Here is a 113,339-nt window from a genome sequence, read left to right as displayed (position 1 = left end):
GGCCAGCACCAGGCCGGGAAGAAACGCCACACCGGCAGTCTGCGCCGGTGCACGGCCCGCCCGCACCGTGGTTTTCCGGGTAGGACGGGGGCGGGGGCCATAGCCTGGGTTCGGGACGTCCGCATGGGGCCGCGACCGAAAGGGCCGACGTGACAGCGAACGACGCGAACCGGGCGGCGACCCGCCGTCGCCGGCAACTGTGGGCCGGGGTTCTCGCGCTCGTCGGCCTGGTCCTGCTGGTCATCGGGCTCACCGTGGCCGACGGCGTCGCCGCCTGGGTCGAGGTGCTGGTCGCGATCCTGCTGCTGGTGACCAGCTACGTCGTGCAGCACCTCGCCCGACGCGACACCGTCTACCGGCACGACGAGCGGCGCTGACCCCGCCGGGCGGCCGGGCGTACCGCTGATCGTCGCAGGGCTGTGCCAGGCTGTCGGGCGTGGCACACCGATCCCCGATCCTGCTGATCGACGCACCCAGCCTCTACTTCCGGGCCTACTTCGGCATCCCGGAGTCCGCCGCGCGCGCCGAGGACGGCACGCCCGTCAACGCGGTGCGCGGCTTCCTCGACATGCTCGCCACGCTCATCCGCGGCCGGGGCGCCGACCGGATGGTGTGCGCTCTGGACTACGACTGGCGGCCGGCGTGGCGGGTCGAGCTGCTGCCGTCGTACAAGGCGCACCGGGTGGCCCCGCAGGGCGGCGAGGTCGTCCCCGACACGCTCTCCCCGCAGGTGCCGATGATCCTGGAGGTCCTCGACGCGGTAGGCATCACCGCCGTCGGAGCGACCGGTTACGAGGCCGACGACGTGCTCGGCACGCTGTCGGTGACCCAACCGGGCCCGGTCGAGGTGGTCTCCGGCGACCGGGACCTGTTCCAGCTCATCGACGACTCCCGGGCCGTGCGGCTGCTCTACGTCGGGCGCGGCGTGGCCAAGCTCGACGACTGCGACGACGCGGCGGTCCGCGCCCGCTACGGGGTGCCCGCCGACCGGTACGCCGACTTCGCTGCCCTGCGCGGCGATCCCAGCGACGGACTGCCCGGGGTGCCGGGCGTCGGTGAGAAGACCGCCGCGCGGCTCATCGAGCGGTACGGCAGCATCGACGGCATCCTGGCCGCGCTGGACGACTCCGACTCGTCGTTCGCGCCGGGCCTGCGCACCAAGCTGGCCGCCGCCCGCGACTACCTGGCCGTCGCGCCGACGGTGGTCCGGGTCGCCCTGGACGTGGCTCTGCCGGAGCTGCCCACCGCGCTGCCGACCGCTCCCGCCGACCCGGAGCGGCTGCTCGAGCTGGCCGGCCGGTGGAACCTGGCCGGCTCCGCCCGCCGCCTCGTGGACGCCCTGGCGGCCCGCGCCGACGCCTGACCCCCGGGCGGAGCCGCCCGCCTCGGAGGACGTGCCGGCCGGCCGGTGCCTCAGGCGCGCAGGTTGGCCGCCAGGTCACCGATCGCGGCCATCGCGTAGCGCTGCATACCCGGGCCGAACGTGATGCGGGTGGCGCCGTGTCGGGCCAGCTCGGTCACGGACTCCCGGTTCGGCGCGGCGGCCATGTTGATGGGGCCGGTGATGCCCTCGCGCAGCACCGGAAGGACCTCGGTCGGGGCCCGCAGCGGGTACACGCAGTCGGCGCCCGCCGCCACGTACAGCTTCGCGCGGGCGACGGCGTCGGCCGGGTCACCCGAGCCGAACAGGAACGTGTCGACGCGCGCGTTGATGACGAGTGCGTCGCCCGCCGCCGCCCGCACCTCGGCCAGCCAGTCCGCGTGCCGCTGCGGATCCTTGAGCGTGGCGTGCCCCTCGGAGTCCTCCAGGTTGCAGCCGACGACGCCCGCCTCCAGCAGCCGCTCGACCAGCTCGGCGGGAGCGAGCCCGTAGCCGTCCTCGACGTCCGCGGACACCGGAACGGAGACGGCCCGCACGACCCTCGCCACCGCGGCGAACATCTCGGCGGGCGGGGTGGAACCGTCCTCGTAGCCGAGGGAGGCGGCGACCCCGGCGCTCGGCGTGGCGAGCGCTTCGAAGCCGGCGTCGGCGAAGACCCGGGCGCTGCCCGCGTCCCAGGCGTTCGGCAGCACGAGCGGGTCGCCGGCGGGGCGGTCGTGGTGCAGGGCACGGAAGGTGGCGGCTGTCATCGTTGAGGTCTCCCGACGGGGATGTGGAGGGACGATGGCGAAGGCGGGGCGGTTGCCCACCAAGGACCGTACCGTCACCGCCATGTCGGCACGTCGTGCCCCGTACCCCGGAACCGAATGCGCAACCATCGGTTGCGCGAGGCGGCCGGGGCGTTGTAACCTGACGCAACCAAAGGTTGCGAAAGGGTGGTACGCATGGAGTACGGAGTCATCGAACGCGACATCGACATCGACGCCTCGCCCGAGGTGGTCTTCGAGGTGGTCAGCCAACCCGAGCACGTGCGGGAGTGGTGGCCGGACGACGCCCGGTTCGAACCGGTAGCGGGCGCCGCCGGCGAGTTGGTGTGGCGCGACGCGCAGACCGGGGAGACGACGACCGTCGACCTCGCCGTCGTGGACGTCGACCCGCCGAAGCGGTTCTCCTTTCGCTGGTGCTTCGCCGAGCCCGACCGGGTGGGGCGGTCGTTGCTGGTCACCTTCGACCTCGTCCCGATCGCGACCGGGACCCGCCTCCGCATGACGGAGACTGGTTTTCGCGAGATGGGCTGGGAGGTCGCGCTGCTGGAGAAGCAGTACCAGGATCACGTCAGCGGGTGGAACCACTACGTCCCCGCGCTCGGCACGTACGTCGCCCGGCTGGTCGCCACGTCATGACCACTGCCGTCGACGACGCCCTGTGGTCGGCGATCGGCGACCCGATCCGGCGCAGCATGATCGACCTGCTGCTCGCCGGCGGGCCCGGCACCGCCACGTCGCTGAGCGAGCGACTGCCCGTCACCCGCCAGGCCGTCTCGAAACACCTGGCCGTCCTGGACCGGGTCGGCCTGATCCACTCCGCGCCGGCCGGCCGTGAGCGTCACTACCAGGTCGACGAGGCGCAGCTCGCGCGTGCGGTCGCCCAACTGACGACAGTCGGCGCCACCTGGGATGCCCGACTCCGCCGGATCAAGCGGATCGCCGAGACGATCGACCGTCACCGCACCGACAACCAGGGAGAATGAGATGGTCCGGATCAGCGACTGGCACTGAGCCCCGGCCGCTACTTCACCTTCCGGGTGGACCGCACCACGATGTCCTCGTACTCCGGGTGCTTGACCAGCCACTCGGCGAGAAACGGGCAGATCGGCACCACTGTGCGTCCCCTGGCCCGTGCGTCGTCCATGACCGCGCGGGCCAGGGTCGACCCGACGCCCCGGCCCTCGTACGCCGGATCGACCTCGGTGTGGGTGTAGGCGATGATGGCGCCGGTCAGCTGGTAGGTGACGACCCCGGCGACCGCGCCCGTCTCGTCGCACGCCTCGAACCGCTCCCGCGTGGGCGCGTCTGTCACGGTGAACTGCACCGGACCATCCAAGCACAGCGCCCGTGACCGGCCCACCCGGTCACGGTCCCGACGCGCGCGGGCCCGCCCCCGATCGGGAGCGGGCCCGTCCGGGGACGTCAGACGCGCCGACGGCCGTACGCGGCGGCGGTGACGGCCACGCCGATCGCGGCGAACACCACCTGCAGGAGCAGTTCGATCCAGTCGATGCCGGCGGTCTCGTCCACGCCGAGCCCGCCGGCAACCAGGGTGCCGAGGATCGCGGCGAGCACGCCGATCGCCAGGGTGAGCACGATCGAGATGTTCTGCTTGCCGGGCACCACGAGTCGACCGAGGGCGCCGATGACCAGGCCGATGATGATCGCGGTGAAGAAGCCCTGGATTTCCACGGGGGCGGTCCCTTCGAAGATGTTGTCGTCAGCGACTCTCTTCTGCCCCGTAGCGGGCACCGCCGAAACCACTGCGGCGCGGTGACCGGTCCGGGTGGGGACGTGCGCTGGTCCCGGTCGCAGGCGACCGGGACCAGCGGTGTGCGGCCGTCAGGAGGCGGCGATGCCCTCCATGCCGATGCCGTCGGTGAACTTCGGCAGGCCCTCGACCGTGGTGACGAGGCGCAGCGAGCCGTCGTCCTTGACCTCGTAGCCCTGCACGTTGCCGGCGGCGGCGTTCTGGACGTACAGGAAGCCGTCGCTGGTGGTCATGTCGATCGACCCACCGCCGGTGTCGGCGGCGACGGCGTGGACGAGTTGGAGCTTGCCGTCGTCGTCGACCCGGTAGGCGCTGATGGTGGAGCTGCCGGCGTTGGCGACGTAGAAGTTGTCGCCGACACGTTGGATCCAGCAGGGCGCCTGCTGGCCGTTCGGCACCGACGGCCCGACCTGGTCGAGGGCGCCGTCCTCGTCGAGGTCGAACCGGCCGACCTCGTTGCTGCCGGATTCGGTGACCAGCACCGAGTCCTCCGTGTCGAAGGTGAAGCCGAACGGCACGGACCCGGCGTCGCTGATGACCGGGCGGCGGGACAGTTCACCGTCGCGACCGATCTCGAAGCTGAACATGACGTTGGCGGCCTTGGTCGACACCAGCACGAACTCACCCTCCGGGTCGATCTTGACCTGGGCGGGGGCGGTCATGAACGCGGGCGGGTTGCCGTTGTGCAGGCCGAGCGACCGGTTGGAGTCGTGGATCGGCGACAGGCGGCCCTTGTGCAACTGGAAACCCTGCACCGAGCCCTCGCCACCGGCGTTGAGCACGTAGACGAGGCCACCGCGGACCGTGACGCTGACCGGGAGCAGCCCCCCGGACCAGATCACCTGCTCCTTGTGCAGCCGGGTGCCGTCGACGCGAAAGACGGTCAGGGTGTTGCTGCCGGCGTTCACGGCGAACAGCAGCCCCCGGTGATACGTCAACGACCCCTGTGACGCCAGCGCGTCGACCGGAGCGCCGATCGTGAAGCCGCCCAGCCCGCCGGTCTCGTACTCACCCGCCTTGCTGAGACGGCCGTCCTCGTCGCGGTCGTACACCTTGATGGTGTTGCCCTCGGCCTTGTTGGTCTGGACGAAGACCGCGCCCTCGCTGTCGTGGTGGTAGTCACCTCCCCCGCGGTCGTCGTGGTTGCCGGTCGGGCCGCCGCCGTCGGCCCAGGCAGCTCCGGGAAGCGTTCCGACGCTGGTCAGACCCACCAGGAGGGCCGCCGCTAGCGCTACGCTGCGCTTCATTACTGACTCCTTAGCCGCATCTTGTGACGAATGAGAGTTTTCCTCTCATTGGCACGCTATCGGAGGAGAACATCACTCAGGCGGGCTTTACCCGTAAGTGGCATCGCCGGGCGTAACGGTCGATTCGTGGTAGGGAGGCACGTGTGGTCCCTGGACGCACCCGTCCGCCCTCGCGGCCCCGCTGACCAGGCGTTGTCGATCCGGGAACGGGAAATCGTCCAGGCGACGGCAGCTCTGGGAGGAGACGCGCCATGACGAACTCATCGCCGCACGGGTCGGACCCCGCCCGTCAGCCGGATCGGCAGTCCTCGGAGGCGGGCGGCGGCGTCGCCGTCGTGGAGCTGTTCAGCTCCCAGGGCTGCAACAGCTGCCCTCCCGCCGAGGAGCTGCTGACCGAGATCGACCACGACTCCCGGACGCGGGGAGAGCCCGTCTTCGCCCTCGGCTTCCACGTCGACTACTGGGACGATCTGGGCTGGCCCGACCAGTTCGCGGACGCGGCCTACACGGCGCGGCAGGAGGCGTACGCCCGTGGCTTCGGCTCCGGGCGTCTTTACACCCCACAGATGATCGTCAACGGCACCGTGGAGTTTGTCGGCTCCGACCGTGCTCAGGCGGCGAGGGCCGTCGCGTCCGCCCTGATGTCGCCGGCCGCCGCGCCCCTCACGTTGTCCGTTGCAGAGGTCGCTGACGGCGGGCGGCGGATGGTGGTGGGCTACCGGATCCAGCGGCTGTCGCAGCGCGCGGTGGTGAACGTGGCGCTCGTGCAACGCGGCCTGCACAGCGCGATCGCCCGCGGCGAGAACGCCGGCCGGACGCTGCGGCAGGACAATGTGGTGCGCGCCTTCACCTCGGTGCCCCTGGACGCCGAGCAGGGGCAGGTGGAGCTGACCACGCCGCCGGATCTGGACCCCGGCCAGTCCACGGTGATCGGCTACGTCCAGCGCGAGGGCGACCGGGCGGTCGTCGGCGCCGCCGCCGTCGACCTGTCCGCCGGCTGACGCCGCCGGTGGGCGGCCCGCCCGCCACCTGTCGGTCCCGGTGCGTAATCTCGGCGCATGCGGATGGCACGCGCGGTGCGGGGTCTCGGTGGCTGACGCCGACGACGTACGCCGTCTGGCCCTGGCCCTGCCCCACACGGTCGAGATCGAGAGCGAGGGCTTCGACTTCCGGGTGGCCGGCAAGGGTTTCGTCTGGTCCTATCCCGAGCGCAGCCCGGGCAGGCCCCGGGTGATCCGGCGCGACATCGCGGTGCTGTTCGTCGGGGACGAGGCCGAGAAGCAGGCTCTCCTGCTCGGCGAACCGGAGGTCTTCTTCACCACGTCCGGTTACGACGGCCTGCCGCTGGTGATGCTGCGCCTGGCGGCGGTCACCGTCGAGCGTCTGAGTGAACTCGTGACCGACGCGTGGCGCATGCGCGCGCCGGACGCGCTGCACGCCGACCTGGACGGGATCGGCGTGGCGGAGAGCTGACGGCCGGGCCGGCGCGGCGGGCGATCAGTTTGCGACATCAGCACGCAACCGGACCGACACATTGACGGGGATCTCGGGGGTCGATTACCGTGCCGCCTGAGAGAGCGCTCTCTCGATCGACGTTTTCCACAATTCAGACGCTACGCGCCCGGGCCGGCACGGTCCGTACCGGGACGCGCGATGGAGGCACCATGAAACCTCCCGTCCCCCACCGCCGCTGGGCACTGGCAGCCGCCACCGCCCTGGCCCTGGTCGTCGGTGGCCTCACGATCCCCGTCACCCGCGCCGCCGAGGCCGCACCCGTGGGCGCCGGCAGCTACACCACCACCCCGGTCGGCGCGCTCCCCACCGGCTGCGGCGCGATGTCCAGCAACCCCCGCCAGTTCGCCACCGCCAACGCGCCCGCCGGTGCCGTACCCACCAACGACTGGTGGTCCTCGCTGCTGTGGAAGCGCACCGACTGCGCCTTCAGCGAGCCCCTGCACGCCCACCCGACGTCCTACGACACGTTCACCGACGGCCTCGGCTTCTCCGCCAACTCCACACCCGCCATCAGCGGCACGGCGACCGGCGTCGGCGAGTACCACTACCCGTACGTGCAGGACATCCGCGTCGGCGTCGCCGGGCTCGCCGCGCCCCAGGTCAAGGTGGACGGCTGGACCGACTGGACGGTCAGCCCGTACTGGAGCGACGGAAGCCGCACCCTGCGCGCCACCATCGGCCACGGCCTGCCGTTCGCGTACTTCCAGGCCAGCGGCGGCGACGCGGTGATCGGCACGTCCGGCGCCGAGGTGTGGTCCAACAGCGGCGCCACCATCGGCTTCCGGGTCAACGGCCACGACTACGTGGCGTACGCCCCCAGCGGCGCGACCTGGACCGTCAGCGGCGGCCGCATCTCCTCCACCCTCGCGGGTCGCGGCTACTTCTCCGTGGCCCTGCTGCCTCCCACGGCCAACGCCACCGAACGCGCCGACCTGGCCAGCACCTACGGCCGGTACGCGCACGCCCACGTCACCGGCACCCGGGTCTCCTACGCCTACGACCCGGCGACCAACGGCCTGAGCACGACGTACGCGTTCACCACCACCGCCCGGGAGGGGACCGCCACGCAGACAGTGGTCAGCCTCTACCCGCACCAGTGGAAGTCGCTGGCCGGCTCGACGCCGATCACGCCGACGTACCCGTCGGCGCGCGGTCGGATGAAGGTCCTCACCGGGGTCAACCAGTTCCGGACCGCCATGGCGTTCCAGGGTGTCCTTCCCGAACTGCCGGCCGTCGGCGACGGCAGCGGCACGGACCTGGCCACGCTCACCAGCCAACTGGCCGCCGCCCGGAGCAACCCGATGGACCAGCGGGGCAACGACACGTACTGGACCGGCAAGGGCCTCGGCCGCGCCGCCCGGCTCGCCGAGGTCGCCGACCTGGTCAACGACACGGCCACCCGCGACAGCGCGCTGAACGCCATCCGCAGCACCCTCACCGACTGGTTCACCGCGTCCAGCGGCAAGACCCAGAGGCTCTTCTACTACGACGCCAACTGGGGCACCCTGATCGGCTACCCGGCGTCGTACGGCTCCGACCAGGAACTCAACGACCACCACTTCCACTACGGCTACTTCATCGCCGCCGCCGCGACCCTGGCCAAGTTCGACCCCTCCTGGGCCGCGACCAGCCGCTACGGCGGCATGGTGGACCTGCTGATCCGCGACGCCAACAACTACCGCCGCGACGACACCCGCTTCCCGTACCTGCGCGACTTCGACATCTACGCCGGCCACGACTGGGCGTCCGGGCACGGCTCGTTCGGCTCGGGCAACAACCAGGAGTCGTCCTCGGAGGGGATGAACTTCGCCAACGCCCTCATCCAGTGGGGTCAGGTCACCGGCGACACCGCCGTACGCGACGCCGGCGTCTTCCTCTACACGACGCAGGCCGCCGCCATCCAGGAGTACTGGTTCGACGCCAGCGACCAGAACTTCCCCGCCGCCTTCGGGCACTCGACGGTCGGCATGGTCTGGGGCGACGGCGGCGCGTACGCCACCTGGTTCAGCGCCGACCCGGAGATGATCCAGGGCATCAACCTGCTGCCGGTCACCGGCGGGCACCTCTACCTCGGTAACAACCCGGCGTACGTGCGCACCAACTACGCCGAACTGGTCCGCAACAACGGCGGGCCGCCGACGGTGTGGCAGGACATCCTCTGGCAGTTCCAGGCCCTCGGCGACCCCGACGCGGCCCTGGCGAACCTGCGCGCCAACCCGGGCTACACCCCGGAGGAGGGCGAGAGCCGGGCGCACACCTTCCACTGGATCCGCAACCTCGCGGCACTGGGCACCGTCGACACGTCGGTCACCGCCAACCACCCGCTGAGCGCGGTGTTCTCCCGCAACGGCACGCGCACCTACGTGGCGTCGAACCCGACGGCGAACCCGATCACCGTCACGTTCTCCACCGGCACCCGGCTCACCGTCGCAGCCGGAAAGACGGCCACCACCGGGGCGTACACGTGGAGTGGCGGCAACGCCTCCGGTGGCGTGCCGCCGAGCACGAACCCGCCGACCACCGCACCGCCCACCACGGCGCCGCCGACGACCGCGCCGCCGACCACCGCCCCGCCGACCACGCCGCCGCCGAGCTCGGGCTCGCCCACGCGCTACCTGCTCGCCGGTGGCGGGCTGGGCGCCGCCGCCAGCGCGGGCACGACCACTGTCGCGGCCGCCAACGGAAACCACGACGGTACGCCGACCAACCCGCAGGTCTTCACGGCGACCGGCCTCAACCTCGCCTACTCCGGGGCGCAGACCGCGTTCGACCTGTTCCTGGACGCCGGCACGGCCGTCGGCAACGGGGTGCAGGTGCGCGTCTCCTACGACCTGACCGGAAACGGCAGCTGGGACCGGACGGAGACCTGGCGCTACTTCGCCACCGACCCGGTCCCCGGTTACGAGCACTACACCCAGAACGCCGGCCTGGCCTCGGCCACCGGCACGTTGGGCACGTTGAGCAACGGCACCGTGCGGGTGGAGGTCTGGTCCGCCATCGGCAACAACCCCACCACGGTGGGCATCGGCAACCAGTCGGTGCTGCGCCTGCCGTACTCCTGATCCGTACCCCCGCGCTCGCCGCCGGCCGCACCTCGGCCGGCGGCGAGCCCTCGCCGCGACTGGCGACCGGGTGCGAGGCTGGCGGCATGTCGTCCGTACGCGAACCGCAGCCCTTGCCGCCGCGGGCCGGGACCGCGCGGTGGCGGCTGCGGTTGGTCGGGTGGCTCGGCCCGGCGGGCTCGGCAGTGGCCCTGAACCAGCTGGCCACCGTGCTCCCGCCGGTCGCCGTCGGCGCCGTGATCCTGGTGGTGGCCGTGGTGTACGGCCACAATCGACTCGACGAGCGGGCCCCGCTGGCCGCGGCGCTGCCCCGGATCCTGCTCTACGTCGCGGTCGTCGGTGTCGCGCTGGCCGTGTCGACGCCGTCGTCGTGGGCCGGGCCGCTCACCCTGGTGGCGGTCGTGGCGATCGCCTGCGCCGCGCTGGTCGCCCAGGACCGGGCGACCGCCCTGACCTCGCTGGCGGGGATCAGCATCTGCACCGCGGGTCTGTTCGTGGTCGCCGACGCCTTCGGCGTCGAACGGGCCGGCGCCCGGTTCGTCGGGGTGATCCTGGGGAGCTTCGCCGTGGCGTTGGGCCTGCTCGTCCTGTACGACCGCCGGCACCTCTTCGGCGCGGGCAGCCCCGGCCTCGCGCTGCTGCGGGAGGCCCGTGTGACGTGGTCCCGGGCCGGCGCGCTGGGCGTGCTGAGCGTTCCCGCCAGCGTGCGTCTGGCTCGGGACGGATCCCTGGCGACCGCCGCCCTGGTCGCGGTGGCCGGCCTGTGCTGGCTGGGCGTGACGCTCGTCTTCGTGTTCGCCGAGCGGCGCGACGCCCTCGCCGGCGCGTTGCTGGCGCTCAGCGGGACGGCGGTCACCGTGCTGGGCCTGCTGGCGTTCCACGCCCGGGAGTATCCGGTCGGGATGATCGCCGCCACGGCGGGGGTGGCAATGGTGGGTGGTGGAATCTCCCTGCTCGAATCGACCGGCGCGCTGGGGCGCCTGGGCGGTTGGCTGGCACACCTGACCAAGCCGGCGGCGCAGCGCGCCGACGGCTGAACGCCCCGCGGGTTCGCCTTTCGCCGCGGCGTCACCTTCGTCCGTGCGGAATCGTTGCCGGAAATGAGGATTTGCACATTCCGGCAATCCACCGACCAGTGTGGACGGCTGAGTCGCGATCGGGCTCGCGCCCGAGGATGGAGCGGGCAAACACCGGGGTGCAAGGTGCATCCGGCCAGCTCCGGAACGGTTCTGCGAGGAACAGTTAGCACTCCATCAAATAGATAGCTGCCAATCTTGACTTGTGCATCGAGCCGGCGCACCGTGAAGGACGCGCGGCAGATGCGCACCATTGTCGGCCCGCCATCGGCGATGTGCGGAATGCGAGCGTCGTTGGTTTTAGTGCGGCGCGTCAGGAGGCGTTCGATGCAGTTGAATCCGTTTTCCGGGGTCTATCTCACCGATCCCGCAAGCGCCTGGCGACGCATTCTCGACGACCCCGACCGGGTGCCCTACGCCGAGGATCTGGGCCTGTGGCTGATCAGCCGGCACGCGGACGTCCGACAAGCCCTCGCCGACGCCGCGACGTTCGGCAACGCCCTCACCCTCACCCCGATCTACGAGGTCTGCCCGGAGGCGATGAGCGTCATCATGCGGATCGACGCGCCACCCACGACGGCCGCCGCCGACCCGCCGACGCACCCCCGCACCCGCCGCGCCCTGCGGGCCACCTTCGCCAACACCGCGGACCGGGCCGAGGCCGAGTACGGCGCGATCGTCCGTCGCCGCGTCGACGACCTGGTGGCCCGACTCGTGGCCCGGGCCGGCCGGCGGGCGGATCTCGTCGGTGAGTTCGCCACCGAGCTTCCGCTGCTGGTCATCCTGGACATCCTCGGGGTGCCCGACGCCGACGTCGACCAGATCCGGCGGTGGGCGGACGGTCAGGTCGCCCTGATCTGGGGGCAGCCGGACCCGGACGAGCAGGTACGTCTGGCCCGGGGACTGCTGGAGTTCTGGCACTACTGCCAGGATCTGGTACGACGGCGACTCGACAGTGGACCCAAGGGCGCCGACTTCATCAGCCGGGCGCTGGCCTACCGCGACGACGACGACACGGTGCTGACGGTGACCGAGGTGGCGAGCCTCGCCTTCAACCTTCTGGTCGCCGGGCACGAGACGACCGCCGGTCTGCTCGCCCACGCACTCGACGAGGCCCTGTCCGACCGGCAGCGATGGCAGGCGCTCGTCGCCGAGCCGCGATCCGTGCCCGACTTCGTGACCGAGACCCTCCGCTTCGCACCCGCCATCGACGGTTGGTTGCGGGTGACGCGCCGGGACGTCACTCTGGGTGGGGTCACGATTCCGGCGGGAGCGCGTTGTCTGCTGATGATCGGAGCGGCGAACCGGGACCCCGCGGTCTTCGCCCACCCGGACCGGTTCGACCCACGCCGCCTCGACGCCGCCGACCACCTGTCGTTCGGCCATGGCCCGCATTTCTGCATCGGCGCCGCATTGGCGCGACTGGAGGCCGGTGTGGCTCTCACCCGACTCGCCGCCGCCATTCCCGGCCTCCGACTGGCACCCGAACACCGCCGCTCATTCAAGCCCAATGTGTCATTTCGCGCGCACCACGCACTCGTCGCGACAATCGATATTCTCGCGCCTACCGACGGCCCGACGGCAGCTCCGGCCGCCGCCACCGGGGCACCCGCCGCCTGACGACGAGGAGGCCGGCGGCGCTGACCTGCGGGCCCGACCGACGCGGCCGGGTCCGACCGGCGGGACACGTCTCGGCGGGTCGGGCGTGTGGGCTCGCGCGCTTTGCGCGGCGATTCATCTCGCCGCACGTCTTCACACCCATCGTGTCCAGGGTTAAGAATTGCCCCCTATGAATGTTCAGCCCATCGGCCAATCTCGATCTGACACCTGCTGTTGATTCGTGGGTGCCACGAAGGTGAGCGCATGGAGCACACGCCCCCGCCGAGCGCCGCTCACTCCGCGGCCAGCCAACAGTTCCGCTGGGAGCTGCGCAGCTGCCGGGTCCGACGGGGACTGACCCAACGGGCCCTGGCGGACCTGGTGCGGTTCAGCCGGGAGACGGTCGCCGCGGTGGAGTCGGGCCGCCGCTTCGGCAGCCACGAGTTCGCGGTGCGCTGCGACGACGTGCTCGACACCGGCGGCGTGCTGGCCTCGCTGTGGCCGCAGGTCGCGGCCGAGCAGTGGGCGGCCGACGGCCGGCGGGGTCCACGGACCCCCGAGCAGACGCGCCTCGATCCGCCCGTACCGCGCCAGCGGAGTCGGCGCGACGCGCGCGACCCGGGCGCCGTGGTGGACGCCATCGACGAGCTGCGGGAGCTGATCGGCCAGGTGCTCAGCAGCCAACCAGACGCGGACGACTCCGGGCCGCACCGCGCGCCCGAGCACCTCGACGACAAGCGCTGAGCGCGGCCACCCGCGACCGGCCGCCGCGCGCCACCGGCCGCTGACTCTGGGTACAGATGCTGGTACGGCCAGTTTGTACCACCGCCAGGTCTGGCCTCCGAGCGCGGGTTCCGGCGGAATGGGACTTGCATTCGGCAAGGTGCGTATTGACCGTCATCGACGAGTCGTGGGAGTCAATCTTGGCGTCGAGCACGAGGTCCCACGCGGCCCGACCCTACCCGAGGAGTCGACGCGCCTGGAAGATCGCCGGTCGGATGCGCCTCATCGTGGCGGCGCCACTGGTGGCCGTGATCGGGTTCGCCGGCCTCGCGCTCACCGAGAGCGCACGCCAGACGACCCGCGCCAGCAACCTCGAGGTCGTGGCACGCCTCGGCGCCGAGGCCGGCGACCTGGCGTACCGGCTGCAACGCGAACGGGCCGCCGCCGCCGACCTGCTCACCCACCCCGACGCGGAGCAGCAGGACACCTTCGGCGTGGAGCTGGGCGCCACCGACGCCGCCGTCGAGCGGTACCGCCGACAGCGCGACAAGGTGCCCACCGACGCCGACGCGACCCTCCTGCGCCGCATCGACGCGGCGTTGGAAGGCCTGTCTCCGCTGCGCACCCAGGTCCGCACGGCCGAGCACGCCTCGGTGTCCGCGATGACCTTCAGCTACCGCATCGCGATCGCCGACCTGATCACCTTCCGGGAGAACGTCTCGCACGGCGTCGTCAACGCCCGGCTCGCCGACGGGATCCGAGCCTCGGCCGCCCTCTCGAAGACCGCCGAGGCGATCGGCCAACAGCAGGTCGCCGTGCTCCGCGCCGTCGCGGCCGGCGAGCTGACCCCCGCCACCCAGCAGGACATCACCGCCGCCCGCACCAGCTACACCGAGTCCAGCCTGTCGTTCCTGGCCCTCGCCCCGACCGAGTGGAGCATCTGGTGGGAGCAGGCCGGCACCGGCAAGGAGGCGCTGGCCCTGCAACGGATGCAGGACGAGGTGTCCCGCGCCCAGCCGGGAACGCCACTGCGCCTGCAGACCGCCGACTGGGTGACCACGACACAGCAGCGCGCCGCCCGCCTCGCCGACCTGCGGGGGCGCGTCGACGCCGCCGTGCTCGACGACGTCCGGGCCGCCCACGCCGACCAGCGTCGCCGGGCCGTGGCCGAGGCGGTGGGCGTACTGCTGGCGCTGCTGCTGACCGCGCTCGTGACCTGGGCCGTCGCCCGGCAGATCACCCGCCGGCTGCGCCGGCTGCGCGACGCGGCCAACGCCGTCGCGTTCGAACAACTCCCCGCCGTGGTGGCCCGGTTGCAACGCCCCGACAGCGCGAGCGTGGACCCCGACGAGCTGGCCCGGCAACAGTCCACCGCGGCCCTCGAACCCTCCAGCGACGACGAGATCGGCGAGCTGGGCCAGGCGTTCAGCGCCGTGCACCAGGCCGCCGTGCGGACCGCCGCCGAACAGGCCGTCATGCGCGCCAACACCGCCGACATCTTCATCCACCTGAGCCGGCGCGAACAGCGACTGGTCGACGCCGTCCTGGCACAGGTCGACCGGGTCGAACGGGACGAGACCGACCCCGACCGCCTGGACCAGCTCTACACCCTGGACAACCTGGCGACCCGGATGGGCCGCATCAACGCCAGCCTGCTCGTGCTCGGCGGCGTCGGCGTCGGCCGGGTACGCCAGCACGACGTCCCGCTGCAACAGGTGCTCCAGGCGGCCCTGTCGCAGATCGAGCACTACGCGCGCATCCGGCTCGGCATGGTCGACGGCGACGTCGCCGTGGCCGCCAAGTCCGTCGACGAGGTCGTGCACCTGCTCGCCGAACTCATGGACAACGCGACCGCGTACTCGCCGCCGGGCAGCGAGACCTGGGTGAGCGGCCGCAGCCTCGGCGACCGGGTCATCATCCAGATCAGCGACGAGGGCGTCGGTCTGCCCCCACAACGGTTGCAGCAACTCAACGAGCTGCTGGCCCGGCCACCCGCCATCGACGTCGCCGCCGTGCGGGCCATGGGGCTGGTCGTCGTGGGCCAACTCGCCGCCCGGCTGGGAGCCAGCGTCCAACTACGTCGCGGCCCCCGCCGCGGCACCCTCGCCGAGGCGACGCTGCCCGCGGCGATGATCCGGTCGCTCCCGCCGGAGGAGTACCTGCTCGCTCCCGGCCGGTTGTCGCGGCGGGCCGCCCGCACGTCCGCGCCCCCGCCGTACCGCCCGCGGCCGGAGCCGACCGCCGGGCACGCCCCCGCGGCGCGGACCCTGCCGGCGGCGCCCGTGTTCCGCCCGACGCCCAGCGTGGACCCCGGCGACGCGCCGACCGAGGAGCTGCTCATCTTCGACCAGGTCAACCACTGGTTCCACGCCGACGTCGTCGACTCCTCCGACGGCCGGCAGTGGTCCAGCCCCGCCGACGACGCCTGGCGTACCGCCGCGCAGGCGCACACCCCCGACGTGGCCGCGACCACCACCTCCGGCCTGCCGAAACGGCAGCCGCAACGACACCTGGTGCCCGGTGGCGTCACCGTGGCGCAGCAGCACCAACAACAACGCTCCGAATACCGGGACCCGGCCCAGGTCGCCAGCGCGATGGCTGCGTACGCGCGCGGAGTGGCGGCCCGCCGGCGCACCCCGATCAACAGCGGCAACTCATGACCGACAGGGAGAGCACGTGACCGACCACCAGGACCTCGGCTGGCTGCTGGACAGCTTCGCCGAGCGCGCGACCGAGGTCAGCCATGCGATCGCCATCTCCAGTGACGGCCTGATGGTGGCCGCCACCCGTGATCTGCCGCCGGACCGGGCCGACCAGCTCGCGGCGACGGGCAGCGGCCTGGTCAGCCTGCTGCGCGGCGCGGCGGCCTTCTTCGACGCGGGGGCGGTGATCTCCAACGTCACCCAGCTCGAAGGTGGATTCATGTTCTCGATGGCCTTCAACGACGGGGCGTCGCTGCTGGTGCTCGCCGCGCCCGAGTGCGACGTGGGCAAGGTCTCCTACGAGATGACGGAGCTGGCCAACCGGATCGGCGACGCGCTGACCCCCGCGGCCCGCGCGGCGCTCGCCCGCAGCCGCTGACCCCACCGACAGACCCCTCCCCTTCCCCTGGAGACGACATGTCCCTCACCACCCCTTTGCGCAGCCGTGCCCGCACCGCGGTGCTGCTCGCGCTCGTGCTGACCGCCAGCACCGCCTGCGCCGACGACGAGCCCGGCACGACCGGCGGCGGATCCATCAAGATCGGCCTGCTCGCCTCGCTGTCCGGCACGTACCAGTCCGTCGGCAAGGAGATCCGCGACGGCTTCGAGCTGTACCTGGACACGCACGACGGCAAGCTCGGCGGCCGGCAGGTGGACCTCGTCGTCGCCGACGAGGGCAACGGCGCCGCGACCGCAGTGCCCGCGGCGACCAAGCTGCTCAAGCAGGACCGCGTGGCCGCGCTCACCGGCATCGTCGGCGGCGGTTCGGTGGCCGGCGTCTACCCGCTGCTGCAGGAGACCAAGGTCCCGCTCGTCGGCTCCAACGGCCGACCCGAGATCAAGGACGTCTCCCGGGTCTGGCACACCTCGTACCTCTCCGACGAGCCGGGCGCCGCGATCGCCCAGCACGTCCGGGACAACGTCAAGGGCTCGGTGTACGCCATCGGCCCCGACTACCAGGGTGGCTGGGACGAGCTGCGCGGCTTCACCGAGGCGTTCGCCAAGGCCGGCGGAACCCTCGCCAACCCCGACGGCAAGACCACCTTCACCCCGTTCCCGGCCACCACCAACTTCACGCCGTACTTCGCCCGGATCAAGGCGTCCGGCGCGCAGGCGGTCTACACCTTCTACGCCGGCAGCGCCGCCGTCGACTTCGTCAAGCAGTACGCGCAGTCCGAGATCAGGGACGTTCCGCTGTACGCGGCCGGGTTCCTCACCGAGGGCGGCGTGCTCAACGCGCAGGGCGAGGCGGCCCGGGACATCTTCTCGGTGCTCAACTACTCCCCCGACCTCGACAACGCCGAGAACCGGGGCTTCGTCGCGGCGTGGAAGGCCAAGCACGACGGGTCGCCGACGACGTACGCCCTGGCGTCGTACGACGCGGCGGCGGTGCTCGACCGGGCCATCGGGGCCGCCGGCGACGATCCGACACCGGAGGCCATCAACGCGCAGATCGGCAAGCTCGGGCAGATCGCCAGCCCGCGGGGCGCGTGGCAGTTCTCCACCGTCACGCACTCGCCGGTGCAGAAGTGGTACCTGCGTCAGGTCCGCCAGGACGGTCGGGCGCTGTCCAACACCGTCGTGGGTGACCTCGCGACCATCGGCCGGTGATCGCGGTGGCGGCCGGCCCGAACCGGATCGACCCGTACGTCATCCCGGCGCTGGACGGTGTCGCCTACGGGCTGCTCGTCTTCGTGGCGGCGGCGGGCCTGGTCTTCTGCTTCGGCGTCGCCAACATCCTCAACCTGGCGCACGGCATGCTGTACGCGATCGGCGGCTACACCGCCGCGGCGCTGCTCGACGGCGGCTGGGCGAGTCTGGCCCTGGCGCTGGGTGTCGGCATCCTGGCCGCCGCCGCGGCGGGTGTGCTGCTCGCCGGCCTGCTCACACCTGTCGCCACCGGCAACCATCTCACCCAGGCGCTGCTGACCTTCGGGGTGGCGCTGGCCGGCGGCAGCCTGCTCGTCGCCGGCTTCGGGCCCGACGATCCGCAGGTGCTGGTGCCCGCCGCCCTCGACGGGTCGGTGGCGGTCGCCGGGCACCGCTACGCCGCGTACCGGCTGGTGTTCATCGTCGTGGCCGCGGCGCTCGCGGCCGGGCTCTACCTGACGGTGCGGCGGACCCGGGCCGGGATGCTGGTCCGCGCCGCCGTGGACGACCCGGAGATGGTCGCCTGCCTGGGCGTGAGCCCCACGCGGATCCGGGTCGGTGTGCTCGCCGCCGGTGGCGCGCTGGCCGGCGCGGCCGGGGTCCTGGGCGCCCCGATCATCGGCCCCGGGGCCGACACCGCCGACACGGTGCTGCTGCTCTCGCTCGTGGTCGTCGTCCTCGGCGGCCTCGGATCCATGGGAGGCACCCTGCTCGCGGCGCTGGCGATCGGGGAGATCCAGACCCTGGGCGTGGCGCTGCTGCCGTCGGCCGCCCCGTTCCTGCTGTTCGCCGCCATGGCCGCCGTGCTCGCGGTGCGGGCACGGGGCCTGGCCCCACGGTGGGCGGCGGCGTGAGGGACGAGGTGATCCGCCGGGTACGCCTCGCCGTCGCGACCGTCGTCCTGGCCGGCCTGGTCGTGGCGCCGTGGGTGGTGGACGACTACACCGCGGCGATCCTCGCCCGGACGCTCGCGCTGGGCCTGGTCGGGGTGAGCGTGGCGCTGCTCACCGGTGTCGCCGGCATGCCCACCCTGGGCCAGACCGCGCCGTACGCCGCCGGCGCGTACGCCAGCGCCGTGCTCGGCAGCCAGGTCTCCGACGTCGGCGTCGTGCAGGTCGCCGTGGCGGCGCTGGCCGGGGCGACGCTCGCCGCCGTGACCCTGCCGCTGATCGTCCCGGCCCGGGGAGTCATCGTCCTGATGATCACCCTGGCGATCGGCGAACTCGCCGTGACCGTCCTCGGGCGCTGGCGGTCGGTGACCGGTGGCACGGACGGCCTGGCCGGCATCACCCCGGTCCGTCCCCTGTGGGGGCTGCCGGTCCTGGCCACCGACCAGGCCCGCTATCTCTACACGCTTGCCGTCGTGGCGACACTCGTCGGCGCGGTGCTCCTGCTGCTGCGGACCCGGGTCGGGCCGCTGCTGCGCGCCGGCCGGGACGACGAGATGCGGCTGCGGGCCAGCGGGCACCGGGTGGGGCTGTACCTGTCCGGCGCACACGTCGCCGCCGGGGCGATCGCCGGCGCCGCCGGCTCCCTGCTCGTCGTCGCCCAGCAGTACATCTCCCCCGCCGACTTCGGCTTCGACACCTCCGCGCTGCTCCTGCTCGGGGTCGTCATCGGCGGCACCGCGTCGATCGGCGGCGCGCTGGTCGGGGCGGCGCTCGTCATCGCCGTACGGGACTGGTTGTTCGGGGTGCTGCCCGGTCACGCGCCGCTGGTGCTGGGCGCCCTGTTCGTGGCGACGGTCTACCTGCTGCCCACCGGCGTCACCCGGGTCCGCCGACCGCGCGGCCGATCCCGGCCACCGATCCCCGCGCCGCGCCAGCCGGCTGCGACACCCACCCGCGACCGCGGCCCGACGCCGGAGCTGCGGGTATGAACTGCCTTCTTAGCGCCGGGAAGATCAGTGTGCGGTACGGCTCGCTGGCCGCGCTCACCGACGTCGACCTGTGCGTGCACGACGGCCAGCGACACGCAGTGATCGGGCCGAACGGTGCCGGCAAGACGACCCTGCTCAACGTGCTCGGCGCGACGACACGGCCGCAGCGCGGCACGGTGCGCTTCGCCGGCCGCGACGTCAGCCGGCTCGGTCCGGCGGCGCGGGCCCGCCGCGGCATCAACCGGACCCATCAGCGCCCCGCGGTCTTCGCGACCCTCACCACGATCGAGAACATCGAGGTCGCCGCCCTGCCTCGGACCATCCGACGCCGGAGGTGGTGGCCCGGAGGGACCCGGGGCACGGCCCGCCGGCTCGCCGCCGACCTGCTCGACCAACTGGGCCTGTCCGATCTCGCGACGGTGCCCGCCGGTCACCTCGCGCACGGCCAGCGCCGGCAGGTGGAGATCGCCATGGCCCTCGCCGGCCGTCCGCGCCTGCTGCTGCTCGACGAGCCGGCGGCCGGGCTGTCGGCCACCGAGGTCGACCGGCTGGCCGAGCTGCTGGCGGCGCTGCCCCGGGAGGTCGCCGTCCTGCTGGTCGAGCACCATCTGGACCTGGTGTACGCCCTCTGCGACACCGTCACCGTGCTGCGCGACGGCCGGACACTGGCCGCCGGCACACCGGACGAGATCCGTACCTCGCCGCTGGTGCGGCGGGCCTACGCCGACGGGATGTCCTGATGCTGTACGTGGAGCGGCTCTGCGCCGGCTACGCCGGGGGGATCGTGCTGCACGAGGTGGACCTCCGGGTGCACCCGGGCAGCATCCAGGCAGTGGTGGGCCGCAACGGGGCGGGCAAGAGCACCCTCGTGCACACCATCGCCGGGTTGGTGCGCGCCTCCAGCGGACGCATCGAGATCGGCGGCGTCCACGTGGCCGGGCGGCAGCCCCACCGGGTCGCCCAGTCCGGCGTCGGCCTCGTGCCGCAGGGCCGGCGGGTCTTCTCCCGGTTGACGGTGGCCGAGCACCTCGTCCTGGCGGCGTCGCCGTGGCGGGCCGCGACACCGGGCGGCGAGGGCTGGACGGTGCCCCGGATCCTCGAACTGCTGCCCCGGCTGGCGGCACGACTGCGCCACCGCGGCTGCGAGCTCTCCGGCGGCGAGCAGCAGATGCTGGCCATCGCCCGCGCGCTGCTCGGTCAGCCACGGGTGCTGCTGCTCGACGAGCCCTGCGAGGGGCTCTCCCCCGACCTGGCCGCCCGGGTCCGCGACCTCATCGGCCACCTGGCCGCCGGAGGTCTGACCGTGCTGCTCGTCGAACAGCAGCTCCGCCACGCGATCGAGGTCGCCGACCGGGTCGCGGTGCTGGAGTACGGCCGGGTCGTCTACGACCGGCCGACCGCCGAGGCGCGCAGCGACCCGGGTCCGCTGGAGGCGATCGTCGGCATCGCCCCCACCGCGCCGCCCCCGGTGACCCGATCGAACCCTCGGCTCTGGGCCGACACCCCGTAGGTCACCCGATCCGTCGGCCCGCCGGCCGACACCCCGCTAGTCACCCGATCCCTCTCGGAGAGGCAGAAGACGATGGCGACCCCCACCAGTGATGGCGCGTACACCTTCGACAACGGCGCACCGGACGCGGTCCCGCAGATGCGGGCGCTGGAGTCCTTCCTGGACCCGATCACGATGCGCCGCCTGGCCCGCCCGGTGCTACGCCTCGGCTCGACCTGCTGGGAGGTCGGGGCCGGTGGCGGCTCGATGGCCCGGCGGATCGCCCGCGCGGTCGGCACGGACGGACACGTGCTGGCCACCGACATCGACCCCACGCACCTCGTGGCGGAGGGCAACCTGCGCGTACGCCGGCACGACGTGCGCGCGGACCTCCCGCCCGGGGACACGTTCGACCTGGTCCACGCCCGTCTCGTGCTGCTGCACCTGCCCGAGCGCCGACGGGTCCTGCGCACCCTCGCGGGCGCGCTGGCGCCCGACGGCTGGCTGCTCGTCGAGGAGTTCGACTGCACGACGCCGGTGCGGGTGCTGAACGCGCCGAGCGACGACGCCGCGAAGCTGTTCGCGCAGGTGATGGACACCATGATGGGTGTGTTGCAGGACCACGGCGCCGACCTGGGGTGGGCGCAGGACGTGCACACCGAGATGGTCCTCGCGGGCCTCGTCGACGTGGACACCATCACCCACTCGCAGAGCTGGGCGGGCGGGTCGAGCGGCACGTCGCTCTACGAGACGAACTCCCGCCAGTTGGAGCCGGACCTGCTGGCGGCGGGTCTGTCGCCCCAACAGCTCACCGCCTTTCGTCGACTGACGCGCGACCCCGCGTTCGCCGTCATGTCGTACCACTTCGTCTCCACGCGCGGCCGTCTGGCCGGTTAGCCCTCCCCGGTGCGGCCCGCCTCGCGTGGCGGGCCGCACACCCCCTCAAGCGTCCTAGGAAAGAACTGCGGCGCGGCCGGTGCGCCGACCCGGACAGCTCGGTCAGTGACGGCCGACGAAGATTCCGACGCCGTTGGCGACCGCGCGCTCCGTACCGTCGGAGGGGCTGTTGCGGGCGGTGGCCGCGGCCTGGCCCGGCTCGCGGACGGCGACAGTGGTCGAGCCGCCGCCGTCCAGGTTGACCGCCGCGTGCGCGCCGAGTGCGCGCAGCACGTCGGCCAGCTCGGCGATCGTGAGGCCGGCGCTGGCCGGGGCACGGCCAGCGAGCGCGACGAGATACACCGTCCTGCCGTCCGGGCTGACGCCGGCCGCGCTGCGCACGGCTGCGGTCCTGGTGTCGAGGCCGGCCAGCGGCACGCCGTCGCGCAGGATCGGCGCACCGCCGACCGCGAACGTCAGCTTGGGAGCGCCGGCGGAGGCGAGCTTCTCGTGGACCGTCACCCGGTCGCCGACGGCGAGGTCGTCGAGCGCGTCGGCGCCACCCTCACGGCCCACCAGCACCTGGGTGTCGGCGGGGATCGCGCCCGCACCGGGCGTCCGGCCCACCGCGCTCACCACTCCACGGCGGACGGTCACCTCGTACGTGCGGGTGCTGCACGGGTCGTTGCGGCTGGTGTCGCTGCCGCAGGTCGACCGCACCCGGGAGGCCGTGCCCCAGGCGGAGGTGAAGAGGCCGACGCCGCCGACCGGGAGCGCGTACTGGTTGAGGCCACTGAGGGCGATCGCGTGCGGTCCGCTGCGGACCTCGCCGGTGAGGCTCAGAGTGTCGACACGCGCCTCGCCGTTCACGCCGACGCCGAACACGTCGCGGGTCGAGGTGCCCGGGGCGAGGCCGGGCCCGAAGCGCTGGGCGGTCGGCACGGCGAACTTGAGCTGCTCGCCGTCGGCGATCTCCGGGCCGGAGGACGAGCCGGTCGGTGCGACGCCGGCGTGCGTCTCGCTGATGTTGAAAAAGTCCCCGTTCACGCCGGCGATCGCGCCCTGCGCGTTGGTCATCGCCGAGACGACCTGGCGCTGCGCCACGGTGTCCGGGTGCAGCAGGTCCACCGACACCCTGTTCCTGCGCAGGTCGGCGGTAAGCAGGTAACCGACTGCCGCGCCGCGCGGGGTGTCCACCTGGAACGAGCCGTAGGTGACACCCGGGGCGAGCTGCTCGCTCGACGTGACGGTGACCGGGGCCACGGACGCCGACGTCGTCGTCGCGATCCCGGCGGCGTCGGCCGCCGTCGCGGGCGTGCTCAGCCCCGCGGCGAGCAGCAGCGCCAGACCCGGCCGTACGAGCTTCGATGGCCTCATCGCCGTTCCCTTCTTCGGTGCGGTTGCGGGCCGATGCCCGCAGGTTCCCGCCGGACGGGCGACTGGCCCGGGCCGGCGATGATCTTCCTGGTCAGCGGATCACCCGCCGGTGAACGACGGGGACGTCCGGGGTGAACCACCCGCACCCTCTTGATCAACTGCCGAGGACCGGAGGGCGGCCAGCGCGGCCCCGCAACCATCGAAATGACGGCAAAAACCCGCTCAACGGACATCTGGGCATCCACGTTGAGGATCGGGCGAAGAACCGACGCCAACGCCCCGACAGCCAAAAAGTTTTGTTGGGTTCCTACAACAGAGCGACTGTTGGTTCGGCGGTTGCGCCATGGCGCTGTCCGTCCGGAGCCGGAAAAGTGACCACTGCCGGGAGCCGTCGACTTCCGGCACGCACATCATGGTCTACCAAAGGGGTCAGTCGGGTGTTCAACCGTGTCGCCATCGTCAACCGTGGTGAAGCCGCCATGCGGCTCATCCACGCGGTCCGGGAGCTGGCCGCGGAGACGGGCAGCCGGATCGAGACGGTCGCCCTCCACACCGACGTCGACCGCACGGCCACCTTCGTGCGCGAGGCGGACATCGCGTACGACCTCGGGCCGGCCTCCGCGCGCCCGTACCTGAACCTGGCGACGCTGGAGCGCGCCCTGACCGAGACCGGTGCCGACGCCGCGTGGGTCGGTTGGGGCTTCGTGGCCGAGGATCCGGCGTTCGCCGAGCTGTGCGAGAAGATCGGGGTCACGTTCGTCGGGCCGAGCCCGGAGGCCATGCGCCAGCTCGGCGACAAGATCGGCGCGAAGCTGATCGCCGAGGAGGTCGGCGTGCCGGTCGCGCCGTGGAGCCGCGGCGCCGTCGAGACCCTGGACGCCGCCCGGACGGCGGCGGCCGAGATCGGCTACCCGCTCATGCTGAAGGCGACGGCCGGCGGCGGCGGGCGCGGCATCCGCGTGGTCACCAACGAGGCCGAACTCGTCGACGCGTACGAGCGCACCAGCCAGGAGGCGGCGCGGGCGTTCGGCAGCGGCATCGTGTTCCTGGAGCGCCTGGTCACCGGCGCCCGGCACGTCGAGGTCCAGGTGATCGCCGACGGCCAGGGCACCGCGTGGGCGCTCGGCGTCCGCGACTGCTCGGTGCAGCGGCGCAACCAGAAGGTCATCGAGGAGTCGGCCTCGCCGGTGCTCGACGCGTCCCAGGCGGCCGAGCTGAAGACCTCGGCGGAGCGGCTCGCCGTGGCGGTCGGCTACCGGGGTGCGGCGACCGTCGAGTTCCTCTACCACCCCGGCGACCGGCTGTTCGCGTTCCTGGAGGTCAACACCCGCCTCCAGGTCGAGCACCCGATCACCGAGCTGACCACCGGATTCGACCTGGTCAAGGCGCAGCTGCACGTCGCGTCCGGCGGCCGGCTCGTCGGCGAGCCGCCGGCCGAGCGGGGCCACGCCATCGAGGCCCGGCTCAACGCCGAGGACCCCGACCGGGACTTCGCGCCGTCACCGGGGCGCATCGCGCGGCTGGACCTGCCCGCCGGCCCGGGCATCCGGGTGGACACCGGTGTGAGCGAGGGCGACACCATCCCGGCCGACTTCGACTCGATGATCGCGAAGATCATCGCGTACGGGCGCGACCGCGACGAGGCCCTCGGCAAGCTGCGCCGGGCGATGGCCAACACCACGGTGATCATCGAGGGCGGCGCGACGAACAAGAGCTTCGTGCTCGACCTGCTCGACCAGCCCGAGATCATCGACGCCAGCGCCGACACCGGCTGGATCGACCGGGTCCGGGGCGAAGGCCGACTCGTCACGCACCGGCACTCCGCGGTCGCCCTGGCCGCCGCCGCCATCGAGTCGTACGAGGAGGAGGAGCGCGCCGAGCGGCAGCGGCTGCTGTCGACCGCCGCCGGTGGCCGCCCGCAGGTGCAGCACGCCAGCGGCCGGCCGCTGGACCTCAAGCTGCGTGGGGTCACCTACCGGATGCGGGTGGCGCGGATCGGCGCGCACCGGTTCCGCGTCGGCATCGAGGCGGGCGCCGTCGTGCGCACCGCCGACGTCGAGCTGGACCGCTTCGACCGGCACACCGGCCAGATCGTCGTCAACGGCATCCGGTACCGCCTGCTCACCGGCACGCACGGGCCGACCCACCTGGTCGAGGTCGACGGTGTGACGCACCGGGTCAGCCGCGACGAGGGTGGCGTCCTGCGCTCGCCCATGCCCGCGCTTGTCGTCGCCACCCCGCTGGAGGTCGGCGCCGAGGTCGAGGCGGGGGCGCCGGTGCTGGTGCTGGAGGCCATGAAGATGGAGACGGTGCTGCGCGCGCCGTTCAGGGCCCGGCTCAAGGAGTGCGCCGTCTCGGTCGGCAGCCAGGTGGAGGCCGGGGCGCCGCTGCTGCGGCTGGAGCCGCTCGCCGACGACGCGGGCGAGGCCGCGGCCGGCCCGAGCGTCGCCAGCGTCGAGCTGGACCTGCCCGCCGCCGACGACAACGCAGGGGCGTACGAGCGCAGCCGGCGCGGTCAGGAGGATCTGCGGGGCCTGCTGCTCGGTTTCGACGTCGACCCGCACGACGACCGCCGGGTGCTCGACGACTACCTCGTGGTGCGGCGGATGGCCGCCGAGGACGGGCACCGACCGCTGGCCGCGGAGGTGGACCTCGTCGACGTGTTCGCCGACCTGGCCGAGCTGAGCCGCAACCGGCCGACCGGCGAGGACGGCGGCGCCCACGTCCGCAGCGCGCGGGAGTACTTCCACACCTACCTGCAGAGCCTCGACGTGGAGCGGGCCGGGCTGCCCGACGCCTTCCAGGCGCGGCTCGCCAAGGCGCTGAGCCACTACGGCGTCACCGACCTGGAGCGCTCCCCCGGCCTGGAAGCCGCCGTGTTCCGGATCTTCCTGGCCCAGCAGCGCGCGTCCGCCGACGCCACGGTCGTGGCGTCGCTGCTGCGCGAGTGGCTGCGGGAGACCCCGCCGGACGAGTCGCTGCGCGAGCCGGCCGGTCTGGCGCTGGAGCGGCTGATCGCCGCGACGCAGGTCCGCTTCCCCGCCATCGCCGACCTGGCCCGGGGCGTGGTGTTCGCCTGGTTCGCGCAGCCCCTGCTGCGGCGCAACCGGGCCCGCGTCTACGCCCAGATCCGGGCCCACCTGCGACACCTGGACGCGCACCCGGCCGCCCCCGACCGCGCCGAGCGCATCGCCGAGATGGTCCGCAGCACCGAGCCGCTGGTGCGTCTGCTCGGCCAGCGACTGGTCCGTGACCACCTGGACAACACGGTCATGCTGGAGGTGCTCACCCGCCGCTACTACGGCAACAAGGCCCTCACCCGGGTACGGACCCGCGAGGTCGCCGACTGCGCCTTCGTGGTCGCCGAGCGCGCGGACTCCAGTGTGGTCTCCACGGCGGTGAGCTTCGACGCGCTGGGCGGGGCGCTGCGGGGGCTCGCCGAGCTGGCCGGCGACGAGGACTCCGTCGACGCCGACATCTACCTCGGCTGGGAGAACCAGCCGGAGGACTTCGACGCGATGGCCGCCGCGCTGCTTGAGGTGATCACCGCGCATCCGCTGCCGGCGCGGGTCCGCAGGCTCACCGCCACCGTCGCGGGTCGCGGCGGGGCGGTCATGCACCACCACTTCACCTTCCGCCCGTCGGACGGCGCAATGGTCGAGGACCGGCTGATCCGCGGTCTGCACCCGTACATCGCGCAGCGGATGCAGCTGGAGCGGCTGCACAAGTTCGACCTGACCCGGCTGCCGTCGTCCGACGAGGAGGTCTACCTCTTCCAGTGCGTGGCGCGGGAGAACCCGGCCGACGAGCGTCTCGTAGCGTTCGCCCAGGTCCGCGACCTGACCGAGCTGCGCGAGCAGGACGGCCGACTGGTGGCGCTGCCGACCGCCGAGGACGCGGTCGCGGCGTGCCTCGACTCGATCCGCCGGGCCCAGTCGCGGCGGCCGTCCAAGACGCGCTTCACCACCAACCGGATCGTCATCTACGTCTGGCCGCCGAGCGAGCTGACCCGCGAGGAGATGGAGATGATCGCCGGGCGCGTGCGCCCGACGACGGTGGGCGCCGGGCTGGAGGAGATCCTGTTCATCGCGCGCCAGCGCGACCGTCGCACCGGCGAGCTGACCAAGATCGCGGTACGGATCTCGTTCGACGCCGCGGGCGGCGCGGAGCTGACCGTCGGCACGCCGCCGGTCGAGCCGGTCGAGCCGCTCGACGAGTACCGGCTGAAGGTGCTGCGGGCCAGCAGCCGCAACACGGTGTACCCGTACGAGTTGACCAGCCGACTCGGTGACTTCGTCGAGCACGACCTCGACGACGCGCACGCGCTGGTGCCGGTGGACCGGCCGAAGGGGCGCAACCGCGCCGCGATCGTCGCCGGTGTCGTCACCACACCGGCCACGCTGCATCCCGAGGGTGTCACCCGGGTCGTGCTGCTCGGCGACCCGACGAAGTCGCTGGGCGCGCTGTCCGAGCCGGAGTGCCGGCGGGTGATCGCCGCACTGGACCTCGCGGAGCGGATGCGGGTGCCGCTGGAGTGGTGGGCGCTGTCCGCAGGCGCGCGGATCTCGATGACCTCGGGCACGGAGAACATGGACTGGGTCGCCGCCGCCCTCAAGCGGATCGTCGAGTTCACCCAGGCCGGCGGCGAGATCAACATTGTCGTGGCGGGCATCAACGTCGGCGCGCAGCCGTACTGGAACGCCGAGGCGACGATGCTCATGCACACCAAGGGCGTCCTGGTGATGACGCCGGACTCGGCGATGGTGCTCACCGGCAAGCAGTCGCTCGACTTCTCCGGCGGCGTGTCCGCCGAGGACAACTTCGGCATCGGCGGCTACGACCGGGTGATGGGGCCGAACGGGCAGGCGCAGTACTGGGCGCCGAACCTGACCGCCGCGCGGGACGTGCTGATGGCCCACTACGAGCACACGTACGTCGCTCCCGGCGAGGACGCGCCGCGGCGGGCGGCCACCACCGACCCGGTGGACCGTGACGTCTCGACGTTCCCGCACGACGTGGTGGGCAGTCCCTTCCGCACGGTGGGTGAGATCTTCTCCGCCGAGGCCAACCCGGACCGCAAGAAGCCGTTCGACATCCGGACGGTGCTGCGGGCCCTCGCCGACCAGGACCACCCGGTGCTGGAGCGGTGGGCGGGCATGGCCGACGCGGACACGGCTGTCGTGCAGGACGCCCACCTCGGCGGCATCCCGGTGTGCCTGCTCGGCATCGAGTCCCGGTCGGTGCCGCGGCGTGGGTTCCCGCCCACCGACGGCCCGGACACCTACACGGCGGGCACGTTGTTCCCCCGCTCGTCGAAGAAGGCCGCGCGGGCCATCAACGCGGCCAGCGGCAACCGGCCCCTGGTCGTGCTGGCGAACCTGTCCGGCTTCGACGGCTCGCCCGAGTCGATGCGCAAGCTGCAACTGGAGTACGGCGCGGAGATCGGCCGGGCGATCGTGAACTTCCAGGGCCCGATCGTCTTCTGCGTGATCTCGCGCTATCACGGCGGCGCGTTCGTGGTGTTCTCCAAGGCGCTGAACCCGAGCATGACGGTGCTGGCGCTGGAGGGGTCGTTCGCCTCGGTGCTCGGCGGTGCTCCCGCCGCGGCGGTGGTGTTCTCCGCCGACGTCAACGCCCGTACCGCCGCCGACGAGCGGGTGCGAGCCCTGGAGGCCCGCGTCGCCGCCGCGGCCGGCACCGAGCGCGCCGCGCTCGCCGCCGAGCTCGACGAGCTGCGCTCGTCGGTGCGGGCGGAGAAGCTCGGCGAGGTGGCCACGGAGTTCGACCGGGTGCACAACATCCAACGCGCCGTCGAGGTGGGCTCGGTGGACGCCGTCATCCGCGCCGCCGAGCTGCGTCCGCGCATCATCGAGGCCATCGAGGCGCGTCTGCCCGGCTGATCCGCTGCCGATCCCGCACTGTGGGGACGGCGCCGACCCATCGCGGTCGGTGCCGTCCCCACTGTCGTTGGCCCGCCGGCCGGGCCGCGCACCGTCGAAACTTTCATCCGATGACTGTCCACAGTCGCGCAGCTCACCCGACTTTTTTCCGGAAGTTTTCAGAGTTGACGAGGCCCATCGACGGCCATAATGTTTCGAACGAGTTTCCGGTGCTTCGGGGAGCGCCACCGAGCCCGAGACCGCACCCGCCCACTCATCCCCGGGCCGCACCCTCCCTTCAAAGATCGACATTTGTCGATCATCGCCGAAAGGAAGGCAGATGAAGCCAAGACGGTGGATCAGCGCCGGCCTCGTCGCCGCCGCGACCGCTGCGGCGTTGAACACGATGCCGGCCACCGCGAGCCGGCCGTACGACCCGACCACACAGAGCCTCGCGACCCTCGGCCAGCGCCACGGCCTGAAGATCGGCACCGCGGTGAACGCGGAAGCTCTCAACGACGCCAGCGACCCGCAGTACCGCCGGCTGGCCTCCTCCGAGTTCTCCTCGGTCACGGCCGAGAACGCGATGAAGTGGGAGAGCCTGGAGCCCACCCGGGGCACCTACGACTGGACGGCCGCCGACCAGCTCGTCGAGTTCGCCCAGCGCAACAGGCAGGCCGTGCGCGGCCACGTGCTGGTCTGGCACAACCAACTGCCCGCCTGGCTGACCAGCGGCGTCGCCGACGGCAGCATCTCCAAGCAGGAGCTGCGCGAGCTGCTGCGCAAGCACATCACCACAGTCGTCAACCACTACCGGGGCAAGATCTGGCAGTGGGACGTCGTCAACGAGGCGGTCAGCGACCCCTGGGACACCCCGTCGACGTTGCACTACAAGGGCTTCTGGGCGCAGAACCTCGGCCCGGACTACATCGCCGACGCGTTCCGCTGGGCCCGCGCCGCCGATCCCAAGGCGCTGCTGTTCTACAACGACTACAACATCGAGGCGTTCGGCTCGGGCAACCCGGCCGACGACAAGACGCAGTTCGTCTACGACATGGCCAAGCGGCTGCGCGCGCAGGGCGTCCCGATCGACGGCGTCGGCTCGCAGGGCCACCTGGGCACCCAGTACGGCAACTTCGACACCCTGCAGGTGACCGCCGCCCTGAAGCGGTTCGCCGCGCTCGGTCTGGCCACCGCGTTCACCGAGGTCGACGTCCGCAGCCAGATGACCGCCGGCGTCCAGGCCGGCAACTCCGAGGAGATCAACCCCCGCTTGCAGGCGTCGGCGGCCAACTTCAGCGTGCTGATGAAGGCGTGCCTCGCGGTGCGCACCTGCCTGTCGTACACCGTCTGGGGTTTCAGCGACAAGTACTCGTGGGTGCCGGACTGGTTCAACGACCCGCCCGAGGGTCTGGCCACCATCTACGACGAGAACTACCAGCCCAAGCGGGCGTACCAGGAGCTGAAGTCGGACCTGATCTTCGCCGGTCCGCCGTACGTCCTGCCGCGCATCGCGCCCAGGCCGCACCGCTGAACCGACACGGGTCGTGCGGGGTCCACCCTCCCCGCACGGCCCGTGTCAGCGCGGCGCGGCCAGGTCGTCGCCGGGCAGCAGCGGGCGCATGAACGTCCGCTCGTAGCGCACCACACAACCGGACTCGTCGCGGATGGCGTCGGCCGCGACGAACTCCGGGTCGTGACCGAACCGTGCGCGGTACCGCTCGTACGCCGCCAGGCTCTCGAAACTGAACAGCGCCTCGGCCCGGTCGCTGGCGCCCTCGGCGGGCAGGAAGTATCCGTGGTGCACGCCGCCGTGCCGGGCCACGAGCCGCATCCATGCGCGGGCGAACCGTTCGAACGCCTCGATCTGCGCGGGGTCGATGGTGTAGTGCACGACGCACGTGATCATTGATCCACCATAGGGCTCGCGCCGGACCCTGCCGCGCGACGGCCGGCAGTAGGATCACGGGCACCTCGGCGACGACTGTCGCCTCCCCCTGCCGGAGCCCGCATGTCGACAGATCGGCCCGGCGACACCGCCCGCCGTCGAGGCAGACCCCTCGGCCCGTACCGCGCGATCGGCCGAGCCCTCGCCGTCGGCTGCCTCGTCGCCGTCGCCGGGGTGCCGGCCGGGTCGCCGGTTGCCGGGGCGTCCGCGCCCACGACGGTGCGGGTGCTGCAGATGAACCTGTGCAACAGCGGTCGCGCCGGCTGTTACACCGGGCGGGCGCTGACCAGGGCCGCCGAGGTGATCAGGGCCGAGCGACCCGCGGTGGTCACCCTCAACGAGATCTGCCGGGACGACGTGCCCACCCTGGAGGCGGTGTTCGCGGCCACCCACCCCGGCACGGGTGTCGTGTCCGCCTTCCAGGCCGCCGGCGACCGTCCCAGCGGCGCCGACACCCGGTGCCGCAACGGCCAGGCGTACGGCATCGGGTTGTTGGCCCGGCTGGCGACGGCCGAGGGCCGGTACGCCGTACACAGTGGAATCCACCCGACCCAGGACCTCGCCGACCCGGAGGAACGACCCTGGCTCTGCGTCGACGTCGGTGGCGCCCTCAACGCCTGCACCACCCACCTGGCGGCCACCAGCCGCGCCGTCGCCCTCAGCCAGTGCGGCCATCTGCTCGACGAGATCCTGCCCGCCGTCCGGCGAAGCAGCGGGTACGCGCCCACCGTGCTCAGCGGCGACCTCAACCTCCGCCTCGGCGACGACCCCGACGTACGGTCCTGCCCGCCGGCCGGATACCCGCGCGCCGACGACGGAGCGGTGCAGCACATCCTGACGAGCGCCGACGTCATGCTCTGCTGCGCCCGCTCGGTGGGCATGGGCGGGGCTACCGACCACCCCGCCCTGCTGGCCACCCTCGTCATCGACGACCCACGCGGCTGACGTGACGTGCTGGGCGGCACCTTCCGCAGCGTCCCCGCCGGGTGCGACGCCGCTTTTCGTCGGACGGTCGTGCCATGCTGCCGCCCATCGCAGAGCAGGGAGCACAGGGCATGGTCACGGTGATCGTTCGGGATGAGACAGCGACCGGCAGAGCCATCGAGAGTTGGCCGTTGGCGGGCCTGCCGGAGCGCATCTCGGCGCGGGAGCTGGTCCGGCTGCGCGTGCGCGAGGAGGTGGCGCGGTTCAACGCCCAGCAGCCGCGGCACTTCCGGGGCCTGGTGCAGCCGACCGACACGGAGGCGACGCTGAACGGCTACCAGGTCGCTCCGGGCCGCCGACTCGACTGGGTGGCGCAGGCCGATCGCGCCTGCGCCGCGTTCGCCCGCAACGGTTTCCTGCTGTTGGTCGGCGACCGCCAGATCGAGGACCTCGACGAGGAGATCGACCTGCGCACCGACCCGGACGTGGCGTTCGTCCGGCTCGTCGCCTTGGTGGGTGGCTGACATGGGCGACTGGACGGCACTCCTGCCCCACCTGAGCGACGCGGACCGGCGACAGGTGGAGACCGGTGTTCCCGAGGCCGACGAACGGATCCGGGGGGTGCTGCGGATCGCGAGCACGTACTTCTGGGGTTCCTCGGTGACAAGCGTGCCGGAGTGGACCGCGGTCGAGTCGTGGCCGGCCGAGGAGCGTCGCCGTGCCGCCCTGGCCATGCACCGGGAGTCGGCGGACGGCTCGACCCCCACCGCGCTGAACGACGTGGTACGCAGCCTCGCCACCGAGGACGTCCCGTTCACGCGGGCGGACCTGGTGTGGTGCCTGGAGGTCGTCGCCGACGGTGACGGCTTCGACAACGGCGCCCACCTGGAGCTGCCCGCCCTGATCGCGCCGCGCCTGACGGCCGCCGAGCTGGCCGACCTGGTGCCGGCGTTGTCTGCCCTGGTCAGTGAGCTGGTCGACGACTACTTCATCGCGGCGAAGACCCGCCGACGCGTCGTGACGCTGCTCGGCCGGGCCATCGACCGCACCACCGGCAGCCGCCTGCCGTCGTCGCTGCTGCACGACGGGGACGCCTTCGGGCCCGCCGTACGCGCCGACCTGGGGGCCGCCCTTACCGCGCCCGGGGTGCCGGAGGTGCTCATGCACTGCGCCGCGCTGGACAAACCGGCGGCGACCGCGAAGTGGCTGCGCCGCCTCGACGAACTGCTCGCGGCCGCGCCCGGCAGCCGGCAGGTGCTCCGCCGGCTTCTCGACGCGTTCACCGCCCACGGGCGGACCGTCCACGACGACGCGGACCGCCTCCTGCGCGGCCTCGTCTGGGCGTTGTCGCGGGAGCCCGACGAGGGGGCGACGGACCTGCTGGCCCGAGCCACCGCCTGCGCGGCGGCAGCGCCCCGCGAGGCCGCCGGATTCCCGCACGCCCCGCGCACGGCGATCGCGGCGGTACGCCTGCTGGCCGACCGCGACGGCGACGTGCCGCTGCGCACGCTGGCCCGGTTGGCGATGACGGTCCGCAACAAGGCCGTGCGCAGCCGGGTCCAGGCCGCGCTGACCCAGCTCGGCGCTCGGCGCGGGTGGTCGCTCAGCGAGGTCATGGAGTTGGCCGTCGACGACCACGGGCTCGGGCCGGACGGGTGCCTGCACACACCTGTCGGCCCGTACGAGGCGACCGTCGAGATCGTGGGCGAGCGGGCACGCCTGGTCTTCGCCCGCGACGGCGTCACCCTCAAGGGCGTCCCGGCCGCGGTGAAGCAGTCCCACGAGGACGACCTCGCGCAGTTGCGGGCTCTGGTCAAGCAGGTCGGCGCGACGCTTGTCAGCGAGCGCCAGCGGGTCGAGGGACTGCTGTCGGAAGAGCGCACCTGGTCGTACCCGGACTGGTCGTCGCGATTCCTCGACCACCCGGTCACGGCGACCTACGGGCGGCGGCTGCTGTGGGAGACCAGCACCGACGGCCAGCGCTGGACGGCCGGCCTGCCCCGACGGGACGGCGACGGCTGGACGATCGTCGACCGGGACGGCCGGGCCCTCGCGCCCGGGTCGGTCCGGTTGTGGCATCCCGTCCGCGCGAGCACGGCCGACGTGTTGGCCTGGCGCACGCACCTGGTGGCCGCCGGTCTGACGCAGCCGTTCAAGCAGGTCTTCCGGGAGGTCTACCCGCGCACGCCGGCCGAGGAGAAGACACACACCTACTCCAACCGGTTCGCCGGGCACATCCTGCGCTACCGGCAGGCCAACGCCCTGTTGCGCGCCCGTGGCTGGCAGGCCGGCTACCTCGGGACCTGGGACGGCGGGTACGACAGCGAAGCCACCAAAATCTTCGGCGGCGGCGCGTGGCGGGCGTCCTTTCACCACGCGCTCGTCGACAACCCGGATCCACACCACTACGACGTCGAGTACTGCTCGACCGACCAGGTGCGCTTCGCCCGGCTCGACGGGACGACGTGGGTCCCCGCACCTGTCATCGACGTGCCACCGCTGGTGTTCAGCGAAGCCATGCGCGACGTCGACCTGTTCGTCGGCGTCACCTCGATCGCCACCGACCCGCAGTGGGCCGATCGCGGCGAGGACCGGTTCTCCGCCTACTGGCAGCGCACCGCCGTCGCGGAGCTGACCCCGTCGGCGCAGGTACGCCGGGACGCGCTCGCGCGGCTGCTGCCCCGGATGGCCATCGCCGACCGGGTGGACCTCACGGACCGGTATCTGCGGGTGCGCGGCAACCTGGGCGCGTACCGGATCCACCTCGGGTCGGGCAACGTCATGATGGAGCCCGACGACGCGTACCTGTGCATCGTCGCCGCGCGCGCACAGACCGGTCGGCTGCACCTGCCGTTCGACGACGACCCCATGCTCTCCACGATCCTGTCCAAGGCGATCATGCTCGCCGCCGACGACCGGATCACCGACCCCACCGTGCTGAGCCAACTGGGGAGTGTCGCGGGCCGATGAGGGTTGGCGTCGCCATCCGCATCTAAATGGACAACAACCGCTGACAACGACGTCAGCGCTTCTGAAACATCAAGGCCGCCATCTCTGCTGTCAGTGCGATCGCCCAATCAAGCTGCGGGCAGTCGTTGCGACCTTTGCACTCCAGGCAACCACCCACCCGCCATGGCCGACCCATTTCGCGAGTCCAGTGCGCGTCGAGCACCCGCTTCGCCATGAACAGCTCGGTCGCCTTGGACACCGGTTCGTCGATCGGCACGGTCAGCACCTTCCCAACGATGATGAGGTCCCACCTGAGGGCGTCGCGCTCCCTCAGGTGGGCAGGCGGCCGGGACCCAGGAGTTTGCCGAAACCAGGGAACCCAACCGCGAATCAACCTATTCCTACCTGTAGGAGCAGGTCAAGTCTTGATGCTCATGAAACTTGTTGGAACAGGTCGTCCCGTGATCGAATTGAAGCGCCGAAACCAGGGGACCTACGGAGATCGAGTCATGCCGACCGAGAGAGTGGACTACCGGCGCATAGCCAACGACATCGCCGGAAAGATCAAGTCCGGAGAGCTTGCGCCGGGCGAGAAGCTACCGTCCACGCGGGAGCTGGCCGAACAGCACGCCGTGCACATCTCCACTATCAACCGGGTCATGACCATCCTCAAGGACCGCGGGTTGGTCGAGGGGCATCCCGGTAAAGGTGTCTACGTCGCTGAAGCTGGGCAACCCTAATAGCAGGCTCGGTGAGCTCAGGGCACGTCGATGACGATCTTGCCCGTGCTGGTGCCGGCCTCCACGACGGCGTGGGCGTCCGCGACGGTGTCCAGCGTGAACCGTCGGGGATCGACCAGCGGGCGCAGCGCTCCCGCGTCGGCCAGCGCGCTGGCCTCGCGCAGGATCTCGCCGTGCGCGTCACGCCCCTGACCGGTCAGCAGCGGCAGCAGGGTGAACACTCCGGAGTAGCTGGCGCCCCGGAACGACAGCGGCGCCAGGCTGTGCGTACCCCAACCGAGGGCGCTCACGACGCGGCCGGTGTAGGTGCGCACGGCGGTGAAGGACCTGTCCAGGGTGGCGCCGCCGACGGTGTCGAAGACGACGTCGAAGCCGTCGCCGCCGGTGTGCGCGGCCACGTAGTCCTCGACCTCGGTGGCGTTGTAGTCGATCGGCGTCGCGCCGAGCCGCGCGATGGTCTCCAGGTTCCGGGCTGAACCGGTGGCGAAGACCTCCGCGCCGCGGGCGCGGGCGATCTGGATCGCGACCTGCCCGACACCGCCGGCCCCACCGTGCACCAGGACCCGCTGACCCGCCCCCACCTGCGCCCGGTGCACCAGCGCCTCCCAACTGGTGACGACGGCCAGCGGCAGAGCCGCCGCCTCGCGCAGGCTCAACGACTCCGCCGTCCGGGCCAGCAGCCGGGCGTCGACCGCCGCGTACTCGGCGAGCGATCCCTGGACATCACCGACCCCGCCGGTGAGCCCGTACACTCGTCACCCGGGGCGAAGCCGACGACACCGGGCCCGACCTCCGCCACCACTCCCGCCAGGTCCAGACCGAGAACGACCGGCGGATGGTTCCGGGCGTGCGGGGCCTTCCCCTGGCGGATCTTCGTGTCCAACGGGTTGACGCCACTGGCCGCGACTCGGACGAGCACCTGCCCCGCGCCAGGGACCGGCGTGTCGACCTCCTGGACGACCAGCGGGCCGCCGAATTCGCTGAGCACTACCGCGCGCATGGCGCTACCTCACCTCTTTGTGCGTGATGCCTGTAACGATGCCCGCACGGGAGCGCCGACGAGGCGGCATCAGGAAAAGCCGTGCCGTTTGGAGGCGCGTCGAAGGGCGCCTCGCGGCGTGGTCAGGGCAGCAGGACGACGTGCAGGTGGCGGGGGCCGTGCACCCCTTCGACGCGGATCAACTCGATGTCGCTGGTGGCCGACGGGCCACTGATCCAGGTCAGCGGGCGGTGCGGCGTCAGCCGCGCCAGGGCCTCGGGCACGGTGGCCACCACCTGCTCGGCGCGGACCACGCACACGTGCCGGTCCGGCAGGAGGCTCAGCACCCGGCGGCCCTGGTCGGGCGAGCCGTCCAGGACGATCGTTCCGGTCTGCGCGATGGCGACGGCGGCGGCGGTGACGACCGCGTCCGCGGCCCCGATCCGTCCGTGGTCGAGGCCGTCGTCGGTCAGCGTGGTCACCGTCGACGGCAGCCAGGCGGGCGGCAGACCCGGCGGTACGACGACGGTGGCCCCCGCCGGCAGGAGGTCGGCGATCGTGTCGGCGACGGCCGCCTCGGTGGCCCGGTGCACGTGCGCCCGGTAGTCGGTCAGCCGCTGCGCCAACTGGTCCACATCGACGGTGTCGGCCTGGACGTAGTCGCGGGACACCGGTGCCGGCGCGGGGCCGCCGGTGGCGAGCGCGGCCCGCAGCCGGCCGAGGACGAGGTCCCGGGAGGTCACCGCCCCGCCCACCATTCGCGGAACGTCTGCGCCGGCGGCTCGGGCAGGTCCCGGCTGGCGGTCCAGCCGTTCAGCGGTGGGGGCAGCCCGCGGCCACGCCGACCAGCGAGCCGGCTCAGCCGCGCGGCGCGCTGCCCGGCCGCGTACAGCCGGGGTCGGTCCATCGTGTACGCGGCGGCGGCCATCGCGATCGACTCGGCGGTGGGCCGCGGTCGCGATTCGACGGCCTCGGCACGCAGGTGCACCAGCAGCTCCGGGATGTTGATTTTGACGGGGCACGCGTCGTAACAAGCGCCGCAGAGCGTCGACGCGTACGGCAGGGAGGCGTTGTCCTCGATGCCGGTGAGCTGGGGCGACAACACCGCACCGATGGGCCCCGGGTACACCGACCCGTAGGCGTGGCCGCCGGCGCGCTCGTAGACCGGGCACACGTTGAGGCACGCCGAGCAGCGGATACACCGCAGCGCCTGCCGGCCGACCTCGTCGGCGAGCACCGCGCTGCGCCCGTTGTCGAGCAGGACCAGGTGGAACGCCTGCGGTCCGTCGCCCGGGGTCACGCCCGTCCACATCGAGGTGTACGGGTTCATCCGCTCCCCCGTCGACGCCCGCGGCAGCAGCTGGAGGAAGACCTCCAGGTCCCGCCAGGTCGGCACCACCTTCTCCACGCCCATCACGGTGATGAGGGTGTCCGGCACGGTCAGGCACATCCGCCCGTTGCCCTCGGACTCGACCACGGCCAGGGTGCCCGTCTCGGCGACGGCGAAGTTCGCGCCGGACACCGCCACCGGCGTACTCAGGAAGGTCTCGCGCAGGAACCGGCGCGCGGCGGCCGCGAGGGCCGTCGGGTCGTCGGTGAGCGCCGGGTCGACGCCGGGCATCTCGCGCAGGAAGATCTCCCGGATCTCGGCCCGGTTGCGGTGGATCGCGGGCACCAGGATGTGGCTCGGCCGGTCGTCGCCGAGCTGCACGATCAGCTCCGCCAGGTCCGTCTCCACAGGGGTGATCCCGGCCGCTTCGAGGGCCTCGTTGAGGCCGATCTCCTGGGTCGCCATGGATTTGACCTTGATGACCCGGTCCGCGCCGGCCGCGCGGACGAGGTCGGTGACGATGCGGTTGGCCTCGATGGCGTCCGCCGCCCAGTGCACCACGCCGCCGGCCCCGGTGACCTTCTCCTCGAGCTGTTCCAGCAGTTCGGGCAGGCGGTGCAGGGTGTCGGCCTTGATCGCCGCGCCCGCCGCGCGCAACTGCTCCCAGTCCGCCTGCTCGTCGATCACGCCCGCGGACTTGGCCCGGATCGTCGTCGTGGCGTGGCGCAGGTTGCGCCGCAGTTGCGGGTCGGCAAGGCTCCGCCGCGCGGCGTCCGGGAACGACTCGTCGCCGCGCAGGTGCCCCACGCCGGCCGGCGCGGTCACCGGTGGCGCGGTCGCCGGCATGCCGAGGTACGTCCGGCGGGTCACGACCGGACCGCCGATCGGGCACTGGGCGTGCCGCTCTGCTCGGTCGAGGCCAGGATCTCGGCGAGGTGCACGGTGCGCACCCCGGTCCGCAGCCGCGACAGACCGCCGCCGATGTGCATGAGACACGAGACGTCCCCGGCGGCGCACACGTCGGCGCCGGTGGCGAGCACGTGGCGCATCTTGTCCGCAAGCATCGCCGTGGACGTCTCCGGGTTCTTCACGGCGAACGTGCCGCCGAACCCGCAGCACTGCTCCGCCGCCGGCAACTCCACCAGGTCGAGGCCGCGCACCGCGCGCAGCAACTGTCGCGGCCGGTCGCCCACCCGCAGCATCCGCAGGGAGTGGCAGGTCGGATGGTAGGTGACCCGGTGCGGGTAGTACGCGCCCACGTCGGTCACCCCGAGCACGTCGACGAGCAGCTCCGACAGCTCGTACGTCCGCCCGGCCACCGACTCGGCCCGACTGGCCAGCCGTACGTCGCCGGCCCGCCGGGCCACCATCGCGTGCTGGTGCCGCACCGACCCGACGCAGGAGCCCGACGGCGCGACGATCACGTCGTACGGGTCGAAGACCCGCACGTGCCGGCGTACCAGGGGAACGGCCTCGCGCGGGTAGCCGGTGTTGACGTGCATCTGCCCGCAGCAGGTCTGCTCGGTCGGGAAGACCACGTCGTGGCCGAGCCGCTCCAGCAGACGCACCGTCGCGGTGGCCGCCTGCGGGAACATGGTGTCGGCCAGGCAGGTCACGAACAGCGCGATCCGCACGGCACACCCCCGCCCATCGTCACGGCCGGACCCGCAGGTGGGTGACCCCACCGTCGACGTCCAACACCGTACCCGTGGTCGACGCCGACAGCGGCGACGCGAGGTAGACGATCGCGTTCGCGACCTCCGCCGGCGTCACCAGTCGTCCGATGGGCTGGCGGGCCTGCAGCGCCACGCGCTCGGCGGCCGGGTCGTCCGCCTGCGCCAGCAGCCGTCCCACCCAGGGCGTGTCGGCGGTGCCGGGGCAGACGCAGTTGAACCGGATGCCCTCGCGGACGTGGTCGGTGGCCATGGCGAGGGTCAGCGACAGCACGGCGCCCTTGCTGGCCGAGTAGAGCGCCCGGCCGGGCAGGCCGTTGAGCGCGGCGATGGACGAGAGATTGACTACCGACGCGTGCTCCGAGCGGCGCAGCCAGGGCAGGGCCGCGCTGACGACGCGCGCCATCCCCACCACGTTGACGTCGAGAACGCGGTGCCACTCGTCGTCGGTCTGGTCGGCGACGGTCCCGGTCGCGCCGATCCCGGCGTTGTTGACCACCACGTCGATGCCGCCGAGCGCGTCGGCCGCCGCGGCTACCGCCTGCTGCACCGACGGTCGGCTCGACACGTCGGCGGCGATGCCGACGATGCCCTCCGGCAGGCCGCTCGGGTCGAGGTCGAGGACGGCCACCCGGGCGCCCCGCTCGCGCAGCTCCACGGCGGTGGCGCGGCCGATGCCGGAGGAGCCGCCCGTGACCAGCGCCGCCAGCCCGGCGAACTCCGCGCTCATGCCGCCACCAACGTCTGGCGTGCCCGCCCCAGGCCGGCGACCTCCAGCTCCACCACGTCGCCGGCGCGCAGGTACGGGTGATCCGGGAGACCCAGCGCCACCCCGGCGGGCGTACCGGTGTTGATGACGTCGCCGGGGTACAGGACCATGAACTGGCTGAGATACCAGACGACGTGCGCCACGGGGAAGATCATGTCCTTCGTGGACCCGTCCTGGCGGAGAACCCCGTTGACCCACAACCGCAGCGCCAGCGACTGCGGGTCGTCGATCTCGTCGGCCGGCACCAGGCTCGGCCCCAGCGGGTTGAAGGTCTCGCAGCTCTTGCCCTTGTCCCACTGGCCCCCGCGCTCCAACTGGAACGCGCGCTCGGAGACGTCGTGCGACACCGCGTACCCCGCGATGTGCCGCATGGCCTCCTGCGGAGAGTCGGCGTAGCGGATGGTCGAGCCGACGACGACCGCGAGTTCGACCTCCCAGTCGGTCTTCGTCGAGCCGCGCGGAACGAGAACGTCGTCGTACGGTCCGACGATGGTCATCGGGTCCTTCATGAAGACCACCGGCTCGGCCGGCAGCGCCGCACCCGTCTCCGCCGCGTGATCGCGGTAGTTGAGTCCGATGCAGACGACCTTGTGGGGTCGGGCGACCGGAGCTCCCACCCGCAGGCTGTCCGCGTCGGGCAGCTCGGCCAGCTCGCCACTGTCGAGCGCCACCCGCGTCCGCGCGATCCCGTCCGACGCCCAGAACGCCCCGTCCAGGTCGGCGGTGAGCGGCCGCAGGTCGAAGGGCGTACCGTCGCGCGTGACGACAGGGATCTCCTGGCCGCTCGGGCCGAGGCGCTGGAAGTTCATCTCACTCTCCTTCGTGTCCGGACGGACCGGCGGGTGGCGGACACCCCCGCATTCAACACCGCCACTCCCCGCGGCCGGCACGGCGGGATCACCTCGGTCAGCTCCGTGGGACGTCGCCGCCGCCCCGTACGCCCAGGGCACGCAGCGTCGCCGCGTCGGCGGGGAAGAACGACTCGACGGCCAGCCCGGCGACCGTGACATCCAGCGGGGTGCCGAACACGGTGGTGGTGCTGAGGAAGGACAGGTCCCGGCCGTGGTGGCGGTACCGGAGCCCGACCGCGACCCGCGAGACCGGGTCGTCCATGGCCAAAGGACGGCAGTTGTCGCCGGGATAGCCGCGCAGCTCCTCGTGCAGGTCGTGCAGAGCCGCGTCGCCGGTGGCGACGGCCGTCTGGCGCAGCCGGGTGAGCAGGTGCGTCCGCCACTCGGGCAGGTTGCCGATCCGCGGGGCCATCCCGTCGGGGTGCAGGCTGAGCCGCAGGACGTTGACCGGAGGGACGAGCAGGTGCGGCGCCGCGCCCTCGGTGAACAACGCCACGGCGGAGTTGGCCTCCACGAGCTGCCAGTGCCTGTCGATGAGCACCGCCGGATACGGGCCGTGGCCGTCGAGGATCCGCCGTACGGCGGCGCGCACCGGCGCCAGCTCCGGGTCGTCCAGCTCGTGACGGGGGTAGGCGGGCGCGTACCCGCCGGCGAGCAGGATGGTGTTGCGGTCCGCCAGCGGTACGTCGAGCTGCTCGGCCAGCCGCAGGATCAGCTCGGGGCTCGGCCGGGACCGTCCGGTCTCCACGAAGCTCAGATGTCGAGCCGAGATCCCCGTCTCGATCGACAGGTCCAGTTGGCTCATCCGGCGGCTCCGGCGCCAGTCGCGCAGCAGCTCTCCGACCCGTCGTACCGGCCTGGTCGTCGTCGTCACGCGACCGACCCTAGTGAGCGCGCCGGTGCGCGGACCATTACCTCCGACGTAATCGACAGCGCCCCGGGCCGGCCGCAACCATCTGTCCCGAGAGCGGCGCCCACCGCCGCCCGACGATGAGGAGAGAAGTCATGGGTACGAGCTTCGACGCGCTGGCCGAGCGGTACATCGCGATCTGGAACGAGACCGACCCGGCCCGCCGCCGCACCGAGATCGCCGACGTCTGGGCCCCCGACGCCCGCTACGTCGACCCGCTCACCGTCGCCGAGGGCCGGGACGCGATCGACGCGACGATCGCGGCCGTGCAGGGCCAGTTTCCCGGCATGACGTTCCGGCTGGCCGGCCCGGTCGACGGCCACCACGACCAGCTCCGGTTCACCTGGGAGCTGGGGCCCGACGGGGTCGAGGCGCCGGTCGTGGGCTTCGACGTCGCCGTGCTGGACGGCAACGGGCAGCTCCGCCAGGTGCTCGGCTTCCTGGACCGGGTCCCGGTGGCCTGAACGTCCCCGCGTGCCGGGTGTCAGCGCGGCGGGGTGTCCCGGCGCGACGGGAACGGGGTACCGGGCTGCCCGAGGGTGGAGCGGGCACGCAGCCCGACCGGGTCCGGAGCGGTCACCGGCACGGCCGGGGCCGGCTCCGGTACCCGGCGCGCGTCGAGGTACGCGGCGGCGGCCCGGTCGTCGTCGGTGGGCGCGGCGAGCAGGGCGTAGAGCAGCCCGACCACCCCGAAGATCACCGCCACGACGATCGGCACCAGCAGAGTGCTCACCCCGGTGCCGGTCACCCCGCCCGCGCGTTCGTGCAGGTGCACCGAGAGCGCGCTCATGCCGGTGAAGTGCATGCCGTTCACGGCGACGCCCATGACCAGCGCGGACGCGAAGATCGCCAGTCCGCGCCGGACGGTCATCGCGAGCCACAGCGCGACGGTCGCGGCGACGACGGCGATGATCACCGAGAGGATGACGCGGGTGCTGTCGTAGCCGAGGCTGCCGTTGAGGCGCATCGCCGCCATGCCCGTGTAGTGCATGGCGGCGACGCCGGCGCCGGTGAAGACACCACCGGCGATGAGGCGTACCGGATTCAGCCGACCGGTGCCGACGATGGCCAGGCCGATACCGACGGCCACCACCGCGATGACGGTGCTGGCGGCGGTGAGGGGCACGTCGTACCGGATGCGGGTGCCGTCGACGGCGAAGCCGAGCATGGCCATGAAGTGCATCGCCCAGATGGCGGTGCCGCCGAGCGCCCAGGCGGCCAGCAGGCCCCACCAGGCGCGCTGACCGGCGGTACGGGCGGTACGGATGCGACCGGCGCAGACGAGCCCGAGGATCGAGCCGAGCACGGACAGCGCGTAGCTCAGCGCGGGTGTGATCCACCCGTACTCAAAGTGATTGATGTCCGCCACGGCGGTTCTCTCCCCATTCGTTACCGGCGCGTAAGCACGGCGCTCGGGCAATGATCGGGGGTGCTCCGACCAGGCGCAACAGCGCCCCCCGGGCTGTTCGGGGGGTGCTGTCGCGGTGACCGTCCGATGCGTCGGTTCGAGAACGACGCTGACCGAAAATGATTATCAGGCAGAGGTGTGGTACGCCAGCACGCCCCGGTTGATGGCCGCTATCGCCTGCCGGGCGGTGGAGCGCAGCTCCGGCGAGGCGCCGCCGGAGTCGGCAAGTTGACCGAGCAGGTCGACCACCTGCCGCGCCCACCTGACGAAGTCGCCGGCGGGCATGTCCCCGTCGATCTCGTGCCCGCTGCCGAGCACCTTGGCCAGCGCCTCGCCCCGCGCCCACCGGTAGACCGGCCAGGCGAAGCCCAGATCCGGCTCCCGGGTCGCGGCCAGACCGCGCGCCGCCTCGTCGGCCTCGATCTCGCCCCACAGCTTCAGCGTCTCGTCGACGGCGTCGGCCACCGGGCCGCGCGGCAGCGACGCCCGCTCGTCGACGTCGCGACGCGCCTCGAAGACCACCACGGACACCGCGGCGGCCAGCTCGGCCGGGGAGAGCCCGTCCCACACCCGTCGGCGCAGGCACTCGGCGACCAGCAGATCCGCTTCCGTCCAGATCCGGCCGAGCATCCGACCGGCGTCGGTGACCGCGCCGTCGCGGGCGAGGTAACCACGGTCGGTCAGCAGCGCGACGATCCGGTCGAAGGTCCGCGCGAGGGACCCGGTGCGCCCGGACACCCGCTCGCGCAGCTCCTCGGTGTCCCGCTCCAGGCGGCGACGCCGCTCCGCCCAGCGGGCGTGCTCCTCGCGCTCCGGGCAGGCGTGGCAGGGATGGTTACGCAGCTCGGTGCGGAGCTGGGTGAGCCGATGGTCCTCGCCGGGCGTCTGCCGGGACCGGCCACCGCGCCGGCCGCCGTGCCGGTCCAGGCCGGTGCCGCTGACCTCGGCGGCGAGATCCCGCCGGGCACCCGGCGAGCGGTGGTTGAAGTGCTTGGGCACCCGGATGCGGGCCAGCACCTCGGCGGGGGTGGTGAAGTCGCCGGGGCTGACCCGCCCCGCCCAGCGGTCCTGGGTGAGCACCAGCGGACGCGGTTCGCCGAACCCGCCGGTCGCCGGGTCCAGCACGACGGCCAGGCCGGCCCGCCGGCCGGACGGCACCCGGATGACGTCACCGATCCGCAGGCGCTCCAGCGACGCCACGGCGGCGGCCTTGCGCTGGGTCTGCCCCTGCCGGGCGATGGCCTTCTCCCGGTCGGCGATCGCCACCCGCAGCGCGAAGTACTCGTCGAAGTCGCCGTGGTGGCAGGCGGCCTCCGCGCCGTACGCCTCGATGGTCTCGGTGTTGCGCTGCACCTGCCGGGCCAGGCCGACCACCGACCGGTCCGCCTGGAACTGGGCGAACGAGGACTCCAGCAGCGCCCGGGCCGGCTCCGCGCCGACCGTGCCGACCAGGTTCACCGCCATGTTGTACGAGGGCCGGAAGCTGGAGCGCAGCGGATAGGTGCGGGTGGAGGCGAGCCCGGCCACGTGCCGCGGGTCGGTCTCCGGGGACCACACCACGACGGCGTGCCCCTCGACGTCGATGCCCCGTCGACCGGCGCGGCCGGTGAGCTGGGTGTACTCCCCCGGGGTCAGGTCGACGTGCGCCTCGCCGTTGTACTTGACCAGCCGTTCCAGGACCACGCAGCGGGCCGGCATGTTGATGCCCAGTGCGAGGGTCTCGGTGGCGAACACCGCCTTGACCAGGCCCCGGACGAACAGCTCCTCGACGATCTCCTTGAACACCGGCAACATGCCGGCGTGGTGGGCCGCGAGGCCGCGCTCCAGGCCGTCGAGCCACTCCCAGTAGCCCAGCACCGTCAGGTCCTCGCCGGGGATGGCGGTGACCCGGGACTCGACCACCCGGCGGATCTCGGCGCGTTCGTCGGGCGAGGTGAGCCGCAGCCCGGCGGCGAGGCACTGCTGCACGGCGGCGGCGCAGCCGGCCCGGCTGAAGATGAACAGGATCGCCGGCAGCAGCCCCTCGCGGTCCAGCCGGTCGACGATGTCCGGGCGCATCGGCCCACGCCAGCGGGGGCCACGCCGACCGGCGCCCGGCCCGGCGCTGCGCCCCTCCCCCAGCTCCAGCCGGCGCATCTGGTCCCGGGTGTAGCGCAGCAGCTCCGGGTGCACGTCGTGCTTGCGGGCGGCGTCGGCGTCGTGGAACAGGTCGAACATCCGCTTGCCGACAAGCATGTGCTGCCACAGCGGCACCGGCCGGTGCTCGCTGACCACCACCGCGGTCTCGCCGCGCACGGTGACCAGCCAGTCGGCGAACTCCTCGGCGTTGGACACGGTCGCCGACAGCGAGACCAGGGTGACCGAGGCGGGCAGGTGGATGATCACCTCTTCCCACACGCCCCCGCGGAACCGGTCGGCGAGGTAGTGCACCTCGTCCATCACCACGTACGCCAGCCCCTGCAGGGTGCTGGACCCCGCGTAGAGCATGTTGCGCAGCACCTCGGTGGTCATCACCACCACCGGCGCGTCGCCGTTGATCGCGTTGTCGCCGGTGAGCAGGCCGACCTGCTCGGCGCCGTACCGGGCGACCAGATCGTGGTACTTCTGGTTGGACAGCGCCTTGATCGGCGTGGTGTAGAAGCACTTGCGCCGGGTGGGTGGCGTCGCGGCGTCGTCGGCCACCGCCGGGTCGTCGGGCCGCCCGCGCAGCGCCAGGTGTACGGCGAACTCGCCGACCACCGTCTTACCGGCACCGGTGGGGGCGCAGACCAGAACGCCGCTGCCCCGCTCCAACGACTGACACGCCTCACGCTGGAAGTCGTCGAGATCGAACCCCAGGTCGAGGGCGAACTCGTCCAGTGCCGGGAACTGCGCGGTCTGCGCGGCCCGGCGGCGTGCCGCTGCGTACCGCTCGGCGGGGCTCGACATGGCACCAAGATTAGTGCGTGCCGGGACACGACACCCGACAAGGCCGTGCGCGGGGGCCGTCGGCGGCGGTCGGTAGGGTGCACGGCGTGCCGGACCATGCCGAACCGCCCCAGACCAGTCCGCCGGGCAGTGTCGCGGACGCCAGCGCCCCCCGGGCGTCCCGACGGCCCGTCAAGGCGGTGCTCTTCGACTTCCACGGCACCCTGGCCCAGGTGGAGGAGCCCCGGCAGTGGGTCACCGAAGCCGCCGCCGCCTGCGGGGTCACCCTGGACCGGGTTCGCGCCACCTCGCTGGCCGACCGGCTGCTCACCGCCGGCCGCGCGGGCGGTCCCCTGCCGGCCCGGGTGCCGCCCCGGCTGGCCGAGCTGTGGGCCGACCGGGACCTCTACGCGCACGCGCACCGGGGGGCCTACACGGGGCTGGCCGAAACCGTGGACGCGGGCATCGAGGGTTTCGCCGACGCCCTCTACGAGCGGCTGCTCGTCGCCGAGGGCTGGCTGCCGTACCCGGACACCGCCCCCACGCTGGCCGCGCTGCGCGACGCCGGTGTGCGGGTCGCGGTGGTCAGCAACATCGGCTTCGACCTGCGACCGCACTTCGACGCCTGGGGGTTGACCGACCTCGTGGACGCGTTCGTGCTGTCGTACGAGGTGGGGCGCTGCAAGCCCGACCCGGCGATCTTCTGGCGGGCGTGCGGGATGCTCGGCGTCGACCCCGAGCAGACGCTGATGGTCGGCGACACTCCGGCGGACGCGGGCGCGGTCGCCGCCGGCTGCGCGGTGCTGGTGCTCCCGGCCGCCGACCCGGGTCGGGAGAACGGTCTCGGCGCGGTCCTGGACCTGGCCCTGCCGACCTGAACCCGGCCACGTCGCACCCCGAGGCCACACCGGTGATCGACTCCAGATCGCCGAGATGGCGCTGTCCGGGCGCTCAGATGCCCCCAGATCGCCGTCCTGGAGACGATCGCACCGCCCGACCGGCCAGGTGATTCGGGTGGCGGGAGGTCGACACCGCGCGCGAAGCCCGGAAGCCGACCGCTTAGCGTCAGGGCCGTGACGGACACCCTGCTGCCCGCGTCGGCGCCGACCGACGCGCCACCCGAACGCCGCGGCGGCGTCCTCGCCGTGGGGCTGGTGCTCGGCGGGGCGCTGTCGGTGCAGTTCGGCTCCGCCCTGGCCGCGCTGCTCTTTCCGCGTACCGGGGTGGCCGGGGCGGTCACCCTGCGGCTGACGATCTCGGCCGTGCTGCTGCTCATCGTGTGCCGGCCCCGGCTGCGCGGGCACGACCGATCGGCCTGGCTCGCGGCCGGCGCGTTCGGGCTGGCCCTGGCCGGCATGAACTCGCTGTTCTACCAGGCCATCGAGCGGATCCCGCTCGGCCCGACGGTGACCCTGGAGGTGCTCGGCCCCCTCACTCTGTCGGTCTTCACCGCCCGTCGGCTGGCGAGCTGGTGCTGGGCGGGGCTCGCGCTGGCCGGGGTGGCGCTGCTCGGGCAGGGCGGCTTCGACCGGCTCAACCCGGCGGGGGTCGCCTTCGCGTTCGGCGCGGGCGCCATGTGGGCGGCGTACATCGTGCTCAGCGCGCGGGTCGGCGACCGGTTCCCGGGCGCGGACGGGCTGGCCCTCGCGCTGACCCTCGCCGCGCTGGTCACCCTGCCCCTGGGAATCGTCGACGGCGGCGCGGCCCTGCTCGACCCGCAGGTGCTGGCGCTGGGCACCGCCCTCGCGGTCCTCGCGTCCGGACTGCCGTACACCCTGGAGCTGCTGGCGCTGCGCCGGATGCCCACCGCCACCTTCGCGGTGCTGATGAGCCTCGGCCCGGCCATTGCCACCCTCGCCGGATGGCTGGTGCTGCGGCAGGCGCTCACGCTCCTGGAATGCGCCGCCATCGTGCTGGTCATCGCCGCCAGCATCGGCGCGGTACGGGTCAGAGCAGCAGTCGCAGAGCCCCCGGCACGGCGGTGATCGTCACCGGCAGGCGCAGCGAGCGTTCCCCGTCGGCGTACGTGACGATGTCGTCGGCGGCCAACTCCACGGTGCGGGCCCGGTAGCTGCTCACCAGCGGGTGGCTCACGTGGGTGCCCTGGTAGATGCGCGGCTTGACCCGGATCAGGGTTCGCCGGTCGACGCGACCGGCCACCACCACGTCGAGCAGCCCGTCGGTCGGGTCGGCGTCGGGACAGATCCGCATCCCACCGCCGTACGTCGGGCAGTTGCCCACCGCCACCAGCACCGCGTCCAGCTCGTGCGGCACCCCGTCGAGGCGCAGCGTGTAGCGGCGCGGCCGGAGCCGGGCCAGCTCGACCACGATCGCCAGGTCGTACCGGCGGGGGCCGCGCGGCCAGCGCATCCGGTTGGCGCGCTCGTTGACGATCGCGTCGAAGCCCGCCGCGAGGACCGCCCCGTACCAGCGCTCGGCCCCGCCGACGCCGGTCATCCGCGCCAGGTCGACGACGCGGGTCCGACCGGCGCGCAGCGCCTCGTCGATCACCGCCACGGCGGCGACGGGATCGGCCGGGAAGCCGGTGTCGAGGGCGAAGTCGTTGCCGGTGCCGGCCGGCACCGGCCCGAACGGCACGTCGGTGCCGGCGACGGCCTGCATGGCCCGGTGCACGGTGCCGTCCCCGCCGATGGCGACAAGCGCGTCGACACCGTCGGCGACCGCGGTACGACACGCCGCCTCCGCCTCGTCCGGGTCGGACGCCGACAGCTTCCGGACCGGCCGGCCGGCGGCGGCCAGCCCGTCCAGCAGCCGGGGCAGCAGCGCCCGGTGCCGTCCCCGGCCGGCCGTCGGGTTGACGAGCACGGCCACCGGGCCACCCTCATCCCGGGCGCGCTCGACCGGGTCGCCGGCGGTAGGGGTGCGCTCGACCGGGCCGTCGGTGGGCGGGCCGGACAGGTGATCGTCTGCGGTCACGGGCAGCACCGTACCGGTCGGACACCCGCCGTTCACCCGGGCCGGCCGACGTCACGATCAGTCTCGCCGCCGGCGCGTCGGGTGAGCGTCCTGCGGGGCCGCTGACACGACGACGCCGCCCCCGGCAGGCGGGGACGGCGTCGGTGCACTCCGGCGGCGCGGGGCCGTCAGGTCATGTCGTCGTAGCGGCGTTCGATTGGCGCCGGCTTCGCGATCGGTTCGGGCGCACCGATCGGCGCTGTCGCGTCGACCCGCTGCCCGGCCACGACCGGGTCCGTGTCGAACTCCAGCGGCGAGACCTCGTCGTCGTCGAGACCGGCGTAGACCTCCTTGCCCCGCCCACGCCGCCGGTCGTTGATGAACGCCACCCCGACCGCCCCGAAGTAGAGCGCGGAGAGGCAGACCGCCAGGGCGGTCATCCCGAACGGGTCCGGCGTGGGGGTGACCACTGCGGAGAACGCGAAGAACACGAAGATCGCCACCCGCCACCAGCTGAGCAGCCGCTTCGCGCTGGCGAGGCCCACGAAGTTGAGCATCAGCACGATCAGCGGGAACTCGAACGCCACCCCGAACAGCAGGATGAGGTTGGTGACGAACGAGATGTAGCGGGTGACCTCCAGGGTCGTCGAGATGTCATCGCCGGACACGTTCATCAGGAACTCGAGGCCCTTGGCGGTGACGAAGAACGCCAGCACCGCGCCGGCGGCGAAGAGCGGTGCCGCCAGGGCCGTGAACGCGTACGCGTAGCGCCGCTCGTGCCGGTGCAGACCGGGCGCGATGAACGCCCAGAGCTGATAGAGCCAGATCGGCGCCGCGATGATCAGGCCCACCCAGAGGCCGATCTTCAGGTTCAACAGGAAGAGGTCCGCCGGGCCGAGCTGGACGAACAGGCACTTGCCGGACGCGTCCTTCGACCCCGGCAGGTCGCAGTACGGCTGCGACAGCAGGTGCCGCACCGGCTCGGCCAGCCAGATGCCGAAGCCGAAGCCGACCAGGATCGCCAGCGAGGCGCGGAACAGACGATTACGCAGCTCACGGACGTGCTCGATGAGCGTCATCGAGCCGTCGGCGGCCCGTTCGAAGGTGCTCGGGCCGCGCTTACGCAGGGCGAAGGCCACTGTGGTGGGGCCCTTCGGTCAGTTGTCGCGGACGCGGTGCACCGGGTCGACGACCGGCTGCTGCGGCGGCGCCTGCTGGTACGGCGCCTGCTGCGGCTGCCCGGCGTACGGCGCCTGCTGGCCGGCGTGCGGCGGCAGCGGCTGGTAGCCGGCCTGCGCGTCGGCCTTCTCGGCCAGGTCGCGGTCGTCGTCCTGCAGGCTCTTGGTCTCGGCCTTGATGATCCGCAGCGAGCGACCCAGCGAGCGGGCCGCGTCGGGAAGCCGCTTCGCACCGAAGAGCAGGATCAGCACAACCACGAGAACTGCGATGTGCCACGGCTTGAGGGCACCCATGAGAAGCTCCAGTCGCTCTGTGTCCGGGGGGTGATACGCAGCCCATCGTACGTGCGGATGGACCGAATGCCACAGGCCGGGGATGATGATCAGGGCCCGGCCGGTGAAGTCTTGACCAACCGCGATGATCAGTCAACCATCGCCACCCGACCGGGGGACGGCGGTGGCCGGCAGAGGTCGGTCAGCCGCGCTTGGCCTTGATCACGGCGAGTCGCTGCTGGGCGGTGTCGAGCTGGCGCTGGACACCCTCGGCGCGCTGCTGCAACGCCTCGGCGGTCTCCCGTAGCGCCTCCGCCTCGGTGGCCCGCCGCTGCAACGCCACCGCGGCGCGGCGCAGCTGGGGCAGCCGGCTCACCACCGGGCGTACGGCAAGCGCGAGCGCCACGAGCGGGAGCAGCACCACCGCGAGCACGATCCAGATCAGCACGCCGGTCAGCCTACTGGGTGCGGGCAGGCACCGCCGGATCGCCCGCCGGCACGCCGACCGGCACGGAATCGGCCGGCGCACGCCGGGGAACGGCCGCCGGCACGGCGTACGCGTCGAGCGCGGCGGCTGCGGTCGCCCGGACCTGCTCGGCCAGCTCGACCGGGGCGACCACTGTGACGTCCGGGCCCAGGCCCAGCACGAACCGCCGCGCCCACCCCAGGTCGGTCACCCGCAGCGAGACGAGCCACTCGTCGCCGTCGCCGGCCTCCACCCGCTCGCACGGGTAGTACTCGGTGATCCACCGCTCGCCCCGCCCGATCCGCAGGGTGATCAGCGGCAGGTCCGGCGACGGCCGGAACACACCCTCGGTGAGGTCGTGCGGGACGGCCTGCGGCGGGACGGTGGCCGGCTCGTCCAGCTCGGTGATCGCGTCGATCCGGTCGGCCCGGAACAGCCGGACGGCCTCCGCGCGCCGGCACCACGCCTCCACGTACGCCCGGCCGCCGACCATCAGCATCCGCAGCGGGTCGACGACGCGCTCGGTGGTCTCGTCCCGGGCCGCCGTGTAGTAGGTGATCCGCAGCGCCTTTCCGCCCTCCACGGCGGCGCGCAGCGCCTCGACCCGCCGGGTGTCCCCGGGCAGCCGGACCGCGACCGGTGCGCCCACCAGGTCACCGGCGGCGTCCTCGATCTTCGCGAGGGCCCGTTCGATGGCCTCCCGGTTGGCCACGCCGGGGGTCTCGGCGAGCATCCGCAGCGCCACCACGAGCGCGACGGCCTCGTCGGGGGTGAGCCGCAGCGGCCGGTCGATGCCGGCGTCGTAGGTGATGGTCACCCGGTCGCCGTCGAACGCCATGTCGATCAGGTCACCGGGGCCGTAACCGGGCAGCCCACACACCCACAGGAGCTCCAGGTCCTCCCGGAGCTGCCGTTCGGTGACGCCCAGGTCACCGGCCGCCTCGGCGATCTCGATGCCGGGCCGGGCCAGCAGGTAGGGAACCAGGTTGAGCAGCCGCGCCAGTCGGTCGGCGGAGGCGCGGGAACCGCCGCGGGCGGCCGGACGCGTCACCGGGCACCCCCGGTGACGGTCAGCTCGTCGTGCCGGACGGCGATCTCCTTGAGTCGCTGGATGACCGCTTCGCGGACCTCCGGCGGGTCGAGCACCCGCACGTCCGGGCCGTACCCGACGAGTTGGCCGGCCAGAGAGTCCGGGTCGGCGTACGGCAGGACGAGGTGGTCGCCGTCCGGCCCGGCGGTCACCTCCACCGCCCAGCGGCGCAGACCGGCGGCCCGCCCGGACGCCGCCAGCACGGTGGCCCGGCCGGTGCGCTCCACCGGCCCGGACCAACGGGCCACGTGGCTGATCAGGTCGACGCCGGCCGGTGGCTCGTACGCGCCGGATGCGCCGGTGACCCGGACAGCGCCGACCACCCGGGACAGGCGGAAGCAGCGGGTCGCCGCGCGGTCCAGGTCGTGGCCCACCACGTACCACCGCCCGCGCCAGCAGACCACGCCCCACGGCTGGAGGCGGCGGCGGGTGGGCGCGTCCTGGTCCGGCACCCGGTAGTCGAACCCGACCTCGCGGCGGTCCCGCGCGGCGGCCGTCAGCGGCGCGAACGCCGGATCGACGGTGACCATCGGCTCCAGACCGAGGGTGGCCTGCGGGTCGACGTCCACCCCGGCGGCGCGCAGCTTGGCCAGCCCGGACGACGCGGCGGCGGCCAGCCCGGCGTGCTGCCACAGACGGGCGGCGATGCCGACCGCGGCGGCCTCGTCGGGTTCCAGGGGGATGTCGGGCAGCGCGTACTCACGGTGGGCGATGCGGTAGCCGGGCTCGGCGTCGAAGACGCTGGCCGTGCCGGTCTCCAGCGGCACGCCCAGCTCGCGCAGCTCGGCCTTGTCCCGCTCGAACTTGCGTTGGAACGCCTCATGGTCGCGCGCGTCGTCGGGGTCGTGCTCGTAGCCGGGCACGGTCGCGGCGATCTGCGCGGCGGTCAGGAACCGTCGCGTGGACAGGAGGCAGATCACCAGGTTGACCAGGCGTTCGGTGCGGGTCCGCGACACGCGGTAGACGCTAGCAGCCGACACGCCAAGGACGTGCACCCACGCGGGCGTGCCGCACACTTGTTCGGATCGAGCCCCTCCCCCGGCGAGCCGCCGCCCGCCGCCATAGTGTTGCCCTCATGTCGCAGGGCGAGATGAAGACCGAGAGCGAAAGCGTCGGCACGGTGGTCGTCGCGGGCGCCGCCAACCTCGCCATCGCGATCGCCAAGCTGATCGCCGGGCTGATCTCCGGGTCGGCCGCGATGCTCTCCGAGGCGGCGCACTCGGTCGCCGACACGACCACCGAGGTGCTGCTGTTCCAGGCGCTGCGCCGCGGAGCCCGCCCGGCCGACCGACGACACCCCTTCGGGTACGGCAAGGAGAGCTACGTCTGGGCGTTCTTCGCCGCCATGTTCACCTTCGTGGCCGGCGCCGGCTTCGCCGTCACCCACGGCGTCACCACGATCCTCGTGCACGAGCACAGCGGCGACTATCTGATCTCGTACATCGTGCTGGCGGTGTCGTTCGTCATCGAGTCGATCTCGCTGGCCCGGGCCGTGCGGCAGGTCCGCCGCGAGTCCGCGCGCTGGCAGACGACACCTCGGCGGTTCCTGCGACTGACCGCCGACACCACGGTCAAGGCGGTCTTCCTGGAGGACAGCGCGGCCCTGATCGGCCTGCTGCTGGCCGCGCTGGGCGTCGGCCTGTCCGAGGCCACCGGCGACGAGGTGTGGGACGGCGTCGCGTCGATCCTGATCGGGTTGCTGCTGCTGACCGTCGCCGGGATCCTGGCCAGCAACAACCTGTCGCTGCTGGTCGGCCGGGCCGTTCCGGAGCGGCTGCGCCGCGAGATCGAACGCGACCTGGCCGGGCTGCCCGAGGTGGAACGCATCGACACCCTGCTGACGATGCAGCTCGGCCCGGACGACATCCTCGTCGCCGCGAAGGTCGACTTCCGCGACGAGGCCACCGGCGCGGCCATCGAGGCCACCGCCGACGAGGCCGAGCGGCGGCTCACCGAGCGGTACCCGGAGATCCGTTTCGTCTTCCTCGACCCCACCCGCTCGCTGCCCGGGGCCGTCGGGCAGGCCCGCGCCACCCAGGCCGCGCCCAGCGCCGACGCCGGGGGCGAACCCGGCTCCACCCAGGCGAGTCCGAGGGCCGACGCCGAGGGTGACTCCGACCCCACCCAGGCCAGGCCGAGCGCCGACCTCGGCGGCGAACCCGACGCCCGCTGAGGGGTGGACCGACCCGGGCGCGGGCCGGCTGGTCCGCGCGGCTAGCGTGCCCGTCATGGTGCGATGGCGGGCGGGGACGGTGGCGGCGCTGCGGCGGCAGTGGACCGGGGCGGTGGAACTCGACGTCGACCTGCCCGACGGCACGCGCATGCGGGCGCTGGCCTATCCCGAACTGGTCGGCACGCCCGAGCCGGGTGACCGGGTGCTGCTCAACGCGGGCGCGCTGCTGATGGGGTTGGGCACCGGCGGCTACGCCCTCGTGGTGGCCCTGCCGGACCGGCTGCCGCCGGACCCGCCGGACGCCGGCGACACCCGCGACGCCGGGCACCTGGTCAAGGCCCGCTACACCCCGTTGCAGCCGATCCTGCTCGGCGTCGACGAGGAGGCCAGCCCGCACCGCGCCCTGCTGGCCGACGCCGACGACCTGGGTGGAATGCCGGTGGTCACCGCCGACCTGCACTCGGCCCTGCCGGCGATCCTGGCCGGCATCCGGGCCGGGGCCCCGCAGGCCCGGGTGGCGTACCTGCTCACCGACGGCGGGGCGTTGCCGGCCTGGTTCTCCCGCACGCTCGCCGGGCTGCGCGCCGAACTGGCCGGGACGATCACCGTCGGGCAGGCGTTCGGCGGCGACCTGGAGGCCACCACCCTGCATGGCGGTCTGCTCGCCGCCCGCCACGTGCTGGACGCGGACGTGGCCATCGTCGCCCAGGGGCCCGGCAACCTGGGCACCGGCACCCGGTGGGGTTTCTCCGGCGTCGCCGTCGGCGAGGCCGTCAACGCGATCGCCACGCTCGGCGGCCGCCCGATCGGCTCACTGCGCATCTCCGACGCCGACCCCCGCCCCCGGCACCGGGGCGTGTCGCACCACAGCCTCACCGCGTACGGCCGGGTCGCCCTCGCCCCGGCGGAGCTGGTGGTGCCCGACGACCTGGACCCGGCCCTTGCCGCCGAGGTCGACGCGGCGCTGGCGCCGCTGACGGCCCGACACCGGATCGTCCGGGTGCCCACCGCCGGCCTCGACGCCGCGCTGCGCGCCAGCGCCGTGCCGCTGTCCACGATGGGCCGCAACCTGGACGCCGACCACGCCTACTTCCTGACGGCCGCCGCCGCCGGCCGCCACGCCACCACCCACCTCCCCTAACCCACCCGGGGTCGGGGTCAGCGGATCACCGGGCGTTGGTCTCTTGGTAGGGCTTCGATCAGCTCTCGGGGAAGGTTGAGGGTGTCGGCGCTGACCTGGGCCGGGGTGTTCGCCATCCACTGGGTCAGCGAGACGGACTCGAACCGGGGCTTGCGGAACATCTCCAGGAAGACCAGCGGTTCGGTGCCGAGGTTCTCGATGTAGTGGCCGTAGGCGAACGGCACGTACCCGACGTCACCCGAGCGCATGTCGAAGGTGCCCGCCACGCCCTGAGAGGCGAACACGCCCATCCGACCGTGGCCGGAGAGGTAGTACTGCCACTCGTCGTCGGTGGGGTGCCAGTGCAGCTCGCGCATCCCACCCGGGTCGACCTCGACCAGCGCGGCGCAGATCGTGGTGGCCGCCGGGAACTGGGTGACGTCGGCGATGCGGACCTGGCCGCCGGCGAACCGTTGAGGCTGCTGCGCGAGCAGCCGGTGGCTCAGGCTGCGGGGCACGTCCCCGCTCGGGCTGACCACCTTGTCGCGGTCCAGCGGCGGCGGCACCTGCCCCGCGAAGATGTACCTCTCCCGCTCCGGGATCGAGTCGAGCTGCTCGGGTCGCCAGCCGAAGTTCTTGGCCAGCACGTCCTTCGGGGTGTGCGCGAAGAAGTCGCTGATCAGGAACGTGCCGTTCTCGGTGAACGCGCCGTCGTCGAAGACGAGCAGGAACTCCACGCCCTCGTCGAGCGCCTGGATGTGGTGCGGCACCCCCTGCGGGAAGAACCACAGGTCACCGGCGCGTACGTCGTCGAGGAAGTTGCGGCCCTCCTGGTCGACGGCGCTGATCCGGGCGCTGCCCCGCGACACGTACGCCCACTCGGACTGCTTGTGCCAGTGCATCTCCCGGTAGCCGCCCGGTTCCAGCGCCATGTCCACACCGCTGAGCTCGGTGGCGATCGGCAGCTCCCGTACGGTCACCTCGCGGGTCCAGCCGCCGCGTTGCACGCGGGTGTGCGCGTCGGAGAACGAGAACCGCAGGTTGGGCAGCGTCCCCGCATCCGTGCTCGGCGGGGTCAGCAGATCGGGATTCTGCCGGTCCCGGACCACGTCGCGCGGACCCGGGTCCTGCCAGCCTCCCCCACCGCGTTCCGGCTGCGGCACCGTCCGGTCGTCGTCCATGATCGCCTCCCGCGTCGTCGCGTCCGGGTGTCGTCGGCGCGGTGGGCGGGCGGGCCCCCCGCGACGGCGACATCGGCGGGTACCCGTCGACGCGACCCGGCCGGGCCAACCTCTGGCCCCGGTGGGTCACCGCTCGCGCGACAGCGCGGAGGGATCAGGAGAGGAAGATCAGGGCGAGCCAGCCGCCCACGATGAGCACCAGCGCCAGGGCCAGCACCCACGTCGGCACGGTGTACTCACCGCGCCGGTTGCGGTCGACCTCGGCGCGGATCTTCTCCCGCCGGCGTTCGACCCAGTTCTGCCGTTCGGTGCCGCGCTCGGAGCGCTCGGAACGGTCGGATGGTCCAGAAGTCGTCATGGCCGGCTCAGCCTACCGGGCCGGCCGACCCCGCCGGCGGCACACCACCGCCGGGGCCGGCCCACCCGTCACATGCTGGCGATCAACCGCTCCACGCGCTCGTCGTACGCCCGGAAGGGGTCCTTGCAGAGCACCGTGCGCTGCGCCTGGTCGTTGAGCTTCAGGTGCACCCAGTCGACGGTGAAGTCGCGCCGCTTCTCCTGGGCGTGCCGGATGAACTCGCCGCGCAGCCGCGCACGCGTGGTCTGCGGCGGGGTCTCCTTGGCCTCGAAGATCTCCGGGTCGGTGGCCACCCGGTCCACCTCGCCGCGACGCTCCAGCAGCCCGTAGAGGCCACGCCCACGGCGCACGTCGTGGTACGCCAGGTCCATCTGCGCGACCCGGGGGTGGGACAGCGGCAGGTCGTGCTTGCGCTGGTAGCGCTCGATCAGCCGCAGCTTGCTGACCCAGTCGATCTCGCGCGAGACCGGCTCCAGATCACCGCTCTCCACCGCGTTGAGCACCCGGCCCCACAGCTCGACGACCCGCTTGGCGGCCTGGTCGCCGCCGCGGCGCTCGACGAACTCGGTGGCCTTGGCCAGGTACTCCTGCTGGATGTCCAGCGCGCTGACCTCCTTGCCGGAGGCCAGCCGCACCTTGCGCCGACCGGTGATGTCGTGCGACACCTCGCGGATCGCCCGGATCGGGTTCTCCAGCGACAGGTCCCGCATGACGACCCCGGCCTCGATCATCCGCAGCACGATGTCGGCGGTGCCGACCTTGAGCAGCGTGGTGACCTCGTTCATGTTCGAGTCGCCGACGATCACGTGCAGGCGCCGGTAGCGCTCGGCGTCGGCGTGCGGCTCGTCGCGCGTGTTGATGATCGGCCGGCTGCGGGTGGTCGCCGAGGAGACGCCCTCCCAGATGTGCTCGGCCCGCTGGGACAGGCAGTAGACCGCGCCACGCGGGGTCTGCAGGACCTTGCCGGCCCCACAGATCAACTGCCGGGTCACCAGGAACGGGATGAGCACGTCAGCGAGCCGGCCGAACTCGCCGTGCCGCGAGACCAGGTAGTTCTCGTGGCAGCCGTACGAGTTGCCGGCCGAGTCGGTGTTGTTCTTGAACAGGTAGATCTCACCTGCGATGCCCTCGTCGTGCAGCCGCTTCTCCGCATCGACGAGCAGCCCCTCCAGGATCCGCTCGCCGGCCCGGTCGTGGGCCACCAGGTCGGTCACCGAGTCGCACTCCGGTGTCGCGTACTCCGGATGCGACCCGACGTCCAGGTAGAGACGGGCCCCGTTGCGCAGGAACACGTTGCTCGACCGGCCCCAGGACACGACGCGACGGAACAGATACCGCGCGACCTCGTCCGGGGACAGCCGCCGCTGCCCGCGATAGGTGCAGGTGACGCCGTACTCGGTCTCGAGGCCGAAGATTCGCCGCTCCATGATGAGACATTAGCCGCCCGGAGGCCCGGTTCGTCACTGTCACACCACAGGTCGTACTACGGGGGTGTTCACATAACGGTTGAGTGCGACATTCCGTCCGGCCCGAGGCTCGCTCCCGGATCCTCATCGGGTCAACGGCGCGTTCTTCTCGGCCAGCAGACCGAACAGGTAGTCGCCGAAGCCGCTCTTGGTCAGAGGCTCGGCGAGCGCGGCCAGCTGGTCGTCGTCGATGAGGCCCGCCCGCCAGGCCACCTCCTCGACGCAACCGATCTTCAGGCCCTGCCGCTCCTCGATCACCCGGACGAACTCGCCGGCCTGCATCATCGAGGCGAACGTGCCGGTGTCCAGCCAGGCCGTGCCCCGGTCCAGCAGGGTGACGGACAGCTCACCGGTCTCCCGGTACACCTCGTTGACCGCCGTGATCTCCAACTCGCCCCGGGGGCTGGGCGTGATCTTGCGGGCGATGTCCACCACGCGGTTGTCGTAGAAGTACAGGCCGGGCACCGCGTAGCGCGACTTCGGCCGAGCCGGCTTCTCCTCGATCGAGAGCACCCGACCCTCGGCGTCGAAGTCCACCACGCCGTAATCCTGCGGGTTGGACACCGGGTACGCGAACACCCGGCCGCCGACGAGGTCGCTGTGGGTGGCCAACTGCCGACCCAGACCGACGCCGTGGAAGATGTTGTCGCCGAGGATCAGCCCCACCGAATCGTCGCCGATGAAGTCCGCGCCGAGGATGAACGCCTGGGCGATGCCCTCCGGGCGGGCCTGCGTGGCGTACTCCAGCCGCAGTCCGAACTGGCTGCCGTCGCCGAGCAACCGGCGGAACTGGTCCTGGTCCTCCGGCGTGGTGATCATCAGGATCTCCCGCACACCGGACATCACCAGCGTGGAGAGCGGGTAGTAGATCATCGGCTTATCGAAGATCGGCATCAGCTGCTTGGACACCGCCCGCGTGATCGGCCAGAGCCGAGAGCCGGTGCCGCCAGCGAGTACGATTCCGCGCACCCAGGGGAGCTTAGCCGCAACCAACCAGCCCGTCGGCCTGTCGGTTTTTGCCGGACAGCCGGGCCCACCACTTCGCGTACACTCCTGGACACGTGAGGTTCCTCGTCACCGGCGGCGCCGGATTCATCGGTTCAGAATTCGTCCGCATGCTGCTGGGTGTGCCTGGCGGCACCGCCTCGGGTGTGCCCGCGGTCGACCCCGCCGGCGTGACCGTGCTCGACAAGCTCACCTACTCGGGCAACCTGGCGAACCTCGACCCGGTGCGCGACGACCCGCGGCTGCGCTTCGTCCACGGCGACATCTGCGACCCCACCGTCGTCGACGAGGTGGTCCCCGGGCACGACGTGATCGTGCACTTCGCGGCGGAATCGCACGTCGACCGCTCGATCGTCGGCCCCGCGCCGTTCGTCACCACCAACGTGCTCGGCACGCAGACCCTGTTGGACGCCGCGCTGCGCCACGGCACCGGCCGCTTCGTGCACATCTCCACCGACGAGGTGTACGGGTCGATCGACGAGGGCTCCTGGACCGAGACCTGGCCGCTCGCACCGACCTCGCCGTACTCGGCCTCGAAGGCCGGCTCCGACCTGCTCGCCCTGGCCTACCACCGCACCCACGGCATGGACGTGGTGGTCACCCGCTGCTCCAACAACTACGGGCCGTACCAGTTCCCCGAGAAGGTCATCCCGCTGTTCGTCACCAACCTGCTCGACGGCGGCACCGTTCCCCTCTACGGCGACGGCGGCAACATCCGCGACTGGCTGCACGTGCACGACCACTGCCGGGGCATCGCGCTGGTCGCGCAGAAGGGCCGTGGCGGCGAGGTCTACCACATCGGCGGCGGCACGGAACTGACCAACACGGAGCTGACCGGCCTGCTGCTGGATGCCTGCGGCGCCGACTGGGACCGGGTCGTCCCGGTCGCCGACCGCAAGGGCCACGACCGCCGCTACTCGCTGGACATCACCAAGATCAAACAAGAGTTGGGGTACGCCCCGAGCATCGACCTCGCCGACGGCCTGGCGCAAACCGTGCAGTGGTACCGCGAAAACCGGGCCTGGTGGGAGCCGTTGAAGGCCGCACCTGCCGCATGACCCGGTCGTCCGACGCCGACGATCGGGCCGCCGCGAGTCGGCCACTGCTTCCGGGCCGGCACACCACCGTTCGCCTCCGCCATTACCGGCGACCGAAACGGCTTCAACGGCCCCGTCGTCGGTCCCTGCGACCGCACGTACAGATCGGAGCCGAAGCAGGACAGGGCGTTCAACGCCGTCGGCGGGCACCCCGTTCCTCCGGGCCGCCCGCCGACACGACGCGCGCTACTTGCCGTCCGCCGGCTTGTCCTCCAGATCGGCGGAGCCCGCCGACGTCGTCGGCTTGTGCGCCTCCGTGGTCGGCTGCGCCGGCGTGTCCGGCCCACCCGCCTCGGCCGGCTGCTCGGCTGCCGCGACATCACCGTCCAGCAGCGCCGTCAGCGCCGCGCCCGTGATCCGGCGGAACGTACGACCCACCCGCTGACGGTCCAGCACCGCCACCTCGAGCTGGTTGGCGGCGATCGTGCGGGCCGCGCCGCCCTCACCACCGACGCTGCTCAACGCCTGCACCGCCACCCGGGCCGCCTCGCCGAGGGACATGTCCGCCCGGTGCTGGGACTTCAGCACACCGGTGATCGCCTCGGCCTGACCACCCATGGCCATCCGGCCGGGCTCGTCGTTGACCGACCCGTCATAGGTGAGCCGGTACAGCTCGTCGTCGTCCGGAGTCGCCCCGACCTCCGCGACACAGATCTCCACCTCGAACGGCTTCGACTGCTCGGTGAAGATCGCGCCGAGCGTCTGCGCGAACGCGTTGGCGAGCGCCCGCCCGGTGACGTCGCGCCGGTCGTAGCTCAGACCGTTCAGGTCGGCCATCCGCACGCCCGCCCGACGCAGATTCTCGAACTCGTTGTACCGACCGACGGCGGCGAAGCCGATCCGGTCGTAGATCTCGCTGACCTTGTGCAGGGCGCTGGAGAGGTTCTCCGCGACGAAGAGCACCCCGCCGGAGTAGCTCAGGACCACCGCGCTGCGACCCCGAGCGATGCCCTTGCGGGCCAGCTCGGAGCGGTCGCGCATGATCTGTTCGGGCGAGGCGTAGAACTGCATGGCCACGGCGGCGGTTCTCCTTACGGCGCTGTGCTGACGACTGCGGACTGGTGGGGGTGGACGGGGCTCATCCGCCCGGGTTCTCCATCCGGCCGGCGACCACACCCTCGGCGATCGCCGCCGTCTCGGTGTCGGTCAACCGGCGGGTGCCCTCGGCGGTAGCGGTCATCACCACCGGATAGATCCGGCGGGTCAGGTCCGGTCCGCCGGTCGCGGTGTCGTCGTCGGCCGCGTCGTAGAGCGCCTCGACCGCGAGCCGGGTCGCGTCGTCCACGGACAGGCCCGCCCGGAAGCGCTTCTTCAACGCCGACTTCGCAAACAGCGAGCCCGAGCCGATCGCGTCGTACCCGGTCTCCTCGTACGGGCCACCGGTCACGTCGAAGCTGAAGATCCGCCCCGCCCGAGCCGGGTCGGCGGCGGCCAGGTCGAAGCCGGCGAACAGCGGCACCACCGCCAGGCCCTGCATGGCCGCGCCCAGGTTGCCCCGGATCATCGACGCCAGCCGGTTGGCCTTGCCGTCGAGCGAGAGCATCGCGCCCTCGATCTTCTCGTAGTGCTCCAGCTCCACCTGGAACAGTCGCATCAGCTCGATGCCGATGCCCGCGGTGCCCGCGATGCCGACCAGCGAGTACGCGTCGGCGGGGTGCACCTTCTCGATGTCGCGCTGGGCGATCAGGTTGCCCATGGTGGCCCGTCGGTCGCCGGCCATCACCACACCGCCGGCGGCCGAGATCGCCACGATGGTGGTCGCGTGCGGCGCCAGGTCGGCGGCCATGCCCGGCGGCAGCGGCCGACGACCGGGCAGCATCTCGGGCGCCACCCGGCTCAGAAACGTGGTGAAGGAGGACGTCCCCGCGTTGGTGAACACATCTGGTAGACGCCCGGATGGATCAAAGCCCGCTGCCACGTGGTTCCTCTCAGGTACGTGATCGCCCTGGCCAGCCTCGTAGGACTGTCACGGAACTGGCCAAGACCACCGTTGCAGTTGAAGCAGAGTATCCCGCGCACCCACCCGGTGCGATGATCGTGGTCCAGATGTTGCGGGTCCGCGCCGCCGCAGATCGCGCAGACCCCGCCCTGCTCGGCCAGGAGCTCCTGAAACTCCTTTTCTCCGACTCCGTAGCGGCGACGGAGGTGGTACTCGCGGGTCCCGCCGTAGAGCCGCTGCGCAGTCTCCTTGCCCCGCGCGTTGTGGCAGGGCTTGCAGTAACTGTGCCGGCCATTGGCCTTGGTGCTGCTGGTCGGGAAGTCCTCCACCGGCTTGATCTGATCGCAGTCCGGGCACCACTTCAGACCCTCACCGACCGGGGTCCGCGACCTGCGCTGAGGCGAGACCCCACGCTTGCGGCGACTAGCCTCCGACCGGACGTTTGCGCACGACTTGCAGTAGAAGGCGAGCCCGTCCGTTCGTCGGCGGTCGCTGTGGAACTCGGTGCGGGGCAGCGACCGCTTGCAATCTGGGCATACCTTGTCCGACCGGCCTGTCGAATCGGACATATGCCTCATTGACCCCCTTTCTGTACATATCCTCTCACGAATTCTTCGGCATTTTCTTCCAGGACGGAGTCGATCTCGTCGAGCAGGTCGTCGACGTCCTCGGTGATCTCGGCGTGCCGCTCGGCCACCTCGGGGTTGGCCTCCGTGGTGACGTCCTCGATCTCCTCGCCCTGGCGGGACTTGCCGGACTGCGACTGGCCGCCGCTGTCATGAGTGGCCATTGCTGCCTCCTCCACGATCGTCTGCGATGAACTTACCTCGCTCGGACGACGAAAAGCCCGCCGCGCGCCGGCTTGCGACGCACAGCGGGCATTCGGCGGCGCGTTCAGCCGCCGGTCAACGTCTCCAACAGGTCCTTGGCGCTGGCGCAGCGGTCGAACAGGGCGCCGACGTGGGCGCGGGTGCCCCGCTCCGGCTCCATCATCGGCACCCGGACCAGCGACTCGCGACCCACGTCGAAGATCACCGAGTCCCAGCTCGCGGCGACCACCTCGGAGGCGTACTGGGCGAGGCAGCGGCCACGGAAGTAGGCCCGGGTGTCCTCCGGGGGCTCGGTCATGGCGCTGCGGGTCTCCTCGTCGGTGAGCAGCGTCTTCATCGCCCCTCGGGAGACCAGCCGGTTGTAGAGGCCCTTGTCCGGACGTACGTCGGAGTACTGCAGGTCGACGAGTTGGAGCTTGTGCGAGCCCCAGCCGAGCTTCTCCCGCTCGCGGTAGCCCTCCAGCAGCCGCAGCTTGGCCACCCAGTCCAGCTCGTCGGCGCAGAGCATCGGGTCGCGGCCGAGCCGGTCCAGCACGTCCTCCCAGCGGTCCAGCACGTCGGCGGTCTGCTCGTCGACGTCGGTGCCGTAGCGGTCGTCGACAAAGGACCGCACCCGCTCCAGGTACGCCCACTGCACGTCCAGGGCGGTCAGCCGGCGGCCGTCGCGCAGCCTCATGAGGTGCGTGAGCGAGGGGTCGTGGCTGACCGCGCGCAGTTCGCTGACCGGGTCGGCGATGCCGAGGTCGGCGCCGAGCGCCTTCTCCTCGATCATGGTGAGGATCAGCGCGGTGGTGCCGACCTTGAGGTAGGTGGAGATCTCGGAGAGGTTGGCGTCGCCGATGATGACGTGCAGCCGGCGGTACTTGTCGGCGTCGGCGTGCGGCTCGTCGCGGGTGTTGATGATCGGCCGCTTGAGGGTGGTCTCCAGGCCGACCTCGACCTCGAAGAAGTCGGCGCGCTGGGAGATCTGGAAGCCGCTCTGCCCGCCGTCCTGCCCGATGCCGACGCGGCCGGCGCCGCAGACGATCTGTCGGGTCACGAAGAACGGCGTCAGGTACGCCACGATGTCGGCGAACGGGGTCTGCCGGCGCATCAGGTAGTTCTCGTGAGCGCCGTAGCTGGCGCCCTTGTTGTCGGTGTTGTTCTTGTAGAGGTGGATCGGCTGGCTGCCGGGGATGGTGGCGGCCCGGCGGGACGCCTCGGCCATGACCCGCTCGCCGGCCTTGTCCCAGCGCACGATGTCGCGGGGCGTGGTGACCTCGGGGGTGGAGTATTCGGGGTGGGCGTGGTCCACGTAGAGGCGTGCGCCGTTGGTGAGTATCACGTTGGCCAGGCCGAGGTCCTCGTCGGCGAGCGCCTCGGCGGGGTCGTAGGCGGCCCCGGAGTAGGTGAAGCCGCGGGCGTCGCGCAGCGGCGACTCCTCCTCGTAGTCCCAGCGGGCACGTCCGCCCCGGTTGAGCTCGGGCCGGGCCCCGTAGGCGTTGACCACCTGGGACGAGGTGACCATCGGGTTGGCTCCGGCCTGGCCGGGCACGGAGATGCCGTACTCGACCTCGGTGCCCATGATCCGTCTTACGCTCATCGACCTACCCGCTTCGCTCGCCCGACCCGGTCCCCCGTCATGTCGAGCGTAGTCCGACTGTTCGGGGACGGGGGCACGCCGGTGCGGGCGGGTCACCGGGTGTCGGCCCGTGGCGGCGCGCTCAGCACTTGATGATCATCGGCACGGTGGTGACCCACGGGCGTTGGCCCGCAGAGGGTCACGACGGTTGGCCAGCGGTCCGGGCGGGCGGCGGGGTCCCCGGCTCGGCCGCGGCGCGTGGGGCCGGCCGGCGCGACGGGTAGGGGCCCGGGACGCGTCGCGTCCCGGGCCCCTACCGTCACCGTTTGTTCAGAGGTACTGGCCGGTGTTGCTGGCGGTCTCGATGGACCGGCCGGCCTCGGCGCCCTTGCCACCGGAGACGAGCGTGCGGATGTAGACGATCCGCTCGCCCTTCTTGCCGGAGATGCGGGCCCAGTCGTCGGGGTTGGTGGTGTTGGGCAGGTCCTCGTTCTCGCGGAACTCGTCGACGCAGGCGTCGAGCAGGTGCTGCAGGCGCATGCCCTTGCGACCAGAGGTGAGGAATTCCTTGATGGCCATCTTCTTGCTCCGGTCGACGATGTTCTGGATCATCGCGCCGGAGTTGAAGTCCTTGAAGTAGAGGACTTCCTTGTCACCGTTGGCGTAGGTGACCTCGAGGAAGCGGTTCTCCTCGGTTTCGGAGTACATCCGCAGCACCACGGCGTCGATCATCGCGGCGACGGTGGCCTGGGGGTCGGCCCCGTGTTCGGCGAGGTCGTCCGGGTGCAGCGGGAGCCCGGAGAGGATGTACTTGGAGAAGATGTCCTTCGCCGCCTCGGCGTCCGGTCGCTCGATCTTGATTTTCACGTCGAGCCGACCGGGGCGCAGGATCGCCGGGTCGATCATGTCTTCCCGGTTGGAGGCGCCGATGACGATGACGTTCTCCAGACCCTCCACGCCGTCGATCTCACTGAGCAGCTGTGGAACGATCGTGTTCTCCACGTCGGAGGAGACGCCGGAGCCGCGGGTCCGGAAGATCGAGTCCATCTCGTCGAAGAACACGATCACCGGGGTGCCCTCGCCGGCCTTCTCCCGAGCCCGCTGGAAGATCAGCCGGATGTGCCGCTCGGTCTCGCCGACGTACTTGTTGAGCAGCTCCGGGCCCTTGATGTTGAGGAAGAAGCTGGTGTGCTTCTCCTTGCCCTGGCGCTCGGCGATCTTCTTGGCCAGCGAGTTGGCCACCGCCTTGGCGATGAGCGTCTTGCCGCAGCCGGGCGGCCCGTAGAGCAGGATGCCCTTGGGCGGGCGGAGCTGGTGCTCGCGGAACAGGTCCGCGTGCAGGAACGGCAACTCCACCGCGTCGCGGATCTGCTCGATCTGCGACTGGAGGCCACCGATGTCGCCGTAGTCGACGTCGGGCACCTCCTCCAGGACCAGCTCCTCGACCTCGCTCTTCGGGATCCGCTCGTACGCGTACGCCGAGCGGGGCTCGATCATGAGCGAGTCGCCGGCCCGGATCGCCGAGCCGATGAGCGTCTCGGCGAGGTGCACGATGCGCTCCTCGTCGGAGTGGGAGACCACCAGCGCCCGGTCGCCCGGCCCGCCGTTCGGTCCCTCCAGGATCTCCTTGAGCATCACGACCTCACCGACCCGCTCGTACCCGAACGCGTCGACGATGTTGAGCGCGTCGTTGAGCAGGACCTCCTGACCGCGGCGCAACTCGTCCACGTCCAGTGAGGGCGAGACGGCCACCCGCAGCTTGCGGCCGCCGGTGAAGACGTCCACCGTCCCGTCGTCGTGTTTGGCCAGGAAGACTCCGTAGCCACTCGGCGGCTGCGCGAGCCGGTCGATCTCCTCCTTGAGCGTGACGATCTGCGTGCGAGCTTCCTTGAGGGTGCTCACCAGCCGGTCGTTGTTCTCGGTCAGCCGCGCCAACTGTGCCTGGGTGGCCGCCAGCCGCTCTTCGAGCTGCCGGACGTGTCGGGGGCTTTCGGTCAACTTCCGCCGCACCAGGGCGAGTTCCTCCTGAAGGAACGCGACCTGCGTGGAGAGATCGTGGGCTTCCTTCTCCCACCGTGCGGCGCGCGAGTCCGCGTCGTCGCTGCGTGCTGCCACGTCCCACCTCCCCGGGGGGCTTGAACGTTCTGAGCTAACACTAGCCGCTATGAGCCCGATTCGGTCCCACGCAACACCCTCGTCACCGAACCTTGATCGCCAAGGGTGGCCTGCCGGGCCGGTACGGGCGTTCGGGTACCGTCGGAGGCTGGTACGGGAGAACATGGGGGGTGCACCGGTGGCCGAGGTCGCGACCGACCAGTTGCAGGTCTGGGTGGACCAGGATCTCTGCACGGGTGACGGGCTCTGCGTGCAGTACGCGCCGGAGGTGTTCGAGTTCGACATCGACGGCCTGGCGTACGTCAAGGGCGTCGACGGTGAGCTGCGGATGGCGCCGGGCAGCCGGGTGGACGTGCCCGCGCACCTGCGCCTCGAAGTGATCGACTCCGCGAAGGAGTGTCCGGGCGACTGCATCCACGTGGTGCGTGGCGACGGCGTCGAGGTCGCCGGCCCGGACGCCGAGGACGACTGAGCCGAACGGGCGCCGGCGTCGCGCGGACCGCGCGACGCCGGCTCGACCCGAACAGGGGCCGGCTCAGAGCATCGGGCGGCCGACCACCGACGCCACCAGCCGGGCGAACTCCTCCAAGCGGGCGATCTGCCCGGCGCCACCGTCGTCGAGTGTCTTGCCGAAGCGCAGCGCGTCGTGCCGGGGCGTACCCGCCATGTCCTCGCTCGGCGGCGCCTCGTCCAACGAGGTGAGTAGCAGGTAGACGTCGATGCTGTCGACTCGGATCTCGCCGCTGTCGGAGCGGTTGAGTCGCCGCCGGCAGCCCACCTCGGTGACCGTGGAGACCGGTACGACCCGCAGGGACGACGTCATCGATCCCGGCGGCCCCTCCCCCGGCGGCACGTCCTCGCCGTGCCAGAGGATCAGCCGGCTGCCGTCGCAGACGACGACTTCCTGCCACACGCCGTTGACCTCGTTGACGAAGCGTTCCAGGGTGAAGCCGAGCACCGAGGCGCCGCGCAGCACTCCGCCGAGCGCTTCCAGGGCGACGTCCGGGTCGCGCAGATAGGCCCGCGCCGCCGACTCCAGGTCCTGATAGGGCGACCAGTCCGGAAACACGGCGGGCAGGTCGCCGCCGCCGTAACCCGGTCGGCTCATGCCGCCGCCTCCCCCCGCACGCCGATGGTCACGGCCTGTCCATCTCCCCCGTCGCGTCGGGCTGCGCGCCGGCGGCCCTGGCGGCGGCCGCCTGCCGGGCCGCCTCGGCCTCGCGCAGGTCCTGCCGGCGCTGCGCGTACGCCTCGGTGCCCTTGCTGGGCTTGCGGCGGCGCGGCGGCGCGGTGACGCCCGGGGCGAGCTTGCGCGCGGAGACCAGGAACGCGGTGTGCGCGATCATCCGGTGGTCGGGGCGGACGGCGAGGCCTTCGGCATGCCAGTCGCGCACGAGCGACTCCCAGGCGCGGGGCTCGGTCCAGCCGCCGCGCTCGCGCAGTGCCTCGACGAGTTCGGAGAGCTGGGGCGTGGTGGCCACGTAGCCGATGAACACGCCGCCGGGCACCAGCGCCCGCTCGACCATGTCGAGGGTCTCCCAGGGGGTGAGCATGTCCAGGATGATCCGGTCGAAGCCGGTCTCCTGGCACTGTGCGACGTCGCCGACGTGCAGGTTCCAGGAGGGGTGCGGCCCGTTGAAGAACGCCTCGACGTTGCGCTTGGCGATCTGGGCGAAGTCGTCGCGCAGCTCGAACGAGTGCAGCTCCCCCTCGGTGCCTACCGCGCGCAGCAGCGAGCAGCTGAGCGCGCCGGAGCCGGCCCCGGCCTCGAGGACCTTCGCGCCGGGGAAGATGTCGCCCATCGCGACGATCTGCGCCGAGTCCTTCGGGTAGATCACCTGGGCGCCGCGCGGCATGGACAGCACGTAGTCCGAGAGCAGCGGGCGCAGCGCCAAAAAGGCGGTGCCGCCGCCGGAGGTGGTCACCACGCTGCCGTCGGGCAGCCCGATCAGCGCGTCGTGGGCCAGGATGCCGCGGTGGGTGTGGAACTCCTTGCCGGGCTCCAGCGTCACGGTGTGCATCCGCCCCTTGGGGTCGGTCAGCTGCACCCGGTCGCCGGGCCGGAACGGGCCACGGTGCACGGGTGTCAGCGCCGGGTTGGCGGGGTCGGCGGCGACGGTGGAGGGAGTTGCGGTCACGATGTCATCTTCCGGTTGGGTTCGAGGAGCTGTGCCAGGTCCCCGATGTGCAGAATGCCGACGACATCTTCGCCTGACGTCACCACGTACTGCGCGCCCGGGTGGGTCTGCACGGCCTCCATCACCCGTTCGCCGTCCAGCCCGACCGCAAGGGTGGGTAGCGCGGCCAGCGCGCGGGCGACGGCGTCCACCGCCAGCCAGGGGCGGCGCTCGGCGGGGACGGCCGCGGCGGCGGCCGGGTCGACCAGCGCCACGGGGCGGCCGGTGGAGTCGGTGACCAGCAGCGCGGCGGTGGGCTGCCCGCCCTCGGCGCGGCGGCGCTGGGCCTCGGACAGCGGTGTGCCGGTGGGTACCGGCCAGATCGGCCGCGCCAGTCGGGACAGGTCGATGAGCGGGAACCGCCTGCTGACCCGCGCGGCCCGGATCGACTGGCCGGCGCCGCGCCAGAGCGTGACGGCCACCAGCAGCATCAGTGGCAGCGCCACCGGTACGAGGTAGTCGGTCACGGTCAGCAGGCCGACCAGGGCGGCGGTGCCGACGGCGACGACGCGGCCCGCCCAGCCGGCGACCTCGGTGCCGCGGTGCCGGTCGCGGGTCAGGCCCCACACGGCGGCGCGCAGGGCACGCCCGCCGTCCAGCGGCAGCCCGGGGAGGATGTTGAACAGCGCCACGATGACGTTGCTCAGGGCGAGCTGGAAGGCGAGCTGGTGGGCCACTGTGCCCTGGGGAAGGGCCAGGGTGGCGGCGACCGCGAGGACGCCGAGCACCGCGGAGACCGCCGGGCCGGCAAGCGACACCAGCAGGTCGACCTTCGGCGTCGGGGCGTCCCGTTCCATCTCGGTGTACCCGCCGAGCAGTTCCAGGGTGATCCCGCGCACACCGATGCCGTAGCGGCGGGCGGTGAGCGCGTGACCCAGCTCGTGCAGCAGCACCGAGCCGAGCAGTGACACCACGAACCCGAAGCCGATCAGATAGCCGCTGACCTGCGGCAGGTCCAGTTGCCGGCGGGCGAACTCGGCGTAGAGCACGGCGACCAGCACGGCGAGCAGGAGCATCGAGGCGTTGAGGTGCAACGGCACCCCGAGCACACGGCCCACGCTCAGACCGGATCGCCGGTCGGACCGACGTGGTGGCCGGGTTCTCTGCTCCATCGCACCGATGCTACGGACCGGCCCGGCGTGGGGCGGGCGGCGGGCGGTGTCACACCGGTGCCCTAACCTTTGCGGACATGACGGCGGAACCGGTCACCACCCCCCAGTCCTTCACCCCGGCACAGACACCGCCGACGGTGCGGGCCTCGCTGTCCCCGTCGCGGGCGGCGGATTTCAAGACCTGCCCGCTGCTCTACCGGTTCCGCAGTATCGACCGGCTGCCCGAGCGCACGACCGTCGAGCAGGCCCGGGGCACGCTGGTGCACGCGGTGCTGGAGCGGCTGTTCGACCTGCCCGCGCAGGCCCGCACGCCGGCCGCGGCCGGCGACCTGGTGGCCCCCCAGTGGGACCGGCTGGTCACCGAGCAGCCGGAGCTGGCCGGGATCTTCGACGGCGCCGAGCCGGCCGGCCCGGTGGAGTTCCTGCGCTCCGCGGCGGGGCTGCTGGAGGGCTACTTCGCCGTGGAGGATCCGACCCGGCTGGAGCCGGCCGAACGCGAGAGCCTGATCTCGGCGGTCGTCGACGAGGAGCTGCTCATCCGGGGCTATCTCGACCGGCTCGACGTCGCCCCGGACGGCGCGCTGCGGGTGGTCGACTACAAGACCGGCGGCGCACCCCGGGAGGCGTTCGAGGCGCGGGCGCTGTTCCAGCTGAAGTTCTACGCGCTGGTGCTGTGGCGCACCCGGGGGGTGGTGCCCCGGGTGCTGCGTCTGCTCTACCTGCGCGACGCCGAGGTGTTGGATTACACCCCCGACGCCGAGGAGCTGGTCCGCTTCGAGCGCACGGTGGTGGCGTTGTGGCGGGCGATCGAGCAGGCCACCGCCCGGCAGGACTTCCGACCCCGTCCGAGCAGGCTGTGCGACTGGTGCAGTCACCAGGCGATCTGCCCCACCTTCGGTGGCACTCCGCCGCCGTTCCCCGTCGCGGCGGCGAACGCCGATCCGCTGCGTGACGCCCGATCCGCCCCGGTGGTGCCCGGCGCCGACGAGTGACCGTCCGGCCCGGCGGTCCGACCGACCGACCGGCCGTCCGGCCGCCGCGACGGTGACACGCGCGGCGCGGACCCGACCGCAGCGGTGCGGGCTCGGTCGGGACAGGGCGCCCGGCCGACCTCTACCGTGGTCCGCGACGCGTCCGCCGGTGGACGCGAGGGTGACCGGCGACGCGGGACGGGAGACGACATGAGCGATCGGGTGGCCCCGGCACGACCGGTACGGATCCTGCTCGCCGACGACCAGCCGCTGCTGCGCACGGGCTTCCGGATGGTGCTGGGCGCCGCGGGTGACCTGGACGTGGTGGCGGAGGCCGGCGACGGCGTGGAGGCGGTGGAGCTGTCCCGGCGGCTCCTGCCCGACGTCGTGCTGATGGACATCCGGATGCCCCGCATGGACGGGGTGGCGGCGACCCGGGCGATCGTCGACTCCCGCCTGCCGGTGCGGGTGCTGGTGCTGACCACGTTCGACCTCGACGAGTACGTGGTGGGGGCGCTGCGCGCGGGCGCCAGCGGGTTCCTGGCCAAGGACGTACCCGCCGAGGAGCTGATCGCGGCGATCCGCACGGTGGCCGGCGGGGACGCGGTGGTCGCGCCGCGGATCCTGCGGCGGCTGCTGGAGCGCTTCGCCGACCTGCTGCCGGACCCGGCGGCGACGCCGTCGGCGACGCTCAGCGCGCTCACCGACCGGGAGCGCGAGGTGCTGGTGCAGGTGGCCCGGGGGTTGTCCAACGCCGAGATCGCCGCGGTGCTGTCGGTCAGCGAGACCACCGTCAAGACCCACGTCGGGCATGTGCTGACCAAGCTGCGGCTGCGCGACCGGGTGCAGGCGGTCGTGCTGGCGTACGAGTCGGGTCTGGTCCGCCCCCGGGCGTAGCGGACACGCGGCGGCTACCCCACCCGGCGTACTCGAAGATCCCTCCGTGGGGGGACGGTTCTGTTGCCGTGCTCACCTACCGTGACCGTAGACGGCTCGGCGCGGTTGACCCTCCTGTGGCGTACGGGGGAAGTGTCGTGTCCGGCGGTGTTTCGCCGGTCGGGAAACCTGTCGATCGGCGGCCGGGTCAGGGGCAACCCTGATGCGGCATGGGGGTGCACCCGCAGCGAGAAATCCGCGCCGGGTCCCCCCAGGGGCGGACGGGGCGGGCGCGAGCAGCGCCGATGATTGAACGGTCACGCCGGACCATCGGGGGGCGGCGTGAGATTCGGACAGACGGAAGAGGTAGATGACGTGACCGCGACGGTAGGCCAGCAGGCGCAGGCCGCGGCCCGGGCGAACGACGTGTGGAAGGTGTACGGCAGCGGCGAGGCTCAGGTCATCGCGCTGCGGGGGGTCAGCGCGGAGTTCGAACGTGGCCGCTTCACCGCGATCATGGGCCCGTCGGGTTCCGGCAAGTCGACGCTGATGCACTGCCTGGCCGGTCTGGACTCGGTGACCCGGGGGACGGTGTCGATCGGTGCGACGACGGTCACCGGCCTCGGTGACTCGGGGCTGACGAAGCTGCGCCGGGACAAGGTGGGCTTCATCTTCCAGCAGTTCAACCTGCTGCCGACGCTCACCGCGAAGGAGAACATCCTGCTGCCGTTGTCGATCGCCGGTCGCAAGCCGGACCCGGCCTGGTACGACACGGTGATCAAGACGGTGGGCCTGCAGGACCGGTTGGACCACCGGCCGGCGCAGCTCTCCGGCGGTCAGCAGCAGCGGGTGGCGTGTGCGCGGGCGCTGGTCTCCCGCCCCGACGTGATCTTCGCGGACGAGCCGACCGGCAACCTGGACTCGCGCTCCGGCGCGGAGGTGCTCGGCTTCCTGCGCAACTCCGTGCGTGAGCACGGCCAGACCATCGTCATGGTCACCCACGACCCGACCGCCGCGGCGTACGCCGATCGGGTGGTCTTCCTCGCCGACGGGCAGATCGTCTCGGAGTTGATCGAGCCGACCGCCGACACGGTGCTGGACACCATGAAGAAGCTGGACACCCCGGCTGAGGTGGGCAACTGATGTTCCGGGCGACACTCAAGAGTCTGCTGGCCCGCAAGGTCCGGCTGATCCTGTCCGGGCTGGCGGTGGTGCTCGGGGTCATGTTCGTCTCCGGCGCGTTCGTGCTGACCGACACGCTGGGCCGCTCCTTCGACTCGGTCTTCGCCGACGGTTTCTCCGAGATCGACGTGAACGTCGCGGCGAAGCCGAAGGTGCAGGTCGACGAGATGGAGGGCGAGCAGACCGCCGCTCCGCTGCCGGCCGCCGTGGTGGACCGGGTCAAGCAGGTGCCGGGCGTGGCCTCGGCGACCGGCATCGTCAACGCCGACGGTGCCCGGGTGATCGGCAGCAACGGCAAGGTGATCACCTCGTTCGGTCCGCCCCAGTTGGGCGAGAACTGGATCGGCGAGACCGACCTGATGCAGTTGCGGGAGGGGCGCGCGCCGCAGGCCGAGGACGAGATTGTTCTCAACAAGGCGCTGGCCACGGCCGCGAAGGTGCAGGTCGGCCAGAAGGTCGGTGTGCTCACCGCGTTCGAGTCGAAGAAGCGGGACTTCACCCTGGTCGGGATCATGGGTTACAGCGGTGACCGGGACTCGATCGGCGGGGTCAACGAGGTCTTCTTCACCACGCCGGTGGCGCAGCGGCTGATGCTGGGCGAGCCGGACACGTTCAGCAGCATCACGCTGCGCGCCGCCGACGGCGTCTCGGACGAGCGGCTGCGCGACGACGTGGCCCGGACCCTGGGCGCGGACTTCGAGGTCAAGACGGGCAAGCAGGTGGCCGCGGACGCCTCTGCCGGGCTGAAGGAGGGCCTGTCCTTCTTCAACAAGATCCTGCTCGGCTTCGCCGCGGTGGCGCTGCTGGTGGGCACGTTCCTGATCCTCAACACCTTCTCGATCATCGTGGCGCAGCGGACCCGGGAGCTGGCGCTGATGCGCGCGATCGGCGCCAGCGGCCGGCAGATCATCGGTTCGGTGGTGCTGGAGGCCATCGCGGTCGGGTTGATCGCGTCGGTGCTCGGCCTGGCGGCCGGCATCGGTGTGGGCGCGCTGCTGGCGTACCTGTTCGGCAAGTTGGCCGGTGGGTTGACCCTGGCCGGGATCGGCGTGCCGGCGGCAGCGGTGATCGGTTCCTTCGGCGTCGGTCTGGTGATCACCGTGGTGGCGGCGCTTCTGCCGGCCCTGCGGGCATCCCGGATCCCGCCGATCGCCGCCATGCAGGACGTGGCGACCCCGGACCGGCCGCTGACCAAGATCACGGTGGCCGGGTCGGTGGTCACCGGCATCGGCGCGCTGCTGCTCTTCCTTGGGCTCAGCGGCAACGCGGGTGGTCAGACTCTGTCCACCATCCTGGGTGGGGTGCTGTTCGCCTTCATCGGCGTGGCGCTGCTGACCCCGCTGATCAGTCGGCCGGTGGTGAGCCTGCTCGGCGCGATCTTCTCCTGGTCGGTGCCGGGCCAGTTGGGCCGGCTGAACTCGGGGCGCAACCCGCGCCGCACCGCGATCACCGCAGCCGCGCTGATGGTCGGCATCGCGCTGGTCACCGGCGTCACGGTGATCCTCGATTCGGCCAAGGGCAGCATCAGCGCCCTCGCCCAGGACACCATCAAGGCCGAGCTGGTGATCTCCGGCCAGCAGGGCGGGCCGCGTCCGCCGAGCTTCGACCCGGGTGTCCTGGACCGGGCCAAGGCCCTGCCCGGCGTGCAGTTGGTCGACGGCGAGTACGGCGACATGGCCAGGATCAACGGCGAGGGCACCTGGGTGGCGGCGAGCAGCGACGTCGCGTCGCTGCGGCAGATCTTCGGCGCGAAGGCCACCGCCGGTGACATCGACCGGCTCGGACCGACCCAGATGCTCGCCAGCTCCGACACCGCCAAGTCCCGTGGCTGGTCGGTCGGCTCGACAGTGAATGTGCAGCTGACCCGGGGCGAGGCCCGGACGTACACGATCAGCGGCATCTACGAGTCGTCACAGCTGACCAACCCGGTGACGTTGCCGGCGACCGCGGCGAAGGACTTCGCCATCCCGCAGCCCATCCAGGGCTTCATCCAGCTGGCGCCCGGCGCCCGGGTGGCCGACGTGCAGCCGCAGGTGGAGGCGCTGCTCGCGGACAGCCCCGAGGTGTCGGTGGCCGACCGGGACGCGTTCATCAAGCAGCAGACGAGCTCGCTCGACGGGCTGCTCACGATGATCCAGATCCTACTGGCGCTGGCCATCGTGATCGCCGTCCTGGGCATCGTCAACACCCTGGCGCTGTCGGTGCTGGAGCGGACCCGGGAACTGGGCCTGCTGCGGGCCATCGGCCTGCGCCGGGGACAGACCATGGGCATGATCACGGTCGAGGCGGTGGTGATCTCCGTGTTCGGCGCGCTGCTGGGCGTGGCGGTCGGCAGCGGCCTCGGCGCCGCGGTGGTCGAGGCGCTCAAGGACGAGGGCATCACCGACCTGATCCTGCCCTGGGGGCAGATGGGCGTCTTCCTCGGTCTCGCCGCGATCATCGGGGTGGTGGCGGCGGTGCTGCCCGCCGTGCGGGCGGCCCGGATCAACGTCCTGGGCGCGATCGCCCACGACTGACGTCGGGCAGGAAAAAGGGGGATCCCGCACTTGCGGGGTCCCCCTTTTTTCGCCTCAGGCCACGGCGCGGTCGGCCAGCAGGGCCGCGAGCATCTCCAGGTCCACGCCCGTCAGGCTCTCCACCTGGTGTACGCCGGTCCCGTCGGGCAACGGCACCTCGGCGGGTACGGCCAGCACGGCCGCGCCGGAGGCGAGCGCGCTGGCCACCCCGGTCGGTGAGTCCTCGATCGCCACACACCGCTCGATCGGGACGCCGAGCAGCCGCGCGGCTGTCAGGTAGGGCTCCGGGTGGGGCTTGGCCGCGACCACCTCGTCGCCGGCGACCACCACGTCGAAGGTGTCCCGCCCCAGGGTGTCCAGGGCGATCTCGACGAGGGCCCGCGGGCTGGACGTGACCAGCGCCGTGGGGATTCCCGCCGCGCGGACCGCGTGCACCAGGTCGAACGCCCCCGGCCGCCAGGGCAGACCGGCCCGGAACAGGTCCAGGATCCGGGCGTTGATCCACGCCGCGCTGACCTCGGGGTCCCGTTCGGGCTGCCCCAGGTCGTCGTGCAGGATGCGCATCGACTCGGCCATGGCGGTGCCGACGATCGACCGGCGGGCGTCGGCGGAGAGGTCACCGCCGTACTCGCGCGCCAACTCCTGCAGCGCGACGTCCCACAGCTTCTCGCTGTCGACCAGCGTGCCGTCCATGTCGAAGAGCACGGCGGCGGGGTGTTGGCTGCTCAGCGGATCCTCCAGGGTCGTGGGCGACACCGGCGATCCTGCCAGCACGGCCCGTGGCCGGTGGCGGCAACGGGCGTCGGGGTGATCCGGGCAACCCCGCTCAGCCCAGGTCGCACTCGGAGAGCGAACGCTCGTAGCCGCGGAAGAACATGTCGGTGCGCTGCTCGGCGGTGCCGTGCGCGCCCTCGGCGAACCACGGCTGGTCGGGGTCGTCGCCGACGGCCGCCACCCCCTCCCGGAACTCGTCCAGGTCGCCCTCGGCGAGGCTCAGGTCGCCGGAGCGCACCGAATCGCCGAGGTACGCCCCCGCCATGCAGTCGGCCTGCAACTCCTGCTGGATGGTGTAGCTGTAGTTGATGCCGAGGCGCACCTGGATGCCGTGGGCGTACTCGTGGCCGAGCAGGTAGAACACGAACGCGTCACCGACCTCGCGGAACGCCGCCACCGACCAGGCCACGTCGTACGCGATGAAGTCGCCCTGCGAGCAGTAGACCGCGTTGTTGCGGGGCAGCGGCTGCCCGCCGCAGGACACCTCGCCGGCCCGCTGGTACGGGGTGACCCGCCGGATCGGTTGGAAGCGCTTGCCGGACGCCTTGAACTGGGCCGCCCAGTAGCGCTCGGCGACCGCCTGCGCGTCGGCGACGTCCTGCTTGAACTCGGCCACGCTGGTGGTGCTGTCGGCGCGGGTGGTGCTCGGCCCCGGCGAGGCGACCGGCGGGTTCGCTCCCGGGCGTTCGCCCTCCGGCTCGGCCAGTCCACCGCCGGCGCAGGCGAGCGACACCAGCGCGGCGACCACCAGGCCCGCCAGGGGCCCTCGGGCGTCGCGTCCTGACCATGCCCCCACTGTGCCTCCCCAGACCTCGGCGCTCGCACGGCGCAGTACCCCGACGGTACGACCGCCACGCCCATCGGATCCCACGCACCACCGGGCCGGGCGGTTCACGGGCCGGGCGGTTCACGGGCCGGCCGGGCGGCTCGACCCGCAGACCGGCCGGGCGGTTCACGTGGCCGGCGCTGGCCGCCACAATGGCCCGGGGCGGACGTGGCCGTCCGGTGAGGAGGGCGACGTGCACGTGCTGGGCAGCCGCCGACGCAGCCAACCGGCCCCGGCGCATGTCGTGTGGCGGTCGCTGCGTGACCCGTACGCTGCTGGCAGTCGTCAGTGGTTGGAGTTGCGCGACGACGAGGTGCCGCCCCGGGTGGTGGCGGGCTACGCGCCGGTGCTGCTGGTGTGGTCGTCGCTGTGGCCGCACCGGCCGCTGGACCGGATCCGCTTCGATGTGACGCACGGCCTGCCCGGCGGGGACTGCACGCTGCGCTGGACCCTGACCACCGAGGCGGACCTACCGAGCGAGAGCACCCTCGGCTACCTGCGGCACCGCCTCAACTACCTGATCAACAACCGCCTCCGCCTCTCCTACGGCCAGTAAGCCCCGTTGATCATGAAGTTGTTGCCCTCGGACGCGGCGTGTCGGGGCAACAACTTCATGGTCAACGGGTCTGGTGGGGGCGGGAGTGTCCGGGGAGCGGGGTTGGGTTCGACGTTTCCGGTGAGCGGTGCCGGGGCGGCACCGGAGACAGGAGGGCCACCGTGAAGTACATGATTCTGCTCTACGGGTCGCAGCAGGACTACGACGTGCTGTCGGGGCGGGCGTCCGACCGACCGGCCATGTCCGCCGAGCAGATCGCGGCCATGCACCAGCACATGGAGACGTTCCACCAGGCGCTCGCCGAATCCGGGGAACTCGTCGACGCGCGGGGCCTCAGCGAGCCGGTGCACGCCCGTCGCGTCCGGGTACGCGACGGGGCGTCCGTCATCACCGACGGCCCGTACCCGGAGACGCAGGAGGTGCTCGCGGGTTACACGATCGTGGAGTGCGCCAGCTTCGACCGGGCCACCGAGATCGCCGCCGGCCTGGTCGACCCGGACAGCCCCGGCGCGTACGTGGACGTGCGGCCGGTGCTGGACGGCGTCGAGGACCTGGCCGGCTGACCAGGTGCCGGCGACGCCCGTCGAGGATCTGCTGCGCGAGCTGGCGCCGCAGGTCCTCGGCGCGCTGGTCCGCCGCTACGGGCACTTCGACACCGCCGAGGACGCGGTGCAGGAGGCGCTGATCGCGGCGGCGGACGCGTGGCCGCGCGACGGCGTACCGGACAATCCCCGCGCGTGGCTGATCACCGTCGCGTCCCGGCGGCTCACCGACCTGCTCCGGCGCGACCAGGCGCGGACGCGGCGGGAGAAGACGGCGGCGCGCTGGGTGCTGCCGGAGCAGTGGTTGGCGCCGCCCGCCGACCGGTCTCCGGCAGACGCCGACGACACGCTCATCCTGCTGTTCCTGTGCTGCCACCCGGCGCTGACGCCGGCGTCGCAGATCGCGCTGACGCTGCGCGCGGTGGGCGGGTTGAGCACCGCCGAGGTGGCCCGCGCGTTCCTGGTGCCGGAGGCGACGATGAGCCGGCGGATCAGCCGGGGCAAGCAGCGCATCCGCGACAGCGGCCTGCGGTTCGCGCCACCGACCGGGGCCGAGCGCGCCGACCGGGTCGCCGCGGTGCTGCACGTGCTCTACCTGATCTTCACCGAGGGGTACGCGCGGACCGCCGGCCCGGGGCTGCTGCGCGCCGACCTGACCGCCGAGGCGATCCGGCTGACGCGGCTGGTGCACCGGCTGCTGCCCGACGACCCCGAGGTCGCGGGGCTGCTCGCGTTGATGCTGCTCACCGACGCCCGCGCACCGGCGCGGATCGGCGTCCACGGCGAGTTGGTGCCGATGGCCGAGCAGGATCGCGGCCGGTGGCGGGCCGACCAGATCGCCGAGGGGGTCGCCCTGATCACCGGGGCGCTGCCGCGCGGGGTGGTCGGGCCGTACCAGCTCCAGGCGGCGATCGCGGCCGTGCACGACGAGGCGCCGAGCGCGGCGGCCACCGACTGGGCGCAGATCACCGCCCTGTACGAGGTGCTGCTCGGCCTGTCCGACAATCCGGTTGTGGCGCTCAACCACGCGGTGGCGGTGGCCATGAGCCGTGGAGCGCCGGCCGGCCTGACGCTGCTGGCCGACCTGGCCGACGACGTCCGGTTGGCCGACGATCCGCGGCTGCCTGCCGCTCGCGCCCACCTGTGGGAGCTGACCGGTGAGCGGGGCGCGGCGCGGGAGGCGTACCGGATGGCTGCGGCACGCTCGACGAACCTGGCGCAGCAGCGCTACCTGAACGCCCGCGCGGTCCGGCTTGCGGCCGACCCGCCGGCCACCGGCTGAGCCGACCGCCGACTGAGCCGACCGCCGACTGGGTCGGCCACCGGCTGAGCCGGCCACCGGTGACGAATCAGCGCTGAGGGGCGCGACGCCGAGGAGGTCAGGGGCTGGCGGCCAGGAAGACGAACGCGGCCAGCAGCACCAGGTGCACGCCGCCCTGCAACACGTTGGCCCGCCCCGGCACCACGGTCAGCACTGCCGTCACCGCGGTGAGCGCGAGCAGCGCGAGCTGGGTGCCGCCGAGGCCGAGCAGCAGCGGGCCGTCCAGCCAGATCGAGGCGATGGCGATGGCCGGGATGGTCAGGCCGATGCTGGCCATCGCCGAGCCGAGGGCGAGATTGAGGCTGATCTGCACGCGGTCGCGGCGGGCGGCGCGGGCGGCGGCCAGGGTCTCCGGCAGCAGCACCAGCAGGGCGATGATCACGCCGACGAACGCGTGCGGCAGGTTCGCCGCGGCGACGCCGGCCTCGATGGTCGGTGAGACGGTCTTGGCGTCGCCGACCACCGCGACCAGCGCCACCAGCAGCAGCCCCAGGCTGACCAGCGCGGCGCGGGTCGTCGGCGGCTTGGCGTGCTCCTCCGCGTCGATCACCCGACCCTGGCTGTCGACCGGCAGGAAGTAGTCGCGGTGCCGGCCGGTCTGCACCAGCACGAACAACCCGTAGAGCGCCAGCGACGCGACGGCGGCGAAGGTGAGCTGGGCCGGGCTGAACTGCGGGCCGGGCCGGGCCGTGAACGTCGGGATGACCAGGCTCAGGGTGGCCAGGGTGATCACGGTGGCCAGCGCCCCGCCGGTGCCCTCGGGGTTGAACACCGCGACGCGACGACGCAGCGCCCCGAGCAGCAGGGACAGGCCGAGTATCCCGTTACAGGTGATCATGACGGCGGCGAAGACGGTGTCCCGGGCGAGCGACTGGGTCTTCTCCGGCCCGCTGATCATCAGCGTGACGATGAGGGCGACCTCGATCACGGTGACCGCGACGGCGAGCACCAGCGACCCGTACGGCTCCCCCACCCGGTGGGCGACCACCTCCGCGTGGTGCACGGCCGCGAGGACCGCGCCGCCCAGCAACGCGGCGACCACCACGACGATGGGGGCGGGAAGTTCTCGCCCCCAGGTCACGAGCAACACCAGCACCGCGAGTACGGGTACGGCGACGGTCCAATCGAGCAGGCGGGATCGAAGCTGGGCTGGCATGCCGTCAAGAGTGCCAGGTCACCTGATCATGTGCCCACCATCGACGCGACGCCGGGGGCGCAGACCCGTAACCTATGGGTTACCCTTTCGCCGTGGACGAGGTGGCCACCGCGATCGCGGACCCGGTGCGGCGGCGCATCCTGACCATGCTGCGCGACGCGCCGCTGGCCGCCGGTGAGATCGCCCAGCGGTTCGCCATCAGCCGACCCGCGGTCAGTCGCCACCTGCGGGTGCTGCGGGAGAGCGGGCTGGTCCGCGACGAGCTGATCGGCCGCCGCAGGATCTACCGGCTCGACCCCGGCCCGCTCGCCGCGCTGATCAACTGGCTCGCCGGGTTCACCGCGGCGGAGCAGTGGGAGCAGCGCCTCGACGCCCTGGAGACCGAGGTCCATCGCACCCGCCGGGAACGCCGCGCCCGCGGCCCGGCGGCACACCGAACGGAGCACATCGCATGACCCGTACACCCGCTGGCCGCCTGTTCCGCACCGCCACCGGCCACGATCTCGTCCTGACCCGCACCTTCCGCGCCCCGGCGGCGGACGTGTGGGCCAGCCTGACCGAGTCGGAGCGCACGGCCCGCTGGTTCGGCCCGTGGGAGGGCGACGCCGGGCCCGGCCGGACCATCCGGGTCCAAATGGCGTACGAGGAGCAGCAGCCCTGGTGCGAGGTGCGCATCGAGGTGTGTGAGCCGCAGCGGCGCCTCGGCGTCTCGATGATCGACGGCTCGGGCAACTGGCTGCTGGAGTTCGCGCTGACCGAGACCGACGGCAACACCGAGCTGCGCTTCGCCCAGCGCCTCACCAGCCTGGACGGCATCGCGGAGGTGGGCGCCGGCTGGGAGTACTACCTGGACATGCTCGTCGCGTCGCGGGACGGCTCCCGTCGGCCGGAGTTCGACGAGTACCACCCCGCCATGACCCCCTACTACCGGGCGCTGGCCACCGACGGCGTCTAGGAGCTGGCTTCCCGCAGCGCCGCGAACTCGGCCGTCAGCGCCGGCAGCGGGAAGTGCGCGTTCAGGCCGCTGGGGTTGGGCAGCACCCAGACCCGGGCGGGGCCCAGGGGCTCCGGCTGCGGGCCCAGCCCGGCCTTCGGCCTGACGAACGCGATCCGGTACGCGGTCACCCCGAGAATCGCCACCCACCTCGGCCGGTGCCGCTCGGCCTTGACCGCCAGCCCGGTCACCCCGGCCACCAGCTCCGCCGGGGTCAGCTCGTCGGCGCGGGCGGTGGCCCGGTTGCTCAGGCTGGTGATCCCCAGCCCCTGCGCGAGCAGCTCGGCGCGCTCCCACGGGCGCAGCTCCCGGTCGGTGAAGCCGGCGCCGTGCAGGGCCGGCCAGAAGCGACTGCCCCGGCGGGCGAAGTGCTCCCCCACCGCCGCCGAGTACAGGCCCGGGTTGAAGCCGCAGAACAGCACCCGCAGGCCCGGGCCGATCACGTCCACCAGGCCACGACCGGCCGCGGCCGCGACCTCGTGGCGGGTCGGCGGCCGCCAGGGCTGCGCCGCGCCCGCGTCCATCACACCGATCCTTCCGTACGCTCCGGCACCCGTCCCGACCTGCGCGCAACCCGAACGCACCCACCCGGTGCGCGCCGGTGATCACGACTTGACACCCTGGACGGATGCACAGCACCGACCACCTCGCCGCCAGCCGGTACGCGCGGATGCTCTGGAACACGCCGCTCTCGGAGGAGCACGCCGCCCTGCTGCTGCGACGACTCGACGTACGCCCCGGCGCGCGCGTGCTCGACCTGGGCTGCGGCTGGGGTGAGCTGCTGCTGCGCGCCGTCGCCGCCGGCGGCGTGGCGGGCCCCGTCGCGACGAGGGGCGTCGGCGTCGACACCGACGAGGCCGCCCTCGCCCGGGGGCGCCGGCTCGCCGCCGAGAAGTCGCTGAACCGGCACGTCGCCTTCGTCATGGGCGAGGCGGCAGCCTGGCACGAGCCGGCCGACCGGGTCCTGTGCATCGGCTCGGCGCACGTCTTCGGCGGCACCGGCGCGGCTCTCGACGCGCTCGCCAGCGTGGTCCGCCCGGGCGGGCGGCTGCTGCTCGGCGAGGGGTACTGGCAGTCCGAACCCACCGCCGAGGCCACACGGATCTTCGGTGCGGACGTCACCGATCTCGCGGGCCTCGTCGAGGCCGCCCGCACGCGGGGGTGGCGGCTGCTGCACCTGAGCGCCGCCGACCAGCGGGAGTGGGACGACTTCGAGTCCACCTGGCTCGCGGGCCGGCAGGAGTGGCTGCTGACGTACCCCGAGGATCCCCGCGCGGACCAGGTTCGCGCGGAGCTCGACGACCGGCTGCGCCAGTACGTCGGCGGCTACCGGGGCGTCCTGGGCCTCGCGTACCTCGTCCTCGGTCGCTGACGCCACCGGCCACAAGCCTGCCCGTTTCGCCCACCGACCGCGTCCCGATGAGGGAGAGTGCTGGCGAGACCTGTCGTCGACGGCCGGGCCGTGCCTCGGCGTCGTCGTGTGCGGAGGTGCGGATGAGCGGCACGACCCCGACCGGGCCCGTCAACAACGTGGTCCTGGTGCACGGCGCCTACGCCGACGGCTCCTCCTGGTCCGACGTCATTCCGCTCCTGCAGCGGGCCGGGTTGACGGTCACCGCGGTGCAGAACCCGCTGACCTCCCTGGCCGACGACGTGGCGGCCACCAACCGCGCCCTCGACCGGCAGGACGGGCCGACGGTGCTGGTGGGGCACTCCTGGGCGGGCACGGTCATCAGCGAGGCCGGCAACCATCCCAAGGTCACCGCCCTGGTGTACGTCGCCGCCCGCGCGCCGGACGCCGGAGAGGACTTCACGGCGCTCGCGGCGCGGTTCCCCACCCCACCGGCGAACGCCGGGCTCGTGCACAACGACGGCTTCGCGCAACTCAGCGAGAAGGCCTTCCTCGACGACTTCGCCGGCGGCGTCGACGAGACCCGTGCGCGTTCCCTCTTCGCGGCTCAGGGGCCGATCGCAGGGGACCTCTTCGCCGGCCGCACGACTGTCGCGGCCTGGCGGGACCGGCAGTGCTACTACTCCGTCTCCACGGCGGACCGGACCACCGCGCCCGAGCTGGAGCGGTTCCTGGCCGAGCGGATGAACGCGACGACGATCGAGGTCGACTCCTCGCACCTCGCCATGGTCACGCACCCCGAGGCGATCGCCGACCTCATCCTCATGGCGACCAGGGGCACTCGCGACCCGCAGCCGAACACCTGAGGCTGACCACCGCGACGCTGGCGCGCACCGTCAGGTCAGGGCGCACGCGGTGCCGCAGTACGGGCAGTGCGCGCGCTTGGCGTTCGAGGTGACCTCCACATCGCAGCGTGGACACCTGCCGTTCTCCCACAGGCCCTGATCCAGGCCGAGCCCGCCGCCGTAGTAGTCGCGATCGGGCCAGGCGACCAGCTCGACGCCGAGGCCCGGCTCGACGTCGTCCTCGAACCAGGTGACGCTGGCCAGGGTCAGCACCGTTCGCATGCCGTACGCCTCCTGCGTGAACCCCGGCAGGGCACGCCGCAGGACGTCGACCAGCTCACGGACCGGCAGCGCCGCGAGCTGCCCGGCGAGGCGCTCGCGATCTTCGTCGGTGGACATACCGCCGACCCTACGTCCCGCCCCGACTCCGGCGCTGAGGGTGCCGTGGTGCGTCCCAGGCCGGAGCGGGTGGGCTTGACGGGGCGCAGACATCGGAGGTTTACTGCGTCAGCGATGTGAGTCGATGCACCGTGACCGTCCACAGAGGTTGGTCGGAGTCATCGGCTGGCCAATCGCACGTCACCACCGCTCCACATCACCGCTCCACATCAGCCGAGCATCGGCGGCCCGGCTTCCGCACCACCGCCACCCTGGCCCCGGGCGTGCCCTCGCGCACCCCTCGGGGTCGACGCTCAGCTAAGGAGCAGGACCATGCGTTCCCGTCCCCGCCTGTTGGCATTCGTCACCGGCCTGGCCGTGTTGATGGCCGGCCTGATAACCCTTCCCACGACAGCCTCGGCCGCACCGCTGACCAAGGTGCTGGTGTTCAGCAAGACCGCCGGCTTCCGGCACTCGTCCATCCCGACCGGGGTCGCGGCCATCCAGCAGCTCGGCGCTGCCAACGGCTTCAGCGTGACCGCCACCGAGGACGCCGGCCAGTTCACCACCTCCAACCTGGCCCAGTACCAGGCAGTGGTCTTCATGTCGACGACCGGCGACGTCCTCAACTCCAGCCAGCAGACGGCCTTCGAGCAGTACATCGCCGCCGGCGGCGGGTACGTCGGCGTGCACGCCGCGGCCGACACCGAGTACAGCTGGCCGTGGTACGGCCAACTCGTCGGTGCGTGGTTCGACTCGCACCCGGCGATCCAGACCGCGACCGTGAAGATCGAGGACCGGACCAACCCGTCGACCGCGCACCTCGGCGCCACCTGGGTCCGCTCCGACGAGTGGTACAACTACCGCACCAACCCCCGGTCCAGCGCGCGGGTCCTGGCCAGCCTCGACGAGTCGTCCTACAGCGGCGGCAACATGAACGGCGACCACCCGATCACCTGGTGCAAGGCGTACGGCGGTGGGCGGGCCTGGTACACGGGTCTCGGGCACACCGAGGCGTCGTACAGCGACCCGAACTTCACCCGGATGCTGCTCGGTGGCCTGCAGGTCGCCGCGGGTTCGGTGAGCGCCAACTGCTCGCCGGGGTCGACGAACCCGACCACTCCGCCGCCGACCACGGCGCCGCCGACCACCCCGCCGCCGACCACGGCGCCGCCGACCACCCCGCCGCCGACCACGGCCCCGCCGACCACCCCGCCGCCGGCCGCGACCGGTTCCACCCTGCGGGCCCGCGCCAACAACCAGTACGTCAGCGCCCCCAACGCCACCACGCCGCTGATCGCCAACAAGACCTCCGCCGGCACCAGTGAGCGGTTCGAGGTGGTCAACCTCGCCAACGGCAACGTCGCGCTGCGCGCCAAGAGCAACGGACAGTTCGTCGCGGCGGAGAATGCCGGGGCCTCGGCGCTGATCGCCAACCGGGCCACCGCCGGCGCGTGGGAGACGTTCCAGCTGATCCGTAACTCCGACGGCACGGTGAGTCTGCGGGCCACCGTGAACAGCCGGTACGTGGCCGCCGACAACGCTGGCCAGTCCCCGCTGATCGCCAACCGGACCTCCATCGGTCAGTGGGAGAAGTTCGACTTCGTCACCAACTGACCGCTCCGCGGCTAGCTCCCCACCACCCTCACCTGGCCGTGGTGCGCCCCCGCACGCCCCGGCCCTGGTCGTCGAGGAAGGACGATCATGCTTTCGAAATCCCGGCGCTGGTCCCGGGCACTCGTCGCGGCGGTCACCACCGTCGCGAGTGTGACCCTGGCAGTAGTCGCGCCCTCCACCGCCGCGCAGGCGGTGGTGATTCCCGCCAGTGACTACCAGCAGGTCAAACTCGCCACCGGCTCGGCCGAGCTGGGCGAGGCCATGTCCCTGGCCGTTCTGCCCAACCGCTCGGTGCTGCACACCGCCCGCAACGGCGTCCTGCGGGTCACCGACGTGGCCGGCAACACCAAGGTCTCCGGCACCCTGTCCGTCTACACGCACGACGAGGAGGGGTTGCAGGGCGTCGCCGTCGACCCCAACTTCGCCACCAACCGGTGGATCTACCTGTACTACTCGCCCACGTTGAGCACCCCGTCCGGGGACGCCCCCACCACCGGCACGCAGTCGGACTGGGACCGGTGGAAGGGGCACCTGCGGCTGTCCCGGTTCACCCTCAACAGCGACGACACGGTCAACATGAGCAGCGAGAAGATCGTGCTCCAGGTCGCCAACGACCGCGGGCAGTGCTGCCACGTCGGCGGTGACCTGGACTTCGACGCCGCCGGCAACCTGTACCTGACCACCGGTGACGACACCAACCCGTTCGAGTCGTCGGGCTACGCGCCGCTGGACGAGCGGACCAACCGCAACCCGCAGTTCGACGCCCAGCGCTCGGCGGGAAACACCAACGACCTGCGGGGCAAGGTGCTGCGGATCAAGCCGCAGGCGGACGGGACGTACACGATCCCGTCGGGCAACCTGTTCGCGCCCGGCACGGCCAACACCCGTCCGGAGATCTACGCGATGGGTCTGCGCAACCCGTTCCGGATGAGCGTCGACAAGGCGACAGGCGTCGTCTACGTCGGCGACTACGGCCCGGACGCCGGGAGCACCAACACCAGCCGCGGTCCGCAGGGTCAGGTGGAGTTCAACCGCATCACGGCGCCCGGCAACTTCGGCTGGCCGTACTGCACCGGCAGCAACACGAGCACCGAAACATACAATGAATACACCTTCCCGTCCGGGCCGTCGCAGTCGAAGTACAACTGCACGGGCGGGCCGACCAACAACTCGTTCCGCAACACGGGCCTGGGCACGCTGCCCGCGGCGAAGCCGGCCTGGATCAAGTACGCCGGCGACTCCGGGTCTCCGTCGGAGTTCGGCAGCGGCTCCGAGTCGCCGATGGCCGGGCCGGTGTACCGCTACGACGCCTCGCTCAACTCCAGCGTCAAGTTCCCGCAGTCGTTGAACGGCCTGTTCTTCGCGGGCGAGTACGGCCGCCGCTGGATCAAGCCCATCGCCATCAACTCCGACGGCTCCCGCGGCGAGATCTCCTCGTTCCCGTGGAGCGGCACGCAGGTCATGGACATGGCCTTCGGCCCGGACGGCGCGCTGTACGTGCTGGACTACGGCACGGGCTCGAACAACCAGGCGCTGTTCCGGATCGAGTACATCGGCGGCGGCAACCGCAACCCGATCGCGGTCGCCTCGGCGAACCCGACGTCGGGGGCCAACCCGTTGACCGTGAACTTCTCGTCCGCCGGCAGCTCCGACCCCGAGGGCGGGGCGCTGAGCTACCTGTGGACGTTCGGTGACGGCACCACGTCGACGGCGGCCAACCCCACCAAGACGTACACCACCAACGGCACCTACTCCCCCACGTTGAAGGTCACCGACCCGACCGGCCTGTCCGGCACGGCGAGCCTTGTCGTCACCGTGGGCAACACCGCGCCGACGGTGACGCTGACCTCGCCCGTCGACGGGCAGCTGTTCAGCTTCGGTGACACCGTGTCGTACCAGATCAGCGTGAGCGACCCACAGGACGGCACCATCGACTGTTCCAAGGTGAGCATGACGTACGCGCTGGGCCACGACAGCCACGCCCACCAGATCACCTCGAAGAACGGGTGCAGCGGCTCGATCACCGTCCCGACCGACGGTGAGCACGACGCGGCGGCCAACATCTACGGGGTCTTCGACGCCGCCTACACCGACAACGGCGGGCTGACCACGCACAGCATCAAGACCCTGCAACCGAAGCACCGCCAGGGTGAGCACTTCGGCGCCCAGTCGGGTGTGCAGGCGACCGACCACACCAGCGCCGAGGGTGGTCGTACCGCCGGGTTCATCGAGAACAACGACTGGATCTCGTACCAGCCGTACAACCTGACCGGTGCGAACCGCATCACCGTGCGGGCGTCGTCGGCCGGGGCGGGTGGCACGATCGAGGTGCGGACCGGTTCGGCCACCGGCACCCTGCTGGGCACTGTCACGGTGCCGGTGACCGGCAACTGGGAGACCTTCACCGAGGTGTCCGGCACGATCAGCAACCCGCCCAGCGCGTCGACAACGCTGTACCTGGTGTTCAAGGGCGGGTCGGGCTACCTGTTCGACGTCGACGCGTTCACCTTCGCCACCGGCACCGCCAGCACGCCGGTGACCACGCTGCGGGCCCAAATCAACAACCAGTACGTGTCGGCGGTCGGCACCACCGCGTTGATCGCCAACAAGGCCAGCGTCGGTAGCACCGAGCAGTTCGACCGGGTGGACGCCGGCAACGGCAACATCGCGCTGCGGTCGCGCGCCAACGGTCTCTACGTCTCGGCCACGAACGCGGGCGCGGGAGCGCTGGTCGCCAGCGGCACGTCGATCGGGACGTCGGAGACGTTCCAGCTCATCACCAACTCGGATGGGACGGTGAGCCTGCGCGCCACGGTCAACAACCAGATCGTGTGCGCCGAGAACGCCGGGGCGAGCTCGTTGATCGCCAACCGCACGTCGGTGGGAGCCTGGGAGAAGTTCGTCCTGGGCAGTTAGGCGGCGGTACCCGGCCTGGTCGGCGGCTGGGCCGTTGAACGGCGGGAGTCCGGGGCGGGCGGTGCGAACCGTCCGCCCCGGCTCCTTTTCCGGCCGTCGCCTCGGGCCGGCGTGGGTCGGCTCGCACCGTGGCTTGACAAGCACCCTGTTCCAGAGTGGACGATGCAGCGTGCGAATCCTCGTGGTGGGTGGCAGCGGCCTGATCGGCGCGCAGATCGTGGACGTGCTGCGCGAGCGCGGCCACACCACCACCTCGGTGGCGCGGACCGCCCAGCCGGGCGTCGACCACCTGCTCGATGTCGGGTCCGCCTCGATCGAGGAGCTGCGGCCGGTGCTCGCCGGTCACGACGGTGTCGTGTACGGCACCCGCACCGACGAGCAGCGGCCGCTGCCCAAGCCGATCTATCCGCAGTTCCGCCGCGACAACGTCGATCCGGTGGTGCGCCTGTTCACCGCCGCCCGCGCCGAGGGCCTCACCCGCGGCGCCGTGCTGGGCTCCTACTACACCTACTTCGACCGGCGGCATCCACAGTGGCGGCTCGCCGAGCGGCACACGTACATCAGGTGCCGGGTCGAGCAGGCCCGGGAGGGACGCGCGGCGGCCGGCCCGGACCTGCCGGTCGCCGTCCTCGAACTGCCGTTCGTCTTCGGTCGTTCCGGCGACCGGCTGCCGAACTGGGCCGGGCCGCTGGACCGGTGGGCACGGTCGCGTACCCCTCTGGTCGCCCCGAACGGCGGGAGCGCCGCGGCCTCGGCGCGCAGCGTCGCCGAGGTCACTGCGGACGCTCTGGAGCAGGCAAGCGGCGCGGACATCCCGGTCGCCGACGAGAACCTCACCTGGCACGACATGATCGGGCGCATCGCGGAGTCGGTGGGCCGACGCCGCCGGGTCGCCCGGCTGCCGGCCGGCGCGGCGACTGTCGCCCTGCGACTCGGCGGCGCGATGCAGGGCCTCGGCGGCAAGGAGTCGGGCATCAACCCCACCTACCTCGCGGACCTGCTGCTCGCCGAACTGTTCGTCGAGCCGACGACCGGTCGGTCGCTGGACGCCGCGCTGCGCGAGACCTTCCCCGCCTAGCTCGTGGATCGGGGCGGACGGGCGAGGTACGCGGTCTTGACGTCGGCCGAGAACCCGCAGGCGCGGTAGAAGGCGTGGGTCGACGGGTCGCGTGAGCCCGTCATCAGCATCGCCTTGTAACAGCCGGCGTCCCACGCCGCCTGGAGGGTACCGGCCATGATCTGCCGGCCCAGACCGGTGCCGCGCCGGGACTTTTCGACGACGACGTTCTCGATGACGGCGTAGGGCGACGCCGACCGGCTGATGTTGGGGATCACGTTGAGGTACGTCGTGGCGACGACGACCCCGTCCCGTTCCAGGACGAACAGGTGCAGCCCCGGTGAGCCCACGATCTGCGCAAAGGCCGCCTCGTCGGATCCGTCGTCCACCACCGGATCGTCCGGGTTCAGTTGCCGGTAGAGGCGGATGATCTGCGCGAAGTCATCGGGCCGGGCCGCACGGAACATGCCCCGAGCGTAGTCACCAGCCATCCCTGCCCGCGGACCCGCGGCCGGCCGCCTGCGCCTGCCGCGTGGCGAGGTCGACGAACTCCCGCACCAGCGGTGATCGATTGTCCTCGGCCCAGGCCAGGCACACCTGGTTGGGCCCGAGGTCGTCGACGGCCACGTGGGCGACGTCCGGTCGGGTGTAGAACGTCGCGATCGACAGCGGCAGGATCACCATTCCCGCGGCCGCGGCGACGTGTTCCAGCTTCTCCTCGACGGAGGACAGCACGGGCCGAGGGCGGGGATCGCTGTCGCTCGGACGGTTCGGCAGGTCCCGCCACTCGGGCACCACGTCCGGGTCCTGGAGAAGCCGTTCCTCGACCAGCTCGGCGAGGTCGACCGACTCCTTGCCGGCCAGACGGTGCTCGCGAGGCAGGACCACGACCCGCGGTTCGCTGAACAGGGGGCGCAGGCTCAGGCCGCGCTTGTCGACCGGAAGGCGTACGTAGCTGACGTCGGCGCGTCCCTGGCGTACCACGTCGGCCTGATCGCGCGGGGAGGTGCGCACGACATCGACGGACAGGTCGGGGTGCCGCTCGGCGATCGCGCGGGCCTCGGCGGTGACGATGATGCCGGGCATGAACGCGATGGTGAACGTCGACCTGCCGTGCGCGGCCCGTTGCACCCGTCGGTGCAGTGCCTCGGCCGAGGCGAGCAGCGGACGGGCGTCGGTCAACAGTTGACGACCGGCCTCGGTCAGTACGGTGGAGCGGCGGTCCCGGACGAACAGCTCGGCGCGTAGTTCCTGCTCGAACGCCCGGATCTGGCGCGACAGGACCGGCTGGGCGATGTGCAGCCGCGCCGCGGCCCGCCCGAAGTGCAGCTCCTCGGCGACCGCCACGAAGTAGCGGAGCTTGCGCAGATCGACATCCATCCGGTTCCCCCGTCCGCCCCCGCATGCGACCTGTCCCACGATACCCTCCGGGCATCACAGCAGGTGAAAGAGGTCTTGGACGAGGGCGACGGAGTCGGCGCATGGTGGGAACCGTCCCCACCACGGATCCGAAAGGACACGATCATGAGCCTCAGCGACAAGCGCGTCGTCGTACTCGGCGGAACATCGGGAATCGGGCTCGCCACCGCCGTCCGGGCCGCCAGCGAGGGCGCCCAGGTCGTGGTCGCCTCCCGCAACCAGCGCAGCGTGGACCGCGCCCTGGCGACCCTGCCGAGCGGCGCCCAGGGGTACGTGGCCGACCTGACCGACCCCGCCGACGTGGCCCGACTGTTCCAGGACATCGGCCCGTTCGACCACCTCGTCTACACCGCCGGCGAGCCACTCGCGCTGATGTCCGTCGACGCCCTCGACCTCGCCGCCGCTCGTGCCGCCTTCGACCTGCGGTACTTCGGCGCCCTGTCCGCTGTCAACGCGGCGCTGCCGCACCTGCGGCCCGGTGGGTCGATCACCCTCACCACCGGCACCGCCAACCACCGGCCGAGTGCCGGCTGGACGGTCCCGTCCAGCATCACCGGGGCGATCGACGCCCTGGTCCGCGCGCTCGCCGTCGAACTCGCCCCGATCCGGGTCAACGCCGTCTCGGCCGGCGTGATCCGCTCGCCACTGTGGGACTCCCTGACGGAGGAGACCCGAGAGCAGATGTACGCCCAGCTCGGCGAGTCACTTCCGCTGGGTCGGGTGGGCGAGCCGGAGGAGGTCGCCGAGACGTTCGTCTATCTGCTGCGGGCGACCTACAGCACCGGCACGGTGGTGACCATCGACGGCGGCACCCTGGTCTCCTGAGCCCGACCCCGCGGAGTCGACAGTGGACCGGCCCCGCACCACAGTGCCGGGACGCCGCCGGTCAGGAGCCCGACGAGCCCCGGTCCTCGAACTCGTAGGTGGTGGTCAGGGCCTCCGGCAGGTCGGGGACGAGGGCGTTCGTGCCGTCGACGACCTGCACGTAGCGCCTGCCCTGAAGGATCGAGTAGCTGCCGTCGGCGACCCGGTCGATGATGAAGAGCTGCGTCGCCGCGTCCGGGTCACAGCCGCGGGCACGGACGCTGCCCGGCGCGGCGTCGTGCACGACGGTCATGCAGACCTGGCCGGCTCCGGCCGGGGTGGCCGCCTCGATCCGGAACGCCTTTCCCGCCGGCCGCAGGACCCACAGCGCCCGGTCGTCGACGCCCGCCCCGGCGGTGGCCCGTACGCGGTCGCCGTCCGGGTCGGTCGCCAGCGCTGCCCCGCCGAGGCCGGGAACCACGATCCGGACCTGTCGGCGACCGGCGAGGATGTCCTGCGGTCCCGCCGGTGCGGTCTGGCTCGGGGTGGTCTCGGCCGGGGTGGTCTCGCTCGGGGTGGGGGGCGACACCACGCCCGCCGGGCCACCGGTCGGCGTCGTGACGTCGGCGCGTACCCGCAGCACTGTGGTGCCGACGGTCGCGACCAGCACGGCCAGCCCCACGCCGGTGACGGCTGCGCGACGTCGCCGCCGCCGGTCGCTGCGCCCCCGCAGCGTCGAAGCCGGGGGCAGGGTGGTGACGCGTCGGACCTCGTCGACTATCGCCCGCAGGTCGTCGTGCGGATCAGCCATGGGAGGTTCCCTCCTGGTTCGCCTCGGTCAGCAACCCGGCCATCGCGCGGCGACCACGGGCGAGGTACGTCTTGACGGTCCCGACGGGCGCCCGCATCTCGGCTGCCACCTCGGCGACGCTGAGGTCGTTCAGGTGGTGCAGCACGACGGCGCGGCGCTCGTTGGCGCTGAGCCGTTGCAACGCCTGGATCAGCGCCACGTGGTCCTCGCTGAGGCCGGGCACGCTCTGGTCGACGGCGGCCCGGTGGTGGGCACGGATCCGGTTGAACGTCTTACGCCAGCTGCTCACCGCCGCCCGGGAGGCCACCGCGCGGACCCACGCCTCCGGGCTGTCCGCCTCCCGGACGGTGTGCCAGCGCTGCCAGGCCCGCATGAACGCCTCCGCGACGGCGTCCTCGGCCTCGCTGCGGTTGCCGGTCAGCGCGTAGACGTGACCCACGATCCGCCCGGCGCAGGCGGCGTAGAGGGCATCGAACTCCTCAGCATCACGCATCCGACCTGCGCCCCTCCGAAGCCTCGTCCCCCTGGTCACCGCGCATGGAACTCGCCGCGTCGATCCGGCCGCCCCTCGGCGGGGTCGGTTTGTGACCACGGTCACACCCGCGAAGATCAACCGGCGGGCGGGCCCAGGCGTCATCGTGCCGTCCCGGGAGACGCCCGTGGCGGAGAGGACGATGTGCGACGACGTCAACGACGCGCCCTGACGGCCGGGGTGCTCGCGACAGCACTGGTCGCGGCGGGCCTGACGGCCAACCCGGCGAGCGCGCAGGTGCGGCCGGCGGCCACCGTCTCCGGCACGCCCAGCAGGCCCGGCACGCCCGGCACCTTCACGTTGATCACCGGCGACCGGGTGTCCGTCGACGCGGCCGGCCGCCCGGCGATCGAGCGGGGAACGGGACGGACCGCGATGCGGTTCGTGACAAGCCGCGAGGGTGGCCACCAGTTCGTCATCCCGGTGGACGCCATGCCGCTCCTGCGCGACGGGCGGCTCGACCGGCGGCTGTTCGACCTCACCACGCTCGCCGAGTTCGGCTACGACGACCGGGCGGCCGAGTTGCCGCTGCTGGTGGCGTACCCCGCAAAGGGCGCGGCGGGGGCGCGGACCGCTACCCTCGGAGGCGACGGGCGTGTGCGGGCCGACCTGCCCGCCGCCCACGCCCTCGCGGTGCGGGCGGGCCGCGACGACCGGGTGACGCTGTGGTCGTCGCTCACCCGGGGCACGTCGATGGCCCGCACGCTCACCGACGGGGTCAGCGCCATCTGGCTCGACGGCAAGCGGCGGGTGACGCTGGACCGCAGCGTGCCGCAGATCGGCGCCCCGGCGGCCTGGCAGGCCGGCTTCGACGGCACCGGCGTCACCGTCGGCGTGCTGGACACCGGCATCGACGCCACCCACCCCGACTTCGCCGGGCACCTCACCGAGGTCCGGGACTTCACCGGCGGCGGCGACCCCGCCGACGCGGTCGGGCACGGCACCCACGTGGCGTCGACAATCGTGGGCAGCGGCGCCGCGTCCGGTGGCCGGTACCGGGGCGTCGCGCCGGGTGCGAAGCTGCTCGTCGGCAAGGTCTGCGCCACCACCGAGTGCCAGGACTCGGACATCATCACCGGCATGCAGTGGCTCGCCCCGCAGACCAGGGTGGTCAACCTGAGCGTGGGCGGCGACGACGCGCCCGGCCTCGACCCCCTGGAGACGGCGGTGCAGGACCTCAGCCGCCAGTACGGCACGCTTTTCGTGGTCGCCGCCGGAAACGAGGGCAAGCCGAAGTCCGTGTCCTCGCCGGCGTCCGCCGACGACGCGCTCGCCGTGGCGGCCGTCGACGCCGACGACCAGCGGGCGTACTTCTCCAGCCGGGGCCCGCGCGTCGGCGACAATCACATCAAGCCCGAGATCAGCGCGCCGGGCGTCGACATCGTCGCGGCGGCCCCCGGCGGCGACTACGCCACCATGTCGGGCACGTCGATGGCCACCCCGCACGTGGCGGGCAGCGCCGCGATCCTCGCCGGCCAGCACCCGGACTGGACCGGCCCGCAGCTCAAGGCAGCGCTGATGGACTCGGCCAAGCCGACCGGCGCGGACACCCTCTACGAGCAGGGCGCCGGACGGGTCGACATCGCCCGCGCGGTCGCCCAGCCGGTCGCCGCCGACGTGGCCGCCATCGACTTTCCCGTCCAGCGCTGGCCACACGCCGACGACACCCCCGTCACCCGGGTCGTCGGCTACCGCAACACCGGCGCCGCGCCGGTCACCCTGTCGCTGACCGTCGCCCCCGCGCCGGCCGGCATGCTCACCGTCAGCCCGACCACGCTCGTGGTGCCGGCCGGCGGACGGGCCGAGGCCACGATCACCGTGGACACCCGGGTCGACGCCGCCGACGGCGTCTACCAGGGCGCCGTGGTCGCCACCGGCGCCGGCGACCTGCGGGTACGCACGCCGTTCGCCCTCAACCGCGAGATCGAGAGTTACGACGTCGCGCTCCCCCACACGGGTCGGGACGGGAAACCGGCCACCGAGTACACGACAGTCGCGGCGAACCTCACCACCGGCGAGTTCAGCACCCTCACCGCCGAGCCGGGCGGCGGCACGCTGCGGCTGCCCGTCGGCCGCTACGCGCTCTACAGCACCATCCACGAGGGAAGCGCCTCGACGCTGCTCGTCCAGCCGGTCCTGGACGTCCACGGCCCGGTGACCGAGGCCGTCGACGCCCGTACCGCCAGGCCCGTCGCACTGACCGTGCCGCAGCGCGACGCCGCGCCCACCGCGATCAACGTGAGCGCGAACTGGGACGACGGCTTGCGCTACCCGGGCGTCCAGCTCAGCGGGGTGTCGTTCGCGGACGTGTTCTTCGGCCGGATCGGACCCGCCGTCGCCGCCCCCGAGTTCACCGCGACGCTCGGCGTCGGGCTCGCCCGCCCCGGTCGGGACGGGACCTTCCGCAACAGCCCCTACACGTACGACCTCGCCTACGTCCGCCAGGGCGACATGTTCACCGGCCTGTCGACGAAGCTGACGCCGAAGAACCTCGCCACCGTCACCGCTACCTACCGCCGCCAGTCCAGCACGGCGACGGCGGTCCGCTTCCACCGCGCGGCGGCGACCGGTGGATCCGGCCCGATCGGGTCGCACACGCCCATCGACCTGCCCTTTCACGGCACGGAGTACTACAACACCGACGGCGGTCTCACCTGGACCTCCACGTTCGTCGAGGGCGACAACTCCACCATGCAGGAGTCGTCCCTCCAACCGGGACGGACGTACACCCAGACCTGGAATGCGGCACCGTTCGGCCCGTCGGTGACCCAGGCGCCGACCCTGAGCCCCCTGGGGTACGCGGGGCGCGACGGCGACACCATCTCGATCGCGTCGCTGCCGCTGTTCGGTGACGCGACCGGCCGGCCCGCCAGCCGCGACGACCTGCCGGTCGAGGTCCGGCTGTTCCGCAACGGCACCCGGATCGGCACCTCGGACAGTCCGTGGGCGGAGTTCACGGTGCCCGCCGGCAAGGCCGACTACCGGCTGGAGGCGACCGCCCGGCGCGGCGCCCCGGACACGCTGTCGACGTCGGTCGCGGTGGCCTGGACGTTCACCTCCGCGCACACCTCGGCGCCGCAGCGGCTGCCATTGACCACGGCCCGCCCGACGCCGAAGCTCGACGACACCAACACCGCCCGGGCGGGCCGGATCATGGCCATTCCGGTGAGCCTGGACCGGCAGGCCGGCTCCTCGGCCGCGCCCAACCGGAAGCTCGGCGTCTCGGCGTCGTTCGACGACGGCAGGACGTGGGTCGCACTGCCGGTGGTGGGCGGCGCCGCGCTCATCGCGCACCCACGGCGGGCCGGTTTCGTGTCGCTGCGCGTGACGGCCACCGACACCGCCGGCAACACGGTGACGCAGACGGTGCTGCGGGCCTACCGGACCGCGTGAGCTGTGGAGTCCGGGGCGGCAACCGTCGCCCCGGACTCCCCGCTCGTGTCGCCGGCCGCCCGCCGTTCGGTCTCGGCGGCGTCGCCGCCGGCAGTCCGGCGGCTCTCAGGAGTCGGCCGGCACGCCGGCCTCGAGCTGGCCGATCATCGGCGCGAGGAGGTCGTTGAGCTCCCGGGCCAGCACCGTTACCGCCCTGCGCGCCGCGGCCGCCACCTGATCCTGCGGCCCGGCAGGCGCCGGCGGCAGCTCACCGAGCGGAACCGGCGCCTCGACCTGGAGCAGCGCGCGCAGGTGCGGGCGGCGCGTCACGTCCTGCTCCGACGGGGTCGTGTACTGGCCGAACATCCGCGGCCAGTCCTGCCAGCCCCTGTCGCGTTGCCACTGCTTGGTCCAGGTCAGCTCCGCCGGCCAGCGGGAGATCACCGTGACCGCGCACACCATGCCCCCGTCCCACGGGCTGCGCGCGCAGGACGCCGACAGGATCCGCCGGTGCCAGCGGACGTAACCCGGCTCCAGCTCACCCGCGATCCGCCACGCGGTCGCCGCGAAACTCACCGGCGCGATGTCGTCCCAGCTGGGAGCGAACTCGTCGATCCGCCTCAGCACCTCGGCCTCGTAACGGCCACGACCGTCAACGCCGTGCTCCCGGTCGAAGTTCTCGTCGAGCCAGAAAGCGCGCGGTTCCGGCATGGTCATCCCCGTTCACAGCGGCCACCTCTTCGGACATCGTAGGGACCGCACGCTCCGCCGTGGCGCATGTTCGCTCTCAGCGGCACACTCCCGCCACCCGACGCCGGCCGGCTCCTCCACGCGGCTGCTGCTAGCGTGATCGGCTTCCACACCGTGATCACGGGGGAACGACCAGTCGCACGATTACGCCCAGGAGCAGGCCATCGACACCGCCGAGACGATCACCCTGTGGCGGCCCACCGGGCAGGCCGAACTCGACCTCGTGGCGGCGTCCGGGTGGCGTGCCTGGCCACCACGTCTTCCCGACCAGCCGATCTTCTATCCGGTGCTCAACCGCTGGTACGCCACGAAGATCGCGCGGGACTGGAACGTTCCCGCCGGGGGCGTCGGATACGTGACCCGGTTCGACGTCCAGCGGTCGTACCTGGACCGTTACGACGTCCACCAGGTCGGCGGCCGGGACGTCCTGGAGTACTGGATCCCCGCCGAGGAGCTTGACGCCTTCAACGACCACATCGTCGGCGCGATCGTCGAGGAGGCCGACTACCGCGGCCCGGTGGACGACCAGGAGTTCACCGACGCCGAGGTGGCGCTGGGTCGTGCTCTGCCCGCCGCCTGGCGCAGCTATCTGCAGGGTGGGTCGTGGTTACGACGAGGCTGGATGACCACCGGCACCTACGTCTGGCTCAACACGCCCCGCCAGACGATCGAGCTGGGGGACGTGTCGGGCGACGACACCCACCCAGGTATCGCGATCATCGGCGGTGACGGCGCCCGGGAGCAACTCGTGCTCGACCTGCGAAGCGAGACCATGCCGGTGCTGCTGGTGGACCTCACGAGCGGTGGCTGGGACAGCGCCGTCCGGCAGGCCGACGACGTGAGCGAGTTCGTCAGTCGCGTCGAGGCGGGCACCTTCGAATTCACCTTCGCCGTGTAGCGGCGAGTCGGACCGCGCCGTCAGCCGACGAACACACAGAAGGGGTGGCCGGCCAGGTCGGCGTACGCGTGCGAGGCTTGCGCGGTGACCGACTTCGACATCCGCGCGGCCACCCCGGCCGACGCCGACTTCCTGGTGGACATTCTCGTCGAGGCCGTCAACTGGCTACCCGAGCGCGACTGGCCGCGCGAGCGGATCCTCGCCGATCCCGCGCTGGCCCACTACGTCACGGGGTGGATGCGGCCCACCGACGTCGGTGTGGTCGCGGTCGACCCCGCTCACCGGCCGCTCGGCGCCGCCTGGTTCCGCCACCTGAGCGCCGAAGATCCCGGCTACGGGTACGTCGCCGACGACGTGCCGGAGCTGACCATCGGAGTGCTCCGAGCCTGGCGAGGGCGGGGTGTCGGCCGGGCGCTGCTGCGCGCCGTCCTGGACGCCGCCCGGGACCGCGGCATCCGTACCGTGTCGCTGAGCGTGGAGCGGGCGAACGCGGCCGTCCGTCTCTACGCGTCCGAGGGGTTCCGCACGGTCGAGTCGTTCGAGAACGCGGACACCATGGTCGCCGAGGTCGGGGCCTGACTCTCGCGGCTCAGTCGAGGTGTTCGGCCAGCCCGACGATGATGCCCTCCGGGCCACGCACGTAACAGAGCAGGAAGATGTCCTCGTACCGCTCGACGTCGCCGACGAGTTCGGCCCCGTGGGCGCGCAGCCGGGCGATGACGTCCTCGATGTCGTCGACGGCAAACATGATCCGGCGAATCCCCAGCGTGTTCGCGGGCGCGTTCTCCGGTGCCTGGCTGATCGCCTTCGGCGTGTGGAACATCGCCAGCTCGACCTTGCCGTGACCGTCCGGGGTCCGCAGCATCGCCACCTCCTGCCGGACGTCGTCGATGCCGATCACACGCTCCACCCACCGCCCCTCGACCGGCCCCCTGCCCTCCAACTCCATGCCGAGTTCGACGAAGAACGCGATGACAGCGTCAAGGTCGTTGACAACAATGAGGACGTTGTCCATCCGCTGGATCGCCATGGGGGATCTCCTCGCTCTGGTGCGCCGCCGTGGTCGCATCCTCCCCTGAGACGAAGCCGCCAGGGCGTTCTCGACACGCAATGGCGGCCTGGTTGGGTCGCATCGCCGGATCGACCTACCGAGGTGATCTCAGCCCGAGCGCGCTGTGTTCGACGACCCCCGCGGGCAGGTCGGTGCGTCCCGACTCCTGAGTGGTCAGCGCCCCCAGCGCGGAGATGCGCCAACGAACACGTTCCACTTCTCGTCCATGTCGCGGGCCCGGTAACCGAGTGTGATCCGCTTCCACTGCTCGTCGGACCAGGCTCGGACCGGAGGTGTCGCCACCGACATCGGTGCCACTATCGGCGAGACACGGCGCAGCGACGACCGGGTGACCGGCGAAGGTTCGATCATCGGCAGATCCTACGAGTCCACTCGATGGTCGCCGCCAGGACAACCGCCCCCGGAGTTGGGGCGTCCGATGTTAGGTTCGCCGGCATGATTCGGCAGATCACGGCAGGTGAGTTTCACGCAGCCGACGGTGTGGAGGACTGGCGCTGCCTGTATCACCTGGTCTCCGCCCATTTCCCCACCGGATCGTTGACCGAGGGCATCGCTCTCGTCGATGAGATCGGCCGACTCGTCGACGAGGCCGAGCAGCGAATTCTGGCAATCGACCTACGCGGCACCGGGGTCACCGTGTCCCTGTCCCGGCGCGATGCCGGGCTGGCCCGGCGGATCTCGACCGCCGCCAGGGAGCGGGGCCTCTCCGCCGATCCGACCGCCGTGCAGGTCATCAATCTCACCCTCGACGCGCTCGTCGGCGCCGACGTGCTGCCGTTCTGGCGTGCGGTGCTCGGCTACTCCCAGATCGGCGACGACTACCTCTACGACCCGTCGCGCCGCGGCCCCGGCTTCGGCGTACAGCAGATGGACGAGCCCCGCCCGCAGCGCAACCGCATGCATCTCGACATCGCTGTTCCGCACGATCAGGCCGAGGCGCGCATCGCCGCCGCCCTGGCCGCCGGCGGCCACCTGGTCTCCGACGCGCACGCGCCAATGTGGTGGGTTCTGGCCGACGCGGAGGGCAACGAGGTGTGCGTCGCCACCTGGGTCGGCCGCGACCGCGCAGCGCCCTGAGCTGCGGCCCGAAGGCACGGGCCCCACCGCTTCGGGGTGCCCCATAGGGTCGGGGCATGACGCCAGCCCCTGCCGCCACCGCCTTCGACTCGCTCCGCCTCGACGCCGTGCCCGACCAGCAGACGCTGCGCCAGGCCTACGCCCTACCCAGCGAGGCGGCCGTACGGAAACAGATGACCGAACTCACCGCGCAGACCCGAGCGTTGATCGGCTGCGCATCGCTGGTCCTGGTCGCGAGCGTGGACGCCGACGGCAACTGCGACGTCTCCCCGCGCGGCGGCCCCGCCGGGTTCGTGGCCGTCCTGGACGCACGGACGCTGGCGATACCGGACGCGACCGGCAACAAGCGCCTGGACACTCTGCAGAACGTCATCGCCACCGGACGGGCCGGACTGCTGTTCATCATCCCGGGGCGCACCACGACGCTTCGGGTGAACGGCCGGGCCTGCGTCTCCACTCGCCCCGACCTGCTGTCACAGCTGACCGCCGTGGGCAAGCCGCCGGCCAGTGCACTGGTGGTGGGAATCGACGAGGTCTACCCGCACTGCCCCAAGTCGCTCCTGCGCACCGGAGTCTGGGATCCGGAGCGGTGGCTGCCAGCGGACGCGCAGCCGACCTCGGCCGAGGTGACGCTGGCCCAGCTGCGGATGCCGGAGCTGACGATCGCCGACATCGAGCAGGCCGAGGCGGACGCGCTGAAGTACCGGTACGAGTGACAGGCCGCGCGCCGCGCGCCCGACCGTTACGGTGCACTCCCCGCCCACGGCAAGAGGACAACGATGGACAACCGGACGGACCCGATCGAGATCATCGCCCGGGTCTCGGAGAACGACGGCAAGCAACGCGCCTTCGAGGTCTGGCTCTACAAGGCCCAGAAGGAAGGCTGGCCCGTCACGGTGGAGTCGACCGCCGTCGACCAGCCAGGCGACGGGTGCGGAGTCGTCGACATCGAGGGCCTGAAGTACCGGATCCGCCACGCGAAGCGAGTCCGGCAGCGAGTCGCCATCGTGCCGGCAGGGCGACATCTGATCGCCGCCGCCGCCAACCTGGCCACGGGTGACTCCGACGGCATCACCTGGACCTGGGAGTTCGGTCACGCGGCCTGGGCTGAGCCGATGATCGAGGAACACTAACGCGGGCAGCATCGCCACCGAGCCGGCGGTACGCTCCACCCCCTTCGGCTCTGGCGAGTCTGTCGCATCCCTGTGCTCTACTCCCGCCATGCATGTCGTCGTCACGGGCGCACTCGTTGAAAACGGCTCGGTCCTGCTCGTACACCGCAGGCCGACCAAACGGGCCTACCCCGATGTCTGGGACCTGCCCGGCGGGCTGGTCGAAGCGGGTGAGTCGGAACTACAGGCCCTCGGACGCGAGATGCACGAGGAACTCGGTGTGCACATCGTGACGGAGTCCGCCGCACGGCTGGGCGTCGTGCATGACGGCACTGGTGCGGACGCCCTTCACGCGGGCGTCTGGCACATCGGGGACTGGGCCGGCACTCCGACCAACCGCGCACCCGAGGAGCACGACGACATGGCGTGGTTCGCGATCAGCGCGCTGGCCGGCCTTCCGCTCGCGCATGGCATCCTGGCGGCAATGGTCCATGCTTTGCCTGAGTTCGAGTGCGACCGCCGGCAGTCGGATGCCACCGACGGCGACCAGGACGCCCGAGGAACAAGGTCCGCCTGTCGTGCCTGCGCTGGGACGGTTTCGTCAGGCACGCGACAGGCCTAGGGTTTCCCGCGCCGCCGTAGCTGTCCCCGGTGGCTTTCGAGGCGTACGCGTCAGCCCGGTCTACGAGTCGTCCCGGCCCTGCCAGGTCGTCACACACGCCTCGTTACCCTCGATGTCGGCGAGGACCCAGAATGCGGGGGCATGGGACGCGGATACAAGTCGACCGCCGGCGGCCAGCGCGGCTTCGATCCGTCGTGGCGCCTCGTCGTGCGGGACACAGATGTCCAAGTGGATGCGATTCCGGTCCGGGCGTGGCTGATCCATGTGCTGAAACCAGATCGCCGGACCCTGCCCGACCGGGTCGACGATCGGATCCGTGGGACCGTCGGCTCCCGCCTCATCCGTGTAGCCCAGCACGGCCTTCCAGAACGGCCGGACCGCCGCGATGTCGAGCGCGTCGATAGCGATCTCCACCAGCTGGACCGACCGCGGCGCTCCCGTACCAATCTCAGGATCCGTCCGGAGCCCGACGATCCGCATCGCGGCGGAAAGCCGATGCGCGAGGTCGATGTCGCAAGCGGTAAGCGCCGCCTGATCCAACGACTGCAGAGTCAGGACCACCCGGTCCGGCCGGATGTCAGCGCGTAGGTGCCGATCGGCGTCGCTACCGCACGCCGCCACCGCGCGAGCCACCACCTCGGTTGCCTGGACCAATGAACCGACGGGAACCGAGGTGCGCAACGCGCCCAGCAAATACCGCCACCCCTGGTCGCTTACCGCGTCCGAGGCCGCCCGTCGCCCCAGTGTCCGTTCCATGTAGGCATCCTCACATGCGCGCCTGGAGGGGGAGTTCCGCACGCTGGCAAGTGCGGCGCCAGGAAGAAGACCGGCCAGCGTTGCGGGAACGCCACGGGTGGCGGTCGCTGCGCCGCCACCAGAACAGACGTGCGTGGCACGTAATGGGGAGGACGACCGTGAGCGCGCCTGGCAGGGTGAACTGGTGCCGGATATCGACCCAACTGACGCGGAGTACCTCCGCGAGATAGAGCTCCTTGCCAATGACGTCGTCGATCGGGCGCTGGACGAGGGCTGGCTGAGCTTTGATCCCGATCCTGACGATGCGACGCCTCTCCAGCGTGCCGTCAACGCGCTGGGACGCCAGCTGCGGCACTACCACTTCGAGGATGACGGCTGCGTCGAACCGGACGCCCCGCTGGTCGGTCTAGCCGGAGCACTCCTGGTTCGTCCCACGACCGTCCTGAGCGAGCAGGAGTACATCGACATCTGCGAGCGACTCGGCGTTGAGGCACGGCCGCAGGGGTGGGCGTTGTGGCACACCTGGGATCAGAAGGGCCGACGGATCACCATGGTCACGACGAGGATCAGCACCACTGAAGAAATGCTGCTGGTCTGGTCAAAAGGCCGCCATATGGTCCCGATCAAACCGCCACGTGCCGCGGTGGCAGCCACCGTCAGGGGTTGGCTTGGACCGGCGGTCGAATCTCCCGGATACGCGGCCGAGACGGGAGTAACGGAACGGGCCGTCGCTGGTTCCGTGCCACCGCGCGCGACAGGTGGGTCTACAACGGCCCCGTCGAGCCACAGATAGGAGGGCATCCAGCCGAATGTGTCACCCACGTCTTGAGACTGATCTGTCACGCGGGTCCTGAGACACGACATCGCTGACAGCCCGGCCGGCCCGGTCAGAGGCCGAGGCTGACCTGATGCTCGACCGTAATTGCAGGTCAGCGAGGCTGCGGCCGTCACTTGGCGTTGAAGTAGCTCGCCTCCGGGTGGTGGACCACGATGGCGTCGGTGGCCTGCTCCGGCATCAGCTGGAACTCCTCGGACAGCTCCACGCCGATCCGCTCTGACCCCAGCAGGTCCACGATCTTCGCCCGGTCCTCCAGGTCGGGGCAGGCCGGGTAGCCGAACGCGTACCGGCAGCCCCGGTAGTCGTTGCGCAGGATGCCCGCCAGGTCCGTCGGGTCGTCGTGGCCCAGCGGACGCCCGTCGGGCAGGGTCAGCTCGGCGCGGATGCGCCGGTGCCAGTACTCGGCCAGGGCCTCGGTGAGCTGCACGGACAGCCCGTGCACCTCCAGGTAGTCGCGGTACTCGTTGCGGGCGAACAGCTTCGCGGCGTACTCGCTGACGGGTTGCCCGACGGTGACCAGTTGCAGCGCGACCACATCGAGCTGGTCGCCCTTGGGCTTGAAGAAGTCGGCCAGGCAGAGCCGACGCTCCTGGCGCTGGCGGGGGAAGGAGAACCGGGCGCGCTCCGCGTGCCCGTTCTCGTCGAGCACCACCAGGTCATTGCCTTCGGAGTACGCGGGGAAGTAGCCGTACACCACAGCCGCTTCGAGGATCTGGTCGGCGATCAGCCGGTCCAACCAGTACCGCAGGCGCGGGCGACCCTCGGTCTCCACCAGCTCGTCGTACGACGGGCCGTTGCCGCCGCGGGCGCCGTTGAGCCCCCACTGCCCGCGGAACGTGGCCCGCTCGTCGAGCAGCGCCGCGTAGTCGGCCATCGGCACACCCTTGACCACCCGGGTGCCGAAGAACGGCGGGGTGGGCACCTCCACGTCCAGCGCCACATCGGAGCGGACCGACGAGTCGTGCAGCTCCGGCAGGGACTCGGTGACCATGGACCGCTGTCGTTCCCGGCGGGCACGACGGGCCGCCAGGGCCGCCTCGCGCTCCGGGTCGATGACCGGGGCGCCGCCGCGCTTGGCGGTCATCACCTTGTCCATCAGGGACAGACCCTCGAACGCGTCCCGCGCGTAGTGCACCTGCCCGGGGAACATCGACCGCAGGTCGTCCTCGACGTACGCGCGGGTCAGCGCCGCCCCGCCGAGCAGGACCGGCCAGCGCTCCGCGACCCCGCGCGTGGCCATCTCGGCCAGGTTTTCCTTCATGATGACTGTGCTCTTGACCAGCAGCCCGGACATGCCGATCGCGTCGGCGCGGTGCTGCTCGGCGGCGTCGAGGATGGCGCTGATCGGCTGCTTGATGCCGATGTTGACGACCTCGTAGCCGTTGTTGGACAGGATGATGTCCACGAGGTTCTTGCCGATGTCGTGCACGTCGCCGCGCACGGTGGCCAGCACGATCCGGCCCTTGCCGCCGTCCTCGGTGGTTTCCATGTGCGGCTCCAGGTACGCCACAGCGGTCTTCATCACCTCGGCGGACTGGAGCACGAACGGCAGCTGCATCTGCCCGGAGCCGAACAGCTCACCGACGACCTTCATGCCGTCCAGAAGGATGTCGTTGATGATCGACAGCGGGGACCGGCCGCCGGCCATCGCCTCGTCCAGGTCGGCCTCCAGGCCGTTGCGCTCACCGTCGATGATGCGCCGCTTGAGCCGCTCGTCCAGCGGAAGCGCCGCCAGCTCCTGCGCCCGGGTGGCCCGCGCGCTGGTCACGTCGACGCCCTCGAAGAGCTCCAGGAAGCGCTGCACCGGGTCGTACCCCTCGCGACGCCTGTCGTAGACCAGGTCCAGCGCGACCTCGCGCTGCTCGTCGGGGATCTTCGACATCGGCAGGATCTTGCTGGCGTGCACGATTGCCGACGTCAGGCCGGCCTGCACGCACTCGTGCAGGAACACCGAGTTGAGCACCTGGCGGGCCGCCGGGTTGAGGCCGAAGGAGATGTTCGAGATGCCCAGGGTGAAGTTGACCCCCGGGTAGCGGGTGGAGATCTCCCGGATCGCCTCGATCGTCTCGAGGCCGTCGCGGCGGGTCTCCTCCTGACCGGTGGCGATCGGGAACGTCAGCGCGTCGATCAGGATGTCGGCGCGGTCCATGCCCCACCGGCCGGTCAGGTCGTCGATCAGCCGCGCCGCGACCCGGACCTTCCACTCCTTCGTACGCGCCTGGCCCTCCTCGTCGATGAGCAGCGCCACCACGGCGGCGCCGTGCTCGCGCACGACAGGCATTACTCGGGCGTAGCGGGAGTCGGGGCCGTCGCCGTCCTCGAAGTTCACCGAGTTGACCACGCAGCGGCCGCCGAGCATCTCCAACCCGGCCTCCACCACGTTCGGCTCGGTGGAGTCCAGCATGATCGGCAGGGTGGACGCGGTGGCGAACCGGCCGGCCAGCTCGCGCATGTCCTGGGTGCCGTCGCGGCCGACGTAGTCCACGCACAGGTCCAGCAGGTGCGAACCGTCGCGTGCCTGACTGCGGGCGATCTCCACACAGGCCCGCCAGTCACCGGCGAGCATCGCCTCCCGGAACGCCTTGGAACCGTTGGCGTTGGTCCGCTCCCCCACCATCAGCACCGACGCGTCCTGAGCGAACGGCACCGGGTGGTAGACCGACGAGACACCCGCCTCGTGCTGCGGCTCGCGCGCCGGGGCGGTGACGCCGTGCAGACGCTCGGCCAGCACCCGGATGTGCTCCGGCGTGGTGCCGCAGCAGCCGCCGACGAGCCCCACGCCGTACTCGGTGATGAACCGTTCCAGAGCGTCGGCCAGCTCCACGGGAGTCAGCGGGAAGTACGCCCCGTCGGCGGTCAGCACCGGCAGGCCGGCGTTCGGCATCACCGACAGCGGGATCCGGGAGTGCTGCGACAGGAAGCGCAGGTGCTCACTCATCTCGGCCGGGCCGGTGGAGCAGTTGAGGCCGATCAGGTCCACCCCGAGCGGCTCGATCGCAGCCAGGGCCGCGCCGATCTCGCTGCCCACCAGCATCGTGCCGGTGGTCTCCACCGCCACGTGACAGATGATCGGCACCTGCTGCCCCAGCTCGGCCATCGCCCGCTTCGACCCGACGACCGCAGCCTTGACCTGCAACAGGTCCTGGCAGGTCTCGATGATCAACGCGTCCGCGCCGCCGACGATCAGACCGGCGGCGTTCTCCTGGTAGGCGTCGCGCAGGGTCGCGTAGCCGGCGTGCCCGAGGGTGGGCAGCTTGGTGCCCGGCCCGATCGAGCCGAGCACGAACCGGGGCCGGGCCGGGGTGCTGGCCGCGTCGGCCGCCTCCCGGGCGATCCGGGCGCCGGCCTCGGCCAGCTCGCGGATGCGGTGCGGGATGTCGTACTCACCGAGGTTGGCCAGGTTGGCGCCGAAGGTGTTGGTCTCCACGCAGTCCGCGCCGGCGGCCAGATAGGCGTCGTGCACCCCCCGCACCACGTCGGGACGCGTCACGTTGAGGATCTCGTTGCACCCTTCGAGCCCGTCGAAGTCGTCGAGCGTGAGGTCAGCGGCCTGCAACATCGTGCCCATCGCCCCGTCGGCGATGAGGATCCGATCGGCCAGCACATCCAGCAACGAAGTCCGCACCCGTTCAGGTTAGTGCGGTCCTGCGCGAACCCGAGCGCCGTCCGCGCCCGATCCCATATTGTGTCGGGCGGATCACGCTGTCCGGTTCGCCGCCGTATGCCCGGTGGTGGACCGGGCGGACCGGCGCGGCCGACGGGCCGCATCCCTGCCCGGCACGTAGGCTGGCGGACGTGAAGGACAACAGGGACGCCACCGTGCACCACGGCCCGACGACCGGGCGCGGTCCCGGTGTCGGCCGCGACGAGCAGGGTGAGGTGACGGCGTGACCGAGTTCGACGGACTGCCGGTACTGCGGTCCCCCGTGGCCATTGCCGCATTCGAGGGCTGGAACGACGCCGCCGACGCGTCCACCGCGGCCGTCGAGCACCTGGAACAGGTCTGGAACGCGCGGCAGATCGCCGAGCTGGATCCGGAGGACTTCTACGACTTCCAGGTCAGCCGGCCCACCATCACCATGGCCGACGGGGAGACCCGCCGGGTGGAGTGGCCGACGACCCGGTTCATGGTCGCGAGCCCCGAGGGCACCGAGCGCGACGTGGTGCTGATCCGGGGCATCGAGCCGAGCATGCGGTGGCGGACGTTCTGCGAGCAGGTTCTGGAGATCTGCCACAGCCTGGAGGTGGAACGGGTGGTGCTGCTCGGCGCGTTGCTGGCCGACGTGCCGTACACCCGGCCGTTGCCGATCAGCGGCAGCGCCTCCGACGCGCAGGCCGCGGAGCGCTACCAGCTCACCCCGACCCGCTACGACGGGCCGACCGGCATCGTCGGCGTGCTGCACGACGCCTGCGCCCGCGCCGAGGTCGACGCGGTGTCGTTCTGGGTGCACGTGCCGCACTACGCCAACAACCCGCCCTGCCCCAAGGCCACCCTCGCGCTGCTGCACCGCGTCGAGGAGGTCGTCGACCTGCCGGTGCCGATGGCCGACCTGGCCGAGGAGTCCGCCGAGTGGGAGCAGCGGGTGCGCAGCGCCGCCGAGCAGGACGCCGAGCTGGGCGAGTACGTCCGCGAGCTGGAGGAACGGGTCGGCGATGAGGGCATCACCCCGTTGACCGGCGACGAGATCGCGCAGGAGTTCGAGAAGTACCTGCGGCGTCGGGGCGGTTCGGCAGGCCCCACCGCCGGCTCCTGGTAGCACCGTTCACGGCGGGCCCTCGGACCTTTTGTGGTCCCGGGGGCCCGTTTTGGCGTGTCCGGGGTGGCGTCGTCACACCCTCTACGGCATCCTAGGAACCTAGATGTGATCAAGGAGGCGGGTGTGCAGATCAACCCCGGCGCGGCCGAGTTCCCCCACCGGCAGATCGCCGCGCAGCTCAAGGCCCAGGTCCGCCGCGGTGACTGGGCGCCTGGCGAACGCCTACCGTCCATCCCGGCCATCGCCGAGATGTTCGGCGTCGCCAAGCAGACCGTGCAACGCGCCGTCGACCAACTGCGGGTCGAGGGCATCCTGATCACCAAACCCGGCTCCGGTACGTACGTCCGGGGCACCCGCCGCCGACTCAACCGACTCTCCCGGGGCCGGTACGGCGGTTTCCGGGGCTATCACACGGACCTGGCCGCCCGGTACCGCCAACAACTCGTCTCCGTCGGCCGCGCCCCCGCGCCCGCCGAGGTCGCCGACGCGTTCGGCGTCTCCGACGGCACGGATTTGCTCTGCCGCCGCCACCTCGTGCGCACCGACGACTCCCCCGTCGAGGTGGGCGCCTCCTGGTTCCGGCCCGCCGACACCGCCGGCACCTCGCTGGAGCGCGCCGAGGCGTTCGGCCGGCCGCTCTACCAGGAGGCCGAGGAGGCCACCGGCCGGCGGTACGTCTCGGCCACCGACACGATCAGCGCCCGCCAGCCCAGCCGGGAAGAGGCCGAGACCCTCCAGATCCGGCCCGACACTCCGGTCCTGCACCTGCTGCACGTCGCGTACGACGCGAACCGCAAGCCCATCGAGGTGGCCCAGGCCACCTGGCCCGGCCCGATGACCACCCTCACCGAGGAATACAAGATCCCCGGCCCAACCCCCGACCCGGAGCCCGACCCCGGCCTGGTCCTAGGCTGACCCTGCTCCCACCCCACGCCCCGCCCCGCCCCGCCCCGCCCCGCCGATCTTGCACTTTCGGTCGCCACTTTGCCCCGATAGGGAACCTTCGTCACGACAGCAAGTGCAAGATCGACGCAGAGGTGTGGCGGTCGCGTCATCGATCATGGAGTTGTGGTGCTTCGCATAGCGGGCACAGCACCGCACACCGGCCACCACAACTCCATGATCGACGCCCCCACGGGCGCGCGAGGCGCCCCACGGGCGCGCGAGGGCTCGCGGGGGCGGGCTGCTGTTAGAGGTGGATGCCCAGGAGGGCGTCGACCGTCTTGGCGAACAGGGCGGGGGCTTCGGTGTCGTCCGTGGCGCCCGCCAGGGTCGCGTCGGCCCAGCGGTCGGCCACGGCCAGGGCACCCGGGGTGTCCAGGTCGTCGGCCAGGCGTTCGCGTACTCCGGCCAGCAGTTCGGCCCCGGACGGCCCGGCGGGCGCGGCGGCGGCCCGCCGCCAGCGGTCCAGGCGCTCCTGCGCGGCCGTGAGCAGCTCGTCGGTCCACGTGCGGTCGCCGCGGTAGTGCCCGGAGATCAACGCAAGCCGGATCGCCATCGGGTCGACCTTGTCGGCGCGCAGCCGGGACACGAAGACCAGGTTGCCGCGCGACTTGGACATCTTCTCGCCGTCCAGGCCGATCATCCCGGCGTGGACGTAGTGCTCGGCGAACGGCGCCTGGCCGGTGAGCCGCTCGGCGTGCGCGGCGGACGCTTCGTGGTGCGGGAACAGCAGGTCGTTGCCGCCGCCCTGCACGTCGATCCGGTCGCCGAGCAGGTTCAGCGCGATGACCGCGCACTCGATGTGCCAACCGGGGCGGCCCGGGCCGAGCTCCCCGCCGGGCCAGGACGGCTCACCCTCGCGGGCGCCACGCCACAGCAGCGGGTCGAGGGGGTCGCGCTTGCCGGCGCGGTCCGGGTCACCGCCGCGCTCGGGGAAGATCTCCAGCATCTGCTCGCGGGTCAGGTTGGACTCGTAGCCGAACCGGCCGGTGGCGGAGATGTCGAAGTAGACGTCGCCGGTGCCGTCGTCGAGCCGGTACGCGGCGCCGTCCTTGAGCAGCACCTCGACCTTGTCGGCGATGTCCGGGATCGACTCGACGGCGCCCACGTAGTGCTCCGGCGGGATGATCCGCAGCGCCTCCATGTCCTCGCGGAACAGCGCCGTCTCCCGCATCGCCAGGACCACCCAGTCCTCGCCGTCGCGGGCGGCCCGCTCCAGCAGCGGGTCGTCGATGTCGGTGACGTTCTGCACGTAGCGCACCTGACGGCCGGCGTCCCGCCACATCCGCTGCACCAGGTCGAACGTAATCATGGTGGCGGCGTGGCCGAGGTGGGTCGCGTCGTACGGGGTGATGCCGCAGACGTACATGCTTCCCGCGTCGGCCGGCTCGCTCGGGTGGACACCCTGCCGCGCCGAGTCGTACAACGCCAGCGGCTCGCCCCTGCCCGGCAGCCGTGGCACCTCGTGTCCCGCCCAAGACTCCATGGCCTCAGCCTAACCAGCCCTCAGGCGGCACCGGGCCGCCCCACGGGTGATCAAGATGACAGCGGGTCACATGGGCGGCCAGGGCACCGCCGGCCAGTCCTCCGGCGGCTGCGGGAAGCGCCCGGCCTTGCGCAGGACGTCGATGCGAGTGGCCAACTCGGCGATCTCGCTGATCGTCAGGTGATCGGCCAACTCGTCGCCGAGCGCCCCGGCGACCTGCCCGGCGAGCCCGTCGAGCATCTCCACGGCGTCCGGCGGCAACTGCTTGCCCGCCCAGCCCCACAGCACCGTCCGCAGCTTGCCCTCGACGTGGAAGCTCACCCCGTGGTCCACGCCGTAGATCCGGTCGTCCGCGCCGACCAGCACGTGGCCGCCCTTGCGGTCCGCGTTGTTGATCACCGCGTCGAGCACCGCGAGACGGGCCAGCCGCGGGTCGTCGGCGTGGGCGAGGGCGTACGCGACGCCGTCGTCGTCCCGCGCCGCCGCGATGGGGTGCCAGCGGGGCGGCAGCTCGTCGGCCGGCACGAACCCGACGAGCGGCTCGGCGTCGGCCGGCTCGTCGATCCAGAGCTGGCACGAGCCGGGGCCGAACGGACCGTCACGCAGCACGGTGGGTGGCACCAGGCCCCAGCCGGTGGCGTCGGAGACCAGGAACGCCGACACCTCCCGCCCGGCGAGGGTGCCATCCGGGAAGTCCCACAGCGGCCGCTCGCCGCGCACGGGCTTGTAGACACAGCGGGCCGTGACGCCGTCGAGGGTCAGGATGCCCCGCAGGGTGGTGTTCGAGGCGTCGACCAGCCGGCCCTCCAGGTCGAGCGTGCCGTCGCGCAGCAGCCGCAGCGCGGCGTCACCGTCGCGCAGGGGTTCGAGGCCGGACAAGGTCACCGGTGGTAACCGTTGTGCCGCGGGCACAGGTGCCCGGCGGGATCCAACGGCTGGCCGCACAGGGGGCACGGCGGCCGGCCCGCGTTGACCACGCGCCGGGCCCGCTCGATGAACTGGCGGGTGGCCTGCGGGGTGAGCCGGACCCGGAGCCGGTCCAGGTCCTCGTCCGGCTCCTCGTCCTCGTCCTCGTCGTCTTCGTCGTCCTCGTCGCCCAGCTCGACCTCGGGCTCCACCTCGCCGGCGGCGATCGCCTCGATCACCACGGTCGCGGTGTCCACGTCGAAGGCCAGCCCGAGGGTCCCGACCCGGAACTCCTCGTCGACCGGAGTGTCCAGCGGCTCGTTGTCGCCGATCACCGGCGCCAGCTCGGGCAGGTCCACCCCGAAGCGACGCTGCGCCTCGGTGAGCAGCTCCTCCAGCTTCTCGGCGAGCAGGGACACCTGGACCTTCTCCAGCGCGACGCTGACCAGCCTGCCGCCGCCGCGGGCCTGCAGGAAGAACGTGCGCTCCCCCGGCGGCCCGACGGTCCCGGCGACGAACCGCTCCGGCGGTTCGAAGGCGTGCACCTGGTGGGTCATACCCACGACCCTATCCGGCCCGCCATGGCATCGCGCACCCCACCGACCCTAATCACCGTGCTGCTCGCCACGCCCGGCGTACCACCCCTCGCACCCGGGCGTGGCGGACGCCGGCTCACCGGCCGGCCCCCGCGCCGCCGCCCACCGGCGCGTCGGAGTCGGCCGCGCTCGCCGCCGCCCGGCGGCGCTTGCGGGGCGGCGGCGCCAGTGCGCCCAGGTCGCCACCGGTGTCGTTGAGCCGCAGCAGGAACGGCCGCAGCGGGGTGTACCGGATCGCCGTCACCGACGCCGGGTCGGCCACGATCCGCTGAA

The 113,339-nt window shown here is 72.1% G+C and carries 110 protein-coding genes and 1 pseudogene (2 of these 111 only partly in view); 56 read left to right on the top strand and 55 right to left on the bottom strand.

The genetic code is table 11. The features are described 5' to 3' along the window. Nucleotides 1–30 carry the start of a DUF4037 domain-containing protein gene (locus ACLQ27_RS01365; protein ID WP_425865349.1) on the bottom strand. It extends 1,044 nt beyond the left edge of the window, so only the first 30 of its 1,074 coding nucleotides appear in the window; its start codon is at nt 28–30; its stop codon lies off the left edge, out of view. A 119-nt stretch (nt 31–149) separates the two neighbouring features. Here ACLQ27_RS01365 and ACLQ27_RS01360 point away from each other — a divergent pair, with 119 nt between their 5' ends. Both ACLQ27_RS01360 and ACLQ27_RS01355 read left to right on the top strand, forming a co-directional pair. After that, complete coding sequence (locus ACLQ27_RS01360; RefSeq protein WP_355051137.1) at nt 150–377, top strand: hypothetical protein; 228 nt, start codon at nt 150–152, stop codon at nt 375–377. Between the two features lie 59 nt (nt 378–436). Beyond that, complete coding sequence (locus ACLQ27_RS01355; protein ID WP_357490332.1) at nt 437–1,363, top strand: 5'-3' exonuclease; 927 nt, start codon at nt 437–439, stop codon at nt 1,361–1,363. A 50-nt stretch (nt 1,364–1,413) separates the two neighbouring features. On the opposite strand, the gene ACLQ27_RS01350 is transcribed toward ACLQ27_RS01355, so the two are convergent. Continuing rightward, nucleotides 1,414–2,130: an isocitrate lyase/PEP mutase family protein gene (locus tag ACLQ27_RS01350; protein WP_425865348.1), complete on the bottom strand. Its 717-nt coding sequence runs from the start codon at nt 2,128–2,130 to the stop codon at nt 1,414–1,416. A gap of 195 nt (nt 2,131–2,325) precedes the next feature. Between ACLQ27_RS01350 and ACLQ27_RS01345 the strand changes: the two genes are divergently transcribed. Further along, nucleotides 2,326–2,784 (top strand): SRPBCC domain-containing protein, encoded by a 459-nt coding sequence (locus ACLQ27_RS01345; RefSeq protein WP_357490329.1) that lies wholly within the window; start codon nt 2,326–2,328, stop codon nt 2,782–2,784. Then, on the top strand, nt 2,781–3,131 hold the full coding sequence (locus ACLQ27_RS01340) for an ArsR/SmtB family transcription factor (RefSeq protein ID WP_357490327.1): 351 nt from the start codon (nt 2,781–2,783) through the stop codon (nt 3,129–3,131). Before ACLQ27_RS01345 ends, ACLQ27_RS01340 begins: the two co-directional genes overlap by 4 nt. A gap of 38 nt (nt 3,132–3,169) precedes the next feature. Here ACLQ27_RS01340 and ACLQ27_RS01335 read toward each other — a convergent pair whose 3' ends face one another. The 3 genes from ACLQ27_RS01335 to ACLQ27_RS01325 all read right to left on the bottom strand — a co-directional run bounded on the left by ACLQ27_RS01335 (nt 3,170) and on the right by ACLQ27_RS01325 (nt 5,166). Continuing rightward, nucleotides 3,170–3,472: a GNAT family N-acetyltransferase gene (locus ACLQ27_RS01335; protein ID WP_425865347.1), complete on the bottom strand. Its 303-nt coding sequence runs from the start codon at nt 3,470–3,472 to the stop codon at nt 3,170–3,172. Between the two features lie 98 nt (nt 3,473–3,570). Further along, on the bottom strand, nt 3,571–3,840 hold the full coding sequence (locus ACLQ27_RS01330; protein ID WP_357490326.1) for a GlsB/YeaQ/YmgE family stress response membrane protein: 270 nt from the start codon (nt 3,838–3,840) through the stop codon (nt 3,571–3,573). A 150-nt stretch (nt 3,841–3,990) separates the two neighbouring features. Beyond that, nucleotides 3,991–5,166: a lactonase family protein gene (locus ACLQ27_RS01325; protein WP_425865346.1), complete on the bottom strand. Its 1,176-nt coding sequence runs from the start codon at nt 5,164–5,166 to the stop codon at nt 3,991–3,993. Nucleotides 5,167–5,417: 251 nt separating this feature from the next. On the opposite strand from ACLQ27_RS01325, the gene ACLQ27_RS01320 reads away from it, so the two are divergent. From ACLQ27_RS01320 to ACLQ27_RS01255, 14 genes are all read left to right on the top strand, one after another. Then, nucleotides 5,418–6,167 (top strand): DUF1223 domain-containing protein, encoded by a 750-nt coding sequence (locus ACLQ27_RS01320; protein ID WP_425865345.1) that lies wholly within the window; start codon nt 5,418–5,420, stop codon nt 6,165–6,167. Between the two features lie 88 nt (nt 6,168–6,255). Further along, the gene (locus tag ACLQ27_RS01315; protein WP_357490321.1) at nt 6,256–6,639 is read left to right on the top strand and encodes an MmcQ/YjbR family DNA-binding protein; all 384 of its coding nucleotides are present in this window, start codon (nt 6,256–6,258) and stop codon (nt 6,637–6,639) included. A gap of 191 nt (nt 6,640–6,830) precedes the next feature. Then, nucleotides 6,831–9,743, top strand: coding sequence for a glycosyl hydrolase (locus tag ACLQ27_RS01310; protein ID WP_425865344.1), 2,913 nt, complete (start codon nt 6,831–6,833; stop codon nt 9,741–9,743). 86 nt (nt 9,744–9,829) lie between these two features. Next, nucleotides 9,830–10,780, top strand: coding sequence for a hypothetical protein (locus tag ACLQ27_RS01305; RefSeq protein WP_425865343.1), 951 nt, complete (start codon nt 9,830–9,832; stop codon nt 10,778–10,780). A 366-nt stretch (nt 10,781–11,146) separates the two neighbouring features. Then, on the top strand, nt 11,147–12,439 hold the full coding sequence (locus ACLQ27_RS01300) for a cytochrome P450 (protein ID WP_425865342.1): 1,293 nt from the start codon (nt 11,147–11,149) through the stop codon (nt 12,437–12,439). A gap of 243 nt (nt 12,440–12,682) precedes the next feature. Continuing rightward, nucleotides 12,683–13,162: a helix-turn-helix transcriptional regulator gene (locus ACLQ27_RS01295; protein ID WP_425865341.1), complete on the top strand. Its 480-nt coding sequence runs from the start codon at nt 12,683–12,685 to the stop codon at nt 13,160–13,162. 254 nt (nt 13,163–13,416) lie between these two features. Then, a complete protein-coding gene (locus ACLQ27_RS01290) occupies nt 13,417–15,801 on the top strand; it encodes a sensor histidine kinase (protein WP_425865340.1) in 2,385 nt (794 codons plus the stop codon). Between the two features lie 16 nt (nt 15,802–15,817). Beyond that, complete coding sequence (locus ACLQ27_RS01285; RefSeq protein WP_007460021.1) at nt 15,818–16,222, top strand: roadblock/LC7 domain-containing protein; 405 nt, start codon at nt 15,818–15,820, stop codon at nt 16,220–16,222. Between the two features lie 38 nt (nt 16,223–16,260). Continuing rightward, entirely contained in the window at nt 16,261–17,454 is a 1,194-nt protein-coding gene (locus ACLQ27_RS01280) for an ABC transporter substrate-binding protein (RefSeq protein ID WP_357490310.1), read from the top strand. Continuing rightward, nucleotides 17,451–18,347, top strand: coding sequence for a branched-chain amino acid ABC transporter permease (locus tag ACLQ27_RS01275; protein WP_425865339.1), 897 nt, complete (start codon nt 17,451–17,453; stop codon nt 18,345–18,347). Before ACLQ27_RS01280 ends, ACLQ27_RS01275 begins: the two co-directional genes overlap by 4 nt. Further along, nucleotides 18,344–19,372, top strand: coding sequence for a branched-chain amino acid ABC transporter permease (locus tag ACLQ27_RS01270; RefSeq protein WP_357490307.1), 1,029 nt, complete (start codon nt 18,344–18,346; stop codon nt 19,370–19,372). The genes ACLQ27_RS01275 and ACLQ27_RS01270 overlap by 4 nt, the downstream gene beginning before the upstream one ends. Then, nucleotides 19,369–20,112 (top strand): ABC transporter ATP-binding protein, encoded by a 744-nt coding sequence (locus ACLQ27_RS01265; protein ID WP_425865338.1) that lies wholly within the window; start codon nt 19,369–19,371, stop codon nt 20,110–20,112. Before ACLQ27_RS01270 ends, ACLQ27_RS01265 begins: the two co-directional genes overlap by 4 nt. Next, nucleotides 20,112–20,882 carry an ABC transporter ATP-binding protein gene (locus ACLQ27_RS01260; RefSeq protein WP_357490304.1) on the top strand — a complete coding sequence of 257 codons (771 nt, stop codon included), beginning with the start codon at nt 20,112–20,114 and terminating at the stop codon, nt 20,880–20,882. The genes ACLQ27_RS01265 and ACLQ27_RS01260 overlap by 1 nt, the downstream gene beginning before the upstream one ends. Nucleotides 20,883–20,954: 72 nt before the next feature. Beyond that, entirely contained in the window at nt 20,955–21,758 is an 804-nt protein-coding gene (locus tag ACLQ27_RS01255; protein ID WP_234581906.1) for a methyltransferase, read from the top strand. 102 nt (nt 21,759–21,860) lie between these two features. Here the strand turns inward: ACLQ27_RS01255 and ACLQ27_RS01250 are convergent, their stop codons facing one another. Beyond that, nucleotides 21,861–23,114 (bottom strand): phosphodiester glycosidase family protein, encoded by a 1,254-nt coding sequence (locus tag ACLQ27_RS01250; RefSeq protein ID WP_357575462.1) that lies wholly within the window; start codon nt 23,112–23,114, stop codon nt 21,861–21,863. Nucleotides 23,115–23,551: 437 nt separating this feature from the next. Here ACLQ27_RS01250 and ACLQ27_RS01245 point away from each other — a divergent pair, with 437 nt between their 5' ends. Together ACLQ27_RS01245 and ACLQ27_RS01240 are read left to right on the top strand one after the other, a co-directional pair. Beyond that, nucleotides 23,552–29,014 carry a carboxyl transferase domain-containing protein gene (locus ACLQ27_RS01245; RefSeq protein ID WP_425865337.1) on the top strand — a complete coding sequence of 1,821 codons (5,463 nt, stop codon included), beginning with the start codon at nt 23,552–23,554 and terminating at the stop codon, nt 29,012–29,014. A gap of 319 nt (nt 29,015–29,333) precedes the next feature. Further along, nucleotides 29,334–30,527: an endo-1,4-beta-xylanase gene (locus tag ACLQ27_RS01240; protein WP_234581909.1), complete on the top strand. Its 1,194-nt coding sequence runs from the start codon at nt 29,334–29,336 to the stop codon at nt 30,525–30,527. Nucleotides 30,528–30,572: 45 nt separating this feature from the next. Here the strand turns inward: ACLQ27_RS01240 and ACLQ27_RS01235 are convergent, their stop codons facing one another. After that, a complete protein-coding gene (locus ACLQ27_RS01235) occupies nt 30,573–30,902 on the bottom strand; it encodes an NIPSNAP family protein (RefSeq protein ID WP_234581910.1) in 330 nt (109 codons plus the stop codon). A 102-nt stretch (nt 30,903–31,004) separates the two neighbouring features. On the opposite strand from ACLQ27_RS01235, the gene ACLQ27_RS01230 reads away from it, so the two are divergent. From ACLQ27_RS01230 to ACLQ27_RS01220, 3 genes are all read left to right on the top strand, one after another. Next, nucleotides 31,005–31,886, top strand: a complete 882-nt coding sequence (locus tag ACLQ27_RS01230) for an endonuclease/exonuclease/phosphatase family protein (protein ID WP_357490297.1) — start codon at nt 31,005–31,007, stop codon at nt 31,884–31,886. Nucleotides 31,887–31,996: 110 nt separating this feature from the next. Beyond that, nucleotides 31,997–32,389: a hypothetical protein gene (locus ACLQ27_RS01225; protein ID WP_425865336.1), complete on the top strand. Its 393-nt coding sequence runs from the start codon at nt 31,997–31,999 to the stop codon at nt 32,387–32,389. A gap of 1 nt (nt 32,390) precedes the next feature. Then, entirely contained in the window at nt 32,391–34,835 is a 2,445-nt protein-coding gene (locus ACLQ27_RS01220) for a DUF4132 domain-containing protein (RefSeq protein WP_425865927.1), read from the top strand. Between the two features lie 52 nt (nt 34,836–34,887). On the opposite strand, the gene ACLQ27_RS01215 is transcribed toward ACLQ27_RS01220, so the two are convergent. Beyond that, on the bottom strand, nt 34,888–35,100 hold the full coding sequence (locus tag ACLQ27_RS01215) for a hypothetical protein (RefSeq protein ID WP_425865335.1): 213 nt from the start codon (nt 35,098–35,100) through the stop codon (nt 34,888–34,890). Between the two features lie 175 nt (nt 35,101–35,275). Here ACLQ27_RS01215 and ACLQ27_RS01210 point away from each other — a divergent pair, with 175 nt between their 5' ends. Continuing rightward, nucleotides 35,276–35,554, top strand: a complete 279-nt coding sequence (locus tag ACLQ27_RS01210) for a GntR family transcriptional regulator (protein WP_425865334.1) — start codon at nt 35,276–35,278, stop codon at nt 35,552–35,554. A gap of 17 nt (nt 35,555–35,571) precedes the next feature. On the opposite strand, the gene ACLQ27_RS01205 is transcribed toward ACLQ27_RS01210, so the two are convergent. From ACLQ27_RS01205 to ACLQ27_RS01170, 8 genes are all read right to left on the bottom strand, one after another. Then, a complete protein-coding gene (locus ACLQ27_RS01205) occupies nt 35,572–36,306 on the bottom strand; it encodes a zinc-binding dehydrogenase (protein ID WP_425865333.1) in 735 nt (244 codons plus the stop codon). Continuing rightward, nucleotides 36,207–36,554, bottom strand: a complete 348-nt coding sequence (locus ACLQ27_RS01200) for an alcohol dehydrogenase catalytic domain-containing protein (protein ID WP_425865332.1) — start codon at nt 36,552–36,554, stop codon at nt 36,207–36,209. The genes ACLQ27_RS01205 and ACLQ27_RS01200 overlap by 100 nt, the downstream gene beginning before the upstream one ends. Before the next feature lie 122 nt (nt 36,555–36,676). Beyond that, complete coding sequence (locus tag ACLQ27_RS01195; protein ID WP_425865331.1) at nt 36,677–37,291, bottom strand: LutC/YkgG family protein; 615 nt, start codon at nt 37,289–37,291, stop codon at nt 36,677–36,679. After that, nucleotides 37,273–38,709 carry a LutB/LldF family L-lactate oxidation iron-sulfur protein gene (locus tag ACLQ27_RS01190; RefSeq protein ID WP_425865926.1) on the bottom strand — a complete coding sequence of 479 codons (1,437 nt, stop codon included), beginning with the start codon at nt 38,707–38,709 and terminating at the stop codon, nt 37,273–37,275. The genes ACLQ27_RS01195 and ACLQ27_RS01190 overlap by 19 nt, the downstream gene beginning before the upstream one ends. A gap of 20 nt (nt 38,710–38,729) precedes the next feature. Beyond that, entirely contained in the window at nt 38,730–39,497 is a 768-nt protein-coding gene (locus tag ACLQ27_RS01185) for a (Fe-S)-binding protein (RefSeq protein ID WP_234581917.1), read from the bottom strand. 19 nt (nt 39,498–39,516) lie between these two features. Next, a complete protein-coding gene (locus tag ACLQ27_RS01180) occupies nt 39,517–40,266 on the bottom strand; it encodes an SDR family NAD(P)-dependent oxidoreductase (RefSeq protein ID WP_234581918.1) in 750 nt (249 codons plus the stop codon). After that, complete coding sequence (locus ACLQ27_RS01175) at nt 40,263–41,114, bottom strand: fumarylacetoacetate hydrolase family protein (RefSeq protein ID WP_357575454.1); 852 nt, start codon at nt 41,112–41,114, stop codon at nt 40,263–40,265. Before ACLQ27_RS01175 ends, ACLQ27_RS01180 begins: the two co-directional genes overlap by 4 nt. Nucleotides 41,115–41,211: 97 nt before the next feature. Then, on the bottom strand, nt 41,212–42,030 hold the full coding sequence (locus ACLQ27_RS01170) for a helix-turn-helix domain-containing protein (protein ID WP_357575453.1): 819 nt from the start codon (nt 42,028–42,030) through the stop codon (nt 41,212–41,214). 131 nt (nt 42,031–42,161) lie between these two features. On the opposite strand from ACLQ27_RS01170, the gene ACLQ27_RS01165 reads away from it, so the two are divergent. Then, the gene (locus tag ACLQ27_RS01165; RefSeq protein WP_234581920.1) at nt 42,162–42,530 is read left to right on the top strand and encodes a nuclear transport factor 2 family protein; all 369 of its coding nucleotides are present in this window, start codon (nt 42,162–42,164) and stop codon (nt 42,528–42,530) included. A gap of 20 nt (nt 42,531–42,550) precedes the next feature. On the opposite strand, the gene ACLQ27_RS01160 is transcribed toward ACLQ27_RS01165, so the two are convergent. Together ACLQ27_RS01160 and ACLQ27_RS01155 are read right to left on the bottom strand one after the other, a co-directional pair. Then, a complete protein-coding gene (locus tag ACLQ27_RS01160) occupies nt 42,551–43,435 on the bottom strand; it encodes an MHYT domain-containing protein (RefSeq protein WP_357575452.1) in 885 nt (294 codons plus the stop codon). A gap of 165 nt (nt 43,436–43,600) precedes the next feature. Then, complete coding sequence (locus ACLQ27_RS01155; protein WP_234581922.1) at nt 43,601–46,402, bottom strand: DEAD/DEAH box helicase; 2,802 nt, start codon at nt 46,400–46,402, stop codon at nt 43,601–43,603. Nucleotides 46,403–46,488: 86 nt separating this feature from the next. Here ACLQ27_RS01155 and ACLQ27_RS01150 point away from each other — a divergent pair, with 86 nt between their 5' ends. Then, nucleotides 46,489–47,259, top strand: coding sequence for an HAD family hydrolase (locus ACLQ27_RS01150; RefSeq protein ID WP_357490281.1), 771 nt, complete (start codon nt 46,489–46,491; stop codon nt 47,257–47,259). Nucleotides 47,260–47,454: 195 nt separating this feature from the next. Beyond that, nucleotides 47,455–48,366, top strand: coding sequence for an EamA family transporter (locus ACLQ27_RS01145; protein WP_357490279.1), 912 nt, complete (start codon nt 47,455–47,457; stop codon nt 48,364–48,366). Here the strand turns inward: ACLQ27_RS01145 and ACLQ27_RS01140 are convergent. From ACLQ27_RS01140 to ACLQ27_RS01115, 6 genes are all read right to left on the bottom strand, one after another. Then, nucleotides 48,329–49,213 carry a diacylglycerol kinase family protein gene (locus ACLQ27_RS01140; protein ID WP_357575501.1) on the bottom strand — a complete coding sequence of 295 codons (885 nt, stop codon included), beginning with the start codon at nt 49,211–49,213 and terminating at the stop codon, nt 48,329–48,331. The two genes, ACLQ27_RS01145 and ACLQ27_RS01140, sit on opposite strands and share 38 nt — an antisense overlap. 272 nt (nt 49,214–49,485) lie before the next feature. After that, nucleotides 49,486–50,436 (bottom strand): twin-arginine translocase subunit TatC, encoded by a 951-nt coding sequence (gene tatC / locus ACLQ27_RS01135; RefSeq protein WP_234581928.1) that lies wholly within the window; start codon nt 50,434–50,436, stop codon nt 49,486–49,488. 18 nt (nt 50,437–50,454) lie between these two features. After that, nucleotides 50,455–50,769, bottom strand: a complete 315-nt coding sequence (gene tatA, locus ACLQ27_RS01130; RefSeq protein WP_124855346.1) for a Sec-independent protein translocase subunit TatA — start codon at nt 50,767–50,769, stop codon at nt 50,455–50,457. Nucleotides 50,770–50,950: 181 nt separating this feature from the next. Continuing rightward, a complete protein-coding gene (locus ACLQ27_RS01125; protein WP_234581929.1) occupies nt 50,951–51,196 on the bottom strand; it encodes a hypothetical protein in 246 nt (81 codons plus the stop codon). Nucleotides 51,197–51,206: 10 nt separating this feature from the next. Then, nucleotides 51,207–52,265, bottom strand: a complete 1,059-nt coding sequence (locus tag ACLQ27_RS01120; RefSeq protein ID WP_425865330.1) for a helix-turn-helix transcriptional regulator — start codon at nt 52,263–52,265, stop codon at nt 51,207–51,209. Then, nucleotides 52,262–53,260, bottom strand: coding sequence for a helix-turn-helix transcriptional regulator (locus ACLQ27_RS01115; protein ID WP_234581931.1), 999 nt, complete (start codon nt 53,258–53,260; stop codon nt 52,262–52,264). The genes ACLQ27_RS01120 and ACLQ27_RS01115 overlap by 4 nt, the downstream gene beginning before the upstream one ends. A 119-nt stretch (nt 53,261–53,379) precedes the next feature. On the opposite strand from ACLQ27_RS01115, the gene ACLQ27_RS01110 reads away from it, so the two are divergent. After that, a complete protein-coding gene (locus tag ACLQ27_RS01110) occupies nt 53,380–54,477 on the top strand; it encodes a cation diffusion facilitator family transporter (protein ID WP_357490274.1) in 1,098 nt (365 codons plus the stop codon). 55 nt (nt 54,478–54,532) lie between these two features. After that, nucleotides 54,533–55,618 carry a DUF3866 family protein gene (locus ACLQ27_RS01105; RefSeq protein WP_357490272.1) on the top strand — a complete coding sequence of 362 codons (1,086 nt, stop codon included), beginning with the start codon at nt 54,533–54,535 and terminating at the stop codon, nt 55,616–55,618. Nucleotides 55,619–55,635: 17 nt separating this feature from the next. Here ACLQ27_RS01105 and ACLQ27_RS01100 read toward each other — a convergent pair whose 3' ends face one another. From ACLQ27_RS01100 to rfbA, 4 genes are all read right to left on the bottom strand, one after another. Next, nucleotides 55,636–56,778, bottom strand: a complete 1,143-nt coding sequence (locus ACLQ27_RS01100; protein WP_357490270.1) for an oxalate decarboxylase family bicupin — start codon at nt 56,776–56,778, stop codon at nt 55,636–55,638. A 154-nt stretch (nt 56,779–56,932) separates the two neighbouring features. After that, on the bottom strand, nt 56,933–57,136 hold the full coding sequence (locus tag ACLQ27_RS01095; RefSeq protein ID WP_234581935.1) for a hypothetical protein: 204 nt from the start codon (nt 57,134–57,136) through the stop codon (nt 56,933–56,935). Nucleotides 57,137–57,204: 68 nt separating this feature from the next. Next, nucleotides 57,205–58,563 (bottom strand): Pup--protein ligase, encoded by a 1,359-nt coding sequence (gene pafA / locus ACLQ27_RS01090; protein ID WP_234581936.1) that lies wholly within the window; start codon nt 58,561–58,563, stop codon nt 57,205–57,207. 123 nt (nt 58,564–58,686) lie between these two features. Beyond that, nucleotides 58,687–59,571 (bottom strand): glucose-1-phosphate thymidylyltransferase RfbA, encoded by an 885-nt coding sequence (rfbA, locus tag ACLQ27_RS01085; protein ID WP_357490268.1) that lies wholly within the window; start codon nt 59,569–59,571, stop codon nt 58,687–58,689. Between the two features lie 92 nt (nt 59,572–59,663). Here rfbA and rfbB point away from each other — a divergent pair, with 92 nt between their 5' ends. Then, nucleotides 59,664–60,665, top strand: coding sequence for a dTDP-glucose 4,6-dehydratase (gene rfbB / locus ACLQ27_RS01080; protein ID WP_425865329.1), 1,002 nt, complete (start codon nt 59,664–59,666; stop codon nt 60,663–60,665). 225 nt (nt 60,666–60,890) lie between these two features. On the opposite strand, the gene prcA is transcribed toward rfbB, so the two are convergent. From prcA to arc, 6 genes are all read right to left on the bottom strand, one after another. Then, complete coding sequence (prcA, locus tag ACLQ27_RS01075; protein ID WP_234581939.1) at nt 60,891–61,721, bottom strand: proteasome subunit alpha; 831 nt, start codon at nt 61,719–61,721, stop codon at nt 60,891–60,893. Between the two features lie 61 nt (nt 61,722–61,782). Beyond that, nucleotides 61,783–62,622 (bottom strand): proteasome subunit beta, encoded by an 840-nt coding sequence (gene prcB, locus ACLQ27_RS01070; protein WP_234581940.1) that lies wholly within the window; start codon nt 62,620–62,622, stop codon nt 61,783–61,785. Then, a complete protein-coding gene (locus tag ACLQ27_RS01065) occupies nt 62,541–62,972 on the bottom strand; it encodes an endonuclease VII domain-containing protein (protein WP_357490264.1) in 432 nt (143 codons plus the stop codon). The genes prcB and ACLQ27_RS01065 overlap by 82 nt, the downstream gene beginning before the upstream one ends. Nucleotides 62,973–63,217: 245 nt before the next feature. Then, nucleotides 63,218–63,433 (bottom strand): ubiquitin-like protein Pup, encoded by a 216-nt coding sequence (locus ACLQ27_RS01060; RefSeq protein ID WP_030332902.1) that lies wholly within the window; start codon nt 63,431–63,433, stop codon nt 63,218–63,220. Nucleotides 63,434–63,537: 104 nt separating this feature from the next. After that, a complete protein-coding gene (gene dop, locus ACLQ27_RS01055) occupies nt 63,538–65,055 on the bottom strand; it encodes a depupylase/deamidase Dop (RefSeq protein ID WP_357490263.1) in 1,518 nt (505 codons plus the stop codon). A 309-nt stretch (nt 65,056–65,364) separates the two neighbouring features. Next, complete coding sequence (gene arc, locus ACLQ27_RS01050; protein ID WP_234581942.1) at nt 65,365–67,149, bottom strand: proteasome ATPase; 1,785 nt, start codon at nt 67,147–67,149, stop codon at nt 65,365–65,367. Between the two features lie 178 nt (nt 67,150–67,327). Here arc and ACLQ27_RS01045 point away from each other — a divergent pair, with 178 nt between their 5' ends. Beyond that, on the top strand, nt 67,328–67,621 hold the full coding sequence (locus tag ACLQ27_RS01045; RefSeq protein WP_039908212.1) for a ferredoxin: 294 nt from the start codon (nt 67,328–67,330) through the stop codon (nt 67,619–67,621). A gap of 63 nt (nt 67,622–67,684) precedes the next feature. Here ACLQ27_RS01045 and ACLQ27_RS01040 read toward each other — a convergent pair whose 3' ends face one another. From ACLQ27_RS01040 to ACLQ27_RS01030, 3 genes are read right to left on the bottom strand one after another with little or no spacing between them, the layout of a single operon-like run. Next, complete coding sequence (locus ACLQ27_RS01040; protein ID WP_234581943.1) at nt 67,685–68,257, bottom strand: hypothetical protein; 573 nt, start codon at nt 68,255–68,257, stop codon at nt 67,685–67,687. Between the two features lie 28 nt (nt 68,258–68,285). Then, the gene (locus ACLQ27_RS01035) at nt 68,286–69,287 is read right to left on the bottom strand and encodes a tRNA (adenine-N1)-methyltransferase (RefSeq protein WP_425865328.1); all 1,002 of its coding nucleotides are present in this window, start codon (nt 69,285–69,287) and stop codon (nt 68,286–68,288) included. Further along, entirely contained in the window at nt 69,284–70,375 is a 1,092-nt protein-coding gene (locus ACLQ27_RS01030) for a site-2 protease family protein (RefSeq protein ID WP_425865925.1), read from the bottom strand. The genes ACLQ27_RS01035 and ACLQ27_RS01030 overlap by 4 nt, the downstream gene beginning before the upstream one ends. Before the next feature lie 140 nt (nt 70,376–70,515). Here ACLQ27_RS01030 and ACLQ27_RS01025 point away from each other — a divergent pair, with 140 nt between their 5' ends. From ACLQ27_RS01025 to ACLQ27_RS01010, 4 genes are all read left to right on the top strand, one after another. Further along, on the top strand, nt 70,516–71,430 hold the full coding sequence (locus tag ACLQ27_RS01025; RefSeq protein ID WP_234581945.1) for a RecB family exonuclease: 915 nt from the start codon (nt 70,516–70,518) through the stop codon (nt 71,428–71,430). Between the two features lie 189 nt (nt 71,431–71,619). After that, entirely contained in the window at nt 71,620–72,306 is a 687-nt protein-coding gene (locus tag ACLQ27_RS01020) for a response regulator transcription factor (protein ID WP_357490259.1), read from the top strand. Nucleotides 72,307–72,660: 354 nt separating this feature from the next. Continuing rightward, nucleotides 72,661–73,428: an ABC transporter ATP-binding protein gene (locus tag ACLQ27_RS01015; RefSeq protein WP_234581947.1), complete on the top strand. Its 768-nt coding sequence runs from the start codon at nt 72,661–72,663 to the stop codon at nt 73,426–73,428. Then, nucleotides 73,428–75,983 carry an ABC transporter permease gene (locus tag ACLQ27_RS01010; protein WP_425865327.1) on the top strand — a complete coding sequence of 852 codons (2,556 nt, stop codon included), beginning with the start codon at nt 73,428–73,430 and terminating at the stop codon, nt 75,981–75,983. The genes ACLQ27_RS01015 and ACLQ27_RS01010 overlap by 1 nt, the downstream gene beginning before the upstream one ends. Before the next feature lie 54 nt (nt 75,984–76,037). Here ACLQ27_RS01010 and ACLQ27_RS01005 read toward each other — a convergent pair whose 3' ends face one another. Together ACLQ27_RS01005 and ACLQ27_RS01000 are read right to left on the bottom strand one after the other, a co-directional pair. Beyond that, a complete protein-coding gene (locus ACLQ27_RS01005) occupies nt 76,038–76,688 on the bottom strand; it encodes an HAD family hydrolase (protein WP_425865924.1) in 651 nt (216 codons plus the stop codon). 121 nt (nt 76,689–76,809) lie between these two features. Further along, entirely contained in the window at nt 76,810–77,553 is a 744-nt protein-coding gene (locus tag ACLQ27_RS01000; protein WP_425865326.1) for a neutral zinc metallopeptidase, read from the bottom strand. 223 nt (nt 77,554–77,776) lie between these two features. Between ACLQ27_RS01000 and ACLQ27_RS00995 the strand changes: the two genes are divergently transcribed. From ACLQ27_RS00995 to ACLQ27_RS00985, 3 genes are all read left to right on the top strand, one after another. Further along, nucleotides 77,777–78,139, top strand: coding sequence for a hypothetical protein (locus ACLQ27_RS00995; RefSeq protein ID WP_357490253.1), 363 nt, complete (start codon nt 77,777–77,779; stop codon nt 78,137–78,139). A 170-nt stretch (nt 78,140–78,309) separates the two neighbouring features. After that, nucleotides 78,310–78,702 carry a YciI family protein gene (locus ACLQ27_RS00990; RefSeq protein WP_234582035.1) on the top strand — a complete coding sequence of 131 codons (393 nt, stop codon included), beginning with the start codon at nt 78,310–78,312 and terminating at the stop codon, nt 78,700–78,702. 4 nt (nt 78,703–78,706) lie between these two features. Then, nucleotides 78,707–79,963, top strand: coding sequence for an RNA polymerase sigma factor (locus ACLQ27_RS00985; protein ID WP_425865325.1), 1,257 nt, complete (start codon nt 78,707–78,709; stop codon nt 79,961–79,963). A gap of 97 nt (nt 79,964–80,060) precedes the next feature. Here ACLQ27_RS00985 and ACLQ27_RS00980 read toward each other — a convergent pair whose 3' ends face one another. Then, nucleotides 80,061–81,158: a calcium:proton antiporter gene (locus tag ACLQ27_RS00980; RefSeq protein WP_234581952.1), complete on the bottom strand. Its 1,098-nt coding sequence runs from the start codon at nt 81,156–81,158 to the stop codon at nt 80,061–80,063. A gap of 92 nt (nt 81,159–81,250) precedes the next feature. Here ACLQ27_RS00980 and ACLQ27_RS00975 point away from each other — a divergent pair, with 92 nt between their 5' ends. Further along, nucleotides 81,251–81,613, top strand: a complete 363-nt coding sequence (locus ACLQ27_RS00975; RefSeq protein WP_357490250.1) for an ArsR/SmtB family transcription factor — start codon at nt 81,251–81,253, stop codon at nt 81,611–81,613. After that, nucleotides 81,610–82,113 carry an SRPBCC family protein gene (locus ACLQ27_RS00970; RefSeq protein WP_357490249.1) on the top strand — a complete coding sequence of 168 codons (504 nt, stop codon included), beginning with the start codon at nt 81,610–81,612 and terminating at the stop codon, nt 82,111–82,113. The genes ACLQ27_RS00975 and ACLQ27_RS00970 overlap by 4 nt, the downstream gene beginning before the upstream one ends. On the opposite strand, the gene mug is transcribed toward ACLQ27_RS00970, so the two are convergent. Beyond that, nucleotides 82,110–82,676: a G/U mismatch-specific DNA glycosylase gene (mug, locus tag ACLQ27_RS00965; protein ID WP_357575441.1), complete on the bottom strand. Its 567-nt coding sequence runs from the start codon at nt 82,674–82,676 to the stop codon at nt 82,110–82,112. The genes ACLQ27_RS00970 and mug overlap by 4 nt on opposite strands. Before the next feature lie 104 nt (nt 82,677–82,780). Between mug and ACLQ27_RS00960 the strand changes: the two genes are divergently transcribed. Next, a complete protein-coding gene (locus ACLQ27_RS00960) occupies nt 82,781–83,524 on the top strand; it encodes an SAM-dependent methyltransferase (protein WP_357490246.1) in 744 nt (247 codons plus the stop codon). Nucleotides 83,525–83,646: 122 nt separating this feature from the next. Further along, nucleotides 83,647–84,369, top strand: a complete 723-nt coding sequence (locus ACLQ27_RS00955) for an alpha/beta fold hydrolase (protein WP_425865324.1) — start codon at nt 83,647–83,649, stop codon at nt 84,367–84,369. Between the two features lie 30 nt (nt 84,370–84,399). Here the strand turns inward: ACLQ27_RS00955 and ACLQ27_RS00950 are convergent, their stop codons facing one another. Then, complete coding sequence (locus ACLQ27_RS00950) at nt 84,400–84,747, bottom strand: hypothetical protein (RefSeq protein WP_357490243.1); 348 nt, start codon at nt 84,745–84,747, stop codon at nt 84,400–84,402. A 312-nt stretch (nt 84,748–85,059) separates the two neighbouring features. Here ACLQ27_RS00950 and ACLQ27_RS00945 point away from each other — a divergent pair, with 312 nt between their 5' ends. The 3 genes from ACLQ27_RS00945 (at nt 85,060) to ACLQ27_RS00935 (ending at nt 90,337) form a co-directional block, all read left to right on the top strand. Further along, nucleotides 85,060–86,343, top strand: coding sequence for a ThuA domain-containing protein (locus ACLQ27_RS00945; protein WP_425865323.1), 1,284 nt, complete (start codon nt 85,060–85,062; stop codon nt 86,341–86,343). An 87-nt stretch (nt 86,344–86,430) separates the two neighbouring features. Continuing rightward, a complete protein-coding gene (locus ACLQ27_RS00940; RefSeq protein ID WP_425865322.1) occupies nt 86,431–89,259 on the top strand; it encodes a PQQ-dependent sugar dehydrogenase in 2,829 nt (942 codons plus the stop codon). 169 nt (nt 89,260–89,428) lie between these two features. Further along, the gene (locus ACLQ27_RS00935; RefSeq protein ID WP_425865321.1) at nt 89,429–90,337 is read left to right on the top strand and encodes an NAD-dependent epimerase/dehydratase family protein; all 909 of its coding nucleotides are present in this window, start codon (nt 89,429–89,431) and stop codon (nt 90,335–90,337) included. Here ACLQ27_RS00935 and ACLQ27_RS00930 read toward each other — a convergent pair. Next, complete coding sequence (locus ACLQ27_RS00930; protein ID WP_425865320.1) at nt 90,334–90,783, bottom strand: GNAT family N-acetyltransferase; 450 nt, start codon at nt 90,781–90,783, stop codon at nt 90,334–90,336. The two genes, ACLQ27_RS00935 and ACLQ27_RS00930, sit on opposite strands and share 4 nt — an antisense overlap. Nucleotides 90,784–90,796: 13 nt before the next feature. Further along, nucleotides 90,797–91,696 (bottom strand): LysR family transcriptional regulator, encoded by a 900-nt coding sequence (locus ACLQ27_RS00925; RefSeq protein WP_425865319.1) that lies wholly within the window; start codon nt 91,694–91,696, stop codon nt 90,797–90,799. A 144-nt stretch (nt 91,697–91,840) separates the two neighbouring features. On the opposite strand from ACLQ27_RS00925, the gene ACLQ27_RS00920 reads away from it, so the two are divergent. Next, a complete protein-coding gene (locus ACLQ27_RS00920) occupies nt 91,841–92,560 on the top strand; it encodes an SDR family oxidoreductase (protein WP_425865318.1) in 720 nt (239 codons plus the stop codon). A 61-nt stretch (nt 92,561–92,621) separates the two neighbouring features. Here ACLQ27_RS00920 and ACLQ27_RS00915 read toward each other — a convergent pair whose 3' ends face one another. Together ACLQ27_RS00915 and ACLQ27_RS00910 are read right to left on the bottom strand one after the other, a co-directional pair. Further along, nucleotides 92,622–93,350 carry a hypothetical protein gene (locus tag ACLQ27_RS00915; RefSeq protein ID WP_425865317.1) on the bottom strand — a complete coding sequence of 243 codons (729 nt, stop codon included), beginning with the start codon at nt 93,348–93,350 and terminating at the stop codon, nt 92,622–92,624. Continuing rightward, entirely contained in the window at nt 93,343–93,843 is a 501-nt protein-coding gene (locus ACLQ27_RS00910) for a SigE family RNA polymerase sigma factor (RefSeq protein WP_357490232.1), read from the bottom strand. Before ACLQ27_RS00910 ends, ACLQ27_RS00915 begins: the two co-directional genes overlap by 8 nt. A 183-nt stretch (nt 93,844–94,026) precedes the next feature. Between ACLQ27_RS00910 and ACLQ27_RS00905 the strand changes: the two genes are divergently transcribed. After that, complete coding sequence (locus ACLQ27_RS00905) at nt 94,027–97,275, top strand: S8 family peptidase (RefSeq protein ID WP_425865316.1); 3,249 nt, start codon at nt 94,027–94,029, stop codon at nt 97,273–97,275. Nucleotides 97,276–97,380: 105 nt separating this feature from the next. On the opposite strand, the gene ACLQ27_RS00900 is transcribed toward ACLQ27_RS00905, so the two are convergent. Next, nucleotides 97,381–97,965, bottom strand: a complete 585-nt coding sequence (locus ACLQ27_RS00900; RefSeq protein ID WP_425865315.1) for a hypothetical protein — start codon at nt 97,963–97,965, stop codon at nt 97,381–97,383. A gap of 202 nt (nt 97,966–98,167) precedes the next feature. On the opposite strand from ACLQ27_RS00900, the pseudogene ACLQ27_RS00895 reads away from it, so the two are divergent. Both ACLQ27_RS00895 and ACLQ27_RS00890 read left to right on the top strand, forming a co-directional pair. After that, nucleotides 98,168–98,494: pseudogene (locus ACLQ27_RS00895) on the top strand (ADP-ribosylation/crystallin J1); the annotation flags it as partial. A gap of 492 nt (nt 98,495–98,986) precedes the next feature. Continuing rightward, complete coding sequence (locus tag ACLQ27_RS00890; RefSeq protein ID WP_425865314.1) at nt 98,987–99,481, top strand: GNAT family N-acetyltransferase; 495 nt, start codon at nt 98,987–98,989, stop codon at nt 99,479–99,481. Nucleotides 99,482–99,491: 10 nt separating this feature from the next. Here the strand turns inward: ACLQ27_RS00890 and ACLQ27_RS00885 are convergent, their stop codons facing one another. Both ACLQ27_RS00885 and ACLQ27_RS00880 read right to left on the bottom strand, forming a co-directional pair. Further along, on the bottom strand, nt 99,492–99,932 hold the full coding sequence (locus ACLQ27_RS00885) for a VOC family protein (protein ID WP_357490224.1): 441 nt from the start codon (nt 99,930–99,932) through the stop codon (nt 99,492–99,494). Between the two features lie 195 nt (nt 99,933–100,127). Further along, complete coding sequence (locus ACLQ27_RS00880) at nt 100,128–100,325, bottom strand: hypothetical protein (RefSeq protein ID WP_425865313.1); 198 nt, start codon at nt 100,323–100,325, stop codon at nt 100,128–100,130. A 24-nt stretch (nt 100,326–100,349) separates the two neighbouring features. Between ACLQ27_RS00880 and ACLQ27_RS00875 the strand changes: the two genes are divergently transcribed. The 4 genes from ACLQ27_RS00875 (at nt 100,350) to ACLQ27_RS00860 (ending at nt 102,785) form a co-directional block, all read left to right on the top strand. Beyond that, a complete protein-coding gene (locus ACLQ27_RS00875) occupies nt 100,350–101,051 on the top strand; it encodes a VOC family protein (protein ID WP_425865312.1) in 702 nt (233 codons plus the stop codon). A 56-nt stretch (nt 101,052–101,107) separates the two neighbouring features. Further along, nucleotides 101,108–101,767, top strand: coding sequence for an MSMEG_1061 family FMN-dependent PPOX-type flavoprotein (locus ACLQ27_RS00870; RefSeq protein WP_425865311.1), 660 nt, complete (start codon nt 101,108–101,110; stop codon nt 101,765–101,767). Nucleotides 101,768–101,830: 63 nt separating this feature from the next. Next, a complete protein-coding gene (locus ACLQ27_RS00865) occupies nt 101,831–102,184 on the top strand; it encodes a hypothetical protein (RefSeq protein WP_425865310.1) in 354 nt (117 codons plus the stop codon). 88 nt (nt 102,185–102,272) lie between these two features. After that, nucleotides 102,273–102,785, top strand: a complete 513-nt coding sequence (locus tag ACLQ27_RS00860) for an NUDIX domain-containing protein (RefSeq protein WP_425865309.1) — start codon at nt 102,273–102,275, stop codon at nt 102,783–102,785. A 60-nt stretch (nt 102,786–102,845) separates the two neighbouring features. Here ACLQ27_RS00860 and ACLQ27_RS00855 read toward each other — a convergent pair whose 3' ends face one another. Continuing rightward, nucleotides 102,846–103,541 (bottom strand): VOC family protein, encoded by a 696-nt coding sequence (locus ACLQ27_RS00855; protein ID WP_357490214.1) that lies wholly within the window; start codon nt 103,539–103,541, stop codon nt 102,846–102,848. A gap of 97 nt (nt 103,542–103,638) precedes the next feature. On the opposite strand from ACLQ27_RS00855, the gene ACLQ27_RS00850 reads away from it, so the two are divergent. After that, complete coding sequence (locus ACLQ27_RS00850; protein ID WP_425865308.1) at nt 103,639–104,334, top strand: hypothetical protein; 696 nt, start codon at nt 103,639–103,641, stop codon at nt 104,332–104,334. A gap of 154 nt (nt 104,335–104,488) precedes the next feature. Here the strand turns inward: ACLQ27_RS00850 and metH are convergent, their stop codons facing one another. Further along, the gene (gene metH / locus ACLQ27_RS00845; protein ID WP_425865307.1) at nt 104,489–108,004 is read right to left on the bottom strand and encodes a methionine synthase; all 3,516 of its coding nucleotides are present in this window, start codon (nt 108,002–108,004) and stop codon (nt 104,489–104,491) included. A 262-nt stretch (nt 108,005–108,266) separates the two neighbouring features. On the opposite strand from metH, the gene ACLQ27_RS00840 reads away from it, so the two are divergent. Both ACLQ27_RS00840 and ACLQ27_RS00835 read left to right on the top strand, forming a co-directional pair. After that, on the top strand, nt 108,267–109,136 hold the full coding sequence (locus ACLQ27_RS00840) for a PAC2 family protein (protein WP_007459801.1): 870 nt from the start codon (nt 108,267–108,269) through the stop codon (nt 109,134–109,136). A gap of 123 nt (nt 109,137–109,259) precedes the next feature. Continuing rightward, the gene (locus ACLQ27_RS00835; protein WP_425865306.1) at nt 109,260–110,051 is read left to right on the top strand and encodes a GntR family transcriptional regulator; all 792 of its coding nucleotides are present in this window, start codon (nt 109,260–109,262) and stop codon (nt 110,049–110,051) included. A 274-nt stretch (nt 110,052–110,325) separates the two neighbouring features. Here the strand turns inward: ACLQ27_RS00835 and mshC are convergent, their stop codons facing one another. From mshC to ACLQ27_RS00815, 4 genes are all read right to left on the bottom strand, one after another. Continuing rightward, nucleotides 110,326–111,564, bottom strand: coding sequence for a cysteine--1-D-myo-inosityl 2-amino-2-deoxy-alpha-D-glucopyranoside ligase (gene mshC, locus ACLQ27_RS00830; protein ID WP_425865305.1), 1,239 nt, complete (start codon nt 111,562–111,564; stop codon nt 110,326–110,328). Nucleotides 111,565–111,630: 66 nt separating this feature from the next. Further along, on the bottom strand, nt 111,631–112,449 hold the full coding sequence (locus tag ACLQ27_RS00825; protein ID WP_425865304.1) for an SCO1664 family protein: 819 nt from the start codon (nt 112,447–112,449) through the stop codon (nt 111,631–111,633). After that, a complete protein-coding gene (locus tag ACLQ27_RS00820) occupies nt 112,446–113,027 on the bottom strand; it encodes a DUF3090 domain-containing protein (RefSeq protein WP_234582001.1) in 582 nt (193 codons plus the stop codon). The genes ACLQ27_RS00825 and ACLQ27_RS00820 overlap by 4 nt, the downstream gene beginning before the upstream one ends. Nucleotides 113,028–113,142: 115 nt before the next feature. Further along, nucleotides 113,143–113,339, bottom strand: the final stretch of a protein-coding gene (locus ACLQ27_RS00815; RefSeq protein ID WP_425865303.1) for an MSMEG_4193 family putative phosphomutase. 517 nt of this gene lie beyond the right edge of the window; the window shows 197 of its 714 coding nt (coding positions 518–714); the start codon falls outside the window, past its right edge; its stop codon occupies nt 113,143–113,145.

Source organism: Micromonospora sp. DT63, from assembly GCF_049841615.1.
In the GTDB taxonomy this organism is placed as follows: Bacteria; Actinomycetota; Actinomycetes; order Mycobacteriales; family Micromonosporaceae; genus Micromonospora.
Note: the sequence above shows the minus strand (reverse complement) of the source record. Positions and strands in the feature narration are given on the sequence as shown.

Coding starts and splice junctions, on each gene's coding strand:
- ACLQ27_RS00925 (WP_425865319.1), bottom strand. CDS start 91,696: ATGGATGTCGATCTGCGCAAGCTCCGCTACTTCGTGGCGGTCGCCGAG.
- ACLQ27_RS00945 (WP_425865323.1), top strand. CDS start 85,060: ATGCGTTCCCGTCCCCGCCTGTTGGCATTCGTCACCGGCCTGGCCGTG.
- ACLQ27_RS00875 (WP_425865312.1), top strand. CDS start 100,350: ATGGTCGCCGCCAGGACAACCGCCCCCGGAGTTGGGGCGTCCGATGTT.
- tatA (WP_124855346.1), bottom strand. CDS start 50,769: ATGGGTGCCCTCAAGCCGTGGCACATCGCAGTTCTCGTGGTTGTGCTG.
- ACLQ27_RS00860 (WP_425865309.1), top strand. CDS start 102,273: ATGCATGTCGTCGTCACGGGCGCACTCGTTGAAAACGGCTCGGTCCTG.
- ACLQ27_RS01310 (WP_425865344.1), top strand. CDS start 6,831: ATGAAACCTCCCGTCCCCCACCGCCGCTGGGCACTGGCAGCCGCCACC.
- ACLQ27_RS01040 (WP_234581943.1), bottom strand. CDS start 68,257: ATGAGCCGACCGGGTTACGGCGGCGGCGACCTGCCCGCCGTGTTTCCG.
- ACLQ27_RS01110 (WP_357490274.1), top strand. CDS start 53,380: ATGTCGCAGGGCGAGATGAAGACCGAGAGCGAAAGCGTCGGCACGGTG.
- ACLQ27_RS01025 (WP_234581945.1), top strand. CDS start 70,516: ATGACGGCGGAACCGGTCACCACCCCCCAGTCCTTCACCCCGGCACAG.
- ACLQ27_RS01250 (WP_357575462.1), bottom strand. CDS start 23,114: ATGAGGCCATCGAAGCTCGTACGGCCGGGTCTGGCGCTGCTGCTCGCC.
- ACLQ27_RS01165 (WP_234581920.1), top strand. CDS start 42,162: ATGGGTACGAGCTTCGACGCGCTGGCCGAGCGGTACATCGCGATCTGG.
- ACLQ27_RS00870 (WP_425865311.1), top strand. CDS start 101,108: ATGACGCCAGCCCCTGCCGCCACCGCCTTCGACTCGCTCCGCCTCGAC.
- ACLQ27_RS00990 (WP_234582035.1), top strand. CDS start 78,310: ATGATTCTGCTCTACGGGTCGCAGCAGGACTACGACGTGCTGTCGGGG.
- ACLQ27_RS01060 (WP_030332902.1), bottom strand. CDS start 63,433: ATGGCCACTCATGACAGCGGCGGCCAGTCGCAGTCCGGCAAGTCCCGC.
- ACLQ27_RS01020 (WP_357490259.1), top strand. CDS start 71,620: ATGAGCGATCGGGTGGCCCCGGCACGACCGGTACGGATCCTGCTCGCC.
- ACLQ27_RS01155 (WP_234581922.1), bottom strand. CDS start 46,402: ATGTCGAGCCCCGCCGAGCGGTACGCAGCGGCACGCCGCCGGGCCGCG.
- ACLQ27_RS01260 (WP_357490304.1), top strand. CDS start 20,112: ATGCTGTACGTGGAGCGGCTCTGCGCCGGCTACGCCGGGGGGATCGTG.
- ACLQ27_RS00865 (WP_425865310.1), top strand. CDS start 101,831: ATGGACAACCGGACGGACCCGATCGAGATCATCGCCCGGGTCTCGGAG.
- ACLQ27_RS01225 (WP_425865336.1), top strand. CDS start 31,997: ATGGTCACGGTGATCGTTCGGGATGAGACAGCGACCGGCAGAGCCATC.
- ACLQ27_RS01350 (WP_425865348.1), bottom strand. CDS start 2,130: ATGACAGCCGCCACCTTCCGTGCCCTGCACCACGACCGCCCCGCCGGC.
- ACLQ27_RS00940 (WP_425865322.1), top strand. CDS start 86,431: ATGCTTTCGAAATCCCGGCGCTGGTCCCGGGCACTCGTCGCGGCGGTC.
- dop (WP_357490263.1), bottom strand. CDS start 65,055: ATGAGCGTAAGACGGATCATGGGCACCGAGGTCGAGTACGGCATCTCC.
- ACLQ27_RS01195 (WP_425865331.1), bottom strand. CDS start 37,291: ATGGTGGGCGGGGCGGTGACCTCCCGGGACCTCGTCCTCGGCCGGCTG.
- ACLQ27_RS00915 (WP_425865317.1), bottom strand. CDS start 93,350: ATGGCTGATCCGCACGACGACCTGCGGGCGATAGTCGACGAGGTCCGA.
- ACLQ27_RS01180 (WP_234581918.1), bottom strand. CDS start 40,266: ATGAGCGCGGAGTTCGCCGGGCTGGCGGCGCTGGTCACGGGCGGCTCC.
- ACLQ27_RS01220 (WP_425865927.1), top strand. CDS start 32,391: ATGGGCGACTGGACGGCACTCCTGCCCCACCTGAGCGACGCGGACCGG.
- ACLQ27_RS00930 (WP_425865320.1), bottom strand. CDS start 90,783: ATGTTCCGTGCGGCCCGGCCCGATGACTTCGCGCAGATCATCCGCCTC.
- ACLQ27_RS00855 (WP_357490214.1), bottom strand. CDS start 103,541: ATGGAACGGACACTGGGGCGACGGGCGGCCTCGGACGCGGTAAGCGAC.
- ACLQ27_RS01235 (WP_234581910.1), bottom strand. CDS start 30,902: ATGATCACGTGCGTCGTGCACTACACCATCGACCCCGCGCAGATCGAG.
- ACLQ27_RS00920 (WP_425865318.1), top strand. CDS start 91,841: ATGAGCCTCAGCGACAAGCGCGTCGTCGTACTCGGCGGAACATCGGGA.
- ACLQ27_RS00955 (WP_425865324.1), top strand. CDS start 83,647: ATGAGCGGCACGACCCCGACCGGGCCCGTCAACAACGTGGTCCTGGTG.
- mug (WP_357575441.1), bottom strand. CDS start 82,676: ATGGACGCGGGCGCGGCGCAGCCCTGGCGGCCGCCGACCCGCCACGAG.
- ACLQ27_RS01105 (WP_357490272.1), top strand. CDS start 54,533: ATGGTGCGATGGCGGGCGGGGACGGTGGCGGCGCTGCGGCGGCAGTGG.
- ACLQ27_RS00880 (WP_425865313.1), bottom strand. CDS start 100,325: ATGATCGAACCTTCGCCGGTCACCCGGTCGTCGCTGCGCCGTGTCTCG.
- ACLQ27_RS00820 (WP_234582001.1), bottom strand. CDS start 113,027: ATGACCCACCAGGTGCACGCCTTCGAACCGCCGGAGCGGTTCGTCGCC.
- ACLQ27_RS00970 (WP_357490249.1), top strand. CDS start 81,610: ATGACCCGTACACCCGCTGGCCGCCTGTTCCGCACCGCCACCGGCCAC.
- ACLQ27_RS01325 (WP_425865346.1), bottom strand. CDS start 5,166: ATGAAGCGCAGCGTAGCGCTAGCGGCGGCCCTCCTGGTGGGTCTGACC.
- ACLQ27_RS01295 (WP_425865341.1), top strand. CDS start 12,683: ATGGAGCACACGCCCCCGCCGAGCGCCGCTCACTCCGCGGCCAGCCAA.
- ACLQ27_RS00950 (WP_357490243.1), bottom strand. CDS start 84,747: ATGTCCACCGACGAAGATCGCGAGCGCCTCGCCGGGCAGCTCGCGGCG.
- ACLQ27_RS01290 (WP_425865340.1), top strand. CDS start 13,417: ATGCGCCTCATCGTGGCGGCGCCACTGGTGGCCGTGATCGGGTTCGCC.
- mshC (WP_425865305.1), bottom strand. CDS start 111,564: ATGGAGTCTTGGGCGGGACACGAGGTGCCACGGCTGCCGGGCAGGGGC.
- ACLQ27_RS01305 (WP_425865343.1), top strand. CDS start 9,830: ATGTCGTCCGTACGCGAACCGCAGCCCTTGCCGCCGCGGGCCGGGACC.
- ACLQ27_RS01265 (WP_425865338.1), top strand. CDS start 19,369: ATGAACTGCCTTCTTAGCGCCGGGAAGATCAGTGTGCGGTACGGCTCG.
- ACLQ27_RS01280 (WP_357490310.1), top strand. CDS start 16,261: ATGTCCCTCACCACCCCTTTGCGCAGCCGTGCCCGCACCGCGGTGCTG.
- ACLQ27_RS01230 (WP_357490297.1), top strand. CDS start 31,005: ATGTCGACAGATCGGCCCGGCGACACCGCCCGCCGTCGAGGCAGACCC.
- pafA (WP_234581936.1), bottom strand. CDS start 58,563: ATGGAGCGGCGAATCTTCGGCCTCGAGACCGAGTACGGCGTCACCTGC.
- ACLQ27_RS01200 (WP_425865332.1), bottom strand. CDS start 36,554: ATGCGCGCGGTAGTGCTCAGCGAATTCGGCGGCCCGCTGGTCGTCCAG.
- ACLQ27_RS00910 (WP_357490232.1), bottom strand. CDS start 93,843: ATGCGTGATGCTGAGGAGTTCGATGCCCTCTACGCCGCCTGCGCCGGG.
- ACLQ27_RS01340 (WP_357490327.1), top strand. CDS start 2,781: ATGACCACTGCCGTCGACGACGCCCTGTGGTCGGCGATCGGCGACCCG.
- ACLQ27_RS01095 (WP_234581935.1), bottom strand. CDS start 57,136: ATGACGACTTCTGGACCATCCGACCGTTCCGAGCGCTCCGAGCGCGGC.
- ACLQ27_RS01240 (WP_234581909.1), top strand. CDS start 29,334: ATGAAGCCAAGACGGTGGATCAGCGCCGGCCTCGTCGCCGCCGCGACC.
- ACLQ27_RS00885 (WP_357490224.1), bottom strand. CDS start 99,932: ATGGCGATCCAGCGGATGGACAACGTCCTCATTGTTGTCAACGACCTT.
- ACLQ27_RS00960 (WP_357490246.1), top strand. CDS start 82,781: ATGCACAGCACCGACCACCTCGCCGCCAGCCGGTACGCGCGGATGCTC.
- ACLQ27_RS01345 (WP_357490329.1), top strand. CDS start 2,326: ATGGAGTACGGAGTCATCGAACGCGACATCGACATCGACGCCTCGCCC.
- ACLQ27_RS01190 (WP_425865926.1), bottom strand. CDS start 38,709: ATGCCGGCGACCGCGCCACCGGTGACCGCGCCGGCCGGCGTGGGGCAC.
- ACLQ27_RS01100 (WP_357490270.1), bottom strand. CDS start 56,778: ATGGACGACGACCGGACGGTGCCGCAGCCGGAACGCGGTGGGGGAGGC.
- ACLQ27_RS01300 (WP_425865342.1), top strand. CDS start 11,147: ATGCAGTTGAATCCGTTTTCCGGGGTCTATCTCACCGATCCCGCAAGC.
- ACLQ27_RS00980 (WP_234581952.1), bottom strand. CDS start 81,158: ATGCCAGCCCAGCTTCGATCCCGCCTGCTCGATTGGACCGTCGCCGTA.
- ACLQ27_RS01255 (WP_234581906.1), top strand. CDS start 20,955: ATGGCGACCCCCACCAGTGATGGCGCGTACACCTTCGACAACGGCGCA.
- ACLQ27_RS00900 (WP_425865315.1), bottom strand. CDS start 97,965: ATGCCGGAACCGCGCGCTTTCTGGCTCGACGAGAACTTCGACCGGGAG.
- ACLQ27_RS01175 (WP_357575454.1), bottom strand. CDS start 41,114: ATGAACTTCCAGCGCCTCGGCCCGAGCGGCCAGGAGATCCCTGTCGTC.
- ACLQ27_RS01010 (WP_425865327.1), top strand. CDS start 73,428: ATGTTCCGGGCGACACTCAAGAGTCTGCTGGCCCGCAAGGTCCGGCTG.
- ACLQ27_RS01320 (WP_425865345.1), top strand. CDS start 5,418: ATGACGAACTCATCGCCGCACGGGTCGGACCCCGCCCGTCAGCCGGAT.